The sequence below is a fragment of the Marinobacter sp. PE14 genome (assembly GCF_053566155.1).
The window spans coordinates 169,248-283,065 of sequence record NZ_JBQXNY010000003.1; the positions used below are offsets into that span (position 1 = coordinate 169,248).

103 protein-coding genes (1 of these 103 running past the window's edge) are annotated in these 113,818 nt (G+C 57.9%); 65 read left to right on the forward strand and 38 right to left on the reverse strand.

Annotated elements, in window-relative coordinates:
• The 6 genes from ACWJ62_RS11465 to ung form a co-directional block, all read left to right on the forward strand.
• Positions 1-320: the 3' portion of a homoserine dehydrogenase gene (locus tag ACWJ62_RS11465; protein WP_449286311.1), read on the forward strand. 982 nt of this gene lie to the left of the window's left edge; the window shows 320 of its 1,302 coding nt (coding positions 983-1,302); its start codon lies beyond the left edge, outside the window; it ends in the stop codon at positions 318-320.
• A gap of 11 nt (positions 321-331) precedes the next feature.
• A complete protein-coding gene (thrC, locus tag ACWJ62_RS11470) occupies positions 332-1,732 on the forward strand; it encodes a threonine synthase (protein WP_449286312.1) in 1,401 nt (466 codons plus the stop codon).
• A 6-nt stretch (positions 1,733-1,738) separates the two neighbouring features.
• On the forward strand, positions 1,739-3,472 hold the full coding sequence (gene recJ, locus ACWJ62_RS11475) for a single-stranded-DNA-specific exonuclease RecJ (RefSeq protein ID WP_449286313.1): 1,734 nt from the start codon (positions 1,739-1,741) through the stop codon (positions 3,470-3,472).
• Positions 3,473-3,566: 94 nt separating this feature from the next.
• Positions 3,567-4,662, forward strand: a protein-coding gene (gene prfB / locus ACWJ62_RS11480; RefSeq protein WP_449286314.1) for a peptide chain release factor 2 whose coding sequence is annotated in 2 segments (ribosomal slippage) — positions 3,567-3,638 and positions 3,640-4,662 — 1,095 coding nt in all. Because the reading frame shifts where the segments join, the coding sequence is not laid out codon by codon here.
• A gap of 51 nt (positions 4,663-4,713) precedes the next feature.
• Positions 4,714-6,249, forward strand: a complete 1,536-nt coding sequence (gene lysS, locus ACWJ62_RS11485) for a lysine--tRNA ligase (protein ID WP_449286315.1) — start codon at positions 4,714-4,716, stop codon at positions 6,247-6,249.
• Between the two features lie 3 nt (positions 6,250-6,252).
• Positions 6,253-6,987, forward strand: coding sequence for a uracil-DNA glycosylase (ung, locus tag ACWJ62_RS11490; RefSeq protein ID WP_449286316.1), 735 nt, complete (start codon positions 6,253-6,255; stop codon positions 6,985-6,987).
• 166 nt (positions 6,988-7,153) lie between these two features.
• Here ung and ACWJ62_RS11495 read toward each other — a convergent pair whose 3' ends face one another.
• The 5 genes from ACWJ62_RS11495 to nadB all read right to left on the reverse strand — a co-directional run bounded on the left by ACWJ62_RS11495 (position 7,154) and on the right by nadB (position 11,490).
• A complete protein-coding gene (locus tag ACWJ62_RS11495; RefSeq protein ID WP_014576275.1) occupies positions 7,154-7,987 on the reverse strand; it encodes an HDOD domain-containing protein in 834 nt (277 codons plus the stop codon).
• 121 nt (positions 7,988-8,108) lie between these two features.
• Positions 8,109-9,104, reverse strand: a complete 996-nt coding sequence (ygfZ, locus tag ACWJ62_RS11500) for a CAF17-like 4Fe-4S cluster assembly/insertion protein YgfZ (protein ID WP_449286317.1) — start codon at positions 9,102-9,104, stop codon at positions 8,109-8,111.
• 30 nt (positions 9,105-9,134) lie between these two features.
• On the reverse strand, positions 9,135-9,590 hold the full coding sequence (locus ACWJ62_RS11505) for a hypothetical protein (RefSeq protein ID WP_449286318.1): 456 nt from the start codon (positions 9,588-9,590) through the stop codon (positions 9,135-9,137).
• Positions 9,574-9,846, reverse strand: a complete 273-nt coding sequence (locus tag ACWJ62_RS11510; RefSeq protein WP_449286319.1) for an FAD assembly factor SdhE — start codon at positions 9,844-9,846, stop codon at positions 9,574-9,576. Before ACWJ62_RS11510 ends, ACWJ62_RS11505 begins: the two co-directional genes overlap by 17 nt.
• 39 nt (positions 9,847-9,885) lie before the next feature.
• Positions 9,886-11,490, reverse strand: coding sequence for an L-aspartate oxidase (gene nadB / locus ACWJ62_RS11515; protein WP_008176209.1), 1,605 nt, complete (start codon positions 11,488-11,490; stop codon positions 9,886-9,888).
• 134 nt (positions 11,491-11,624) lie between these two features.
• Here nadB and rpoE point away from each other — a divergent pair, with 134 nt between their 5' ends.
• The 13 genes from rpoE (at position 11,625) to pdxJ (ending at position 24,998) form a co-directional block, all read left to right on the forward strand.
• Positions 11,625-12,311: an RNA polymerase sigma factor RpoE gene (gene rpoE, locus ACWJ62_RS11520; protein ID WP_008176207.1), complete on the forward strand. Its 687-nt coding sequence runs from the start codon at positions 11,625-11,627 to the stop codon at positions 12,309-12,311.
• Between the two features lie 15 nt (positions 12,312-12,326).
• Positions 12,327-12,887: a sigma-E factor negative regulatory protein gene (locus ACWJ62_RS11525; protein WP_449286320.1), complete on the forward strand. Its 561-nt coding sequence runs from the start codon at positions 12,327-12,329 to the stop codon at positions 12,885-12,887.
• Positions 12,888-12,954: 67 nt separating this feature from the next.
• The gene (locus ACWJ62_RS11530; protein WP_449286649.1) at positions 12,955-13,929 is read left to right on the forward strand and encodes a MucB/RseB C-terminal domain-containing protein; all 975 of its coding nucleotides are present in this window, start codon (positions 12,955-12,957) and stop codon (positions 13,927-13,929) included.
• Positions 13,926-14,375: a SoxR reducing system RseC family protein gene (locus ACWJ62_RS11535; protein WP_449286321.1), complete on the forward strand. Its 450-nt coding sequence runs from the start codon at positions 13,926-13,928 to the stop codon at positions 14,373-14,375. The genes ACWJ62_RS11530 and ACWJ62_RS11535 overlap by 4 nt, the downstream gene beginning before the upstream one ends.
• Before the next feature lie 134 nt (positions 14,376-14,509).
• The gene (locus ACWJ62_RS11540) at positions 14,510-15,934 is read left to right on the forward strand and encodes a DegQ family serine endoprotease (RefSeq protein ID WP_449286650.1); all 1,425 of its coding nucleotides are present in this window, start codon (positions 14,510-14,512) and stop codon (positions 15,932-15,934) included.
• Between the two features lie 126 nt (positions 15,935-16,060).
• Positions 16,061-18,787: a bifunctional diguanylate cyclase/phosphodiesterase gene (locus ACWJ62_RS11545; RefSeq protein ID WP_449286322.1), complete on the forward strand. Its 2,727-nt coding sequence runs from the start codon at positions 16,061-16,063 to the stop codon at positions 18,785-18,787.
• Positions 18,788-18,891: 104 nt separating this feature from the next.
• Positions 18,892-20,694, forward strand: a complete 1,803-nt coding sequence (gene lepA / locus ACWJ62_RS11550; protein ID WP_088829587.1) for a translation elongation factor 4 — start codon at positions 18,892-18,894, stop codon at positions 20,692-20,694.
• A gap of 12 nt (positions 20,695-20,706) precedes the next feature.
• Positions 20,707-21,513: a signal peptidase I gene (lepB, locus tag ACWJ62_RS11555; protein WP_449286323.1), complete on the forward strand. Its 807-nt coding sequence runs from the start codon at positions 20,707-20,709 to the stop codon at positions 21,511-21,513.
• Positions 21,514-21,539: 26 nt separating this feature from the next.
• Complete coding sequence (locus ACWJ62_RS11560) at positions 21,540-21,929, forward strand: DUF4845 domain-containing protein (protein WP_008176189.1); 390 nt, start codon at positions 21,540-21,542, stop codon at positions 21,927-21,929.
• Complete coding sequence (gene rnc / locus ACWJ62_RS11565; protein WP_008176185.1) at positions 21,926-22,615, forward strand: ribonuclease III; 690 nt, start codon at positions 21,926-21,928, stop codon at positions 22,613-22,615. The genes ACWJ62_RS11560 and rnc overlap by 4 nt, the downstream gene beginning before the upstream one ends.
• Positions 22,615-23,532 (forward strand): GTPase Era, encoded by a 918-nt coding sequence (gene era, locus ACWJ62_RS11570; RefSeq protein ID WP_008176182.1) that lies wholly within the window; start codon positions 22,615-22,617, stop codon positions 23,530-23,532. Before rnc ends, era begins: the two co-directional genes overlap by 1 nt.
• Positions 23,533-23,539: 7 nt before the next feature.
• Complete coding sequence (gene recO, locus ACWJ62_RS11575) at positions 23,540-24,268, forward strand: DNA repair protein RecO (protein WP_449286324.1); 729 nt, start codon at positions 23,540-23,542, stop codon at positions 24,266-24,268.
• Positions 24,258-24,998, forward strand: a complete 741-nt coding sequence (gene pdxJ, locus ACWJ62_RS11580; protein WP_449286325.1) for a pyridoxine 5'-phosphate synthase — start codon at positions 24,258-24,260, stop codon at positions 24,996-24,998. Before recO ends, pdxJ begins: the two co-directional genes overlap by 11 nt.
• A 12-nt stretch (positions 24,999-25,010) precedes the next feature.
• Here the strand turns inward: pdxJ and ACWJ62_RS11585 are convergent, their stop codons facing one another.
• The gene (locus tag ACWJ62_RS11585; RefSeq protein WP_449286326.1) at positions 25,011-27,884 is read right to left on the reverse strand and encodes an ATP-binding protein; all 2,874 of its coding nucleotides are present in this window, start codon (positions 27,882-27,884) and stop codon (positions 25,011-25,013) included.
• 225 nt (positions 27,885-28,109) lie between these two features.
• Here ACWJ62_RS11585 and cysM point away from each other — a divergent pair, with 225 nt between their 5' ends.
• The 5 genes from cysM (at position 28,110) to ACWJ62_RS11610 (ending at position 34,009) form a co-directional block, all read left to right on the forward strand.
• Positions 28,110-29,003: a cysteine synthase CysM gene (cysM, locus tag ACWJ62_RS11590; RefSeq protein ID WP_062785533.1), complete on the forward strand. Its 894-nt coding sequence runs from the start codon at positions 28,110-28,112 to the stop codon at positions 29,001-29,003.
• A gap of 26 nt (positions 29,004-29,029) precedes the next feature.
• A complete protein-coding gene (gene rlmD, locus ACWJ62_RS11595) occupies positions 29,030-30,379 on the forward strand; it encodes a 23S rRNA (uracil(1939)-C(5))-methyltransferase RlmD (protein WP_449286327.1) in 1,350 nt (449 codons plus the stop codon).
• A 57-nt stretch (positions 30,380-30,436) separates the two neighbouring features.
• A complete protein-coding gene (gene relA / locus ACWJ62_RS11600) occupies positions 30,437-32,674 on the forward strand; it encodes a GTP diphosphokinase (protein WP_449286651.1) in 2,238 nt (745 codons plus the stop codon).
• Positions 32,671-33,528, forward strand: coding sequence for a nucleoside triphosphate pyrophosphohydrolase (mazG, locus tag ACWJ62_RS11605; RefSeq protein ID WP_449286328.1), 858 nt, complete (start codon positions 32,671-32,673; stop codon positions 33,526-33,528). Before relA ends, mazG begins: the two co-directional genes overlap by 4 nt.
• Before the next feature lie 136 nt (positions 33,529-33,664).
• A complete protein-coding gene (locus tag ACWJ62_RS11610; protein ID WP_008176163.1) occupies positions 33,665-34,009 on the forward strand; it encodes a hypothetical protein in 345 nt (114 codons plus the stop codon).
• Between the two features lie 32 nt (positions 34,010-34,041).
• On the opposite strand, the gene ACWJ62_RS11615 is transcribed toward ACWJ62_RS11610, so the two are convergent.
• The gene (locus tag ACWJ62_RS11615; RefSeq protein WP_349521532.1) at positions 34,042-34,275 is read right to left on the reverse strand and encodes a hypothetical protein; all 234 of its coding nucleotides are present in this window, start codon (positions 34,273-34,275) and stop codon (positions 34,042-34,044) included.
• Between the two features lie 104 nt (positions 34,276-34,379).
• Here ACWJ62_RS11615 and ppc point away from each other — a divergent pair, with 104 nt between their 5' ends.
• From ppc to ACWJ62_RS11645, 6 genes are all read left to right on the forward strand, one after another.
• Entirely contained in the window at positions 34,380-37,025 is a 2,646-nt protein-coding gene (gene ppc, locus ACWJ62_RS11620; RefSeq protein ID WP_449286329.1) for a phosphoenolpyruvate carboxylase, read from the forward strand.
• 79 nt (positions 37,026-37,104) lie between these two features.
• A complete protein-coding gene (locus ACWJ62_RS11625; protein WP_449286330.1) occupies positions 37,105-38,475 on the forward strand; it encodes an HDOD domain-containing protein in 1,371 nt (456 codons plus the stop codon).
• 201 nt (positions 38,476-38,676) lie between these two features.
• On the forward strand, positions 38,677-39,330 hold the full coding sequence (gene adk / locus ACWJ62_RS11630) for an adenylate kinase (protein WP_449286331.1): 654 nt from the start codon (positions 38,677-38,679) through the stop codon (positions 39,328-39,330).
• Between the two features lie 31 nt (positions 39,331-39,361).
• Positions 39,362-40,057: a tRNA (adenosine(37)-N6)-threonylcarbamoyltransferase complex dimerization subunit type 1 TsaB gene (tsaB, locus tag ACWJ62_RS11635; RefSeq protein WP_449286332.1), complete on the forward strand. Its 696-nt coding sequence runs from the start codon at positions 39,362-39,364 to the stop codon at positions 40,055-40,057.
• Between the two features lie 133 nt (positions 40,058-40,190).
• Positions 40,191-40,553, forward strand: coding sequence for a UDP pyrophosphate phosphatase (locus ACWJ62_RS11640; protein ID WP_449286333.1), 363 nt, complete (start codon positions 40,191-40,193; stop codon positions 40,551-40,553).
• The gene (locus tag ACWJ62_RS11645; RefSeq protein WP_449286334.1) at positions 40,553-41,392 is read left to right on the forward strand and encodes a class I SAM-dependent methyltransferase; all 840 of its coding nucleotides are present in this window, start codon (positions 40,553-40,555) and stop codon (positions 41,390-41,392) included. The genes ACWJ62_RS11640 and ACWJ62_RS11645 overlap by 1 nt, the downstream gene beginning before the upstream one ends.
• 6 nt (positions 41,393-41,398) lie before the next feature.
• On the opposite strand, the gene plsB is transcribed toward ACWJ62_RS11645, so the two are convergent.
• Positions 41,399-43,867, reverse strand: coding sequence for a glycerol-3-phosphate 1-O-acyltransferase PlsB (plsB, locus tag ACWJ62_RS11650; protein WP_449286335.1), 2,469 nt, complete (start codon positions 43,865-43,867; stop codon positions 41,399-41,401).
• A 153-nt stretch (positions 43,868-44,020) separates the two neighbouring features.
• On the opposite strand from plsB, the gene nudC reads away from it, so the two are divergent.
• Together nudC and murI are read left to right on the forward strand one after the other, a co-directional pair.
• The gene (gene nudC, locus ACWJ62_RS11655) at positions 44,021-44,836 is read left to right on the forward strand and encodes an NAD(+) diphosphatase (RefSeq protein ID WP_449286336.1); all 816 of its coding nucleotides are present in this window, start codon (positions 44,021-44,023) and stop codon (positions 44,834-44,836) included.
• 2 nt (positions 44,837-44,838) lie between these two features.
• Positions 44,839-45,696, forward strand: a complete 858-nt coding sequence (murI, locus tag ACWJ62_RS11660) for a glutamate racemase (RefSeq protein WP_449286652.1) — start codon at positions 44,839-44,841, stop codon at positions 45,694-45,696.
• Here the strand turns inward: murI and ACWJ62_RS11665 are convergent.
• The 4 genes from ACWJ62_RS11665 to ACWJ62_RS11680 form a co-directional block, all read right to left on the reverse strand.
• On the reverse strand, positions 45,674-46,681 hold the full coding sequence (locus tag ACWJ62_RS11665; RefSeq protein WP_449286337.1) for a DUF2156 domain-containing protein: 1,008 nt from the start codon (positions 46,679-46,681) through the stop codon (positions 45,674-45,676). The genes murI and ACWJ62_RS11665 overlap by 23 nt on opposite strands.
• A gap of 48 nt (positions 46,682-46,729) precedes the next feature.
• Complete coding sequence (locus ACWJ62_RS11670; RefSeq protein ID WP_449286653.1) at positions 46,730-47,383, reverse strand: class I SAM-dependent methyltransferase; 654 nt, start codon at positions 47,381-47,383, stop codon at positions 46,730-46,732.
• 233 nt (positions 47,384-47,616) lie between these two features.
• Complete coding sequence (locus ACWJ62_RS11675) at positions 47,617-49,791, reverse strand: EAL domain-containing response regulator (RefSeq protein WP_449286338.1); 2,175 nt, start codon at positions 49,789-49,791, stop codon at positions 47,617-47,619.
• A 24-nt stretch (positions 49,792-49,815) separates the two neighbouring features.
• Complete coding sequence (locus tag ACWJ62_RS11680; RefSeq protein ID WP_449286654.1) at positions 49,816-51,801, reverse strand: HDOD domain-containing protein; 1,986 nt, start codon at positions 51,799-51,801, stop codon at positions 49,816-49,818.
• A gap of 207 nt (positions 51,802-52,008) precedes the next feature.
• Here ACWJ62_RS11680 and ACWJ62_RS11685 point away from each other — a divergent pair, with 207 nt between their 5' ends.
• The 4 genes from ACWJ62_RS11685 to ACWJ62_RS11700 all read left to right on the forward strand — a co-directional run bounded on the left by ACWJ62_RS11685 (position 52,009) and on the right by ACWJ62_RS11700 (position 58,056).
• Positions 52,009-53,337 carry a MinD/ParA family ATP-binding protein gene (locus tag ACWJ62_RS11685; RefSeq protein WP_449286339.1) on the forward strand — a complete coding sequence of 443 codons (1,329 nt, stop codon included), beginning with the start codon at positions 52,009-52,011 and terminating at the stop codon, positions 53,335-53,337.
• Between the two features lie 219 nt (positions 53,338-53,556).
• The gene (locus tag ACWJ62_RS11690; RefSeq protein ID WP_449286340.1) at positions 53,557-55,092 is read left to right on the forward strand and encodes a fatty acyl-CoA reductase; all 1,536 of its coding nucleotides are present in this window, start codon (positions 53,557-53,559) and stop codon (positions 55,090-55,092) included.
• Between the two features lie 304 nt (positions 55,093-55,396).
• A complete protein-coding gene (gene acs, locus ACWJ62_RS11695) occupies positions 55,397-57,346 on the forward strand; it encodes an acetate--CoA ligase (RefSeq protein ID WP_449286341.1) in 1,950 nt (649 codons plus the stop codon).
• 44 nt (positions 57,347-57,390) lie between these two features.
• Positions 57,391-58,056 (forward strand): response regulator transcription factor, encoded by a 666-nt coding sequence (locus ACWJ62_RS11700; protein ID WP_008176124.1) that lies wholly within the window; start codon positions 57,391-57,393, stop codon positions 58,054-58,056.
• 75 nt (positions 58,057-58,131) lie between these two features.
• Here the strand turns inward: ACWJ62_RS11700 and ACWJ62_RS11705 are convergent, their stop codons facing one another.
• Complete coding sequence (locus ACWJ62_RS11705) at positions 58,132-59,115, reverse strand: D-2-hydroxyacid dehydrogenase (RefSeq protein WP_449286342.1); 984 nt, start codon at positions 59,113-59,115, stop codon at positions 58,132-58,134.
• Positions 59,116-59,355: 240 nt separating this feature from the next.
• On the opposite strand from ACWJ62_RS11705, the gene ACWJ62_RS11710 reads away from it, so the two are divergent.
• Genes ACWJ62_RS11710 through ACWJ62_RS11720 form a run of 3 tightly spaced genes read left to right on the forward strand, consistent with a single transcriptional unit; the run spans position 59,356 to position 61,348 of the window.
• On the forward strand, positions 59,356-60,582 hold the full coding sequence (locus tag ACWJ62_RS11710) for a pyridoxal phosphate-dependent aminotransferase (protein WP_449286343.1): 1,227 nt from the start codon (positions 59,356-59,358) through the stop codon (positions 60,580-60,582).
• 9 nt (positions 60,583-60,591) lie between these two features.
• Positions 60,592-60,783, forward strand: a complete 192-nt coding sequence (locus tag ACWJ62_RS11715) for a CPXCG motif-containing cysteine-rich protein (RefSeq protein WP_008176119.1) — start codon at positions 60,592-60,594, stop codon at positions 60,781-60,783.
• Positions 60,776-61,348, forward strand: coding sequence for a DUF1439 domain-containing protein (locus tag ACWJ62_RS11720; protein ID WP_449286344.1), 573 nt, complete (start codon positions 60,776-60,778; stop codon positions 61,346-61,348). The genes ACWJ62_RS11715 and ACWJ62_RS11720 overlap by 8 nt, the downstream gene beginning before the upstream one ends.
• Positions 61,349-61,355: 7 nt before the next feature.
• On the opposite strand, the gene ACWJ62_RS11725 is transcribed toward ACWJ62_RS11720, so the two are convergent.
• Positions 61,356-62,510 (reverse strand): isocitrate/isopropylmalate dehydrogenase family protein, encoded by a 1,155-nt coding sequence (locus tag ACWJ62_RS11725; RefSeq protein WP_449286345.1) that lies wholly within the window; start codon positions 62,508-62,510, stop codon positions 61,356-61,358.
• A 193-nt stretch (positions 62,511-62,703) separates the two neighbouring features.
• Between ACWJ62_RS11725 and ACWJ62_RS11730 the strand changes: the two genes are divergently transcribed.
• Both ACWJ62_RS11730 and ACWJ62_RS11735 read left to right on the forward strand, forming a co-directional pair.
• Positions 62,704-63,474: an EAL domain-containing protein gene (locus tag ACWJ62_RS11730; RefSeq protein WP_449286346.1), complete on the forward strand. Its 771-nt coding sequence runs from the start codon at positions 62,704-62,706 to the stop codon at positions 63,472-63,474.
• A gap of 29 nt (positions 63,475-63,503) precedes the next feature.
• On the forward strand, positions 63,504-63,860 hold the full coding sequence (locus ACWJ62_RS11735; RefSeq protein ID WP_240339418.1) for a hypothetical protein: 357 nt from the start codon (positions 63,504-63,506) through the stop codon (positions 63,858-63,860).
• A gap of 3 nt (positions 63,861-63,863) precedes the next feature.
• On the opposite strand, the gene ACWJ62_RS11740 is transcribed toward ACWJ62_RS11735, so the two are convergent.
• Positions 63,864-64,757 (reverse strand): LysR family transcriptional regulator, encoded by an 894-nt coding sequence (locus ACWJ62_RS11740; protein ID WP_148608031.1) that lies wholly within the window; start codon positions 64,755-64,757, stop codon positions 63,864-63,866.
• 154 nt (positions 64,758-64,911) lie between these two features.
• On the opposite strand from ACWJ62_RS11740, the gene ACWJ62_RS11745 reads away from it, so the two are divergent.
• From ACWJ62_RS11745 to ACWJ62_RS11765, 5 genes are all read left to right on the forward strand, one after another.
• Complete coding sequence (locus ACWJ62_RS11745) at positions 64,912-66,123, forward strand: acyl-CoA dehydrogenase family protein (RefSeq protein ID WP_449286347.1); 1,212 nt, start codon at positions 64,912-64,914, stop codon at positions 66,121-66,123.
• Between the two features lie 163 nt (positions 66,124-66,286).
• Complete coding sequence (locus ACWJ62_RS11750; protein ID WP_014576311.1) at positions 66,287-67,105, forward strand: SDR family oxidoreductase; 819 nt, start codon at positions 66,287-66,289, stop codon at positions 67,103-67,105.
• 51 nt (positions 67,106-67,156) lie between these two features.
• Positions 67,157-68,221 (forward strand): phosphotransferase family protein, encoded by a 1,065-nt coding sequence (locus ACWJ62_RS11755; protein ID WP_014576312.1) that lies wholly within the window; start codon positions 67,157-67,159, stop codon positions 68,219-68,221.
• Positions 68,221-68,910: a histidine phosphatase family protein gene (locus tag ACWJ62_RS11760; RefSeq protein WP_449286348.1), complete on the forward strand. Its 690-nt coding sequence runs from the start codon at positions 68,221-68,223 to the stop codon at positions 68,908-68,910. The genes ACWJ62_RS11755 and ACWJ62_RS11760 overlap by 1 nt, the downstream gene beginning before the upstream one ends.
• Before the next feature lie 17 nt (positions 68,911-68,927).
• The gene (locus tag ACWJ62_RS11765; RefSeq protein ID WP_449286349.1) at positions 68,928-69,698 is read left to right on the forward strand and encodes an SDR family oxidoreductase; all 771 of its coding nucleotides are present in this window, start codon (positions 68,928-68,930) and stop codon (positions 69,696-69,698) included.
• Between the two features lie 61 nt (positions 69,699-69,759).
• On the opposite strand, the gene ACWJ62_RS11770 is transcribed toward ACWJ62_RS11765, so the two are convergent.
• Positions 69,760-70,638: a DUF6279 family lipoprotein gene (locus ACWJ62_RS11770; protein ID WP_449286350.1), complete on the reverse strand. Its 879-nt coding sequence runs from the start codon at positions 70,636-70,638 to the stop codon at positions 69,760-69,762.
• A gap of 144 nt (positions 70,639-70,782) precedes the next feature.
• On the opposite strand from ACWJ62_RS11770, the gene ACWJ62_RS11775 reads away from it, so the two are divergent.
• Both ACWJ62_RS11775 and ACWJ62_RS11780 read left to right on the forward strand, forming a co-directional pair.
• The gene (locus ACWJ62_RS11775) at positions 70,783-71,022 is read left to right on the forward strand and encodes a DUF2798 domain-containing protein (protein ID WP_064227162.1); all 240 of its coding nucleotides are present in this window, start codon (positions 70,783-70,785) and stop codon (positions 71,020-71,022) included.
• A 155-nt stretch (positions 71,023-71,177) separates the two neighbouring features.
• Positions 71,178-72,593, forward strand: coding sequence for a DUF4397 domain-containing protein (locus tag ACWJ62_RS11780; protein WP_449286351.1), 1,416 nt, complete (start codon positions 71,178-71,180; stop codon positions 72,591-72,593).
• Between the two features lie 48 nt (positions 72,594-72,641).
• Here ACWJ62_RS11780 and dacB read toward each other — a convergent pair whose 3' ends face one another.
• The gene (gene dacB, locus ACWJ62_RS11785; RefSeq protein WP_449286352.1) at positions 72,642-74,171 is read right to left on the reverse strand and encodes a D-alanyl-D-alanine carboxypeptidase/D-alanyl-D-alanine endopeptidase; all 1,530 of its coding nucleotides are present in this window, start codon (positions 74,169-74,171) and stop codon (positions 72,642-72,644) included.
• A 308-nt stretch (positions 74,172-74,479) separates the two neighbouring features.
• Between dacB and ACWJ62_RS11790 the strand changes: the two genes are divergently transcribed.
• From ACWJ62_RS11790 to ACWJ62_RS11800, 3 genes are all read left to right on the forward strand, one after another.
• On the forward strand, positions 74,480-75,250 hold the full coding sequence (locus tag ACWJ62_RS11790) for a glutathione S-transferase N-terminal domain-containing protein (protein WP_449286353.1): 771 nt from the start codon (positions 74,480-74,482) through the stop codon (positions 75,248-75,250).
• A 192-nt stretch (positions 75,251-75,442) separates the two neighbouring features.
• Positions 75,443-76,378 (forward strand): aldo/keto reductase, encoded by a 936-nt coding sequence (locus ACWJ62_RS11795; protein WP_449286354.1) that lies wholly within the window; start codon positions 75,443-75,445, stop codon positions 76,376-76,378.
• Entirely contained in the window at positions 76,375-77,052 is a 678-nt protein-coding gene (locus ACWJ62_RS11800) for a hypothetical protein (RefSeq protein ID WP_449286355.1), read from the forward strand. Before ACWJ62_RS11795 ends, ACWJ62_RS11800 begins: the two co-directional genes overlap by 4 nt.
• Here the strand turns inward: ACWJ62_RS11800 and dkgB are convergent.
• A complete protein-coding gene (gene dkgB / locus ACWJ62_RS11805; RefSeq protein ID WP_449286356.1) occupies positions 77,021-77,830 on the reverse strand; it encodes a 2,5-didehydrogluconate reductase DkgB in 810 nt (269 codons plus the stop codon). The genes ACWJ62_RS11800 and dkgB overlap by 32 nt on opposite strands.
• Positions 77,831-77,951: 121 nt before the next feature.
• On the opposite strand from dkgB, the gene ACWJ62_RS11810 reads away from it, so the two are divergent.
• Positions 77,952-78,365, forward strand: a complete 414-nt coding sequence (locus ACWJ62_RS11810; protein WP_449286357.1) for a GFA family protein — start codon at positions 77,952-77,954, stop codon at positions 78,363-78,365.
• On the opposite strand, the gene ACWJ62_RS11815 is transcribed toward ACWJ62_RS11810, so the two are convergent.
• From ACWJ62_RS11815 to ACWJ62_RS11845, 7 genes are all read right to left on the reverse strand, one after another.
• Positions 78,359-79,480, reverse strand: coding sequence for a PQQ-dependent sugar dehydrogenase (locus ACWJ62_RS11815; RefSeq protein WP_449286358.1), 1,122 nt, complete (start codon positions 79,478-79,480; stop codon positions 78,359-78,361). The genes ACWJ62_RS11810 and ACWJ62_RS11815 overlap by 7 nt on opposite strands.
• Before the next feature lie 249 nt (positions 79,481-79,729).
• The gene (locus tag ACWJ62_RS11820) at positions 79,730-80,551 is read right to left on the reverse strand and encodes a (2Fe-2S)-binding protein (protein WP_449286359.1); all 822 of its coding nucleotides are present in this window, start codon (positions 80,549-80,551) and stop codon (positions 79,730-79,732) included.
• The gene (gene fhuB, locus ACWJ62_RS11825; RefSeq protein ID WP_449286360.1) at positions 80,538-82,568 is read right to left on the reverse strand and encodes a Fe(3+)-hydroxamate ABC transporter permease FhuB; all 2,031 of its coding nucleotides are present in this window, start codon (positions 82,566-82,568) and stop codon (positions 80,538-80,540) included. The genes ACWJ62_RS11820 and fhuB overlap by 14 nt, the downstream gene beginning before the upstream one ends.
• Complete coding sequence (locus ACWJ62_RS11830; protein ID WP_449286361.1) at positions 82,558-83,493, reverse strand: ABC transporter substrate-binding protein; 936 nt, start codon at positions 83,491-83,493, stop codon at positions 82,558-82,560. Before ACWJ62_RS11830 ends, fhuB begins: the two co-directional genes overlap by 11 nt.
• Entirely contained in the window at positions 83,483-84,256 is a 774-nt protein-coding gene (locus ACWJ62_RS11835) for an ABC transporter ATP-binding protein (protein ID WP_449286362.1), read from the reverse strand. Before ACWJ62_RS11835 ends, ACWJ62_RS11830 begins: the two co-directional genes overlap by 11 nt.
• 68 nt (positions 84,257-84,324) lie before the next feature.
• The gene (locus tag ACWJ62_RS11840; protein WP_449286363.1) at positions 84,325-86,127 is read right to left on the reverse strand and encodes an ABC transporter ATP-binding protein; all 1,803 of its coding nucleotides are present in this window, start codon (positions 86,125-86,127) and stop codon (positions 84,325-84,327) included.
• Positions 86,128-86,229: 102 nt separating this feature from the next.
• Positions 86,230-86,682, reverse strand: coding sequence for a YaiI/YqxD family protein (locus ACWJ62_RS11845; protein ID WP_449286364.1), 453 nt, complete (start codon positions 86,680-86,682; stop codon positions 86,230-86,232).
• Between the two features lie 363 nt (positions 86,683-87,045).
• Here ACWJ62_RS11845 and ACWJ62_RS11850 point away from each other — a divergent pair, with 363 nt between their 5' ends.
• Positions 87,046-87,618, forward strand: coding sequence for a histidine phosphatase family protein (locus tag ACWJ62_RS11850; RefSeq protein ID WP_449286365.1), 573 nt, complete (start codon positions 87,046-87,048; stop codon positions 87,616-87,618).
• Between the two features lie 40 nt (positions 87,619-87,658).
• The gene (locus tag ACWJ62_RS11855) at positions 87,659-87,997 is read left to right on the forward strand and encodes a zinc ribbon domain-containing protein YjdM (protein WP_008176055.1); all 339 of its coding nucleotides are present in this window, start codon (positions 87,659-87,661) and stop codon (positions 87,995-87,997) included.
• A 3-nt stretch (positions 87,998-88,000) separates the two neighbouring features.
• Here the strand turns inward: ACWJ62_RS11855 and ACWJ62_RS11860 are convergent, their stop codons facing one another.
• On the reverse strand, positions 88,001-88,720 hold the full coding sequence (locus ACWJ62_RS11860; protein WP_449286366.1) for a tellurite resistance TerB family protein: 720 nt from the start codon (positions 88,718-88,720) through the stop codon (positions 88,001-88,003).
• Positions 88,721-88,946: 226 nt separating this feature from the next.
• On the opposite strand from ACWJ62_RS11860, the gene ACWJ62_RS11865 reads away from it, so the two are divergent.
• Both ACWJ62_RS11865 and ACWJ62_RS11870 read left to right on the forward strand, forming a co-directional pair.
• The gene (locus ACWJ62_RS11865; protein WP_449286367.1) at positions 88,947-91,223 is read left to right on the forward strand and encodes a putative bifunctional diguanylate cyclase/phosphodiesterase; all 2,277 of its coding nucleotides are present in this window, start codon (positions 88,947-88,949) and stop codon (positions 91,221-91,223) included.
• 95 nt (positions 91,224-91,318) lie between these two features.
• Positions 91,319-91,828 (forward strand): copper chaperone PCu(A)C, encoded by a 510-nt coding sequence (locus ACWJ62_RS11870; RefSeq protein WP_449286368.1) that lies wholly within the window; start codon positions 91,319-91,321, stop codon positions 91,826-91,828.
• A gap of 40 nt (positions 91,829-91,868) precedes the next feature.
• On the opposite strand, the gene ACWJ62_RS11875 is transcribed toward ACWJ62_RS11870, so the two are convergent.
• Together ACWJ62_RS11875 and ACWJ62_RS11880 are read right to left on the reverse strand one after the other, a co-directional pair.
• Positions 91,869-92,045, reverse strand: coding sequence for a DUF2897 family protein (locus ACWJ62_RS11875; RefSeq protein WP_075267673.1), 177 nt, complete (start codon positions 92,043-92,045; stop codon positions 91,869-91,871).
• A gap of 64 nt (positions 92,046-92,109) precedes the next feature.
• On the reverse strand, positions 92,110-92,940 hold the full coding sequence (locus tag ACWJ62_RS11880) for a M90 family metallopeptidase (protein WP_449286369.1): 831 nt from the start codon (positions 92,938-92,940) through the stop codon (positions 92,110-92,112).
• Positions 92,941-93,086: 146 nt separating this feature from the next.
• On the opposite strand from ACWJ62_RS11880, the gene ACWJ62_RS11885 reads away from it, so the two are divergent.
• From ACWJ62_RS11885 to ACWJ62_RS11900, 4 genes are all read left to right on the forward strand, one after another.
• Positions 93,087-93,758 carry an SDR family oxidoreductase gene (locus ACWJ62_RS11885; RefSeq protein ID WP_449286370.1) on the forward strand — a complete coding sequence of 224 codons (672 nt, stop codon included), beginning with the start codon at positions 93,087-93,089 and terminating at the stop codon, positions 93,756-93,758.
• Positions 93,759-93,851: 93 nt separating this feature from the next.
• Positions 93,852-94,913 (forward strand): GGDEF domain-containing protein, encoded by a 1,062-nt coding sequence (locus ACWJ62_RS11890; protein WP_449286371.1) that lies wholly within the window; start codon positions 93,852-93,854, stop codon positions 94,911-94,913.
• A 23-nt stretch (positions 94,914-94,936) separates the two neighbouring features.
• Positions 94,937-95,392 (forward strand): CopD family protein, encoded by a 456-nt coding sequence (locus ACWJ62_RS11895; protein WP_449286372.1) that lies wholly within the window; start codon positions 94,937-94,939, stop codon positions 95,390-95,392.
• A gap of 27 nt (positions 95,393-95,419) precedes the next feature.
• Entirely contained in the window at positions 95,420-95,890 is a 471-nt protein-coding gene (locus ACWJ62_RS11900; RefSeq protein ID WP_449286373.1) for a MaoC family dehydratase, read from the forward strand.
• A gap of 18 nt (positions 95,891-95,908) precedes the next feature.
• Here ACWJ62_RS11900 and ACWJ62_RS11905 read toward each other — a convergent pair whose 3' ends face one another.
• Positions 95,909-96,763 (reverse strand): PA4780 family RIO1-like protein kinase, encoded by an 855-nt coding sequence (locus ACWJ62_RS11905; RefSeq protein WP_449286374.1) that lies wholly within the window; start codon positions 96,761-96,763, stop codon positions 95,909-95,911.
• Between the two features lie 106 nt (positions 96,764-96,869).
• On the opposite strand from ACWJ62_RS11905, the gene ACWJ62_RS11910 reads away from it, so the two are divergent.
• Entirely contained in the window at positions 96,870-97,730 is an 861-nt protein-coding gene (locus ACWJ62_RS11910) for a DUF6544 family protein (RefSeq protein ID WP_449286375.1), read from the forward strand.
• Positions 97,730-98,698 (forward strand): M23 family metallopeptidase, encoded by a 969-nt coding sequence (locus tag ACWJ62_RS11915; protein ID WP_449286376.1) that lies wholly within the window; start codon positions 97,730-97,732, stop codon positions 98,696-98,698. Before ACWJ62_RS11910 ends, ACWJ62_RS11915 begins: the two co-directional genes overlap by 1 nt.
• 6 nt (positions 98,699-98,704) lie before the next feature.
• On the opposite strand, the gene ACWJ62_RS11920 is transcribed toward ACWJ62_RS11915, so the two are convergent.
• From ACWJ62_RS11920 to ACWJ62_RS11935, 4 genes are all read right to left on the reverse strand, one after another.
• Entirely contained in the window at positions 98,705-99,124 is a 420-nt protein-coding gene (locus tag ACWJ62_RS11920; protein ID WP_088557866.1) for a universal stress protein, read from the reverse strand.
• A gap of 139 nt (positions 99,125-99,263) precedes the next feature.
• Positions 99,264-100,646: a sodium-dependent transporter gene (locus tag ACWJ62_RS11925; RefSeq protein WP_449286377.1), complete on the reverse strand. Its 1,383-nt coding sequence runs from the start codon at positions 100,644-100,646 to the stop codon at positions 99,264-99,266.
• 62 nt (positions 100,647-100,708) lie between these two features.
• Complete coding sequence (locus ACWJ62_RS11930; protein ID WP_449286378.1) at positions 100,709-101,896, reverse strand: amino acid aminotransferase; 1,188 nt, start codon at positions 101,894-101,896, stop codon at positions 100,709-100,711.
• Positions 101,889-105,407, reverse strand: coding sequence for an indolepyruvate ferredoxin oxidoreductase family protein (locus ACWJ62_RS11935; protein WP_449286379.1), 3,519 nt, complete (start codon positions 105,405-105,407; stop codon positions 101,889-101,891). The genes ACWJ62_RS11930 and ACWJ62_RS11935 overlap by 8 nt, the downstream gene beginning before the upstream one ends.
• Positions 105,408-105,564: 157 nt before the next feature.
• Here ACWJ62_RS11935 and ACWJ62_RS11940 point away from each other — a divergent pair, with 157 nt between their 5' ends.
• Complete coding sequence (locus tag ACWJ62_RS11940) at positions 105,565-106,044, forward strand: Lrp/AsnC family transcriptional regulator (protein WP_449286380.1); 480 nt, start codon at positions 105,565-105,567, stop codon at positions 106,042-106,044.
• An 88-nt stretch (positions 106,045-106,132) separates the two neighbouring features.
• On the opposite strand, the gene ACWJ62_RS11945 is transcribed toward ACWJ62_RS11940, so the two are convergent.
• The 3 genes from ACWJ62_RS11945 to ACWJ62_RS11955 form a co-directional block, all read right to left on the reverse strand.
• On the reverse strand, positions 106,133-106,339 hold the full coding sequence (locus ACWJ62_RS11945; RefSeq protein WP_008176018.1) for a cold-shock protein: 207 nt from the start codon (positions 106,337-106,339) through the stop codon (positions 106,133-106,135).
• A 202-nt stretch (positions 106,340-106,541) separates the two neighbouring features.
• A complete protein-coding gene (locus ACWJ62_RS11950) occupies positions 106,542-110,303 on the reverse strand; it encodes a DUF1631 family protein (RefSeq protein WP_449286381.1) in 3,762 nt (1,253 codons plus the stop codon).
• A gap of 142 nt (positions 110,304-110,445) precedes the next feature.
• Positions 110,446-111,417 carry a ribonuclease Z gene (locus ACWJ62_RS11955; protein ID WP_449286382.1) on the reverse strand — a complete coding sequence of 324 codons (972 nt, stop codon included), beginning with the start codon at positions 111,415-111,417 and terminating at the stop codon, positions 110,446-110,448.
• Between the two features lie 138 nt (positions 111,418-111,555).
• Here ACWJ62_RS11955 and ACWJ62_RS11960 point away from each other — a divergent pair, with 138 nt between their 5' ends.
• Together ACWJ62_RS11960 and ACWJ62_RS11965 are read left to right on the forward strand one after the other, a co-directional pair.
• Positions 111,556-112,401 carry a crotonase/enoyl-CoA hydratase family protein gene (locus tag ACWJ62_RS11960; protein ID WP_449286655.1) on the forward strand — a complete coding sequence of 282 codons (846 nt, stop codon included), beginning with the start codon at positions 111,556-111,558 and terminating at the stop codon, positions 112,399-112,401.
• Positions 112,402-113,022 (forward strand): CPBP family intramembrane glutamic endopeptidase, encoded by a 621-nt coding sequence (locus tag ACWJ62_RS11965; protein WP_449286383.1) that lies wholly within the window; start codon positions 112,402-112,404, stop codon positions 113,020-113,022.
• Here the strand turns inward: ACWJ62_RS11965 and ACWJ62_RS11970 are convergent.
• Together ACWJ62_RS11970 and ACWJ62_RS11975 are read right to left on the reverse strand one after the other, a co-directional pair.
• Positions 113,013-113,432 carry a DUF2721 domain-containing protein gene (locus ACWJ62_RS11970; RefSeq protein WP_449286384.1) on the reverse strand — a complete coding sequence of 140 codons (420 nt, stop codon included), beginning with the start codon at positions 113,430-113,432 and terminating at the stop codon, positions 113,013-113,015. The genes ACWJ62_RS11965 and ACWJ62_RS11970 overlap by 10 nt on opposite strands.
• A gap of 35 nt (positions 113,433-113,467) precedes the next feature.
• Positions 113,468-113,809, reverse strand: coding sequence for a gamma-glutamylcyclotransferase family protein (locus ACWJ62_RS11975; RefSeq protein WP_449286385.1), 342 nt, complete (start codon positions 113,807-113,809; stop codon positions 113,468-113,470).
• Between the last annotated feature and the right edge of the window lie 9 nt (positions 113,810-113,818).

Sequence of the window (113,818 nt, forward strand, 5' to 3'; positions counted from 1 at the left end):
ATCTCGGCTTCTCACCGGAGGCCATGGAAGACCTGGATGTACTGCCCATGGAGGATATCCAGTCCGCCTACTACCTGCGCATTACCGCTCTGGATCGTCCGGGTGTGCTGGCCAAGATTGCCTCCATTCTGAGTGAGCATGGCATCAATATCGAGTCGATCATGCAGAAGGAATCCGAGCTGAAGGACGGTCGTATTCCGGTGATCATCCTGACCCACACCGTTCAGGAGCGTCAGATCAATCGTGCGATTGAAGAGCTGGAAGCTCTGTCCGACACCGATGGCCATGTTGTCCGCATCCGCGCTGAAAACTTCAACTGACAGGTACGAACGTGAGATACATCAGTACGCGGGGTGAAGCACCCGCACTGGGCTTTGAGGATGTTTTGCTGACCGGTCTGGCGAAGGACGGCGGCCTCTACGTTCCCGAATCCCTGCCACATTTCAGTCTGGAAGAAATCCGGAGCTGGCGTGGGCTTTCCTATAGTGAGCTGGCATTCAACGTCATGCACCCGTTCGTGGATGACGCTGTACCTGCGGATGATTTTCGCAAGATGCTGGACGAGACCTACTCGGTCTTCGCCCATAAGGCAGTGGCCCCGCTGGTTCAGCTGGATACCAACGAGTGGGTGATGGAGCTTTTCCGCGGCCCGACGCTGGCGTTCAAGGATTTCGCCCTTCAGCTGTTAGGGCGTCTTCTTGATTACGTTCTGGAAAAGCGTAAACAACACGTGGTTATCATGGGAGCGACCTCTGGTGACACCGGCTCGGCTGCAATCGAAGGTTGTCGCCGGTGCGAGCACGTGGATATTTTCATTCTGCACCCTTACCAGCGTGTGTCAGAGGTTCAGCGCCGCCAGATGACCACCGTCCAGGGCGAGAACATCCACAACATTGCGGTGCGTGGCAACTTCGACGATTGTCAGCGCATGGTGAAGGAGAGCTTCGGCAACCAGTCGTTCCTGGGTGGCAAAACCCAGTTGGCAGCTGTTAACTCCATCAACTGGGCCCGGATCATGGCCCAGATTGTCTATTACTTCCATGCCTCCCTGGCGCTGGGTGGCCCGGATCGGAGCATGGCGTTTTCCGTGCCCACCGGGAACTTCGGCGATATCTTTGCCGGCTACCTTGCCAAGAAGATGGGGCTGCCGATCTCCCAGCTGGTCATTGCCACCAACCGCAACGACATACTTCATCGCTTCATGAGTGGCAACAAATACGAGCAGCACCAATTGGAACATACCCTGTCTCCAAGTATGGATATCATGGTGTCCAGCAATTTCGAACGCCTGTTGTTTGATCTCCATGGCCGGGACGGAATGGCGGTGAAAACCCTGCTGGAAAACGCTGCGAAGGGGCCCGTCAGTATCGAGGACTATCGCTGGAAGCATGCGCGCAAGCTGTTTGACAGCGATGCGGTGGACGACAAGGCCACCTGCGACACCATTCGTGAGATTTACGATCAGAACGAGTATCTGCTGGATCCTCACACCGCCATCGGCGTCCGTGCTGCGCGCAACTGCCGCCGTGATCAGGCGGTGCCAATGATTACCCTGGGTACCGCGCACCCGGCCAAGTTCCCGGATGCCGTGGCCGAGTCCGGCGTGAGTGTACAGCCGCCGCTGCCAGCCCATATGGCCGACCTGTTCGAGCGGGAAGAGCGCTATACCGTGTTGGATAACAACATCGCCGGTGTGCAGGAGTTCATTGCCAAGCACTGGAAAAACGCCTGATCCGGTATGACACCAAAAAAGATCCTGCGTCGCCCCCAGCCCGATACCCTTCCGGACTGGGGGCAAAACCTGCCTCCCTTGCTTCGCCGCCTCTACGCCGCCCGTGGCGTTACCTCTGATGAGCAGCTAAGCTACACCCTGAAACACCTGGCTTCACCGCTGTCGCTGAGGGGTATTGATCGGGCCGTCGAGCTTCTTGCCGAGGCTATCGGTCAGCAACAGCGGGTGCTTGTGCTCGGCGATTTCGACGCCGATGGTGCCACCAGTACAGCCGTCGCCATGCTTGGGCTTTCAATGCTGGGTCTGCAGAGTATCGATTTTCGCGTTCCCAGCCGGTTTGCCGATGGCTACGGCCTGACGCCGGGCATTATTGAACGCCTGCACGACGAAGGTCAGCTCCCCGACCTGATGGTCACCGTTGATAACGGCATATCCGCTATTGAAGGCGTTCGAGCGGCCAGGGAACTTGGCGTGAAAGTGGTGGTGACCGATCACCACCTGGCCGGCGAAGAGCTTCCGGATGCCGATGCCATCGTCAATCCAAACCAGCCGGGTTGTCCTTTCCTGAGCAAGAACGCGGCCGGTGTTGGCGTCATGTTTTACGTGCTCACAGCGTTGCGCAAACAGCTCCGGGAAACCAATCGCCTGCCTGATCCTGAACCCAACCTGGGGTGCCTGCTGGACCTCGTGGCGCTCGGCACAGTGGCTGATGTTGTCCCTCTGGACCACAACAACCGGATCTTTGTGGAGCAGGGCCTGCGCAGGATACGTCAAGGGGAGGCCCGTCCCGGTATTCTGGCGCTGCTGGAAGTCGCAGGCCGCGACCACACGGCCATCAGCTCAACCGATCTCGGATTTGTGGTTGGCCCCCGCCTGAATGCCGCGGGCCGGCTTGACGACATGAGTATCGGGATTGCCTGCCTGCTGGCAGACAGCCCGGACGAGGCGCGTCGACTGGCCCGGGAGCTGGATACCTTCAACCGGGAACGCCGGACCATCGAGAAGGATATGAAAGCCCAGGCACAGGATCTGCTGGCCTCCATGTCTCTGGATCTTGAGGGGCTGCCCTGGGGCCTTGCCCTGTTCGATACCGATTGGCACCAGGGCGTTATCGGAATCCTGGCTGCCCGTATCCGTGAACAGACCCACAGACCGACCATTGCCTTTGCGCCGGACGAAAACGGCGTAGACATCAAAGGTTCTGCTCGCTCCATTCCCGGGCTTCATATCCGGGATGTGCTTGCCGTGGTCGACTCACGCAATCCGGGGATCATGAAAAAGTTTGGCGGTCACGCAATGGCTGCGGGCATGACTCTCGCCAGGGATGATCTGGATGCCTTTTCCGAGGCCTTCGATCGCGCCGTTCGGGACACCCTGTCGGCCGAGGATCTGGAGGCAGCGATCACAACCGATGGACCGCTGGGCGCAAATGAACTGTCCCTGGACACCGCCGCGCTGCTCAAGCGGGCCGGCCCCTGGGGGCAGCATTTCCCGGAGCCACTGTTCGACGGTGAGTTCCGGGTGGTCAGCCAGCGGATTGTCGGTGAAAACCATCTGAAATTGGTGTTGCAACCTGTCGAAGGCGGCGGGATTATCGACGGCATTGCCTTCAATACCGGACCGGAAGTGCCTGATTACACACGCACCGGAGCTCGAGTGGTTTACAAGCCGGATGCCAATACCTTCCGGGGGCGCACCAATCTCCAGCTTCTGGTGGATTACCTCGAGCCTCTTGCCTGATTCACGGAAACCCGCAGGCTGATTTACAAACCGATTTCCGGTAGAATCCCGCCTCTGTTTTTACTCTCCATTTTCAAGAGCGAGTAAGGGTTTCATGGAAATCAATCCCATTGTGACGAAGATTAAAGAGCTTCGTGAGCGCACTGAAGCGCTCAGGGGGTATCTTTGACTACGATCAGCGTAGTGAGCGACTGATCGAAGTTGAGCGCGAACTGGAGCAGCCAAGTGTTTGGGACGATCCCGAGCGGGCCCAGGCTCTGGGGAAGGAGCGCGCGGATCTAGAACTGATCGTCAAGACCATCGACAACCTCACCTCCGGCCTTGAAGACGCCGAAGGCCTGCTGGACATTGCCGCAGAAGAAGAGGATGAGGGCACCGTTGCCGAGATCCAATCAGATCTTGACGGTCTTGATAAAGAGCTTGAGAAGCTTGAATTCCGCCGCATGTTCTCCGGTGAAATGGACGCCAACAACGCCTACCTGGACATACAAGCCGGCTCTGGTGGCACCGAAGCCCAGGACTGGGCCAACATGCTTCTGCGCATGTACCTGCGCTGGGCCGAGCGCCGGGGCTTCAAGGCCGAAATAGTCGAACTGATGGAAGGCGACGTGGCGGGTATCAAGAGTGCCACCATTCACATCCAGGGCGACTATGCCTATGGTTGGCTGCGAACCGAAACCGGCGTTCACCGTCTGGTGCGTAAGTCACCGTTCGATTCCGGCAACCGTCGGCACACGTCTTTCTCTTCCGTGTTTGTGTCACCGGAAGTGGATGACAGCTTCGAAATTGAAATCAATCCGGCGGATCTTCGGGTGGATGTTTACCGTGCCTCGGGCGCCGGTGGTCAGCACGTTAACCGGACCGAGTCGGCGGTGCGTCTGACTCATAATCCCACCGGCATTGTTGTGGCCTGTCAGGCTGGCCGGAGCCAGCACCAGAACAAGGACCAGGCCATGAAACAGCTCAAGGCGAAGCTGTTTGAGCGTGAGATGCAGGAGCGTAACGCCGAGAAGCAGAAAGCCGAGGACGCCAAGGCCGATATTGGTTGGGGTAGCCAGATCCGCTCGTACGTTCTGGATGACAGCCGTATCAAGGACCTGCGCACCAAGGTTGAAACCAGTAATACCCAGTCGGTGCTGGACGGTGACATTGACAAGTTCATCGAAGCCAGCCTGAAGATGGCGCTGTAACCAGCGCCTTTGCCACGCTAACCCGGACAACCCGATTCCTAGTGAGCCAAAATGACTGATCAAACTCAGAATGCCGCACAGCATGAGGACAACAAGCTGATTGCCGAGCGTCGCGCCAAACTGTCAGAGATGCGCGACCAGGGCAACGCCTTCCCGAACGACTTCCGTCGTGACGCCACCGCCGCCGAACTGCAGGCGAAATACGGTGAAAAAACCAAGGAAGAGCTGGAGTCCCTCGGTATCAAGGTGGCCATTGCCGGCCGTATGATGCTCGATCGCAAGGCATTCAAGGTGGTTCAGGACATGACCGGCCGGATCCAGATCTACGCGTCCAAGGATGTCCAGAAAGACACCAAGCACTGGGATCTTGGGGACATCGTGGGTGTGCGCGGCACCCTGTCCAAGTCGGGCAAGGGCGACCTGTACGTGACAATGGACGAGTACGTGTTGCTCACCAAGTCCCTGCGCCCGTTGCCTGAAAAGCACAAGGGCCTGACCGATACGGAAGCCCGTTACCGCCACCGCTACGTCGATCTGATGGTCAACGAGGACAGCCGCCGGGTGTTCTATGCGCGCTCGAAGATCATCAGCGCCATGCGCCAGTACTTCACCGACCGGGACTTCATGGAAGTGGAGACGCCGATGTTGCAGGTGATTCCTGGCGGGGCCACGGCGCGACCCTTCGTGACCCACCATAACGCTCTGGGCATCGACATGTACCTGCGTATTGCCCCGGAATTGTTCCTGAAGCGCCTGGTCGTTGGCGGCTTTGAGCGGGTGTTCGAGATCAACCGGAACTTCCGGAACGAGGGGCTTTCCACCCGTCATAATCCGGAATTCACCATGGTGGAGTTCTATCAGGCATACGCCGACTACAACGACCTGATGGACCTCACCGAGGACATGCTGCGCACCATCACCCAGAAGGTGCTGGGTTCAGCCACAATCGTGAACACTCGCGCCCTGGCCGATGGCAGCGAAGAAACCATCGAGTACGATTTCGGCAAGGCTTTCGAGCGCCTGACCGTGGTCGATGCCATCCTGCGCTACAACCCGGACATCAAGCCGGAGCAGCTGGCGGACGACGCCAGTGCCCGCCAGGTAGCGAAAGACTTTGGTATTCATCTCAAGGATGGTTGGGGCCTGGGTAAAGTCCAGATCGAGATCTTTGAGGCGACGGCCGAACATCGCCTGATGCAGCCGACGTTTATCACCGAGTACCCCAAAGAAGTGTCGCCTCTGGCCCGCTGCAAGGACAGCAACCCGTTCGTCACTGAACGCTTTGAGTTCTTCGTGGGTGGTCGCGAAATCGCCAACGGCTTCTCGGAGCTGAACGACGCCGAAGACCAGGCCGAGCGCTTCCAGGCTCAGGTGGCCGAGAAAGACGCCGGTGACGACGAGGCCATGTTCTACGATGAAGACTACGTGATGGCCCTGGAATACGGCCTGCCCCCCACCGCCGGTGAAGGTATCGGAATCGACCGCCTGGCCATGTTGCTGACCAACTCGGCGTCAATCCGCGACGTTATCCTGTTCCCGGCCATGCGCCCCGAGCACAAGGCCGACAGCCGGAAAGACGAGGACTGATCCATGAGTCCGGTTGAGGTACTGGCCAGCCAGCTCAGGCCCGACCGGGGCTGGAAAGAGCATCTCTCGGAAGAATTTCGCCAGCCCTACATGCAGGGCCTGGCGGAATTCCTCGCCGCCGAGGAACAGGCCGGCAAAGTCCTGTTCCCTGCCAGCCAACACTGCTTCAACGCCCTCAACAGCACGCCACTGGACAACGTAAGAGTGGTCATTCTCGGGCAAGACCCATACCACGGCCCTGGCCAGGCCCACGGCCTCTGCTTCTCCGTGCGCCCGGACGTGGCCATCCCACCCTCGCTGGTGAACATCTTCAAAGAAATCCAGGACGACCTGGGCATCGCTCCCCCGGACCACGGCTGCCTGCAACCCTGGGCCGAGCAGGGCGTACTGCTGCTCAACAGCGTTCTGACCGTCGTCCAGGGCCAGGCCGGCGCCCACCAGGGCAAAGGCTGGGAAACCTTCACCGACAAAGTCATCGAAACCATCAACCGCGAACGGGAAGGCGTGGTATTCCTGCTCTGGGGCAGCTACGCCAAAAAGAAAGGCCAGCACATCGACCGCACCAAACACCTGGTCCTGGAGGGCCCCCACCCCTCGCCACTGAGCGCTTACCGGGGCTTCTTCGGTTGCAAGCACTTTTCGAAAGCGAACGACTGGTTGCAACAGCAGGGAAAGCCCACGGTTGATTGGGCGCTGCCAAGCAAAGCTGAGCTGATCGAGAGATACAAGAAGAGCTGAAAGGGTAGGTAAGAAGTGCCCTTCCAATGTTCGATCGGTGTGGGGGCAGTGAGTCTTTCCCGACAGGAAAAGGTGTCTGAGCGCAGCGAGTTCTTTTCCCGAGGGAAAGACTCACCGCCCCCGCGCCAGCCACCAAAAAGCGAGGGGGCACACGAAGTACCGGGTATTACTGAAGCAGCGCCATAGCCGCTTCCATCTGAGCGTTCAGATCCTCTTCCTCGCTCATGTCGATATTCGGATCCAACCCAAGACGATCAAACGCCGAAATCTTCGTCCAGTCCATTTCATTCCAGGGGTGCTCTGACCCCGCAACCAGCTGCAGATTGGCCACCATCACCAGATCCGCATAGTCGGCCGTCGGAACTTCACGGTTGAAGTTGGCGTATTCCAGGGGAACGTTCTGGAGCTCTTTCGGGAAATCCCACTTCTTGAGGATGGTCGCCCCGATCTTTGGATGCAGCTCATCAACCACGTTGTCCAGCATGATACTGCTGATCTGGATATCCTGGTCTTCCACATAACGCAGGATTGGCAGTACACCGATCAGGTGCACCAGACCTGCAAGGGTAGCCTGGTCAGGCTTGAGTTTCGTGTAGTGTTGGGCCAGAACATGGCACACACCGGCGACTTCGGTACTGGTCTGCCAGGTGGCGCGCATGCGCTTGTCGATCATGTCGGAAGTGGCCTGGAACATCTGCTCCATGGCCAGGCCCATGGCCAGGTTGCTGGTGTAGGCCATACCCAGGCGGCTGACCGCCATATTCAGGTTCTCGATGGCGCGACTGCCGCGAAACAGCGGGCTGTTGGTTACCCGGATAATGCGTGCGGAAAGTGCCGTGTCATTGCTGATGACCTTGACCAGATCGGCGATTGAAGAATCCTCGGACTGTGCAATATCTCTGACCTGAAGAGCCACCTCTGGCAGGGTGGGCAGCACCAGCTTATCGTTTTCGATGGCAGCGTTGAGATCGGCTTTGATGGTTTCGACAATATTCGACATGGTCAGTTAAGGTCCGCGTGTAGGTTCCGGCTGATGGCCCTGGTGTCCCGGGCGCTGCCGGAATAAACATGTGAGCTACTGCATAGCAAAATAGCAAATTCTGGCGCGTTTGCCTGTCAACTTATGTATCTGATTGTGCGCTTTTTTCCCTTTCGGGCACCGGGTAGGGTAGTGGCATTGGCACCAGCACCACTTCTGGAAGGCCATCCGGATGCAGGTTTTTTTCGGCTGCATCGTGACGCACAACAGCGAGCAGCTCTATGCTGCCGTCGCCATATTTTACGACGTTTACCACTTCCCCCACTGACCGTTCGCCCGCAAGGAGCGCGTTTCCAGGAGCGGGCAGGTCTTCGGCCTGTTCAACACGGAAACGGAAAAGGCTCTTTTTCAATTGCCCAAGGAAGTGCATGCGGGCAATCACCTCCTGACCCGTGTAGCAGCCTTTCTTGAAATGCACGCCGCCCACATGCTGCCAGTTCAGCATCTGTGGCACGAAGGACTCCTGTGTGGCGGTCGTGAGAGAGGCGACGCCCGCCGCGATTTCGGAGGCCTGCCAGTCGGCCACCGACATACGGGAGCTGGCGGGAAGTGCGGCTTCGCCTTCCTCAGTGTGCCAGAGCTCGAAGCGGGACGTGCCCTCGGCTGTCGATTGCGTCTTCACGAGGATGCCATCAGGTAGTGTGCAGGTGTCGCCGGGATCTTTCAGAGAGTCCAGTGGCTTTCCGGCGAGCGTTTCTGCCAGCCCGTTGCCCAGAATACCGATAATCTTCGTTTCCTGAACCACCTCCATGGTGGTTCCACGAAACAGCATCAGATATTTGCGCAAGTGGCTGATGATGTCGTCAGCGAGTTCGGCGTGAAAGTCCATCAGGATATCGTCGCCTGACCGGACCATGCGAGTGAGGCAGTAGGCGCGACCCTTGGGCGTAGCTGCGGCCGCTCGCGGTGAATGCTCCGGGGTTACCTCATCGAGGTTCTGGCTGAACTGGCCCTGGAGAAACTTGTCGGTGCCCGGGCCGCTGACGCACACAACCACGCGGTCGTCGAGATCCGCCCAACCGTTGCTCGGCAGGGGATACTCTGCAACGGCAGATACAGAGGCGTCTGTGTCGGTCATGGCGTTCTCCAGGTCATTGAATCAGTGAGATTATCGCCGGGTATGGCCCAGTCTGAGCCATACCCTGAGACGACGGAAATCCTCCGCCGGAACATTGCCCGACCTTCCGGGTATCGGTGCCAGCAGGAGTGAAGTGTATGAGCGGAATCTGGTGCCGGCAGGCCGAAGTTTCAAGAGTGCCAGCCCGGACCAGATCCGGCTGGAGGCTAGCGGAATAACCTCTACCTGCTGATTGTCTCCGATTCTGGCATACAGTTTGTCCTGTTCGATCAGAAGGCCACTCACGGAACCAGCGCCCAGAAGTAACCCGTTTGACCGATACTGCAGGGCGGCGCCCCACAGTGCAATCGGGATTGTAACGAGAAGCCAGAATTTGCCTGCCAGCACCGCCATCACCAGGAACGCCAGCAGAAAAAGCCATGGCAGCACCGCAAGCAGGCCAACCAGCAGGGAGGGCGTGAGCGTTAGTTCAATCCGGCTGGACACGTTTGAGAATGATGTCGACCATGCGTTGAAGATCAGGATCTGCCGGACGGCTGCGTTGCATGAACCACTCAAACATGTCGTTGTCTTCGCAGGTGAGCAGTTTCCTGTAGCGGGCCTGGTCTTCAGCGTCGAGATCGCGAAAGGCCTCTTCCATAAAGGGAATCAAAAGGTTATCCAGCTCCAGCATGCCTCTGCGGCTATGCCACCAGAGGCGGTTGAATTCTGCTTTTTCAGACGATGCAGGTGTCTCTGACATAGTGTTTACCATTGAATCCTGTGTAAAAACGGTGTTCGTTCAGGGCGCGAGTGTACGGTAGGTGGTGGGAACCAGCACGGTATCACGCACCTCATTGATCAGTCCCGGATAATCGAGAGTGTAGTGCAGCCCTCGGCTTTCCCTGCGCTGCAGTGCCGAACATATGATGAGATCAGACACGGTGACCAGGTTCCGAAGTTCCAGCAGGTCGTTGGTGACACGGTAGTTGCTGTAGAACTCACCGATTTCCGCAGACAGAAGGTCCACCCGGTGCTTGGCCCGCTGCAGCCGCTTGGTGGTCCGCACAATGCCGACGTAGTCCCACATGAAATGGCGAAGCTCGTCCCAGTTGTGGGAGATTACCACGTCCTCGTCGGAGTCCCGGACCTGGCTTTCATCCCAGTCTGGCGCCTCTGGCGGTGGCGGAATGTCGGCTTCCCGGCGGGCGATATCCGCCGCAGCCGCACGGCCATAAACCAGACATTCCAGCAGGGAGTTGCTGGCCATTCGGTTGGCGCCATGGAGCCCCGTGAAGGCGGCCTCGCCGACCACATAGAGCTGGTTAACATCGGTCCGGGCACGTTCGTCGCTCATGATTCCGCCACAGGTGTAGTGAGCGGCTGGAACCACGGGAATGGGCTCACGGGTAATATCGATACCAAAGCCCAGGCACTTCTCGTAGATCGTGGGAAAGTGATGCTTTATAAAGTCGGCAGGTTTGTGGCTGATGTCCAGGTACAGATGATCAGCGCCCAGTCGTTTCATTTCGTGGTCAATGGCCCGGGCAACGATATCGCGGGGCGCCAGCTCGCCACGCTCGTCAAAGCGATCCATGAACCTGGAACCATCCGGCAGTTTCAGCAGGCCACCCTCGCCCCTCACGGCTTCAGTGATCAGGAAGGATTTGGCGTGAGGGTGATACAGGCACGTGGGATGGAACTGGTTGAACTCCATGTTTGCGACCCGGCAACCGGCCCGCCAGGCCATCGCAATCCCGTCTCCGGAAGCGCCGTCCGGATTGGTTGTGTAGCGGTAGGCCTTGGAGGCGCCACCGGTGGCAATCACTGTGAATCGTGCCCGGAACAGCTCCACGTGGTTGTCTTCAAGGTTCAGGATGTAGGCACCGACGCATCGGTTTCCCGGCAGGGACAGTTTGCGATTGGTGATCAGATCCACCGCCACCCGACCAGACATGAGTTCTATGTTTGGTCGTGCCTCCGCCTGGGAGGTGAGGGTGGTTGAAACCGCATGCCCCGTGGCATCGGCTGCATGAATGATGCGCCGATGACTGTGGCCGCCTTCACGGGTCAGGTGGTAGTGGGCGTCCTGATCCCGCGTAAAATCGACGCCGGAATCGATCAGCCAGTTGATGCTTTCCCTGCCATGTTCGACCGTGAACCGCACAGCGTCCTCATGGCACAGGCCGGCGCCAGCATTGAGGGTGTCGGAGATGTGGTTTTCGGTGGAATCCTGATCATCCAGAACGGCGGCGATACCGCCTTGTGCCCAGAGCGTGGCGCCGCTGCTGATCTGGGCCTTGCTCACCACGCAGACCTTCAGGTGCTCTGGCAGATTGAGCGCGACGGTGAGGCCGGCAGCACCACTGCCGATAATGAGAACATCGTATTCGAAGGACTGTGGCATCGGGTCGTTATCGCAGGCCATAATGTGGACGTGTATTGAACTAAACTTTACGCTTGCTGTCTATTTGGCCTGACAGGGTGAGCCGCCTGACCGGTGGTCTAGCCCGTTTCATGAACGGACGCCGGATAGCATCAATGACGCAGCGAAACTTGGTACAGGCCGGACAGCTGGCCATCAAATCAGGGAACCCCGGCAACCAGTCCATGACTCCTGATACAGAGAAACAACAGGGCGATCACCCGGACAGCCAGACGGATCTGCAGCTGGTGCGCAAGGTCCGTAATGGTGATCGCGCGGCCTTCGATCTTCTGGTGGTCAAATACCAATCCAGAGTCGCATCAATTATCAGTCGGTACGTCTACGACAGTCAGGAAGTCATGGATCTGACTCAGGAGACCTTCGTAAAGGCGTTCAGGGCGATCGAGCGCTTCCGCGGGGACAGCGCCTTCTATACATGGCTGTACCGGATTGCCGTCAATACCGCGAAGAATTACCTGGAATCCCGCGGCCGGCGTCCGCAGGGCAGTGCCGACTCAGCGGAAGCGGAGAATTTCGATGACGGTTCACGGCTGCGTGACACCGCTTCACCTGAACGGCTCCTGCAACGGGAACAGCTCCAGAAAGAATTGAACAAGGCGATCGCCCAGCTTCCTGAGGAGCTGCGCTCTGCCTTTCTGCTCAGGGAATACGATGGACTGAGCTACGAGGATATCGCGGGTATCCTCGAGTGCCCGATTGGTACTGTCCGTTCAAGAATATTCAGAGCCCGGGATGCGGTTGATCGGCATCTCGGGCCTTTACTCAATCACTCGGTGACGTAATTGAGGTTGCATCCCATGGATGATCGTCTCAGAGAAACACTGTCCGCCATGATGGACGACGAAGCTGACGAACTTTCGGTACGTCGCCTGCTTTCCCACGATCGCCAGGACGAGGTTCGGGCGCAGTGGCAGCGTTGGCAGGATGTTCGCGACCTTATGCATGACGGCCACTCCCCGGCTCACGGTATGGATGTCAGCGTTGGTGTCCGTGAATTGCTTGACGGGCGGGGTTCTAACGCGGCCAGGCCGGAAACTGCCGTACCGGCCACCAGGTCCGGCCGCTGGCATTGGCCGGCTGCCGCCATGGTTGCCATGGCGCTCCTTGTCGGGTTCGGTGCTGGTGCCGGTTGGGATTCCTCCGCTACCGGGCCGGTACAGCCCGTGACCGCAGCCGCACCAGAAACGCCTGTGCAGGAACAGCCGGTCAGGGAAATTGCCCTGCAGGGTCTTGATGAGGAGCAGTGGGAGTATATGAGTCGCTACCTGCTGGAGCACGCACAACACAACAGCGTTGGCGCCGGGCGGGGCGCGGTCGGCTATGCCCGTCTGGTCAGTGCCAACGGTGCCGGCTACTGAACCCCGGAGCGAGAGTTTAATCATGCCTCAAGTCTTCATTAATGTTGTTCCAAGCCATGCGCTGTCCATGCTAGTGGGTTTTTTTCTCGCGCTTGCTGGATCGCTGCCGGCTGCGGCGGACGAAGACGAGGCATCCGCCTGGCTTGAAAGGCTGGGTCCAGCCCTGAACATGACGTCCTACCGCGGTGTGTTTGTTTACGCCCGGGGCGGGAGCGTGCACTCCATGCAGATTGCCCATCGTTATAATGATGGCGTTGTTGAGGAGCGGCTGGTGCTGCAAGACGGCGGCAGTGGCGAAATTGTTCGCAAGGGCATGAATGTGGTCTGCGTGCTTCCCGAAACAGGCCGCGTCAAGCTTGACCAGGTGATTCCTTCAGGCCCATTTGCCGAAGCGTTCACCAGTCAGCTGATGCCGGTCAGCCACTGGTATCGGGCGGAAATGAAAGGAGAGGACCGGGTCGCAGGATATGACGTGGTTTCAGTGGCGCTAAGCGCCAAAGATCCCTACCGCTACAGTCACCGGCTCTGGCTGGAAAAATCCACCGGTCTTCTGGTGAAGAGCCACGTTCGTAATGCCGAGGGGGAAGTGCTCGAGCAGTTTCAGTTTACCAGCCTGCACATCGGTGAGGACATTCCCGATAGCGAATTTGAGATCCGTACCGAGGGCCGTGAAATCTCCAGAACGCTGGATGAGCCTGCTGCTACGGCATCGGTGGTCCAGCGTATGGACGGGTGGCAGCTTGGCTGGCGTCCGGAAGGGTTTGTCCCTGCTGCAGCGCCCCGCTCTGGCAAGGGTCAGGCGGTTGCCTTCTCCGATGGCCTCGCCGCTTTCTCGGTCTTCGTCGAGCCGGCTGGCCCGGTTACCATGCCGACGGGTGCCTCCCTGATCGGCGCCACCACCGTTTATATGCACCAGCTGAGGGAAGGGGATAACGCTTTTCTGATTACCGTTGTGGGTGAGCTGCCCCCGCAGACTGCCCGCCAGGTTGCCGAATCGGTGCGTATTGAAGACTCAGTTGCCCTGGGTGCGGGTGAACCGTGATTACTGAAACTGGAAAAGTTGTCGCGCTTAAGGGCGACAAGGTCTGGGTCCAGACGATTCGAACCAGCGCCTGTCAGAGTTGTGCTGCCCGCAATGGTTGTGGCCAGAAAGTCCTGGCGGCTGCTTCCGGCGGACGCGCCAACCAGATTCTGGTGACCAACTCGGTCAATGCCAGGGTGGGAGATGAAGTAACCATCGGAATCGATGAGCAGGCGTTGCTGGGCGCTTCCATTCTGGTCTACGCCGTCCCCCTGCTCCTGATGGTCGTCGCAAGTATCCTCGGGCACCAGATGTCCGGTGGTAGCGACGGCGCCGCGATGCTGGCCGCTGTCGCTGGACTGGCTCTGGGTTTTTTCGCAGGACGCAAACTGCAAGACGCGGGCGGCAAGGAGTATGAGCCCCGCCTGGTCCGGGTAAGCCGGATAGCCTCTGAAAACTGTCTGTAAACCCTACGGTTTTGTAAGTTGAAAATCGGTGGGCCGAACCCAAAACTACGTCTAGGTGTAAGAACAACAGGGGGTACAACATGTCGAGTGCAACAGCAGTTGCCCAGTCGTCACGTAATTTCATACCCGGAAGGATGCCGGCCGCTTTGCTGATTTTGCTGTCCGCCGTGGTTTTGGCAGGCTGGAGTCAGGCGAGTTCAGCCCGAAGTCTGCCTGATTTTACCGAGCTGGTTGAAGATAACGCCGGTGCGGTGGTGAACATCAGTACAACCACCGAGCCCACGCGCCGCAATTCCGGCTCCCCCGGAATGCCGTTTGATGAGCGTCAGCTGGAACAGCTTCCCGAGTTTTTCCAGGATTTCTTCCGCGGCCCCCAGTCTCCGTTTGGAGGTGGGCCTGGCAACTCCCAGCCACGCCGTTCCATGGGCTCCGGGTTTATTGTCTCCTCGGACGGTTACGTACTGACCAACAATCACGTGGTCGAGGGTGCCGATGAGATCATCGTGCGGCTGAATGACCGGCGCGAGCTGCCTGCGACCCTGGTTGGAACGGATCCTCGTTCCGATATGGCCGTGCTGAAAATTGAAAATGGCGATGACCTGCCGGTCGTTCAGGTAGGTCGGTCCCGGGACCTGAAAGTCGGTGAGTGGGTTTTTGCGATTGGCTCCCCGTTCGGATTCGATTACACAGTAACTGCCGGAATCGTCAGCGCCCTGGGTCGCTCGCTGCCATCGGAAAACTATGTGCCCTTCATTCAGACCGATGTGGCGATCAACCCGGGCAACTCCGGCGGCCCTCTGTTTAACCTGGAGGGCGAAGTGGTCGGTATCAACTCCCAGATCTACACCCGCTCTGGCGGTTTCATGGGGGTCTCCTTTGCCATTCCCATTGACGATGCGATGAACGTGTTCCGTCAGTTGCGGGACAATGGCTCTGTGTCCCGTGGCTGGCTCGGGGTACTGATTCAGGAAGTGAACCGTGATCTGGCCGAATCCTTTGGTCTCAAGCGGCCCCGCGGTGCATTGATTGCCGAAGTGATGGCCGGTTCGCCGGCGCAGGCAGCCGGCTTGCAGGCAGGGGATATCGTCCTTAGCTATGACGGCGACGAGGTGCAGCTTTCCTCTGACTTGCCGCCCATGGTTGGCCGCACGCCGGTTGGTGAAACTGCCGAGCTGAGAGTGCTTCGCGGGGGCGAGGAAATCGAGCTTCAGGTTGAAATCGGCCGCCTTCCCGAGGAGGGAAGCCAGCAGGCTTCAGCACCTTCCAGTGACAGTGATGGTCCCGGCTCCGCGCCCCTGGGCATGATGGTCGAACCGCTGCCCACAGACATGGCCGACTCCATGGGTATTGACGGCGGTGTCGTGGTCAATAACGTCGCGCGGGGTGCTGCCTCCGAAGCGGGCATCCGTGCGGGAGATGTGATCACAGAAATTAATCGCCAGAAGGTGACATCGGTGCAGGAATTCCGCGAGGCTGTCCAGTCGCTGCCCGAGGGCAAGGCGGTATCGGTTCGGGTGGTTCGCCAGGGCCGGGCGCTGTATCTGGTGATGAAGCCCTGATACCCGTCTGCTGATCCGCATTATTGGAAAGAAAGCCCCTGCAGGTGTTGGAAACGACACCTGCAGGGGCTTTTGTTATACTCCGTCGGTCAATAAAAACGAGTGGCCATGGAACGGACCAGCCCCATGATGAACAGACAGGAACTCTCTCTTCGCAAGTTACTGGAATTTCGCAATGCCTGGGTTGCCTGGCTGATCTTCGCCGTGGCCGTTGCCGTCACCCTGTTGCTTTGGCAGGTGTCCATCCGGCTGGTCGAAGACCGCACGGAAGCCCGTTTCCGCACCCAGTCGCTCCAGCTTAAATCCGCCATCGAAGAGCGCTTGCTGAATTACGAGCAGGTGCTGGCCGGCAGTGCCGGTCTGTTTGCGGTGGCCGGAGACGTTTCCCGTGACCAATGGCGCGAATACGTGGACAAGGTTGATATCAACCGCTACTACCCGGGCATTCAGGGTATAGGCTATGTTCGTCGTATCGGTGTACGCCAGATGGCCGATCATATTGCTTCTGTCCGCGCTGAAGGGGTGCATAATTACCTGGTGAACCCGCTGGGTAGCGGCCCCTACTATTACCCCATGGTATATTTGGAGCCTGGCACGGAGCGTAATCGACGGGCCCTCGGCTACGATGCCTTCAGCGATCCCATTCATCGCCAGGCCATGGAGCAGGCCCGGGATGATGCTACCCCCACGGTGACTGCCAAGGTGGTGCTGGTCCAGGAAGAGCTTGGCGAAGACCAGGCCAGTTTTCTGATGTATTACCCCGTCTACCAGGGTGGAGAAGTGCCCGAGATCCGGGCCGAGCGTCGCATGATGTTGGCGGGCTATGTGTTCAGTGCCTTCCGGATGAACAATCTTATCGACGGCATCGTTGGCCTGATCTCGCCGTTTCTGGATGTCCGGATCTACGATGCCGGAGTCGTGGAACGGCAGAACCTCATGTACGGCTCCAATCTGGGGTCTCTGGACAACGAATTCAGTTTCCAGATGAGCCAGACCATCAGCCATGGTGGTCGCGACTGGCTGTTGCAGACCCGTTCAACACCAGCCTTTGATTTCCTGGCCTCGGATCCGCGGCCTCCGATTGTTCTGGGCAGTGGCCTGGTGATCAGCGCTCTGTTGTTTCTTTTCGTGCTTGCCCTGATCCGTTCACGCCTGATGGCGCAGATCAGTGCCGGCCGCTATCGGGCGATTACCGAGGGCGCAGCCAATGTCACCCTGGTGATGGACCGTACCGGGCAACCCCTTTACGCGAGCCCTTCCAGCCTCGATATCCTTGGCTTCGAGCCGGATCAGGTTCAGGCCCTGAACTTTGAGGAGCTCGTTCATGGTGACGACTGGCCCCAGCTGCAGAGAGGCTTTGACGATTCCGTTCAGTCGCCGGGCAAACAGATGCCGGTCATCCGGGTCCGTATCCGTGATGCCCAGGGGCAATGGCGGGACATGGAGGGCACCTTTACGGCCATGTTGTCGGTGCCCGGCGTCAATGGCGTTGTGCTTAGCCTGCGGGATCTGACCCAGCTCAAGGCCGCCCAATCCGAGCTGCACAGGCTGGCATTCTATGATCCGCTCACCGGCCTGGCGAACCGGCAACTGTTCCGGGACCGTTTGAATCACGTGGTCAGCCGCAGTCGCCGGAGTGGTGAACCGGCCGCCCTCATGTTCCTGGACCTCGACGGTTTCAAACGTATCAACGACACCCTGGGCCACGATTCCGGCGATGAACTGCTTTGCCAGGTGGCGCAGTGGCTGGTGGGTTGCGTCCGTGAGGAGGATTCGGTTGCACGGCTCGGCGGCGATGAGTTTGTGGTTTTGTTGTCCCGGATCAGTGACTCCGATGCTGCCGGCAAAGTCGCAGAGACCATCCTGCGCAGCCTGTGCCAGCGAATCCGGCTGAACGATCACGAAGTTGGCATCACGGTCAGTATCGGCATCACCATGATTCCCCACGACAGTGAGGATGCCGGAACCCTGATGAAGTACGCTGATCTGGCGATGTATCGTGCCAAGGAACTGGGTCGGAATACGTTCCAGTTCTTCACCCCGGCCATGAACATCAAGGCGGCAAGGCGGCTTCTGCAGCAGGAGGAGTTGGCCACGGCGCTGGATGGCGATCGCTTCGTTCTGCACTACCAGCCGAAGATTGATCTGGCCAGTGAACGGGTCATTGGGGTGGAGGCGTTCCTGCGCTGGCACCATCCGGAGAAGGGTCTGGTGTCGGCACAGCAGTTCATAGGTCTTGCTGAGGAAACCGGCCTGATTGTCCGCCTCGGTGAATGGGCCCTGAGACAGGCCTGTATCCAGGTTCAGGCCCTGGAACGGGCCGGCTTTGAATCCCTGAAAATGGCGGTGAATCTGTCCGTTCGACAACTGACCGATTCGGGCTTCCTGGACATGATCCGACAAGTCATCACCGAGACGGGCGTCTCGCCGGAGCGGCTGGAGCTGGAGATGCCGGCGGAGCTGCTCAATGAAGATCCGCGAATGCTCAGGGAGTTGCTGGTGTCACTTCATGATCTCGGGGTCTGCCTGATCCTCGACGATTTTGGCACCGGCTCCTGTTCACTGGTTGCTTTGCAGCAGCTACCGCTGGATGTTATCAAGATCGATCATCGGTTCATTCGCGACATTCCCTACAATGTCAGCGCCACGGATGTTGCATCCGCAGTGATTGCCCTGGCCCGCAAGCTCCACCTCACGGTGGTCGCGGAGGGTGTGGAAACCCCACAGCAGCTGAGCTTCCTGAAAACCCACGACTGCGCCCAGTGCCAGGGCAACCTGTTCAGCTATCCGCTGGACGAGGATGCGCTCATTGGTTTCCTTATCCGGCAGTACGAAAGGCCGCTGATTTCCTGATCATGGCAATGGCGGCCGGTAACCGGTAAAATCACGCCGTTCCCGGATCCGGGTAGCGGCCCCTCCGGGCTCAATCCTTCGTCTTAACTGAGTATTCATTGTCTGTGACTGAACTGAGCCGAATCCGTAACTTTTCCATCATCGCCCACATCGACCATGGTAAATCCACGCTGGCAGACCGTTTTATCCAGGTTTGCGGCGGCCTGACCGACCGTGAAATGGCTGAGCAGGTCCTGGACTCCATGGATCTCGAGCGTGAGCGAGGGATTACCATCAAGGCCCAGAGTGTCACGCTGAATTACACCGCCCGTGACGGGCAGGAATACAAACTGAACTTTATCGATACACCGGGCCACGTGGATTTTTCCTACGAGGTTTCGCGCTCGCTCTATGCCTGCGAGGGAGCCCTGCTGGTGGTGGACGCCGGGCAGGGTGTTGAAGCCCAGTCTGTGGCCAACTGCTACACTGCCATTGAGCAGGGTCTCGAAGTAGTGCCGGTACTGAACAAAATGGACCTCCCACAGGCCGAACCGGAACGGGTAGCGGCGGAAATCGAGGACATCATTGGCATTGAAGCGTCTGATGCGGTTCGCTGTAGCGCCAAGAGTGGCCTGGGCGTGGAGGATGTACTGGAGGATCTGATCAAGAAGATCCCGCCACCGAAGGGCGATCGCAGCGCGCCTCTGCAGGCTCTGATCATCGATTCCTGGTTCGACAATTATCTGGGTGTCGTCTCACTCGTGAGGGTGACCGAGGGAACCTTGAAAAAGGGCGACAAGATCGTCATCAAGTCTACCGGCCGGGCCTGGAATGCCGATAAGGTCGGTATTTTCAATCCCAAACCGAAAGACACCGACATGCTGGAATCCGGCGATGTCGGCTTCGTGGTGGCCGGTATCAAGGACATTCACGGGGCCCCTGTGGGCGATACCATCGTGCACCAGAAGTTCGCCGAACAGACGCCGATGCTCCCGGGGTTCAAGAAAGTGAAGCCCCAGGTCTATGCCGGCTTGTTCCCGGTCAGCGCCGACGACTACAACGATTTCCGGGATGCCCTGGAAAAACTCACCCTGAATGATGCCTCCCTGTTTTTCGAGCCAGAGAGCTCCGATGCTCTTGGCTTCGGTTTCCGCTGCGGTTTCCTTGGCATGCTGCACATGGAAATTATCCAGGAGCGGCTGGAACGTGAATACGACATCGACCTGATCACCACGGCGCCAACGGTGATCTATGAGGTGGTTACCAAACAGGGTGAGACCCTGTCGGTAGACAATCCGTCCCGGCTTCCGGATATTGGTTCCATTGAGGAAATGCGTGAGCCGATTGTCGAAGCAAATATCCTGGTGCCCCAGGAGCATATCGGTAACGTAATAGCCCTGTGCGAGGAAAAGCGTGGCGTCCAGAAGAACATGCATTTCATGACGACCCAGGTTCAGCTCACCTATGAGCTTCCGATGGCCGAGGTGGTGATGGACTTCTTCGATCGCATCAAGTCGGCCAGCCGCGGCTTCGCCTCTCTGGATTACCACTTTACCCGATTCCAGACCGCCAATCTGGTGCGGCTGGACGTGCTGATCAATGGCGAGCGCGTTGATGCACTGGCCCTGATCGTGCACAAGGAACAGGCCAATTACAAAGGCCGACAGCTGATCGAAAAGATGAAAGAACTGATTCCGCGGCAGATGTTCGATATTGCCATTCAGGCCGCCATTGGTAACCAGGTGGTCTCGCGGGTCACCGTGAAGGCGCTGCGCAAGAACGTAACCGCCAAGTGCTACGGTGGTGATGTCAGCCGGAAGAAGAAACTGCTGCAGAAGCAGAAAGAAGGTAAAAAGCGTATGAAGCAGCTGGGTAATGTCGAGGTGCCTCAGGAAGCGTTTCTTGCCGTACTGAAAGTGGATAAATAAAAGGCCTCCTGGATGGATATCGATTTTCCCCTGGTACTGGTGGTACTGACCTTCGCAACGGGTCTGATCTGGCTGGCGGACAAGCTGTTTCTTCGTGAGCGCCGTCTTGCTGCCTACCGGGCCAGCGGCGCCGGCCACGCAGTGGATGAAGGCTCCCCAGCGGAATCGGAGGAGCCAAAAGAACCCTACCTGGTTGACCTTAGCCGATCGTTTTTTCCGGTGCTGGCCATTGTGCTGGTGCTGCGCTCTTTCCTGGTTGAACCGTTCCAGATCCCGTCGGGCTCCATGTTGCCCACGCTGGAAGTCGGCGATTTCATTCTGGTGAACAAATACGCCTACGGGTTCCGGCTGCCGGTTGCCGGCACCAAAGTGATTCCGGTCGGCGATCCCCAGCGCGGCGATGTGATGGTCTTCCGCTACCCGGAGGACGGCCAGACCAACTACATCAAACGGGTGATCGGTTTGCCCGGTGACCATATCCGCTACCGTGACAAGCAGCTGTTCATCAATGGCGATCGGGTGGAAACCCGGTTTATTGCGCGGTTACCGCCGATGGAGCTGCGCCGCGAGGATCTCGGTGAAGTAGAGCACGACATTTTCCTGACCATGGGCCGGTCTGGCGGCAGTGGTGAGGGCGAGTGGCTGGTGCCCGAGGGTCATTATTTCGTCATGGGTGACAATCGCGACAACAGTAATGACAGTCGCTATTGGGGCACGGTCCCGGACGAGCTGGTGGTGGGCAAGGCCTTTGCTATCTGGATGCACTGGAAATCCCTTACCAGTCTGCCATCCTTTGATCGTGTAGGCGGAATCGAGTAACTCGGACTATCTGGAGCGCAGTCATAATGAAGAAAAACAATCTTTCCGGCATGGGCCGTCAGCGCGGTGCCTCGGCATTGACCATGATGGTGATGGTGCTGTTTTTTGGTGGCCTGCTGACGCTGGTGATCAAGCTTGGTCCCGCCTATCTGGATGACATCACCATTCAGGAAGCGCTGGAAAGCCTTGATGGCACCGAAGGCCTCTCCCAGATGGGGCCGGCCCAGGTTCGTACGTTGATCAACAAACGGCTCAGCGTGAACAATGTCCGGGGATTTGATGCCAAGAATATTTCGGTCGATAAAGACGGCGATCTGGTCGTTATCAATGTTGATTACGAAGTGCGCAACAACCTGTTCAGCAATGTGGATACGGTAGTTCACTTCAAGCACAAATATGAGATGAAGGGCAAGTGAGTTCACAACCGGATCTGGATCAGTTACAGCGACGCATCGGCTATCAGTTCAAATCGCCAGAGCGGCTTCTGCTGGCACTCACCCACCGGAGCTATGGAAATCAGAATAACGAGCGCCTCGAATTCCTCGGTGATTCCATTGTGAATATGGTGATTGCCGAGTATCTGTTTCTGCACTTCGAAAAAGCCCGAGAAGGCCAGTTGAGTCGTCTGCGGGCCCGGATGGTAAAAGGCGTTACACTTGCCGAAATTGGTCGGGAGTTCCAGCTCGGCACATACCTGCGACTGGGCTCGGGAGAGCTGAAAAGCGGGGGTTTCCGCCGGGAATCCATTCTGGCCGACGCCGTGGAGTCCATCATCGGCGCGATCTACCTGGACAGTGATTTCCATACCTGCCGGGAGCAGGTATTGCGCTGGTTCGAGCACCGTCTGGAAAAGCTCGACTTGCAGGATACCCAGAAAGACCCCAAGACCCGTTTGCAGGAATACCTTCAGTCCCGCCAGTTTCCACTGCCGCGCTATGACGTGATTTCCGTGGACGGCGAGGCCCACAACCAGACATTCCATGTATCCTGTGCGCTGCCATCGCTGGACCGAAAGACCACCGGGACCGGCAGCAGCCGCCGGGTGGCCGAGCAGCAGGCAGCCCGTAACGCCCTGAAAGAACTGGGCGTGGAGAACCAGTAATGAACGATATCACCCGTCCGGAAAACCCGGACAGTCGCTGCGGTTTTGTGGCCATCGTTGGCCGTCCGAACGTGGGCAAGTCCACGCTGCTGAATCATATTCTCGGGCAGAAGCTGAGCATCACTTCCCGCAAGCCGCAGACCACCCGTCATCAGGTGCTTGGTATCAAGACCGTGGGGCCGGTGCAGGCGATCTACGTGGACACACCGGGCATGCATGAGGAAGAGCCCCGGGCCATTAACCGTTACATGAACAAGGCGGCCACGTCGGCGCTCATTGATGTCGATGTGGTGGTGTTCGTGGTGGATCAGCTGGCCTGGACGACCGCCGATGAGATGGTGCTGGAGAAACTCAGCCGGCTGAAATGCCCTGTGATCCTGGCGGTGAACAAGGTCGACAAGATTGAAAAGCGGGAAAGCCTGCTGCCGCACCTGGACATGCTCTCTAAAAAGCGTGAGTTTGCCGAGATCATTCCGCTTTCGGCGCTGAAAGAGACCAATCTCGAGCCTCTGGAAGAGGCGGTGGGGCGTTTCCTGCCGGAGAGTATTCACTTCTACCCGGACGATCAGATCACCGATCGCAGTGAGCGTTTCCTGGCGTCGGAGATTGTCCGGGAAAAAATTACCCGCCAGTTGGGGGCCGAGCTGCCTTATTCCGTGGCGGTGGAGATCGAGGAGTTCAAGCGGGAGGGCAAGACCCTGCATATTTCCGCGCTGATCCTGGTCGAGCGTGAAGGCCAGAAGAAGATCATCATCGGCGAAAAAGGTGAACGGATGCGCCGGATCGGTCAGGAGGCGCGCACGGATATGGAGCGCATGTTCGACAGCAAGATCATGCTGAGGCTCTGGGTCAAGGTGAAGCGTGGCTGGGCAGACAGCGACCGGGCCCTGAAGAGCCTGGGCATGAACGACCTCTGAGGCGGCTATGAAGGGGCCTGAGCTGCAGGAGCCCGCTTATGTCCTTCACCGCCGGCCCTGGCGGGAAACCAGTCTGATGGTGGATCTCTTTGCCCTGAACCATGGCCGGATGACCGTCATTGCCCGGGGCGCCAACAGTGCTAAAAGTCCTCTGAAAGCCCAGCTGCAGCCGTTCCAGCCGCTGGTGGTGGACTGGGCCGGTCGGGGCGACCTGAAAACCCTGACCCAGGTTGATGTGCGAACCGGCCCTGCAATCACCCGGACAGTGTCGCTCTATAGTGGCCTCTACCTGAATGAACTGTTGCAGCGGGTTCTGCCCGCTGCTGATCCCCATCCGACCCTCTTTGCGGCCTACATAGATGCCATTGGGCAGCTGTCCGACACCAAAGACGTGGAGCCGGTGCTGCGGCGGTTTGAACTCGCCTTTGCGTCCGCCCTCGGCTATGACTTTGCCTGGGATCTTGCCACCGATACAGGGCAATCCGTCGAGCCCGGCCGGGAGTATTGTTATGATCCGGAGCAGGGCATTGTGTCCGGGCTGTCGCCCGGTGTGCGCCTGCGGAATCTTCCCGGCGGTGTTTTACTCGATCTCGCCCGTGAAGATTTGCAATCGGATCGCTGTCGGCGGCTGGCTAAACGGGTTATGCGGGTCCTGATCGATTACCTTCTCCAGGGGCGTCCCCTGAACAGTCGCAGCCTTTTCACTCACCTTCGGGGAGAATCCCATGAATCCTAGAGTACTGCTTGGCGTCAATATTGATCACGTTGCCACCCTCCGTCAGGCGAGGGGTACCCGGTACCCTGATCCGGTCCAGGCAGCGCTGATGGCCGAGGAGGCCGGTGCAGACGGCATCACAATCCATCCCAGGGAAGACCGGCGTCATATTCAGGATCGGGATGTGCTGCTGCTCAAAGAGGTGCTCCAGACCAAGATGAATCTGGAAATGGCGGTAACCGATGCGATGCTGGCGTTTGCCGAACAGGTGCGGCCGGAATGTGTTTGCCTGGTGCCAGAGAAGCGTGAGGAATTGACCACCGAGGGCGGTCTGGATGTCGAGGGTCAGGAATCCCGGGTTGCCAAGGCCTGTGAACGCCTGGCCCGGATTGGTGCCGAGGTTTCACTGTTTATTGATCCGGATCCGGTCCAGATTGATGCCGCGGTCCGCTGCGGCGCGCCGGTAGTGGAGCTGCATACCGGAGAGTATGCCGAGGCCGAAACTCCTGAAGCCGAGAACGCCGCCTTCAAAACCATTGCCGACGCCGTTGCCTACGCCCGCAAGAAGGGGCTGATTGTGAATGCCGGCCACGGCCTGCATTACCACAACACCGAGCGAGTGGCGGCAATCCATGGCATCAACGAACTGAATATCGGCCACGCCATCATCGCCCGCGCGGTGTTCACCGGTCTCAAAGAGGCGGTCCGGGATATGAAAGTCATCATCGATCAGGCCCGAAGTCGGGCCTGATCTGGGGCAGTCTCAGGTCGTTTCGGCGGCCTCATGGCGTTCCCGGAACAGCTGTTGCCAATCGGTCTGGTCGCTCCAGATCTGTAGGCGCTCTATGGCCGAGATCAGCTGGTCTTTCTGGTGCTCCAGATCCGGCGCAGAGCATTTGATGGCCGTTTCCAGATGGTTGGCTGCGGCTCTCAGTTCCGGCACGCCGCAGTAGCGGGTAGCGCCATGGAGCTTGTGAACACACTCCAGTAGTTCATCCATGTTGTCGTTCGCCCAGAGTTCCGCAATCCGCCCGCGGTCTACATGAACCTGCTCCAGCAGCATGCTGAACAGTTCCTCGGCCAGGTCCGCCTTGCCGGCGGCCAGTTGAATGCTTTCGTCCACGCTGACGCAATCCTGCTGCATTTTGCGAGTTGATGGCCGGAGCGCCCGACGGGTGTCGCGAACTTCCGGAACTGGAAGCCGGCCGTCGCTGCCGCTCTTCGGGCAAACATAGCCGGTGTACTCATGAATGATGTCGTTGAGCTGGCCACTGCTGATGGGTTTGGGCATGTAGCCATCGAAGCCCTGCTTGGTCAGTCGTTCCTGCTCGTCTGCCAGGGCATGGGCCGTCAGCGCAATGATTGGGGTCCGGTGATTCCCCGTATCCATCTCCCTTAGCCTTGCAGTGGTTTCCACTCCGTCCATGCCGGGCATCTGAAGATCCATGAAGACCAGGTCGAAGGGTTTCTGTCTGGCCTTGCTCAGGGCTTCAAAGCCGCTGGAAGCGCTTTCGGCATCCAGTTGGCAGTCTTCGAGCAGGGTCATCACCAGCTTGAGGTTGGCATCGTTATCGTCCACGGCCAGCACTCTCGGAACATTGGCGGTCGTTGCGCGGTTGGCCGAAATCTCGTATTCGGGGACCCGCCCGCTGGAATTGATGCCGTGCACCAGCAGCAGAAGCTCGTCGTAAAGGGAATCTCGACACACCGGTTTGGTGAGGTGGCCGCTGGCAAGTCCCGATAGCGGTGTGTCGTGGGTTTCAAGGGTTGGGGTCAGTAGCAGTGTCCGGCAATCCCGTTCGATCTCCAGGGTGCGGACAAGCCCACAGTACTGGCTGGAATTGAGGAGGTGTCGGGTGATGCCCAGAATCGCCACCGCATAGCCTGCCTGGCTTTTCTGGGCCTCCTCAATGTGTTCCTGCAGGGCACCCGGTGACGCAACCCGGTCCACCACCATGCCCCAGTCTCGTAAAAGGTGTTCCACGGCCAGCCCGGTGGTTTTCTGTTGTTCCAGGTAAATGACCCTTTCCCCTCGCAGGGCATCCCTGGGGGCAATGGCTTCACCACTGGTGGCAAGCTCAGAGGTGAGGGTAAACCAGAAGGTGGAGCCTTTGCCCAGCTCGCTTTCGAGCCCGATCTTGCCGCCCATTTCTTCCACCAGACGCTTCGAGATGGCCAGTCCAAGGCCGGTGCCACCGTATTGCCGGGCCGTGGAGGCATCGGCCTGGCTGAACGCGTTGAACAGAGACTGCTGCTGGGCCCGGGAGAGGCCCACACCAGAATCGGTGATGCTCAGGCGCAGGGTTACGCGGTTGGTATCGGCTTCTTCCTCTTCCAGGCTCGCCCGCAGGACCACCTCGCCGGTCTGGGTGAACTTGATGGCGTTGTTGACCAGATTGGTGATCACCTGTTTGACCCGCAGGGGGTCGCCCATGATGTTGTCCGGCACGTCGTTATAGACCAGTGGCACCAGATCGAGATTTTTGGCGTGTGCCGCTGGCGCCAGCATGACCATGACTTCCTCGACGATATCCCGTAACTGGAAAGGCACCCGGTCCAGGATCAGCTTACCAGCCTCAATCTTCGAGAAATCGAGGATGTCGTTGATGATAGTGAGCAGGATCTCCGACGACTTCCTGATGGTGCTCAGGTGATCCCGTTGCTGACGTGGCAGGGGGCTCTTCAGGAGCAGTTCGGTGAAACCTATGATGCCGTTCAGGGGGGTGCGGATTTCGTGGGACATGTTGGCCAGGAACTCTGATTTGATCCGACTGGCCTCCAGCGCTTCTTTTCGAGCGAAATCGAGCTCGATGTTCTGGATTTCGATGGTCTCCAGCGTTTCCCGCAGATCTTCGGTGGCCTGATCGATGTTCTGCTGCATTTCAGCCTGGGCCTTGCTCAACTCCTCGGCCATGGCATTAAGGCCGGATTCCAGCTGCTCGAACTCAGGGCCTGCGCCGGTATAGACGCGGGTGTCCAGCTTGCCTTCCTTAAGTTTGGCTACGGCTTCGTTGAGCTCGAACACCGGATTGGTAAACGCCCGGCTCAGGCGCAGCGCAATGGCCATGCTGAGAATAACGCCGCCGAGAACCAGCAGCAGGGAAATCAGCAGGGCTTTGTAGGTCTCCTTTTCGGTGCGGATGTGGGACATTTCCACAACCACCCAGCCCAGAGGCTCCCGCAGATTCGACATTGACTGGCGAGCATCCGGGTCCAGCATGCTCTCGATCATCAGATCCTGGAGAAAAACGGGGGTAATGAAGCGGGTGCTGTTTTCCCGGGATATCCGGGTTGCGTGCTCGGCATTGAGCTCCCCGGACTGCACGGTTTCGGAGCTTCCCGGCCCGGTATGGAGGAGGCGGGAGCCGTCACTGCCGAAGAACGTAATGGAGCGGACGTCCTGCTCTTCCAGAAGGGCATTGGAGAGACTGCTGAGCAGGCTGCGATTGGCGGTGAACAGGCCATACTCGGAACCGGCGGCGAGCTGACGAGAGAGTGATTCGCCGCGATCCTTCAGCAGGCTTTCTATATTGTTAACCCAGCTGTAGGTGAAGAACAGCCCCAGCATCAGGGTGGTCAGCAGGGTGGGAACCAGCGTTACCACCAACACTTTCTTGCGAATGCCCCAACGTCGCATACCGTGATCCTGAATTATTGCTTTTGTCCGCGTCGCAGAGCGGAAAACGTCCGTGTTAAGAATAGCTGATCCGGAAAGGGATAACTGTGGTATCAGTCCCGACAGTACCGGAAAAGCCCGTGGCGGATATAGCCGCCGGTCATGGATATAGCGAGAAGCTGTATTGGGAGACCGGGGCGATAACGCGTATCATGCGAAGCCAAAAGTGTACCACAGGGTTATCATATGCATTTTCCCACCATTGAAGATTATGTCGGGCACACCCCTCTGGTTCGCCTGCAGCGTCTCCCCGGTGAGACGAGTAACGTGATTCTGGCCAAGCTGGAGGGCAACAACCCTGCCGGCTCGGTGAAGGATCGCCCGGCCATCAGCATGATCCAGGAAGCGGAGCGCCGGGGCGACATCAAGCCAGGCGATACGCTGATCGAGGCAACCAGCGGCAATACCGGCATCGCTCTGGCCATGGCGGCGGCGATCAAGGGGTACCGCATGGTGCTCATCATGCCCGCGAACATGAGTGAGGAGCGCCGGGCATCCATGCGCGCCTATGGTGCGGAGATTGTCACGGTAACCAGGGAAGAAGGCATGGAAACGGCCCGTGACCTGGCCCTCAAGATGCAAGCGGAAGGCAAGGGTACCGTGCTGGACCAGTTCAGCAATCAGGACAACCCCCTGGCGCATTACCGTACCACCGGCCCGGAAATCTGGGAGCAGACCGGCGGGCGGGTTACCCATTTTGTCAGCTCCATGGGCACCACTGGCACTATTATGGGGGTGTCGCGCTACCTCAAGGAGCGCAACCCGGATATCCGCATCATCGGTTTGCAGCCAAAAGAGGGCGCCTCGATCCCCGGGATCCGGCGCTGGCCCGAAGCTTACCTGCCGAAAATCTACGACGCGGCCCGCGTCGACCAGGTGCTGGACGTAGGTCAGGAAGAAGCAGAGACCACGATGAGGGCCCTGGCTTCTGAAGAGGGCATTTTCTGTGGCGTATCCTCCGGCGGTTCGATTGCAGCCGCGCTCAAGCTCTCCCGGCAGGTTGAAAACGCCATCATCGTGGCCATTATCTGTGACCGCGGCGACCGCTATCTTTCCACCGGTGTGTTCCCCGGCGCCTGAATACGACTTTATCAAGAGACCCAAGTATGAGCAGACGACGCAGGAAGGTTCTTCCAAAAGAGCCCGTGCGCTGTGAGATTGAAACCCTGAGCCATGATGGCCGGGGCATTGCCCGTCAGGACGGCAAAACCCAATTTGTCGATGGCGCCCTGCCAGGCGAAACCGTGATGGCGAAAGTGGTGTCCAGTCGAAGCAAGTTCGATGAATTGCGAACTGAAGAGGTTCTGGACGCTGCCCCCGGTCGCCAGACTCCCCCCTGCGAGTTTGCCGACCTGTGTGGTGGTTGCAGCCTTCAGCACATGAGTGGCGATGCCCAGATCGAGTTCAAGGAAAACACCCTGCGGGAACATTTTGCCCATTTCGGGGGCATCGAGCCCGAGGAATGGATTGCCCCCCTGCGCTCGGAAGAGAGTCTGGGATACCGTCGCAAGGCTCGCCTGGGTGTTCGTTACGTCAAGGCCCGGGAGTCTGTCCTGGTCGGCTTCCGGGAGAAACGCAACAGTTTCCTGACCGACATCGATCGATGCGTGGTGCTGGATCCATGCATTGGCGAGCGGATATTGCCGCTGCGCAACATGCTTCACGATCTGGAGGCCTTCAACCGAATCCCCCAGGTGGAAGTTGCCTGTGGCGACGACGTTGCCGTGATGGTGTTCCGTAACATGGATGAGCTGTCGGTTGGCGACCGGGAAAAACTCATCGCCTTTGGTCAGGCCCACGAATTGCATATTTACCTGCAGCCGAAAGGGCCCGACACCGTCCATCGGATCTGGCCCGAGTCAGCGGGCCGGGATGATGAACGGCTTAGCTACCGACTGGATGAATTCGACCTGACCATGAAATTTCATCCCATGGACTTTACCCAGGTCAATGCAGGCATCAATCGCGCAATGGTACACAGGGCCGTGGAATGGCTGGATGTCCAGCCTGGGGAGCGAGTCCTGGATCTGTTCTGTGGTCTGGGGAATTTCACCCTGCCGCTGGCCACACGGGGTGGGCAGGTTGTTGGCGTGGAAGGAGACGAGACCATGGTCGTACGGGGCCGGGAAAACGCGGAACTTAACGGTCTGGACAATGTCGCTTTTCACGGTGCCGACTTGCACGGTGACTTTACGGGCCAGAGCTGGGCTAAAGAAGGGTTCGACAAGATACTGATCGATCCGCCCCGTTCCGGTGCCGAGGAGATCTGCAAGTACCTCACGGCCTTCGGCGCAAAAAAGATAGTCTATGTCTCCTGCAACCCGGCCACCCTGGCGCGCGACGCAGGGGTTATGGTGCGCAACGGCTATCGACTGGTGCGCGCAGGTGTGATGGATATGTTCCCCCACACCACCCATGTGGAATCCATCGCGTTGTTTGAGAAGGATTCCGGCTGACGATGTTGTGGGCAGTCAGGGATGGCTGCGGAAACCATCAGGAATAACAAGGCCGATATGGTAAAAGTTCGCGAAGACTACGCAATGACTGGCGACGGCCAGGTGGATATCGAGGGCTGGGTAAGCCAGATAGCCTCGCAAACGCACCTGGACGACGCTGACCAGTTCCGGTTGGCCTGTGAAAAGGCAGCGGAAATCGATCTTCAGGCTTTCCGGCAGGATCGCCAGTGGGCACCCGGCTCCAGCAGCTTCCGGATTGGCATCGAGATGGCCCAGGTTCTGGCGGAGCTGCACCTGGATCAGGCCAGCCTGGTGGCGGCGATCCTTTACCGCGCCGTGCGTGAAGAGCGCGTTCCCCTGGAGACAATCCGCAAGGAATTTGGCGATGAGGTCGCGGGCCTGATCAACGGCGTGCAGCAGATGGCGGCCATTTCGTCCATTCACCACCCGCTGAAGGGCAACGTTCTGGGCCAGAGCGAAGGCCAGCTGGACAACGTCCGCAAGATGCTCGTCACCATGATCGACGATGTCCGGGTTGCCCTGATCAAGCTGGCGGAGCGCACCTGCGCCATTCGGGCGGTAAAGGATGCTCCGGAAGAAAAGCGCATGCGCGTCGCCCGGGAAGTGTTTGATATCTACGCGCCGCTGGCCCATCGGCTTGGCATTGGTCACATCAAGTGGGAACTGGAAGACCTGTCCTTCCGCTATCTGCATAGCTCCGCGTACAAGAAAATCGCCAAACTGCTGGATGAAAAACGGCTCGCTCGCGACAGCTACATCAAGCGGGTGATAGAGACCCTGCACACCGAACTCAAGGCCTATGGTATTGAGGGTGAGCTGTCTGGCCGCGCCAAGCACATCTACAGCATCTGGCGCAAAATGCGTCGTAAGGGTATCGATTTCTCTCAGGTCTACGATGTTCGCGCCGTGCGTATCCTGGTACCGGAAGTACGCGACTGTTACGCCGCACTGGGTATTGTCCACACGCTATGGCGCCACATCCCCAACGAGTTCGACGATTACATCGCCAACCCGAAGGAAAACGGTTACCAGTCTCTGCATACCGCCGTGATCGGGCCCGAGGGCAAGGTCATGGAAGTGCAGATCCGAACCCACACAATGCATGAGGAGGCGGAACTGGGCGTCTGTGCCCACTGGTTGTACAAGGGCATGGACAAGGGCAACAAGTCGACGGGCTACGACGCCAAGATCAACTGGCTGCGCCAGGTGCTGGAGTGGCAGGAGGAGCTGGGCGACCTGTCCGGGCTGGCCGACCACCTGAAATCCGACGTGGCATCGGATCGGGTGTATGTATTCACGCCCGAGGGCCATGTGGTGGATTTGCCCCAGGGAGCAACGCCGGTGGATTTCGCCTACCGGGTGCACACCGAGATCGGCCACGCCTGCCGCGGTGCGAGGGTGAACAGCCGAATCGTTCCGCTGACCTATCCGCTGAAAACCGGCGATCAGGTGTTTATCCTGACATCCAACAACCCGGCCCCAAGCCGCGACTGGCTGAATCCGAGCCTTGGTTACATCCAGACGTCCCGGGCGCGCGCCAAGGTAACCCACTGGTTCAAACAGCAGGATCGCGGTCGCAATATCGTTGATGGTCGTGCCATTCTCGAGGACGAGTTCAGGCGTCTGTCCCTCTACGATGTGGATCTTGGTGAGCTTGCCAGGAAGGTTAATTACCAAAGTGCCGAGGACATGTTTGCAGCCACTGGAGCCGGTGACCTTCGCCCGACGCATGTCGCCAATGTGGCCCAGCAGATGCTGGAGCCCAAGTCCGAACAACTGGATCTGAAACTCAGCGCCCAGCGCCGCAAGCCCTACGATACTGAATCGGACATCCAGATCCTGGGCGTCGGCAAGCTCAAGACCCAGGTGGCCAAATGTTGCAAGCCGCTGCCCGGAGACGCGATCGGTGGCTACATCACGGTTGGCCGTGGGGTTACGGTCCATCGCCAGGACTGCCTGACGTTCCTGAATCTGCGTGAGTTCGAGCCCAACCGGATTATTGAAGTCAGCTGGGGTGGCCGGCAGGCTGCTGTTTATCCGGTCGACATTGAAATCGAAGCCTATGACAGGTCGGGACTGCTGAGAGATATCACCCAGGTGTTGTCGGCCTCCAAGAGTGATGTGCTGTCGCTCAATACCCTGAGCAACAAGGACGAGAACACGGCCACCATGACCGTGACGGTGGAGATTTCCAGCCTCGAGCAGCTGGCGCGGTTGCTGGCGCAGATCCGCAACCTGCCCAATATCATTGATGTAAGGCGTAAACGCGGATGACCTATACCATCGACGATCTGAAAAACCTGATGGCCCGGCTGCGGGATCCGGAGACGGGCTGTCCATGGGATACGAAGCAATCCTACAAGACCATCGTGCCGCATACGCTGGAGGAAGCCTACGAAGTGGCCGATGCCATCGAGCGTGAGGATTATCCGCATCTGAAAGACGAGCTGGGGGATCTGCTGTTCCAGGTGATCTTTTATACCCAGCTTGGTCGCGAAGATGGCCATTTCGATTTTGATGGTGTGGTCGATCATCTGGTCCGAAAACTGGTACGGCGGCATCCACACGTTTTTCCGGAAGGGACCCTGGAAAGTCGAATCGATCCGGACAACCGGCCGGATGAGGCCTGGATCAAGGAAAGCTGGGAGCGCATCAAGGCCGAGGAGAGGGCAACGAAGCCGGCGCGGGAAGCCAGCGTCTCGGAAAGCCGGCTTGACGGCATTGCCCGGACCCTGCCTGCAATGGCTCGGGCCGAGAAGCTCCAGAAGCGGGCGGCCCGGCACGGCTTCGACTGGCCGAATGTGGGCCCGGTTTTCGACAAACTTCACGAGGAAATCGACGAGCTCAAGGAGGCATGGGAAGCCGCACAGACGGGCACCGGCGATCCCGATGCCGTTGAAGATGAGCTCGGCGATCTCCTGTTCGTCTGTGTGAACCTGGCACGGTTCATGAAGGTTAACCCTGAGCAGGCACTCAATCGAACCAACCATAAATTCGACGCCCGGTTCCGGGCGATTGAACGTGTGCTGGAACGGGAGGGCCGCGATATGGACGAAGAATCTCTGGAGGCGCTGGATGCTTTGTGGCAGGCGGTGAAAGGCGTGGAGCGGGGAGAGAGCGAGCACTGAGAATGGCGGATCGGTAAGTACAATCCGTTACCAATTTTCTCGCCCCCGGACCGACGGCTTCGTCTACACTTCCGGAAACGGATGCACAGTTTTCGTGCGCCGTGCGCCATCAATAAGATGCAGGAGTGAAGGCACCATGAAAATCAAAGATCTGGTCAACTACTGGGACAAGCATGCACGTGGTCGGCTTACCCGAGACGCCTACTTCATGGCGTTGTCTGACCAGCATCACAAGCGCCTCGAGAAACTCGCAGCGCTTTACCCGATGAAATCACCTCAGGATCTGATGCGCGATCTGATTTCTGCAGCACTGGACGAGATGGAAACCAGCTTTCCGTATGTTCAGGGCACTAAAGTGGTGGCGTATGACGAGGATGGCTTCGAGATCTACGAGGATCAGGGCCTGACTCCAAAGTTTGTCAGCCTGAGCCAGAAGCACATCCAGCGCCTCAAGGCCCGTCAGCTGGAATCAGTCGCCTGACGACACGGGCAGCGAACGCTGCCCGCCGCTATTTACTTGTCTTTCCCTTCCAGCCTGTCTTTTAGTGGGCTCTGGCGTACCAGATCGTCCAGAGCAGCACCAATCATGTCGTTCAGAATATCGCTTTCACTGCGGTCCGGGTAAAGTTCCGCCAGTGCGGCCACGCGTGCGGCATCTTCCAGCGGCAGGCGCAGGTTATAATCGTGGGTGCGCTCCACGGGCTCTTTTTGCTGTTCCCAATGTTTGGGCAAATCAGTGACCTTCATGATAACTCCTTGCAGCTACAGGCTTGAATCGCCAATAGACTTTCTCGACTGTTCCTTAGTATCGTAAGTTTACTTCGCCTCCGTCAATTCAAAAGGACGTCAATGTGACTGAGCTACATCCCGAACTCCGAGAAAACGTACGAATGCTGGGCGAACTGCTGGGCCAGAGCATAAGGCGGTATCCCGGACAGGAATGCTACGAGCTGATTGAGGAAATCCGGGCGGCTGCCAAGTCCGACCGTCGCCAGGAAAGCGGGTCCGGTCAGCGGCTGGTCAATCTGCTGCGCAAGTTGAGCGATGATGAGCTGCTCCCGGTGACCCGTGCTTTCAACCAGTTCCTGAACCTGGCCAACCTTGCCGAGCAGTACCACGGTATTCGTCGCAAAAGAGGGCATCAATCTGATTTGATGGTCGAATCGCTCGGGGAAGTGTTTGAACGGCTCAAGCACGGTGATGTCACGCCGGAGGAACTGCATCAGCGGGTCGCGGATCTGCGAATCGAGTTTGTGCTGACAGCCCACCCCACCGAAGTGGCCCGCCGCACCCTGATTATGAAATACGACGAGATGTCGGACTGTCTCGCGCGTCTGGACCATGACGACCTCATGCCTGCCGAACGGGAGGAAATCGTCAATCGTCTTTCTCAACTGGTTACGGAAGCCTGGCATACCGACGAGATTCGGCAGGAGCGACCAACGGCAGTGGATGAGGCGAAATGGGGCTTTGCGGTTATCGAGAACAGTCTGTGGGAGGCCTTGCCACAGTTTCTGAGGAGCCTGGACACCTCGCTGCAGGACGCGACCGGAAAGGGCCTGCCGCTGCAGGCATCCCCCATCCGTATTGCCTCCTGGATGGGCGGTGATCGTGATGGCAATCCGAATGTTACCCACAAGGTGACCCGCCGGGTCTTTCTGCTTGGCCGCTGGATGGCAGCGGATCTCTATCTTCGTGATATTCAGGCGCTGCGGGCGGAACTGTCCATGTGGCAGGCCAGCGACGAGCTCAAAGCCGTTGTTGGCGAAACCCGGGAGCCCTATCGCCATGTGCTCGCCGAACTCCGTGAGCGGCTGATCAGAACCCGGGACTGGGCAGAGGCGAGCGTCAACGGCGAGACCGCGGATGCCAACGGTATTCTCTTTGAGAACGAGGATTTCACCGGTCCCCTGGAGCTCTGTTACCGGTCGCTGGTTGAGTGCGGGCTAGAGGATATTGCCAATGGTCCGCTGCTGGATACCATCCGCCGGGCGCATACCTTTGGCCTGCCTCTGATTCGCCTGGACATCCGACAGGAAGCCAGCCGCCACGCGGAGGCGGTTGCCGAAATGGTCGATTATCTTGGCCTGGGGGATTATCTGTCCTGGTCAGAACAGGAACGCCAGGCATTCCTGGTGAAGGAACTTCAGGGCCGGCGCCCACTGGTCCCCCGAAATTGGGAGCCCTCGGAATCGGTCGGCGAGGTGCTGGCAACCTGTGAAGTGGTGGCGCAGCAAACGCCGGAAGCCCTCGGGTCCTACGTTATCTCCATGGCCAGCAAGCCCTCTGATGTATTGAGCGTGATTTTGCTGCTCAGGGAATCCGGGATGAAGTTTCCGATGCGGGTCGTGCCCCTGTTTGAAACCCTGGATGACCTGCGGGGTGCGCCAGAAAGCATGTCTGCGCTGTACGAGGTTGAGTGGTATCGGGAGTATTGCCAGGGCCGGCAGGAAGTGATGATCGGCTATTCGGATTCCTCCAAGGATGCCGGCCAGCTGATGGCGGCGTGGGCCCAGTACCAGGCCCAGGAGAAACTCACCCACGTTGCCCGCCAGTACAGTGTGCATCTGACCTTGTTCCACGGCCGGGGCGGTACCGTTGGCCGTGGCGGCGGACCTGCCAACCGGGCAATCCTTTCCCAGCCGCCGGGCTCGGTAAACGGCAGTTTCCGGATTACCGAGCAGGGCGAAATGATCCGCTTCAAGTTCGGTTTGCCGAGGCTGGCGGTCCAGAGCCTGACGCTCTACACCACGGCGGTTATCGAAGCTACCCTGGCCCCGCCACCCCAGCCCGAGGACAGCTGGCGGGAAACCATGGACTGGCTTACCGAGCGGTCCTTGAAAGCCTACCGCGATGTGGTCCGGGAAAATCCGGATTTCGTGCCCTATTTCCGCCAGGTCACACCGGAGCAGGCCCTGGGTAAACTGGCACTCGGAAGTCGCCCGGCCCGGAGGAAGGCCACCGGCGGCGTGGAAAGCCTGCGGGCCATCCCGTGGATCTTCGCCTGGACCCAGATGCGGCTGATGCTGCCCAGTTGGCTGGGCAGTGACGTCGCGCTTGAAGAGGCTGCACAGGACCACCGGCTCCCCGTATTGCGTGAGATGATGCAGGGCTGGCCGTTTTTCCGCACCTATGTGGATATGCTGGAAATGGTGCTGGCCAAGGCAGATCTGCGCATCGCCAGCTATTATGAGCAGACGCTGCTGGACGATGATCGGTTGAAAGCCCTGGGGGAGAGTCTTCGCATGCGCCTCCAGGGTTGTATCGAGCGACTTCTGGAACTCAAGGAGCAAACGGATCTGCTGGAGGGAGAACCGGTCTTTGCGCACTCGATGAGGGTGCGGAACCCATACACGGATCCACTGCATTACCTTCAGGCCGAATTGCTACGGCGGGATCGGGAAAGTGAAGGCAAGGGCGAGGTGCCGGAACTGGTGGAAAGGGCACTGAAAGTCACCATGGCAGGTATCGCCGCGGGTATGCGAAATACTGGCTGACCTTGCAGCAGAATAGAAAAATAGTGCCGGGAGAAGGCCGGGTAATCTGGCCACCGACCAAGAACAAAGGGAGTAAGCTGTGGCTCTGGCTGCACGATTGGAACGTTTTCTCGCCCGCAAGGGCATCACCTATCGGGAGCTGCCGATAGATCAGGTCACCAGCCTCGATGCGGCAGTGATTGCCTCGGGGATATCGCAGGACAGCTTTGTACAGGCCACACTGCTGATCGACATTACCGGTGTCGTGATGGCCGTACACAAGTTCGACAGTTCCCTGGACCCTGATGCCGTTCACCAGCTGACCGGTCGCCGTCTTCAGCCGCTGACTGCACGCCAGACCATGCGCCTGTTCGGTGACTGTGACCCCGGCTTCACCCCGCCCATCGGACAGGCTTACGAGCTGCCCGTTATCGTGGACGAGGATGTGATGCTGGCGGATCAGGCCGTGTTTTCCAGTGGCACCGATCATTCCCTGCTAGAGATGGATGGCCGATCCTTCCGTCTGGCCCTGGCAGGTGCCAGGGCAGGCCACCTGGTTATCCGGGGGCCGGGTAACGGCAACCGCGAGGCACTGACGCTCGAGGAAGTGGCCGACAAACTGCAGAAACTTTATCGCCTGCCACCAATGCCGGCCCTGGCGCTGCGTATTCTGCGGCTGACCGCCAATACCGACGCCACCGCCCGGGAACTTGCCGAGTTGATCGAGTTTGACCCGAGCCTCACGGCCCAGATCATGCGTTACGCCCGTTCTGCGCTGTTCAACTATCCCGGGCAGATCAATTCGGTGCAGGACGCCGTCACTCGTGTGCTGGGCTTCGACCGTGTGGCCCACATCGCCCTGGGCATTGCCTCCGTTCGTGCCTTTGAAGTACCCCGTCACGGCATTCTGGGCATGGACAATTTCTGGCGCCACTCCCTGTACTGCGCGTTCCTGTGCCAGGTCATCGCGCCGCGATGTGGCGCCGAAAAGGGGCTGGGCTATCTCTGCGGACTGTTGCACAACTTCGGCCTGTTGCTGGTCGGGCACCTGTTTCCGGCCGAATTTGATGAGCTCAATGAGCTTCGCGAGGCGAATCCTGAAGCCAGCATGCACTCGCTCGAGCAGCAGGTGTTCGGGCAGGGCAATGGTCAGGAAATCCTGTCGGTGGGCCATGGCGCTATTGGCGGTATCCTCCACCGTCTATGGCAACTGCCTGATCCTGTGGTCAAAGCGGCCGGCGTGCATCAGCAATCCGGTTACCATGGCGAGCACGAGAATTACGTTTTGATGGTACAGCTGGCCAACGCCCTGTTGAAGGATCGCGGTATTGGCGATGAATTCAATCCCGACGACGTGCCCGCTTTGCTGGAAGGCCTGGGACTGACGCCCAGTGTTGTGGAAGAACTGAATGCTGAACTGGATCGTGTGGCTCCGGATCTGGACGCACTGGCCAGCTCCCTGTCATCCTGACACCCTGTCGTTATTCGCTGGGAAATACGGACTTCCGGTGCATGATACGGAGGTCGACTTTCTCTGACGTGGCTGACTTCGTATAATGCGCCTTCGCCGATTTCGGCTGACATCTGTTCCGTGCAGGAGAGGCTGTCGCAAAGGCACGGGTTTTTGCCACAGCTTTTCAAATGATAATGACTAAAACGGGAGCACAGCGTTATGCGAATCATCATGTTAGGCGCGCCGGGCGCAGGCAAGGGAACTCAGGCCCAGTTCATTACTGAACGGTTTGATATTCCCCAGATCTCCACCGGTGACATGCTGCGTGCGGCGGTGAAAGCCGAGTCAGAGCTGGGCAAGCAGGTAAAGGAAGTCATGGCAACCGGCGGCCTGGTGTCTGACGACATCATCATTGCGCTGATCGAAGAGCGTATTCAGCAGCCGGATTGCAAGAACGGTTTCCTGCTGGACGGCTTCCCGCGGACCATCCCCCAGGCCGAGGCTCTGAAAGACCAGGGAATTGCCATCGACTATGTGGTCGAAATTGCCGTGGATGACGAAGAAATCGTCAGCCGTCTGTCCGGTCGCCGGGTGCATGAGGGAAGTGGTCGTATCTACCACGTGAAATACGATCCGCCCAAGGCCGAGGGTAAGGATGACCAGACCGGAGAGCCGCTGGTTCAACGTGAGGACGACAAGGAAGAGACGGTTCGCAAGCGTCTGAAAATCTACCACGACCAGACTGCACCGCTGGTTGGCTACTACCAGGACTGGGCGTCGAAAGAGCCGGATGCTGCACCCAAATACGTTCGTGTTGAGGGCGTTGGCAGTCTGGACAGCATTCGCGACCAGATCCTGTCTGAACTCAAATAAATTGGCATCCTGACCTGAGGTTTCCACACCGGTGAAACTGTTGGCACTGGATACGTCATCAGAGGGCTGCTCCGCAGCCCTTCTTGTTGATGGCGAAATCTCCGAACGCTTCGAGCTTGCCCCCAGAGGCCATACCCGGCTATTGATGCCGATGGTGCGGGAGCTTCTGGCGGAGAAGAATCTTGCTCCGGCAGAGCTTGATGCGCTGGCCTTTGCCTGCGGACCGGGCTCGTTTACCGGTGTCAGGATCGCTACCGGTGTTGTGCAGGGTCTTGCCTGGGGGCTGGATATTCCGGTGGTGCCGGTGTCTTCACTGCAGGCCGTGGCCCTGGGTGCCATTGATGCTCTGGACCCTCACGAGGAAACCGGTATCGCCGTAGCCTTTGATGCCCGCATGGGCGAGGTGTATTGGGGCTGCTTTGCTGCCCGGGCAGGATTGCCTGAGGCGTTGGCTTCGGAACAGGTCTGTCCACCCGAAGCAGTCACACTGCCAGAGGGCCCCGAACGCTGGTGCGGAGCAGGGCCGGGCTGGCAATACCGCTCCGCCATGCCAGTGCAGGTGTCAGAGCGTGTTGATCCCATAGATGAAACCCTGGTGCTGCGTGCAGCCTGGGTTGCGCGTCTGGCGGTGATCGCATTCGAGCAGGGCAAGGCGGTGCCGGCGGAGCAGGCTCAACCTGTCTACATCAGGGATGAAGTGGCCTGGAAAAAACTGCCTGGTCGATAGTTACCCCGGCCGCCTGGTTTGATCCGGGCAAACCGCTTTGGGTAAAAACTGACCAGCTGCCTTTTCTTCCATGCGATAATCTTCCATACTTCCATCTCACGTTTTCCTGTCATCCGGCCAGCGGTATCTGAACATGATTGGCGGAATTAACCCGGGTAACAATTTCAATTTCCAGACCGGCAACAACAGCCTGGTCAGGGAGCGCAGTGATGCGGCCCGTGCGCCCGCATCAACGCCTGAAAAAACACCTGACACGGCTCGCCGTGATCTCGCCGATGGCCCTCAAGGTGTTGTCAGCGACCGCAATGCTACAGAAAGTCTCGAACGGCGTGTAGAAGCCCGCCGTGCCGCCGAAGACGCCCGTCTGGAGCGGTTCCGAGCAGACGAGGTGTCCCTGCCAGCTGCCAAGGCACTGTCGACATTTGCCTCTGTCGCCGCCGCCGGTCAGGAAACTGGCGGCAATGGTAGCCTGGCCGGAATTGATATTCTGGTCTGATGCCTGACTCGTCTTCATCCACACCGTCTGCCCTTTCTGCCCGCTTTCAGGACATGGTCGCTGTTGCCCGCAGTGCGCTGGGTGACCGATTGCAGGCCGATGCTCTTGCCGATTCGCTCGGAGTCGCGAATCTTGGTGTCGTCCGCCCCAAGGACATCCGGGACTTTCCGGTTTTGTTATTCGTTGATGAGCAGGGCCTTGGCCTGCAGGTGACTGGCAAAGGTGCGCCGGGACCCGTGCGCGCAGAATTCGTGACCGGCAAGATGGGGTACCGGCGGGAGCATGGCGGTGGCGCGGGCCAGTTGGTGGCCAAGGCGGTCGGCTTGCAGAAAACCCGCGCCGCGTTGCATGTCGTTGATGCGACGGCAGGGCTTGGCCAGGATGCGTTTGTTCTTGCCAGTCTTGGCTGCAGGGTTACCCTGTTTGAACGCAACCCAGTCATCCATGCGCTGTTGGCCGACGGTCTGGCGCGGGCAGCCCTGAATGTGGATTGTGCGGGCATTGTCGAGCGCATGCGACTGCTGGAGGGCAGCAGTATTGAATGGCTGGCCCAACCGGACACCGAGGCGGCGGATGTTGTTTACCTGGACCCGATGTTCCCGCATCGTGACAAGTCGGCCCTGGTAAAAAAGGAAATGCAGGTTTTCCGCACCATTGTGGGAGACGACGAGGATTCCGGACAGTTACTCTCGGCCGCACTGGAGCGGGCCCGTTACCGGGTAGTGGTCAAGCGGCCCCGCAAGGCACTGGCCGTTGAGGGGGCGGAGCCCACCACTCGCATAGAAGGCAAGAGCAGCCGCTACGATGTGTACGCCATCCGGGCGCTGCCATCGCAGTAAACGCCGTTAGGCGCCCATCATGGTGACCTGCTGGATTGCCTGTCGCTTCTCGACACTCAGCACCAGGCGGGCATCGTCCGCCACCTCATCCAGTCCCTCCCCATAACAGAGCAGGCCATTTTCATCGGTGGTGATAACGCCGTTGTTCTGCATATTGGCAATGAAGTTGCGAAACAGGCTCTTGTCGAAAAACTCCGGCGCATTCAGGCCGAACAGGATCGACATCCGCTCGGCCAGCAGCGCGCTCTGTTCTTCCAGTTCGGCGGCGCTGATCTTGCCTGAACCGTATTTGCGGAGAATGCCCAGGGCGATGTGGTAGCGCTCAACCGTCTGGATGATGAAGCGGGACAGAACCCTGAGCCTCAGCATCGCTTCGGTACCTTCCTCAGGTCGACCGATCCGGTCATCGTCCAGGGGCTTCAACAAGCCGTGTTCGATGAGAACGTCAATCCACTGATTGATCACATTCCTGGCTTCATCGGGCTGGTATTTCAGGAACAGTTCCGATTGCAGGTAGGGGTAGGCCACGCTGGCGAGGAACACGATCTTGTCCCGGCCCAGCGAATCCTTGTTCTCGAACAGGCTGGCAATCAGTGAGGGCAGCGCAAACAGGTGCTGAATGTTGTTTCGGTAATAGGTCATCAGGATTGCGTTACTGCCTTCAAGGGCAATAATGTCGCCCAGCTTTTGCGGCTGGCGGGTCACCAGGCCCATGCCTTCACAGTAGGCGATCCAGTCCTTGCCGGATCCCTCGGGCAGGGTTACCGTCTCCGCATACGGGAAAGCCTTTAGCAGGGCGGCGTACTGGTCCATCAAGCGGATTAACTGGCCCTCGTCCATGGCCAGTCGCTCGGTACCCAGAAGAACCGTGGCGGCCATTCCGATCGGGTTTACGGCAACCGACGCGTTGATGTTCGACGCTACCCGGAATGACAGCTCTGAAACCGCGCTGTTGAGCCACTTTGGGCGATACTCAGCGTCGTAGGCTTCGTCGCGCCAACTGCTGTGAACATCGTCGAGAACCTCGGACAAATGAATGGCTTCGCCAAAGTTGACTGAAACGCGACCGAAGGAGTTGCTGAGCTTACGGACAGTTTTGGCCAGCCCGAATACGCTTTCTTTTTCCTTTTTCTTGCCGCGCAGTTCGCCCAGATAGGAGCGGCCTTCCATAACCTTTTCATAGCCGATGTACACGGGCACGAATACGATGGGTTTGCGATGGTCACGCAGGAAACTGCGCACGGTCATTGCCAGCATGCCCGGGCGGGGCTGCAGCATACGACCTGTGCGGCTGCGGCCGCCCTCAATGAAGTACTCCACGGAATAGCCCCGGGAGAACATCACGTGCATGTATTCATTGAACACGGTTGCGTAGAGCGGGTTGTCCTTGAAACTGCGGCGCATGAAGAACGCTCCGCCGCGGCGCAGAATCGGTCCGACTACGGGCATGTTGAGATTGATCCCAGCGGCGATGTGGGGCGGCATCAGACCGTTCTTGTAGAGTACGTAAGACAGCAGCAGGTAGTCGATGTGGGATCGGTGGCAGGGCACGTAAACCACGGCATTATCCTGCGCCACCTCCTTCACGACCTGGACATTGTTGATGGCAATGCCGTTGTAGATCCGGTTCCAGAGCCATGACAACACCACTTCCATAAAGCGAATAGTGACAACGGACATGCTCGCCGCTATCTCATCGGCATATTTATAGGCTTTGGCGCGGACTTTCTCCGGCGGTATGTCGTCTCGTGCCGCCGTCTCCCGGATGGCTTCCTTGACCGCCTGGGTCCGTACCAGGCCCGCCACCAGGGTACGACGATGGGATAGATCCGGCCCCAGCACGGCCTGGCGAACCCGGCGGAAATGGGTTCTCAGTATCCTCGCCAGCTTGCGGTTGGCCCGCTCCTCGCTGTGCCGGTATTCGTCGATCACCTGCTTCAGTGAGAGCGGCTGGTTGAACTGAACGTAGGTGTTGCGGCCATGAACCATGATGATCAGGAACTTCTGAAGCCGGCCGGCGATGGACCAGGTGTCAGAAAGCAGCAGTTTGACCAGGGACTTTTCCTTGTCCGGAGAGCGGCCCCAGAACAGGGACACAGGAACAATCTGGACGTCCTGGTCCGGATGTTCGAGACCGTAGCGAACCAGGGCCTGAAACTCGTTCGTGGGTGCCGGCGCCTGGCGACCCCTGAAAAAGCCACCGATGCGGCGATAGAGAAAAAAGAAAGAGTGCGACGGGCCGTTTTTCACCGGCAGGGCTTCGGTGGCGCCCGGAAGTCCTGCCCGGATAACTTCCTGCTCAAGAACCAGACGGCTCGAGAGGGAGCTGTACTGCAGCACGTAGCAAACCGGTTTGTCGGGATCCAGAGCGAGGGCTTCAACGCTGTTGCCGCTGACATCAGTCCGGACCCAGATAAACAGTATCTTGCGAAAAAGGGTCAGGATCAGGCTGCGAATGCCCTGGTAAAGACGCATAAAGTGCAACTCCGTTGAAGAAACAGGTGCCAAGTTTACTTGGTTGAGTACAGAGCGGAAAGGTGGACCTTTCATTCTTGGCCGGTGCTGCAATGTGATACATTTCCGACTGATCTCCCAATTACCCCGTTGATGCATCGAATGGTGATCGCAATGACTCAGTGGATACCTGGCTGGACGACCCGCCGGCCGGAAAACGGCGATCTGATCCTCGCGCTGTCGGGATCAGGTGTGGTCAAGCCCGATAACGGCTGGCTGCATAGTGGCGACAGTCGCCTTTTCCGGGGCGAATTGCCCGATTCAGTATCTCTGGGCAGTTACAATGGGCGCGATGTATTCGTGACCGAACTGCCGGAAACCGGCGTCGGTAATCAGGAAGTTGTACCGCTGCGGGATGCACTTCTGATGCTCGGTGATGCACCGGCGGATATGCTCAGTACCGGCTTTCAGGTCTGGCAGTGGTGGCGCGACCACCGATTCTGCGGCCGCTGCGGCGAGGAAACCGGTTTCCATCCTCGGGAGCGGGCCAAGTGGTGCGAGCCCTGCGGCATTCCCTGGTACCCCAGGCTGGCGCCCTGCGTGATCGTCGTCATACGCCGGGATGATCGGCTTCTGCTCGCCAAGTCCTCGCGGGTCAAACGGCACTTCTACAGCCTCATCGCCGGGTTTGTTGAGCCGGGCGAAAGTTTGGAAGGCGCTGTACACCGTGAAGTGAAAGAGGAGACCGGGCTGGACGTCACCAACATCCGCTACCATGCCTCGCAACCCTGGCCATTCCCCCACCAGCTGATGGTCGGCTTCTTCGCCGATTACGCCGGAGGAGAGCTGGTTCTCCAGGAAGACGAGCTTGCCGATGCCGATTGGTTCCTGCCGGGCGATACGCCACCGGTACCGCCGGAAACCACCATTTCAGGCCGATTGATCCGGGCCATGGAAAACGAGATTTCCCGGGGAGGCATTCCGGTTTGAGCATGCAGGCGCCTCCAAGGGTTCTGGTGTTTGACTCCGGTGTCGGTGGTCTGAGCGTTGCGGCCTGTATTCACCGGCAACTGCCGGGGCTGGAGATCGTCTATCTGGCGGACAACGAAGGTTTCCCCTATGGCGACAAATCAGAGGCGGTTGTGATTGACCGTTGTTGCGGTCTGATCACCAGAGCGCTCGAGCTCTACCCGTCAGACGCCATCGTAGTGGCCTGCAATACCGCCAGTACCGTGGTTCTGCCGCATTTACGGGCGATGACGGCGGTGCCGGTTGTAGGGGTGGTGCCGGCCATCAAGCCGGCGGCAGCAAAGACCGTGAATCGGCGAATGGGGCTGCTGGCGACACCGGCAACGGTTCGCAGGCCTTATCTGGACAGGCTGGTCGAGGAATTCGCTGGCGATTGCAGGATTGAACGGATTGGCCATCCGGGACTGGTGCGCTGGGCAGAAGACCTGGTTTCCGGAATCGAGGTTCCGCTTGCGGAGCTGAACGAGGCGATGAGGCCTTTTCAAGAGGCTGGTGTAGACACCGTGGTACTTGGTTGCACTCATTATCCACTGTTACTGGATAGTCTGAAGGCCAGTCTGCCGTCGGTTCGTTTCTGGGTGGAATCGGGTGAGGCCATTGCCCGACGGGTAGCCTGGCTGCTGGAACAGACCGGGCGGCTTGATGTTGCTCAAGGCCCAGTTGCTGGCGCAGGGAAACAACCTGTGAGCGCTGCGCTGTTTTCGGGGCCGGCACCGAAGGGCATCGCGTCCTTCATGGCGGGCCTGGGCCTGGAGGCCAATCGGGTAAGCGAACACTGGCCGGGAGAACCCCTGGGGGCTACAGCAACCGGGTCAGCTTGAACATGGCGAGAAACTCCAGCGCCGGAATCGACCGTTTGTGACAGCAGTACGTCTTGAACTTCTCCCCCCGAAAACGTGATTTCGTGAATTCCAGGCCTTTGAAGTTGTAAAGGAAGTTGCCCTTCTCATAGAGGCCGTGCAGCAGACTCTTCAACAGCCTGCTCTCCTGATGCTCTGTTGCGGAATCCAGTGACAGGGGAATCAGCCCTAGATCGAGATAGGGTACGCCCTCCGCCTTGAAGACGTCCATCGCATGGGCCATCAGGGTATAGAAAATGCCCTGGCGGAAATCGGCGTTGGCCCGGGAGATGTTGGGCACATAGCTGATGATCTCGTTGTTGCGATAAATCGGGTCGAAATAGATAAACCCTACTGCCTTGCCGTCCTGATAGGCATAGAAGTGTCTTTCGTTCTCACGATAGTCCATTTCCATCGGGCGGATCAGAAAGCGGATTTCATTACTCTTGCATTTGCGGGTTCGAATCCAGGCCTCGGATATTTCACGGGTGTGATCGTCGCTGAAACGCTCTTTGACCGTAATTCCGTTTTTTTCTGCCTGGTTTAAAGCGGTTCGCAGGATCTGTTTTTTCTTTCCGCTGAGTGACCAGCAGCCCAGATCGATGCGGGATTCGCTGCCAAACTGCGTGCCGTAGAGACCAAAGCGCAGGTGCAGGAAATCAACCACCGGCTTGGATACCTGGATGTAACTGGCGTTCGGAAAGCGCTGGTGGAAGCTCTCCAGCAGGTTGCCAAAGTCTTTCGGGGCACAGACAGGATCCGAGAGCACGAAGGTGGCGCCCCATTTGCGCATGTAGGCGATGTACCCCATGCCAGGTACATCGAAATACTGCATGCCCGGTTGGAGCGTTGAAAACGACTGGGAATGGGTGCCGTATTTCTTCAGGAAATCGACACGCTCGGTAAATGTAAATGAGCCGCTCTCCAGCGCGCCAACCCTGTCCAGTGCAAGTATCTGATCCGACATGCTGCTGCTCCCTGTTTGTTTTTGTTGGGTGACTCTCTAGCGAAGTGCTCAGGCCTGCTTGCGTCCGAGGATGGACCAGTAGCAGTTCATGTTCAGAAGCTTGAAGTGCTTCTTGTCCGTGACCTGAAGGCCCAGCCGCTGCATGTGCTCGGGGTAGTTGTAGATTTTGTGGAAGGCATTGTTGGCGAACAGCCAGAAAATGAAGACCGCCATGTACCAGTAAAGCTTCTTGAACATTCTGGAAAGCAGGTTGCCAGTCGGGTAGGAAAAGTCGCCAACAACGACCCGGGCGTCGGCCTTGCCCAGCCGTATCAGGTGCTCGAGGACCCGGACCATCATGTCTTCATCGAACACGTTGAGGAAGAAATTGGCCACGACCATGTCGTACTGCTCGAATTCATCCACTTTCATGATGTCACTGTGGATGCGCCGGATCGTAAGTTGTGGTGCCTCTTTTTGCTGAGCTTCGGCAAACTTCCGCAGCATGGTTTCGGACAAATCGACCACGGTCACCTCTGCGCCCAGCTCAGCAGCGCGAATGGCGTCCCGGCCGTGGCCAACACCGGCGAACAGAATTCTGTCCCCTGGCCGGACGGTTTCCACATCCAGCATGGCGGTTTTGCAGCGGTGAATGTTCTTGCCGCTGTAGAGGTTGCTCAGGAAATCGTAGACGGGACCGATGTACTTGTACTTGTCGCGCATGATGACTGCTGCCTGTTCTTGTTCCTTGGATGCTGTCACCGTTTTTGTCGTTATTGGCCCGAGAATGTCGGACATTCCGGTGATCAGCGCCTATGGATTCGAGCTTAGAGAACAGGGTGGGAGAAATATGTGCAGTAATGCGCATTTCCGGATACACAAAGTAACGTGCTGCAATACTTTGCAAACCCGATCGCGGTTTTATATAGGAGTGTCCGACAATCAATAATCGCTTGTCAGAATGAGGCAGCTTTGGCTCTGGTGGTTCCGAGGGTTCTGGAAATCTCGGCGGCGGGCCTGGCAGGACCGTAGAAGAAGCCCTGAACCTGGTGGCAACCCAGGCTCCGAAGGTACTCCAGTTGCTCGTCGGTCTCCACGCCCTCAGCAACGATCTCCAGCTTGAGTCCATGGGCCATGGCGACAATGGCGTTTACGATGCACGCACCGTCGTCGCCACTTCGGATGGCTTTCACGAAAGACTGGTCGACTTTGAGGGTGTGGATGGGAAGGCGATGCAGGTAATTCAGTGACGAATAGCCTGTACCGAAATCGTCGATCGCAATCCGAACCCCCAGGGCTGCCAGTTCCCGGAGTTTCTGGGAGATCTGTTCCAGATCGTTCATGATCACGTTTTCAGTGATTTCGATTTCCAGGTTGCCGGCAGGGAAGTTGTGGGCCTTTACCTGCTGCATCAACGTTTCTACAAACCGCGGATGCTCAACCTGGATGGGGGACAGGTTGACGGCCAGCCGGAGGTGGGCGTGCCCCTCCTGGATCCAGCGGCCGACATCCTGGCAGGCCTGGTCGAGAACGCGTTCACTGAGCTGGCCAATCAGTTTTGTTTCCTCCGCCAGAGGCAGGAAGTCTCTCGGGTAAAGGAGTCCCCGCTCCGGGTGCTGCCAGCGAACCAGGGCCTCAAGACCCACAACGCGGTTGGTTGTGGAGCACACCTGGGGCTGATAGAACACCCGCAACTCGTCCCGCTCAAGGGCCTGACGCAGGTCCCGCTCGAGGTTCAGCCTGTTGGCCGTATCGATACTCATGCTGTCGGAATAGAAGCGGTAACCGTCCTTGCCCTTGCCTTTGACGTGGTACATGGCAATGTCGGCGTTCTGGATCAGTTGGTCCATGCTCTCGCCGGCCTCGGGGAAGATTGCGATGCCGATACTCACACCTACAAAGACTTCGTGATCCCCCAGTTGAAAAGGTGCCCTCAGGGCATCAATCAGCTTCTTGGCGATCTGTCTGGCATCTTCATGGTTGTGGATAGAGGGCAGGAGCAGGGTAAATTCGTCGCCACCGAACCGGGAGAGGGTGTCGCCCTTGCGCAGGCATTTCTCGAGCCGGTGAGTAACTGCCTGCAACAGTCGATCACCCATGGCGTGGCCGAGGGTATCGTTGATGACTTTGAAACGGTCAAGATCCAGAAACATGACCGCCAGTTTCTGGCCACCACGGTTGGCGTGGGTAATCGCAAGCTCAAGTCGGTCCTTGAAAAGCGCGCGGTTCGGCAGTCGCGTCAAAAGGTCATGGTAGGCCTGGAAATTGATGAAGGCTTCAGCTTCCTTCCGCTCGGTAACATCCCGGGCCGTGCCATAATAGCGGGCACCGTTGCCATTGCCGCCCCCCTGGGTGGTTCCGGAGTGAGGCCAGGTTTGCGGGTCGATGGGAAAGGCGGTTATCTCGAAATGGCGGGTAGCTCTGCGGCTGCCACGGGTTTTCAGGCGGACTTCCAGAGTTCGCGGGTTGTCTGCGGTGATGTTTGGTCCCTTCAGGGCCAGCGTCCCGCGCGTCACGTCCCGGTCGTCAAGAATGTGCCGGAAGTGCTGGCCGCACAATTCCGCTGGCTGGTAGCCGAGCAGGCTCTCGACCTTGCTGTTCACGAAGCAAAAGTGGCCGTCCTGATCAAGCATGAAAACGATGTCGGGAGAGCTGTTAACGATGTAACGATGCAGGGCTTCGGATTTCTCCAGCCGCATCTGGATATGCTCGTGGGCTTCGAGAAGCGACTTTTTTCCGATAACACTCTCAACGGTGGCCAGCAGTTCTTCAGGATCGAAGGGTTTACGGATGTAATCCAGGGCGCCTCGACGCAGTGCACGGCTGACGGCACTGAACGAGCTTTCGCCGCTGACCACGATCACGCCGCAATCTGGTTGCCCGTCGGCAAGGTGCGCCATGACGTCGAAACCTGTGACCTCGGGCATCCGAAGATCCAGCAGGGCCAGATCGAACGTTTGCTGGTCGATCAGCTCGCAGGCTTTTCGGCCCCCGTGAGCTTCAGCAACGTCATAACCCCGGCTACGCAACAGCGAAGCCAGTGTATTCAGCAGGCGGGGTTCGTCATCCGCTACCAGTATCCGTGCCGTTAACCCGTGACTGAAAGGCTGATCAGTATGTTCAGGTGCCATCGGTCTGTGTCCGTCGTTTCTGCGTCAGTCGGTCTCATTCTTTTTGTGGCTGGCCGCCGGTAGCAGAATCCTGAAGGTGGTTCCTTCCTGCCCCGTGCGACAAGCAATGATGCCCTCCATGTCATCAACAAGCTGTTTCACAATGCTCAGGCCCAAACCGCTGTGGCCCTCTCCTTTTGTGGTTTTCACCGGTGAAAACAGGGCGTCCCTGACATCACCGGGTATTCCTCTGCCTGTGTCCGAAATTTCCAGCTCAACCCAGGTGCGGTGGTTCTGCCACACCGGTGAAGACGTCCGTATTTCAACCTCGCCGCCCTCATCCGCGAGGCTCTCCGCCGCGTTTCGAACCAGATTGATCACAATCTGGCGAATCCTCGTGGGGCCAGCCGCAACTAGCGTTGGCTCGCTGCAAAGCGATAGCCGGAGGCTGCGGCTATCGGAGCTGAACAGACTATCTTCAAGGATACGAGCCAGACTTTCCAGTTCGGCATTGAGCTCAACCCCGTCATCGCCCTGATCCACGGTGTCAGTATGGCTCATTTGCAGTAAAAGGTTGCCGGCCCGATCCAGCTCATCCCGGATCACGTCCAGCTCCTGCTGGACACCGGCATCTTCAAGCCTGCCTCGCAGCTGGTAAATATACTGTCGAATAATGGTCAGTGGGTTGCTGACTTCGTGAACCTGTTTGCGCAACCGGTCGCGGGCGATTTCCTGATCCAGTCCTTCCGTGCCAGCATCGGCGTCGGCTTGGGCCGGCGCCCGGTTTGCCAGTACCGAAGCCAGCTGAGCAGTAAAGATATCAGCCAGTTCCAGGGTTGTCGGCAGATGCTCGTTGTCTGTGCCCAGGGCGAAGACGCCAGGGCAGTTGCCGCCACTGTTAACCGGTACCGCGAGTATCGATGGTGTATGGAGCAGGGACAGCAGCTGTCGGTCGAGTACAGTCGGGGTTCGTTCACCAAGGCTGACTGGCAGGCCAGAAATGAAGGCTTCCGTAAGAACGCTGCCGCCGGGCTTGGCGGTGACTGCCAGATCGGGGATGTCGCCAATGGTCCCGGACAGGAGTACAAGGTTTTCGCCCGTGTGCCCAAAGCAGAGTGCTGGCAGGCCGGTGATCAGCGTTAGACTGTTGACCGTCTCGGCGAGAATGTCCTCGGTTTCTCCGGTCAGATCGGCAAGGTTGATCGCCTGGTTTGCCATGGCCTGACGCAGAATTGTCTGTTTCAGCTGTCGCGAGGCGCTCTCGCCGCAGTAATCCTCATCCAGCGGAATCCCCAAGGATGCAGCCATACCCGAGACTTCGTGGCCGATGCGGCGATTTATCTCTCGGGTCAGTTCCTCGTTCAGCCCGAATACCGTGCCTGCCGCTGCAATGCCGGCGGCATCTGACAGTGCCAGTCGGGTGGCCAGGCTGATCAGCTTTACCAGATGCCCGGCATCCCGTAGCTCCGAGGGCAGTGCCTGTTGATAGCGCATGGCATCGGCTGCCATCGGCCCGAGGCCCCAGGAGGCCACGAGTTCGGCTGCGATATCGGACTGATGGTCAAGATAGTGTTGCTTCGCTTCGGTGGCTGGCGTTTTAATAGCGATCAGCTCGCCGATGTTGTGAAGCATGCCCAGCATGAAGGCTTCGTCAGGCTCCGGGTAACGGGTCAGCGTTGCCAGGGCCCGGGCGGTCAATGCGGTGGTCAGCGAGTGTCGCCAGAAATCTCTGAGTTGTTGCCATTCGTCACCGCCCAGCTCGAACAGCAGTTGGCGCAGGGCTGCGGTCAGGACCAGCGTGTGAAAACGTCGGGTGCCGAGTCTCAGGAGTGCCTGGTCGACTGAGCGGATCGGAGTAGAGGGGCCGTAAAGGGCGGAGTTGGCCAGTGCCAGTATACGAGCTACCAGTGCGGTATCGGCAGAGACAATTTCGCTGATTTTTCGGTAGCTCTCGTCCTGATGGCAAGCATCGAGCGCCCGCAAGGTGACTTCCGGAAGACTCGGTAGCTGTAAATCAGGCGCAATGTGCATAGGCTTACCTGCCGTGGGGCGAATCAATTCATTAACTGACGGCGCGTTCATTCTTATTGTCCGAAAAGAGCTTAGACAATAATCCGTCGTTATTAAATACTTATTGCTCTTTTTTTAAGCAATATATTATCTGAATCGTGATATGTGTAGAATTTTTACAGGTTAAAATACAGAAAACCGAAAAATCAGGGACCTAGATTACCGGTGATGAACGCCAGAGAACCTGTCAAGCACAATCCGAACCAACCCCGCACTATCGCCATTACTGGTGGCAAGGGTGGGGTGGGCAAGACCTCGGTCGCCCTGAATCTTGCGCTAACCCTCGCAAGACAGGATAACCGCGTTCTGTTGCTGGACGGCGACACCGATCTGGCCAACGTCAGCATCATGGTTGGCCTTTATCCGAGAAAAACCCTTGCCAATGTGATGGCAGGAGAGTGTCGTCTGGAGGATATCATCCTCGAGACCGACTACGGCCTGCATATTGTTCCGGGGGCATCCGGTGTCCAGGAGTGCATGGATATGGGGCCAACGGAGAGCCTTCGCATACTGCGCGCACTGTATAACCTCGAAAACCGCTACGATTACGTCATTACCGACACCGCTGCCGGTCTGCAGGCTGCGGGACTGCATATGATTGCGGCGACAGAGTTAGCCTGCATGGTGGTGACCCCGGACCCCGCGTCCCTGACCGACGCCTTTTCCCTGATCAAGGTTCTCCGGCGCAGGGGGTATAACCGGATTCCGAGCATTCTGGTGAATATGGCCCAGGGCGCCAGTCAGGCACGGTCCGTGTTCCAGCGCCTGGACGCCGCCGCCCAGCGCCACCTGGGAATCTCGCTGCATTATATGGGCGGGATCTGGCGGGATGAGACCCTTCGCCAGTCGGTTCTCAACCAGAAGCCGGTCGCGCTTCTGCCTGTTTCAGACCCTTCGTGCCGCCAGTTTCATACCCTCGCGGATATGCTGGATGTGCGGCTGTCCCAGTTGCCGAGACGAAAGGCTGGTATTGCAGCTTACTGGCACAAGGTGTCCAAAAGAGGATCCGAGAACCCGCTCAAAACATTGAACAAGCCGGAGCCTGAAACCGAAAGTGAGGCGCCGACCCTGAAAGATCGCTGCCTGCAGGCCGTGGGTGAGGTTGAGTCCGTTTTCAACGCAGGGCCGATCGATCCGATGCTGCGTTATGAAGCATTTACCCGCCTTTTTGCACTGCTGGGGAGCACGCTGGACAGTGATGCCATCGAGATTGTGCAGACCGGTCTTGGTTCGTTCCAGTGGGAGAATCTCAGCCCCGAACGAAAGAATCATCTGGCCATTCATCTTCGCGAGCTGGCGGACCAGATTTCACCCCCCGAACGTAAAGCGGATCTCGCCGAGCCGACCCAATCGGTGCTCCGCGAGCCGTTTTACGATCGCATCAGCTTCGGTGAGCAAGATCGCCTGGTGCGCGTACTAAAGGAGCAGCCTGCAGATATCTCGCTGGATCAGCTTCTGCGATCTCTCTCGGGCAATGACCATGGCGGCTCCCGATAGGCAGAAAAACCTACCTTCTTTTCCGTCATTTTTTTTACACTTTTTGTAGCGTAAGTTTGCTGTGTGTCACCGCTCTGTCACCAAAGTTGTGCAAGGATTGAGCATAAATCTGAATCGTGGCCCGCAATATGCAGTGGATCGTTCGTACCCGATTCCCATACTTTCCTTTTGTTGGCAGGTGTGCGCCGACAACGAATTGAAGTGAGAAGGAGTTCTCCCATGGCAACACAGCAGCTGAATCCCGAGGCGTCATCAAAAGTACTTGAGCGACTCCGGGGCAAGCACGTTCTGATTACCGGCACCACCGGCTTTCTCGGCAAGGTAGTTCTGGAAAAGCTCATTCGCGCCGTTCCGGACATAGGCGGCATTCACCTGCTGATCCGTGGAAACAAACGCCATCCCGATGCGCGAGATCGTTTTTATGAGGAGATCGCCACGTCGTCAGTCTTCGATCGTCTGCGTCAGGACGACAACGAGGCTTTCGAAACCTTCATTGAAGAGCGTGTGCATTGCGTAACCGGGGAAGTGACCGAGCCCTTGTTTGGTCTGTCCGCTGACCGTTTCCGCAAGCTGGCCGGTGGCATCGATGTGGTTGTCAACTCCGCCGCCAGTGTGAACTTCCGTGAAGAGCTCGATAAAGCACTTGCCATCAATACTCGTTGCCTCGAAAACGTCGCCGAGCTTGCCCGACAGAACAAGGCGCTGGCGGTGCTTCAGGTTTCCACCTGCTATGTAAATGGTATGAATTCGGGGCAGATCACGGAGACCGTGATCAAGCCGGCAGGTGAATCCATTCCCCGGAGCACTGAAGGCTACTATGAGATCGAGGAGCTGGTCCGGCTGCTGGAGGACAAGATAGCGGACGTGCGTTCCCGTTACTCCGGCAAGGCACTGGAGAAGAAGCTGGTGGATCTTGGCATCCGTGAAGCCAACCATTACGGTTGGAGCGATACCTACACCTTTACCAAGTGGCTGGGTGAGCAACTCTTGCTCAAGGCCCTGTCCGGGCGGGCACTGACCATTGTGCGCCCATCCATTATTGAAAGTGCACTCGAGGAACCCGCGCCAGGCTGGATCGAAGGTGTGAAGGTGGCGGATGCCATTATCCTCGCTTATGCCCGCGAGAAGGTTACGCTCTTCCCTGGCAAACGCGCTGGCGTCATTGATGTTATTCCCGTGGATCTGGTGGCCAATGCCATCATCCTGGCGGCGGCCGAAGCCGTTGCTGATTCGCCGCGTCACCGGATTTACCAGTGTTGCAGTGGCAGCTCCAACCCGGTTTCCCTCGGGCAGTTTATTGACCACCTTATGGCGGAATCCAAAGCCAACTTCGCCGAATACGATCAGCTGTTCTACCGGCAGCCGACCAAACCCTTCATTGCAGTCAACCGCCGGCTGTTCGATGCCGTTGTGGGCGGGGTGCGCATTCCACTGAGCATTACCGGAAAGGTTTTGCGCATGCTGGGCCAGAATCGCGAGTTGAAAGTGCTCCGGAATCTGGACACGACCCGCTCTCTGGCCACCATTTTCGGTTTCTACACCGCGCCGGACTACATCTTCCGGAACGACGACCTGCTGGCCCTGGCCTCTAGAATGGGCGAACTGGACAAGGTGCTGTTTCCGGTGGACGCACGCCAGATTGACTGGTCTGTTTATCTGCGCAAGATCCATCTGGCAGGGCTCAACCGCTACGCCCTCAAGGAGCGCAAGGTCTACAGCCTGCGCTCAGCCAAGGCTCGTAAAAAGGCGGCATGAATCCAGAGCCCGGTCGCGAAGACCGGGCTTTTTTGCCCGGCCGCCCCTCTTCCCGGTTTGCCATCGGCTCCAACCGAACTATCCTTAAGAAAGCTTCTCGTTCGGCGCAATTTACCGTTGTTTTCTTGCAGGTTACCGACCTTTTTTGGCTAAAAGTTCAGGCGGATTAGGACGTTAGTCTAATTCATTGTGTGGTGGCTAGCATGGTGAACTACCACTATCCGTCTACTGGGCCGGAGAGGCCTCAACGTCTGAATTCCAAAAACCGACAATGACAACAGACTCTGACTAAAGGGGGAGCACAATGACTGGTAAACAGGTATATCCGGTAAGCCCGGAGGTGGCCAAACAGGCCCTTCTGAACCGGGAACAGTATGAAAAAATGTATCGTCAGTCAGTTGAAGACCCGGATACTTTCTGGGGTGAGCACGGCAAGCGCCTTGAGTGGATCAAACCTTACACCAAGGTCAAAAACACGAGCTACGATTACAACAACCTGTCCATCAAGTGGTTCGAAGATGGCCAGTTGAACGCCTCTGCCAACTGCCTGGACCGTCATCTGGATAAGCGTGGCGACCAGACAGCCATCATTTTTGAAGGTGATGATCCTGCCGATTCCCGCAATGTCACCTATCGCGAACTGCACGAGGAAACCAGTAAGTTCGCCAACGTCCTGAAAGGTCTGGGCGTGAAGAAGGGGGATGTTGTAACGATCTACATGCCGATGATTGTCGAGACAGCCGTCGCCATGCTGGCCTGCGCACGTATCGGCGCGATCCACTCCGTGGTGTTCGGCGGTTTTTCTCCGGAAGCCCTTGGTGCGCGGATCGTGAACGGCAAATCCCGCTTCGTAGTCACCGCTGATGAAGGCGTTCGTGGCGGCCGCAAAATTCCGCTGAAGAAGAACGTGGACGCAGCCCTAAAGAATGAAGATGCCGCAAATGTCGAGAAGGTGGTGGTGGTTACCCGGACCGGCAATTCCGAAGTACCCTGGAATGACCCCCGCGACGAGCGTTACGAAGACCTGATGAAGTCTGCCTCTGCCGATTGCCCGCCAGAGCCGATGAACGCTGAAGATCCGCTGTTCATGCTGTACACCTCCGGCTCCACCGGTGCGCCCAAGGGTGTGCTGCATACAACCGGCGGCTACATGGTCTACACATCCATGACTCACGAGTACGTCTTCGATTACCACGATGGCGATGTCTACTGGTGTACTGCCGATTTCGGCTGGGTCACCGGCCATAGCTACATCCTGTATGGCCCGCTGGCCAATGGTGCCGTTACGGTTCTGTTTGAGGGCGTGCCCAACTACCCGGACAGCTCTCGCATGGGGCAGGTTGTCGACAAGCACAAGGTCAACATCCTTTACACCGCCCCGACCGCGATTCGCGCCCTGATGGCGGAAGGCGAGTCCTGCATGAACGGCACTACCCGCGAAAGCCTGAAATTGCTGGGCTCCGTGGGCGAGCCCATCAACCCCGAAGCCTGGGAGTGGTACCACCGGGTCATCGGCAACAGCAAGTGCCCCATCGTGGATACCTGGTGGCAGACCGAAACCGGCGGTATTCTGATTTCTCCGCTGCCTGGTGCGATCGACCTGAAACCGGGTTCCGCCACCGTTCCGTTCTTCGGTGTCCAGCCGGCACTGGTAGACAACGATGGCAATATCCTCGAGGGCAAGACCGAAGGTAACCTGGTGATTCTGGATAGCTGGCCCGGCCAGATGCGGACGATCTTTGGTGATCACGAGCGCTTTGCACAGACCTACTTCAGTACCTATAAAGGCATGTACTTTACCGGCGACGGCGCCCGTCGCGATGAAGACGGGTACTACTGGATCACAGGTCGTGTCGACGATGTTCTGAACGTGTCAGGCCACCGCCTGGGTACCGCCGAAGTCGAAAGCGCTCTGGTCTCTCATGAGAAGGTCGCAGAAGCTGCGGTTGTTGGCTATCCGCATGACATCAAGGGGCAGGGCATCTATGTCTACGTAACGCTGGTACATGGCGAGGAACCTTCTGACGAGTTGAAGAAAGAGCTGGTCCAGTGGGTGCGCAAGGAGATTGGTCCTATCGCCTCTCCCGATGTGATCCAGTGGGCCCCTGGACTGCCCAAAACGCGTTCTGGCAAGATTATGCGGCGCATTCTGCGTAAGATTGCTGCTAACGAGCACGACCAGTTGGGTGATACGTCTACGCTGGCAGATCCGGGTGTAGTCGATGACCTGATCAGCGGTCGAGCGAACCAGTAACGCCTGTGTGTTACCAGGCCATGTACCTGTAAGGAATCTGTTGAATGGCACAAACAATTATCGTCGCTGATGATCACCCGCTGTTTCGCGCAGCACTGAAGCAGGCGGTCAGTCAGGCGGTGCCCGATGCTGAGACGGTGGAAGTCGACAGCATCAAGGCACTGCAGGCGGCGGTAGAGTCGCACCCGGATGCGGATCTGGTTCTGCTGGATCTCAACATGCCGGGTGCCCATGGCTTCTCCGGGCTCGTGTTCATGCGCGGGCAGTACCCGGGGCTGCCGGTGGTGGTTGTGTCAGGATCCGAAGAATTGCAGGTCATGCGTCGCTCGATTGACTACGGCGCTTCCGGCTTCATACCGAAGTCGGCGCCGCTGCCTACCATTACCGAGGCGATTCAGGCGGTTCTGGAAGGCGACGTCTGGTTGCCGCAGGGAGTGGCCGACAAGATTGAGCGTATGCATTCAGATGCCACCGACTTTTCAGAGAAGCTGGCATCGCTGACGCCTCAACAGTTCCGGGTGCTGGGTATGCTGGCCGAGGGACTTCTGAACAAACAGATCGCCTATGATCTGGATGTGTCGGAAGCCACCATCAAGGCTCATATCACGGCGGTCTTCCGGAAGCTCGGAGTGCGGAACCGCACTCAGGCGGTGATTGCAATCCAGCAGATGGAGATTGATCCATCGGATCAGTCCTTGTCTGGTAGCTGATTGGTTTTGATGGTTCGAATATAAAACGGGAGCCTTTTGGCTCCCGTTTTGTTTTTGGATGAGTGCCAGACACGGTTATTTGCTGCCAGCGTAACCCAATTCCTTGTCGACCAAATTGAACAGCTCGTCACCCTTGTGCCAGCGGTCGAAGTTCTCCAGGAACTGGTCCGTCAGTGCGCGCTTCCAGCCGATGAAATCGCCAGCCATGTGCGCTGTCATGGTGACATTCTCCATGTCCCAGAGCGGGTGGTCTTCGGCCAGCGGCTCCTCCTCGAAGACATCGAGGCCGGCGCCGGCAATCTCGCCATTCCGGAGCGCCGTAATCAGATCATTGGTTTTGACGATTGGGCCGCGGCCAATATTGATCAGGCGGGCGGATTTTTTCATGGCCTTGAAGGCTTTTTCGTCAAACAGGCCCTCGGTCTGGGGTGTCAATGGCGCCGCAATGACCACAAAGTCGGCGTGCCCAAGCTGCTCGTAAAGATCGTCATTGCCGTGCACCGCCACAAAATCCGGGTCTTCCTTCCTGGGCTTGCGGGCGATGCCGTGTGCTTTTAATCCGGCGGCGCCGACCAGGCGGCCGATCTGCCGGCCGATAGAACCTGCGCCGACAACCAGAACCTGCTTGCCCTCTGCCCGCTCCGTATCCCGATGCTTCCACTGGTGCTTCACCTGCAGGCGGATAGAGTTCGGGAAATCCTTTGCGAACATGAGGATGGTGCAGAGCACGTATTCCGCAATGGTGCGGTCGAAAATGCCCCGGGCATTGGTGACGGTCACATCATCCCTGATCAGATCCGGGAACATCAGGGCGTCGACGCCGGCACTGGTGGCGTGGATCCATTTCAGCTTGTCTGCAGTGTGCCAGGCGGCCGCGAGGGCCTCCGTGCGAAAGTCCGTCACCATCATGATGTCGGTGCCCGGCAGGGTGTCGCGAAGGGTTGGCTCGTCGCAGGCAAAGCGCACATCGGCGCGGGCCCTGACTGCGTCCATTCCCGGCGGTTCCTGCTCTCCCGGCGCGGTGAGAACGGTAACAACAGGTTTGCTGTGTTGAGTCATTGAGCCTCCGCCTTTTTGATGAATGACTTGGTGGAACTGGTCGTCGCCCCCGAGGGGTAATAACAGTCTGGTCGGCAGGCACTGTCGGGTCAACTTGCGGAGCAACAGATTTTGCTCTGACCGCGGTGATGGCGGTACTTTCACGTACATCATCTATATGATTTTTTGTCTTGTAGAGGCCTGCCATACTGACTAACCTGCAGGGGTAGATTTTATTTGCCCCGTTTGCAGGAGGTGTTTATGGCAGAAGCCGCCAACAAAGAAACTGGCCAGGCCAAACCGCGTCGAGTCAAGTACCGGAAAACCAAGGCCAGTTGGAACCCTGCCATGCAGGCGGTCCCGGTGCCGGGTATCCGTCGCATGGTGAATATGGCGGCCACCATGAAGGATGTTATTCATCTTTCCATCGGTCAGCCGGATCTGCCGACTCCAAAGCACGTCATCGATGCCTACATCGATGCGCTTAATGCGGGGCAGACGGGCTATACCATGGATGCCGGCCTGCCTGAATTGCTGGTGGCCTTGCGCGACTATTACGGCAAGCGCTACAACCGGAAACTGACCCGGGACAACATCCTGATTACCAGCGGCGCCACCGAGGCCATGTACCTGGCTATCTCTGCCACCTCTGCGCCGGGACGGCAGTTTATCGTGACGGACCCGTCGTTTTTGCTTTATGCGCCCCTGATTCGTATGAACGGTGGCGAAGTAAAGTTTGTGCAGACCCGGGCAGAGAATAACCACCAGCTGGATCCGGATGAGGTCATCAAGGCCATGGGGCCCAGGACTTATGCGCTGATCCTGAACAACCCCAACAACCCGACCGGGGCGGTGTACCCGCGTAGCACCGTGGAGACCATCCTTGAGGAATGCGCGTATCGGGGAATTCAGGTGTATGCCGATGAAGTCTACGACCACCTGATCTTTGATGACGAAGACTTCGCCAGCGTGCTGAACTGCTCGATGGATCTGGACAACATCATGTGCATCAGCAGTTTTTCAAAAACCTACAGCATGGCGGGTCTGCGTGTTGGCTGGGTGATTGCCAGCCAGGCGGCCATCAAATCTCTGCGTCGCTTCCACATGTTCACCACCTCCGTGGCTAATACGCCGTCCCAGTTTGCCGGCGTCGCAGCACTGACCGGTGACCAGCAATGCGTTCGCGATATGGTGGACATCTATCGTGAACGCAGAGACAAAGTGGTCGAGCTGGTGGATCAGACCCCCTACATGACCGGCTACAAGCCCGGCGGTGCCTTCTTCGCCTTCCCGGATCTCCCGCCCCATGTCGATGGCTCGGATCTGGCTCTGCGAATGTTGAAGGAAACGGGCGTCTGTATGGTGCCCGGTGATGCCTTTGGCGAGGGGTGTACTAACGCCGTGCGGATCAGTTTCTCCACGACCTGCGAGAAGCTGGAAGAGGCGTTCGATCGTGTCATCCCCTGGATGGCCAAGCAACAGTTCTGAGGTGATGCCATGTCTGCCCTGGATTCGGTGCTGATTCAGTGCCCGTACTGCTGGGAAACGCTGGATGTCAGCGTCGACCCGTCGGTACCGGAACAGGAGTATGTCGAGGATTGCCAGGTCTGCTGTAGGCCCATCTTGATACACGTGGTTTTTGACGACACTCTGACGCCTCATGTCGAGGCCCGGGCCGAGAATGAATAGAACGCCGATTTACGCCCTGCGGGCGCTTGTGGCCCTGCTGCTGGTGCTCGCCAGCGGTTGTGCCAGTCTTTCTCCCTATTCCATTTCCGAAGGCGAGCTGGAACGGCACCTTCAGGATGTGGTTCGCGAGTTTGACCGCAACCAACTGAATAGTGGTTCGCCATTAAGTCTGAGTCTGGACGACGCCGACATTACCCTCGGCCCCGACGGACGCGACGTGGCAGTGATCGATCTGAAGGGGCAGGTGGCCCTGAATGCGTTAATGGCGAAGCTGCCCGTTGATATCGCCTTGAAGGTCGAGGGAGCGCCAGTTTACGACAGCACTGAGAAAGCCATCTTCATACGGCGGTTGCAGCTTCTGGAAAGCAGTATCGACTCTCCGTTCTTCAAAGGGGATCTGAAGCCTGTAACCGATACGGTCATGCGTCTGGTCGCCCAGATGCTGGAGACCATGCCGGTTTACCGGCTGGACGAAACCGACTTCGCCCAGCGTATGTTCGGTATGATGCCCGTAGATGTGCGCGTGGCCCCTGGCCGGCTCGAATTTGTCATGGCCGACCAGTAACCCTGATTTATTGAGACAGCCGCTCGCAGATCGCAGAGCCGATCTCATGGGTGCCTCGCCGGCTCCCCGAGTTCTCGGCAAGGTCGGCGGCCACCGCATCGAACAGTTCCTTGCCAGCCGCGGCAATGGCAGGGTCCTTGCGGCCCAGCCACTCGAGCATGCGGGCGGCGGTAAAGAGCATGGCGGTGGGGTCAGCCAGGCCCTGCCCGGCAATGTCCGGCGCGCTGCCATGGGTGGGTTCGAACATAGACGGCATATCCGGATCCGTCGGGTTCAGGTTGCAGGAGGGGGCCACGCCCATGCCACCTGACAGTACCGCCGCGAGGTCGGTCAGAATGTCCCCCTGGAGGTTGCTCGCGACCACCACATCAAAGGCCCAGGGGCTTTGCACAAACTTCATGCAGGCCGCGTCCACCAGTTCATGATGTGTGGCCACGTCCGGGTATTCCTTGCTGATTTCGTCGAAAGCTTCGGTGTACATGTCGCCCCAGTAGCGCAAGGCATTGCGCTTGGTAACCAGGCACACCTGGCTTTCACAGGTTCTTCCGTCCAGCGTCCGGAATGTCCGTGACCGGCCCTCTGTAACCCGGTCTGCGGCTCGGTTTCGGGCCTGCTCAAATCCGTAACGGATAATCCGGTCGGTTGCCTTGCGTGTAAACACCTCCATCTGGGTGGCTACCTCGTCTGGCGTGCCCTTGCGCAACCGACCACCCTGGCTGACGTATTCACCCTCCGAGTTTTCCCGAATCACCAGCATGTCGATGTCCTTGGCACGCTCATCGGCCAGGTACTGGCGGGCACCGGGCAGAAGCCGTGCCGGACGCTCACAGACCCACTGGTCGAACCCTTTGCGCATGTCCAGCAGTGGCGCCAGTGAGATGCTGTCTGGCAGCAAGTATCGGTCCGGATCGTCCACAGGACCGGGATCGCCAAGTGCACCCAGCAGGATGGCATCGAACTTCTGTAACTGCGCCAGGGCATCCGCCGGCATGGATTCGCCATGCTCCTCATGCCAGGCGTGTGATGGCCATGGAAACCGTGTCCACTCGAGTTCCAGGCCGTGTTTGGCGCGCAGGGTCTCGAGGCAGCGCACAGCCTCGGCCACCACTTCTGGGCCTATGCCGTCGCCCGGGGTCACAGCGATGCGGGTAGTTTGGGCCATTCGGGAAACTCCTTTTGTGGACAGACACGTATAAACGACAAACCCCAGTTTAGTCATGTAAGCAGGGGATGCCACCGTTTGACATGCTTTAACCAGAAAGTGGTTTTACCAGGGAGGGGATCGCAGCTATATTGGGTTGAAAATATGCCTTGTAAAGACAGCAAAATCGCCAGAAGTGAATTCAGGAGTTGAAGTGGACCAACCCGCCGTACTGTTTGACGAGTCTCATTGCGAGCAATGTGCCTGTGGAGAGGGGTTGGATTTTTCCTTTACCTTCGCATTCCAGCCCATTGTTGACGTCCTTAACAAATCTGTTTACGCCTACGAGGCCCTCGTTAGGGGCACTGAAGGAGAGGGTGCCATGAGCGTTCTCTCGAAGGTGAATGAGCGGAACCGCTATGCATTTGATCAGGTTTGTCGCGTCAAGGCGGTCAAGCTTGCCGCCAGGCTGAAAATGGAGACAATGCTCAGCATTAACTTCATGCCCAATGCGGTATACAAAGCCGAGTACTGTATTCGTACTACGCTTGCCGCTGCGAAAACCTACAACTTTGATACCCGCAAAATCATTTTCGAGCTCACCGAGGACGAACAACTGACGTCCACGTCTGTCGACCACCTTGTGTCGATCATTGAGGCGTATCAGGAGATGGGGTTCAGCACCGCCATTGATGATTTTGGTGCTGGCTTCTCGCGTTACAACATTATGATGGCCAGCCCGCCAAATCTCTTGAAGCTGGATATGGCACTGATCCGCGATATCGATCGGGAGCCGAACAAGCAGGCCGTTGTTGCCGGCATCATCACCATGATGACCCAGCTTGGCGGCCAGATAATCGCTGAGGGCGTCGAAACCAAGGAAGAATATTTCTGGTTGCGCTCCCAGGGAATTAATCTCTACCAGGGCTATCTGTTTGCCAAACCGGGGTTCGAATGCCTTCCGGAGCCCGAGTTTCCGGCCTGAGCGGCCTCTAAACTGACAGGAACAACACCTTGCTATACCGAATGATCACCATTGTCGGCGGACTGGTTTTCGTCATCATCCTGTTCGCCCTGATCTGGTTTTTCTGCAAGAAATTTCTCGAGCACCATGGCGTCACCGACCAGGTCAAAGATCGCGCCATGGTTCTGGCTACCTGGACCTTTGCCGGCATCAGCGTTGGGCTGGTGTTCGCGGTAGTCGGTGCGTTTGTACTCGGCCCCTGGGCTTTCTACCGAACCCTAAGGGGGCATGATGTGGAAATATCCGATGGCGCCGCCGTCTGGTGGGGGCTTGGAATCGTAGTCGCCGCCCTGGGTATCACTGCTATTGGGTTTTTCGGTTTCCTTATGGTGGTTGGTGCCTACTGAGGCTCAACTGATAGCCTTCAACTGCTCCCGGAACCAGATCAGGGCCGGTTCTCTCTCGTAAGCCTTGTGCCAATACAGATGCACGTCGATGGATGGCAGGTTTGCGGGCGGGTCCATGATCCGTATGTTGGCTCGCTCCGCAATGATGCGGGCGTAAGCTTCCGGCATGGTCAGCAGGAGATCGGTGTCCTCCACAACTCTGCAAGCGGCGTAATAATGCTGGCACCTTAGCCGGATACTGCGCTGTACGCCCAGCCTCGACAGCTCAAAGTCTTCAATTCCGGGGCCCTCGGTTCTTGAAGATACCAGCACGTGTTTCGCGGACAGATACCCTTCCATATCCAGAGCCTCTGTTGCCAGCGGATGCCCTTCCCGGGCCAGCACCACCAGGCGGTCGCGCCGCAGCAGTTCATGGGAAGTCTGGTTGCTTACGGGCAATAACACATCCACGGCAAAATCCAGTTTGCCGGCGGCCAGTTGCGTCTCCATGTCACGCCGCGCGATCCGCTGGCTGACGATCTCCAGTTCCGGGTAGGCGTCCAGACGCGCCATCAGGCGGGGCAGGAAGGTGGATTCCAGGATATCCCGCAACCCGAGCGAATACGTTTTGCGCTGGGTGGCCGGATCGAAAGCATGAAACTGGTTTACTGCGCCCTGGATCTGGGTGAGGCCCGGCCGCATGGACTCGAGGAACCGTCGGGCCAATGGCGTCGGCACCATCTGATTGCCCTGGCGGGTAAACAGCGGATCATCAAAATGGTCCCGGAGCCGGGAAAGCGAATGACTTACCGCAGGCTGTGTCAGATGCAGTGCCCTGGCCGCGCGGGTCAGGCTGCCTTCCCGGTAGATGGTGTCAAATACGTGCAACAGGTTCAGGTCCAGGCGGTTGAGGGCCATGAGCGGGATCCATTCTTTAGATATTTTGAATAAGTTTGGTTAATACTAAACGATAAGAATAATTCAGTCGCGTAATAGTTGAGTCATCCCTAGACTGGTCTCAACGTGATGATTCCATGCACGCTACTGTGCAACCGTTAGCGAGGAGACGGCGATGGATTTCAATATTTCCGAGAAAGGACAGGACTATCTCAACCGCGTGAAACAGTTCATGAAGGATGAGATTTTTCCCATCGAAGAGCAGTACCACAAGGAGCTTGCCTCTCTGGATAACCGCTGGGTTGTGCTGCCGATCATCCGGGAGCTGAAGGAGAAGGCCAAAGCCCAGGGTCTCTGGAACATGTTCTTCCCGGACGAAAAATACGGCTGTGGTCTGCTGAACTCCGACTATGCCCTGATTGCCGAGGAAACCGGGCGCAGCTTTATTGCGCCTGAGATCTTCAACTGCAATGCTCCAGACACCGGCAATATGGAAGTGCTGATCCACTATGGCTCTGAAGAGCAGAAAGCCGAGTGGCTGCCACGGCTGCTCAGCGGCGAGATCCGCTCTGCCTTCTGCATGACCGAGCCTGCTGTGGCCTCGTCTGATGCCACTAACATGGAAGCAACCGCCATTGTCGAAGGCGACGAAGTGGTTCTGAACGGTCGCAAGTGGTGGAGCACCGGTATCGGGCATCCCGACTGCAAGGTTGCCATCTTCATGGGTCTGACGGATCCGGATGCGCACAAGCATCGCCGTCATTCCATGGTGCTGGTGCCGCTGGACACCCCAGGCGTGAAGATTGAGCGCATGCTGCCGGTGTTCGGTGAATACGATGAGCCGTATGGTCATGGGGAGGTGTTGTTCGACAACGTCCGTTTGCCCAAGAGCGCATTCATCGCCGGTCCGGGCCGCGGGTTCGAGATCGCCCAGGGGCGCCTTGGGCCGGGCCGTGTGCACCATTGCATGCGGGCGATCGGTGCGGCGGAGCGCACATTGGAGATTCTGATCAAGCGTGCCACCACTCGTGAGGCCTTCGGGCGGCCGATCGCCAAGCTGGGCGGCAATCCGGATATCATTGCCAATGCCCGCATGGCCATTGAGCAGGCCCGTCTGCTTACGCTGAAATGCGCCTGGGCACTGGATACCAAGGGCATCATGGGGGCGCTTCAGGAGGTCTCCATGATCAAGGCGGTGATTCCGTCCATGTTGCAAAACATTGTGGATCAGGCCATTCAGATTCACGGTGGTGCCGGGGTCAGCGATGACGACTTCCCGCTGACGCAGCTGTTTGCCTATGCCCGTGTTTTACGCCTGGCGGATGGCCCGGATGAGGTGCATCGGGCTATGGTGGCCCGTCTTGAATTGCGAAAGTACAAGAACTGATAGCTCGGTGGCGGAGCTGGCCTTCTGAAACACGCTGTGAATACGTCCATGTACGCTTGGCTACGCCATCCATGGCTCCGCACAGTTTCAGAAGGCCAGCCCCGCCCACTCTCGTATACCTGTGAGTTGAGCTGACTAAAAATCCGATACAACGGGAATCACCATGACACAAAGAGTATTCATCACGGGCGGCGCAAGCGGACTTGGCCGCGCCATAGCACTGCGTTATGCCAAAGAAGGCGCCAAAGTTTGCATCGGCGACATTAACCCGGAGCAGGGTGTTGGCGTCGAGAAAGAGATTAATGCGGCCGGAGGCGAAGGCTATTTCGTCGAATGCGATGTTCGACGTCTGACCGATTTCGAAAAGGTCCGCGATGATCTCGTGAAGAAATGGGGCGGCGTCGATGTGGTGGTGAACAACGCCGGTGTTGCTTCGGCCGGTTCCATTGAAGATACCACCATGGCGGATTGGGAGTGGATTCTCGATATCAACGTGCTGGGTGTGGTTCGCGGCTGTAAGGCGTTCACGCCGCAGTTCAAGCAGCAGGGCTCCGGGGCGTTCGTGAATGTGGCTTCCATGGCCGGGCTGATGCTGGCGCCGTTGATGGATAGCTACAATGTGACCAAGGCCGGGGTGATTGCCCTGTCTGAAACCCTGAGCCAGGAGCTTCGGGATGCGGGTATTCATGTGAGCTGCGTGTGCCCGGCGTTTTTCCAGACCAATCTGACCAGCAGCATGCGTTCAGATATCCCCGGCATTCAGCAGAATGTGAACAAGCTGATGAAGCGGTCCACGGTGACCGCTGAGGATGTGGCCGAGGATATTTTCCGGTCGGTGGAAAACAAGAGCTTCTGGGTATTGCCCCATGCCAAGGAGCGCCGTATGTGGATGCTCAAGCGCCATGCGCCGAAGGCTTTCGACTGGCTGATGCATCAGGAAAGCAAGCGCTGGATGAGCAAGATGGGTGGCAGCAAGGCCTGAGGGCGCTGTTTTTAACTGTCTTTAACTGAAGATTCAAAAGGAGAGTCCTGAATGACCCAGATCGACGAGGCCGTGGACATCCGGGAAGGCGAGGAGCTGGATACTGGCGCTGTAGACCGGTTCATGAAAGAGGCGATCCCTGATCTGCAAGGCGAGCCAGAGATTCGTCAATACCCGGGCGGCGCCTCAAACCTGACCTACCAGGTGGATTACGGCGACCGGTCCTACGTCTTGCGGCGGCCGCCGTTCGGCAAGATCGCCAAGTCTGCCCACGACATGCTGCGTGAGGCGAAGGTCATGCGGGCGCTCAAACCGGTTTATCCCTACGTGCCCAACATCATTGCCATTTGCGATGATCACGATGTGCTGGGTTGCGATTTCTACGTGATGGAACGGTTGAAGGGCATCATCCTGCGCCAGGACTTTCCGAAGGATTTCGAGCTCAGTGAAGCCGATACCCGCAAGCTTTGCCTGAATGTGATCGACAAGCTGGTGGATCTGCACCGTGTGGATGCCAAGGCAGCAGGCCTGGACAAGCTGGGCAAGGGCGAGGGCTACGTTCAGCGCCAGATTGGCGGCTGGAGTGACCGTTTCCGCAAGGCACGCACCGACGATGTGGGCGACTTCGAGCAGGTGATGAGCTGGCTCAACGACAAGATGCCTGAAGACATTGCCCAGGTGGTGATCCACAACGATTTCCGCTTCGATAACGTGGTGCTGAACCCTGACAACCCGTTTGAGGTCATCGGCGTGCTGGACTGGGAGATGGCCACCATCGGGGATCCGCTGATGGATCTGGGGAACAGCCTGGCCTACTGGATTGAGGCGGACGACGAAGGCCCGTTCCAGATGCTGCGCCGCCAGCCGACCCATCGCCCGGGCATGCTTACCCGCAAGGAAGTGGTGGCATATTACATGGAGCAGTCCGGCTTCAAGGTGGACAACTTCGACTTCTATGAGATCTATGGCCTGTTCCGGCTGGCGGTCATCATTCAGCAGATCTATTACCGGTTCTACCATGGCCAGACCAAAGACAAGCGTTTCGCCGCCTTTGGCCATGCCGCCAATTATCTCGAGAAGCGTTGCCAGCGGCTGATCGCGGAGAGCTCCCTGTAATGGCGACGATTTATCTGGTTCGTCACGGCCAGGCCAGTTTTGGGAAAGAGAACTACGATCAACTGTCCTCCACCGGTTGGGAACAGGGCAGGGTGCTTGGCCGCTGGCTCGCTGGCAAGGTGGAACCGGCGGCGATTTTTGGGGGCGATCTGGAGCGTCACCGGGAAACCGTTGAAGCCATCGCCACCGGGTACGGGACGAAACTGCCCGATATGCAAGTGGTTCCCGGCTTCAACGAGTTTGATCACACAACTGTGGTGGCCCGGTACCGCCCGGAGTGGAGTGACCGGGCGGTGATGGCCCGGGACCTCAAGGCGTTTCCCAAACCGGCCAAAGCGTTCCAGGAGGCCTTTGTGCACGCGGTGCATCGCTGGGCCTCGGGCGAGTTTGACCACGAATACGACGAAAGCTGGCCGGACTTCAAGGCCCGTGTTCTGGCGGCGTTCGAGGAAATGATTGAGTACGCCGATGGCGGCGACGTACTGGTGGCGACCTCCGGTGGACCGATTTCCGTAATAGCCCAGCATCTGCTTGGCCTGGATGACGCCCGGGCACTGGGCCTGAACGAGGTGATCGCCAACACCAGTGTGTCGCGGGTCCTTTATTCAGGCCCCCGGCGCAGCCTGGCCGTTTTTAATAACTACAGCCACCTGGAGGCGGATGATGCCGCCCTGGTGACATTCCGATAGTGAATTGAGGTGAACGAATGAGCAGCAAGAACCTGTTTGATCTGACTGGCAAGGTTGCCCTGATTACCGGTGCCAGCCGCGGCATCGGCGAGTGCATTGCCCGGACCCTTTCCGATTATGGCGCCCACGTGATTGTCAGTAGTCGCAAGATTGACGGTTGCGAAGCCGTTGCCAGCAGCATCCGGGATGGCGGCGGCAGCGCCGAAGCCTACGCCTGCCACATCGGGGATATGGACCAGATTGAGAGCATCTGGGGGCATATTGAACAGACCCATGGCAAGCTGGACATCCTGGTAAACAACGCCGCGGCCAATCCCTATTTCGGGCCGGTGGAAGACACCGATCTGGGCGCCTTCAACAAGACCGTGGATGTGAACATCCGTGGTTATTTCTTCATGTGTGCACGCGGCGCCCAGATGATGAAAAAAGCCGGTGGTGGCTCTATCGTGAACGTGGCGTCCGTGAACGGCGTCAATCCGGGGCACTACCAGGGCATCTACTCGGTTACCAAGGCCGCCGTCATTTCCATGACCAAGTCCTTTGCCATGGAGCTGGGTCAGCAGAAAATCCGCGTGAACGCGCTGCTGCCAGGGCTGACCGATACCAAGTTCGCCAGCGCCCTGACCACCAACGAGGCCATCAAGAAGCAAGCCATGGCCCATATCCCCATGAAGCGGGTGGCCGATCCGAGCGAGATGGCGGGTACAGTGCTGTATCTGGTTTCCGATGCTTCCAGCTACACCACGGGTGCCTGCATCAATGCCGATGGTGGTTACCTGACAGTCTGAGTATCCGTTGGGGTCGGATGAACGCTTTCATCTGACCCCGTCTTCAATACTTCCGAGACTATCAGGCCGGCGAGCAGGTCAGTGCCTCAAAATCGCTGTTCAGCTCCACCGCCCGATTTTGAAGCTGGGCCAGTGTTTCCCTGTCACCTGCCATAATCAAGTCGTGCATCAGGGAGGCCATGGCAATGCGGCTCTCCGCCATCATGGCTTTGTAAGCGTCACCCCGCACTTCCTCTGAATTCAGAATCAGATGTTCCAGTTCCGCCTCGAACGTCGGCTCGTCTCTTCCCTCCAGTGTTTTCAGCAGTGCCAGTTGCCAGTTCCTGCGCCCCTGCAGCCAGATTTCAGTCTGGGCGCCCCGATTGGCTGACCATTGCCGTACGATGTCTCGTTGCTCACTGTTCAGCTCCCCCAGCCAACGCTCAACCCGCTCTGCGGTCCTCTCTGCGCGTGCTGCGGCTGTCGCCTCCGGGGAATCGGCCAGGAATTCTTCCTCCATTTCCCGCTGGCTTTGCGCCATGTTGTCCGCCAACTCCTGAATCTGTTCGTCGCTAAGGCTTGAGAGAAGGTTCACGGCGACGGGCGTTGCCCTTTCCAGAAGACTCGGGAAGAAACCGAAAAGCTGCTGTTGATGGTAGTCGATGGTGGCCAGGTTGGGCGGGTTGCTTGAAACATCAGATTCGAGTTCATCCAGCCAGGCCTGGTAGCGGGGCAGTTCGGCGCTGCAATGCCATTGGCGCAGTTGCTCAATATCGCTGTTGAGCTGCTGTTTCTGGTCGGCCGTGAGTGTCACGTAGTCTTCTATCCACCACACGATGCCCCAATCCGCGTATCGATAAGCGAGCTTGGTTGAACTGCAGCCAACCAGAGCAAACGCCAGTACCAGAATGAGGACAAACGGTTTGAAAAAGCCGGGTGTCCTGTCTTTGGCAGTATTCATAGCCCACCTGTCTTGGTAAAAAGGCTTATCGAAAAAAGATTGCAAGCTCACTATCATTCTAGGTTTGAGTGATATCAGTGTACGACATATCACGCCTTTCAGATGCTGCTCCGGGGAACGCTGGAGCATTGTTCAGGAGAAGTCATGAGCAAAATGAGACTTTCACGTCTACGCCAGCTGATTTTTGGCTTTTACATGTCCGGAATCATGTCGCTGCTGATGTCCGGAGTGATCACCTTTATCAACACAGGCATCGACAGTGAGTTCCATTATCGGTGGGGACCGGCTTTCCTGGTCGCCTGGGCCGTCGCTTTTCCTCTGGTGACTTTCATCGCGCCGCTTGCAGGGAAGATGACTGAGTTCACCATGCGCAGACTGGACTGATTGCGTACAGATGTAAGCTTAAATGTTAAAAGATGCAAATCCGTTCTTTCTGACTCCCCGTAAATGCATTGACGCATGATTCATGGACTGAGTTTGTGCAGGTTCGAACCACTCAAATCCTGGTAAACAACCTCTATAAGTGGGGAGTTGAAACAATGAATACAAAATACGCTTTACCGATGGTTTTGGCGGGTAGTGTCATGCTATCCGGGTGTTGGCTTGATGACGATGATGATCCAGCAACGACCAGTGTTCGGGTCCTGCATGCGTCCTCTGATGCACCTGCGGTGAATGTACGGGTGAACGGTGATGTTGTCGTTCCCGGCGCTGATTACAAGCAGGCTGCCGTCCTGACGCCCAGTGCCGGTCTTGCCGACATTGCGGTTGATGGATTGCTGCCGGGCGGTGAGACCGCGACCGTAATTTCCGCTGACGGGGTGTCGCTCCGCTCTGATACTAAGTACGACGTTATTGCGGTTGGTAAAGTTGGTGACGAGACCATCGAGCCGCTGATTCTGACTGATGATGGTGCTCGTGATGATGCCAACAGTGCGCGCCTGAGGGTTGCTCATTTGTCGCCTGAGGCTCAGACAGCTGCAGGCGGTCCAGTAGATGTATATGTGACAGCTTCCGGCGATCCGCTTCCTGCCGAAGCTACCTTCAGCTTCTCCTTCAAGGAAAGTGTAGGCCCACTGGAGCTTCCCGCTTCAGACGATTATCAGATTCGGGTTACCCCTGCGGGTTCCAGCACCGTTGTTTACGACAGTGGCCAAATTGGCTTGCCCGCCGGGTCTGATCTTCTGGTCGGCGCCGTTGACAATACTGGTGCAAACGGCGATGCAAGCCCAATCAGTCTGGTCGTACTGAATGGCAGTAATGTTGCCGAGATTTTCGACGCAGGTCAGGACGCAGGCGTGCGCGTTGTGCATGCCTCTTCCGATGCACCTAACGTAGATGTTTTTGTTGGCGAAACAGGTCCGGCGGCGTTGTTTAACATCCCGTTCGGCGATGTTTCTCCGGATGCCTTCCTTGACGGCTATGCTGCTTTGCCGGCTGGGGATACTCGCGTTCGGGTTGCGGCCGCTGGAACCGGGCTCAATGGTGGTCTGGTAGTAATTGATGAGACACTTTCGCTTGTTAACGGTCAGGGTTACAGCGTTCTTGCGGTAGGGCAACTGGACAGCATTGAGGCATTGGTGGCAGAGGATACGGTGCGCAGCATCGCTACCCAAGCATCTCTGCGGATTGTCCACGCGTCCACTGCTGCCGGAAATGTCGACATTTATTTGGTTCCGGGCACTCAGGACGGTATTGGTAACTCGGATCCGGCTCTGTCAGACGTGCCTTTCAAAGCTGTAACAGATTATCTTCCGATAGCCGATGGCACCTATAACGTCTACATTGCACCGACAGGAACGGGCACACCGGCAATCACCGCCGAAGGTGTGGAGCTAAATGCAGGTGGAGTCTACACGGTAGTTGCACGGGATTCGGACCCAGATAATGCAGATCCGGCATTGCAAGCGCTGGGGCTTATCTTATTCGATGATTTCGTTGGGCAGCCTCAGTAAAGAACACTGTTAAATCTTTGAAAAAGCCCCGGCCACGGCCGGGGCTTTTTATTGGATGCGGGTCTCAGAAGTGCCGGAAGCCGCATGTGAAATGGCCGTCCCTGTCGGTGGCCGGAAATGCAGCGAATACAGAATTCGGTCCAGCACAGCCTGGCCGTTCCAGGCAGGATCGTTATTGACCATCCCGACCACGGCCCAGGTGGTGTTATTGGAATCGCGGGTGAACCCGGCGATCGATCTCACATTTTCCAGGTAACCGGTCTTGATACGACCCTCGCCATCCATGCCAGTATTGCGCAGGCGGCGTGCCATGGTTCCATCCATCGCGATAATGGGCATTGAGGCCATGAGGTCTGCCGAGTAGGCGCTGTTCCAGGCGTGTTCAAGTATTTGAGCGCCCTGGCGGGCGGTGATGCGCCCGTGTCGGGTGAGGCCAGCGCCGTTGTCGATCACCATGCCAGCAGTATTGATGCCCTTGTTTTCAAGCCAGTCGTAGAGCACCCTTATGCCGGCAACCCGGTCATCGCTTTCATCTTCCAGGCGGTTCTCTGCACCAATGGTGAGCAGCAGTTGGCGCGCCATCACGTTGCTGCTCCACTTGTTGATGTCCCTCACCATGGTGACCAGATCCGGCGAGGTGGTTTTCATCACCAGCCGGGCATCTTCAGGCGTTACGCCATTCAGGTCTCCACCTGAAACCACGACGCCAAGGTCCGCCAGCAAGGAACGAATCAACGAGGCGCTGTATTGTTCATGGGGCAGCAATGAAAGATAGGTAGTGGTTCGGCAGCCCTGGGGAAGTTCACCGGTTACCCGAACGGTCACCCGGTGGTCTTCATGAATGATGGGCTCCCATTCAAAGTTTCTTCGTGACGGGCACGGGCCCTCGGCAGTGGCAACCACGCGGTTGTCGATAACGACTTCGCCCAGGGAGGGCGTGCTCCAGGCCTGGGTACCACGCTCATCGGCACGCACCTGGAAGTGCATCAGGTTCAGGTTGGTCAGATAGGCGGACGGTTCCACCAGAAAGGGCGCGTGGGGATTGTCGCCGTTGTCCTCAAACGCAGGAAAACCACCGTCTACCTGAAAGTAGGAACCATCAAGGATCAGGTCTCCCTCGATTCTGGTAATGCCCATGCTGCGCAGCTCGCCCAGTGTGGTCCAGAGGCGTTCAATAGTGAGCTTGGGATCGCCTCCGAAGCGGACGTACAGATTGCCTTCGAGGGTGTCGCCGACCATGACACCGTCGGTGAGGAAATCGGTATCCCAATGATGATTGGGGCCGAGAACCTCGAGTGCCGCGAAGGTTGTTACCAGCTTCATGATGGAGCCAGGGCTCATCAGCGCATCGGCATTGATGTACTGATTGATGCCGGGGCCATTCAGCGGAATGGCTGCCATGCTCATGGCGTCTTCGTTATGAAGGGACTGGAGGGCGTAATCCTTCAACTGACTGGACCAGAGGCGAGTGCCGGAAAATCCCGCGTCTTCGCCATCTGCGGCGGCAACGGATGGGCCAGCCGTGACAGACAGGGCCATAAGTGACGCCAGTAACGACCGCCTGAATCGATGATACATTTTTTCGGCTCCTACAGAGCCTGAGCGCCGCATACCCGGGATTAACATGGTCACCGTCCAGTGAGTTCGTATACTTCAACAATAGCCCATCCTGGCGGTTTGTACTATGCAGAAAAGCTCTACATGACGTTAAAAAATGGCAGTAGTGTCGTTGTTTGTATTGAAGTTTTGTGACGTCATGTAAGTGCCTTTGTGAATCATGGGGTTAGGTGGACAAAAATTAACGGTCGTGGAGATCGATCCCCGGAGCCAATGGAAAATTTTCAGATTGCGTGATAATGGCGTGGTCTCCAACAAAAGGTTTGTTTATGTCGAATATGCTTTCTCATAACGTCCACGTGCTGGGCTCGGTCGCGACATCGTCGCTCACTGCGTGGCGCGGTTGCCTGGTGGTAAAAAATGTTCCCCAGCCGGAAAAGCCGATCGTGCTCTACGACATGGAGGGCTGTCCGTACTGCCGTCGCGTTCGTGAAGCCCTGACTGCCCTTAACCTGGATGTGGAAATCCGGCCCTGTCCGAAAGGCGGGTTGGTATTCCGGGCCCAGGCGGAGGCGCTGGGAGGCAGGCAACAGTTCCCCTTGTTGGCGGACCAGAACACGGGCACGGTCATGTACGAATCGGAGGAGATCATCGAGTATTTGTTCCGGCAATATGCCGGGCGGTCGGTGCCGTCCTACTATCGTGGTCGGGTCTGGCAGCCGGTCCTGGGCTCTGTAGCCTCGGTAACCAGCGCCATGCGGGGGCTGAGAGTCAGTCAGGGCAAGCGGCCGGAGCAGCTGTTGCACCTGTGGAGTTTCGAGGGTAGCCCGTTTTCACGCCTGGTGCGTGAGCGGCTTTGTGAGCTGGAAATTCCGTATACCTTGCACAACCTGGGCAAGGAGCACTGGACAGAGATCGGGCCAGCGAAGCAGCGCATCAAGCCGGGGCCCTATACGCCGATTCCTGGTGGCAAGCGGGATGCGTTTTTCCAGGTGCACAAGCGGGTTCAGGTGCCCTATCTTGAAGACCCCAATACCGGGGAAGGGATGTTCGAGTCTGCCAGGATTCTGAAGTATCTGGATCGTGAGTACGGGAACTGAGTTGTTGATAAGACTGTCAGCCATGTAGCTGCCGCCCGGGTGGGTCATCCCTTCTCCAGACACGCCGTAAATACTTCCATGTAGGCTCGGTCGGGCCATCCGTGGCCCTCCACGGTCTGGAGAAGGGATGACCCACCCGCGCTGTTTGAGCATCATGCTATTCGCACTGAAATTTCTGTCAGTGGGGGCGCTATGGCGAATCAGATTACTCGAAGGAAGTTCCTGATCAGTTCCGGCCTCGCCGGAATTGCTCTTAAAGCCCCGATGCTGTTCGCAAACACATCGGAGAGCACCGCATTATCTCCCATCATGCGCCGGATTCCCGGCACAGACGAATCCATCCCTGCAATCGGCATGGGCACCTGGATCACCTTCAACGTTGGTGGTGACGAACAATTAATCGCCCAGCGCACTGAGGTTCTGAAAACCTTTTTCGAGCTCGGCGGCACGGTGGTCGATGGCTCGCCGATGTACGGCAGCGCTGCAGATGTCATGGGCGAGGCGCTGAACGCTCTGGGCGCCCACGACCGGATTTTTGCGGCCACCAAGATCTGGACCGGCGATGAATCGGAAACCCGGGAGGAGGCGGCGCGTTCGAGCAGGCGTTGGGGTGTTGATCGGTTCGATTTGTTGCAGGTGCACAATCTGCTGGGCTGGCAGGGGCATCTTGAAACCCTCAAGCAGATGAAGGCCAACGGTGAGGTTCGGTATATCGGCATCACCACGTCTCACGGTCGACGGCACCGGGAGGTTGCACAGATCATGGAGCGGGAACCGCTGGATTTCGTGCAACTGACCTACAACGTTCTGGACCGCGAGGTTGAGGACCGGTTGCTGCCATTGGCCGAGGAGCGGGGAATCGGGGTGATCGTTAACCGGCCGTTCCAGGGTGGTTCGCTGTTCCGTCGGTTTCAGTCGGAGCCGCTGCCGGATTGGGCCGGGGAGGTTGGAGTCAGCAACTGGGCTGAGTTCTTTCTAAAGTACATTATTTCCCATCCGGCAGTGACCTGTGCCATTCCGGCAACGAGCAAGGTCGAGCATATGAAGGAAAACATGGGCGCACTCTATGGCGCGCTTCCGGATGCCGATCAGCGCCAGCGGATGGCGGATTACGTGAGGTCTTTGTGAGTGGTGCGGATTGGCTGAGCTACTCCCTGCAGGATTTCGTGATGTTCGGGCCGCAGGTGTTTCTGCGGCTGTTTGTCCGGATCAACCAGGATCTCTGGCCCTGGCAGTTGCTGGCGGTGATGATCGCCATTTTCATACCGGTGCTGATTTTCAGGCAGAGCAGGGCGGCACGGCGTTTGGTCGTCGGGCTGATGGCGGTTGCCTGGGCGGTCAGTGGCTATGGATTTCTGGTGGGCTATTTCGGACCCATTAACTGGCCCGCAGCGTGGTTTGGCTGGGCCTTTGTGGCGCAAGGGGGTCTGCTTGCCGCGGCGCTGTTTTCCGGTGGAGTTCATGGGGGCGCGCTACTACCTGGCCGATTTGTTGCCCTCTGGCTGATCGTGGTCTGTGGTTTGCCATGGTTGGTGGCGGCGGAGACTGGCCAGTGGCAGTCGGTCGCGCTGTTCGGCATCGTGCCCGGCACCACCGCGGCGGCCGGCGCCCTGATCGTTGCTCTGATAACCGGTCCCTGGCGCTGGCTTTATCTGCCGCTGGTGCTGCTGTGGAGCCTTTTCAGCGCAGCCATGTTCTGGGTACTGCAAACCTGGTGGTTGCTTGTTACCCCGTTAGCTACGCTGTTGCTGGTTGGAGCCGGGTTCTGGCTCAGTCCCAGGCTGGCGCGAAGTCCGGATTAGCGATGCGCTCGTTGCGGTCCAGCTCGTCAATCGCGCGGATTTCCTCTTCGCTCAACTCAACCTCCAGCGCCTCCAGGTTGGCCTTCTGGTGGCCGGGGCGTGTTGAGGAGGGGATCGGCACGACGCCTCTCGATGCCACCCAGGCAATAGCCACCTGGGCCGGCGTCAGGTTTCGCTCACCGGCAATGCGTTGCAGTGTCTCGTCCGCCATCACCTTGCCGACTGCCAGCGGCATATAGCCGGTTACGGTAATGCCGAGCTTCTGGGCATGTTCCACCACCTTGCGGTTCGCCAGGAAGGGGTGCACTTCTACCTGATTGGTGAAGATGGGCGTGTCGCCCAGTATGGCTTTCGCCTCATCCATCTGTGCGCAGGTGAAGTTGGAAATGCCGATGTGCTCGGCCAGCCCTTCGCGCTGGGCATCCCTGAGGGCGCCAAGATATTCTTTCATGGGCACTTCATCGCCTGGGGATGGCCAGTGAATAAGGGCCAGATCCACATGGTCGGTTTTCAGCCGCGCGAGACTGTCGTGCAGGCTATTTATCAGATCGCTCGCGTGCAGCTGGTCGTGCCAGATTTTGGTGGTCAGGAAAATTTCCCTGCGCGGAATACCACTGGAGGTAATGCCATCACCAACTTCCGCTTCGTTTCCATACATCTGGGCAGTATCGATATGGCGGTAGCCCAGGGACAGGGCGCTCTTGACGGCATCTCGGGCATCGTTGCCCTTGAGCCGGAAAGTTCCCATGCCGATCTTCGGAAGTGCGCTGAATGACATAATGTCCTCCTTAGCGAATGGTGTGTTCTTAAAGTGGTGCCGGCAGACTGGTTCTTCAAGTGGCCGCCGGGTATCATCGCGCCTGAATCAACCTCTGAGCCGAACCAGTGAGGCCCGCACCATGTACACCGGTCGTTGCCTGTGTGGCGATATCTGTTTTGAATACGATGGCCCTCTCGGCCCGGTTGCCCTGTGCCACTGCAGCCAGTGCCGGCGCGCCCACGGGAGCGCGTTCTCGGCCAGCGCGCCGGTGCAGAAGGTGAGGTTCCGGTTCGTATCCGGCGAAGACAGGATTACCGAGTTCGAATCGCGTCCCGGCAAGTACCGGGGCTTCTGCAGCCGTTGCGGCAGCCAGCTTTACAGCCGTGTTGACGCCATCTCCGGCATACTGCGTCTGCGAGTTGGATGTATCAACGAGCCCCTGGGTAAGGGGCCGGCCCAACATGTGTTCGTGGGCTCAAAATCCGACTGGTTCGAGATTACCGACGAGCTGCCCCAGTTCGAGAAAACCGAGCGAACCAACGATCCTCACTGAAGCGGCACCATCCGATAGACCTTGCCCCGCGGTGAATCTGTCAGCAGCCACAGGGCGCCGTCCGGGCCCATACGCACGTCGCGGATCCGCTCACCGAGGTCTGTCAGCAGATCTTCTTCCTCGGTCACATCTCCACCCTGAATGCGCAGGCGCACCAGCTTTCTCATCTTGAGTGCCCCTACAAACAGGTCTCCCTGCCATTCCGGAAACAGGTCACCGGTATAAAACGCCATGCCGGATGGCGCAATGGAAGGATCCCAGTAATGCAGTGGCTGGGCCATGCCTTCCTTTTCGGTCTCGTCAGTGATGGGCAGGCCAGAATAGTCGATGCCGTAGGTGATTGTCGGCCATCCGTAATCGGTTCCTGCCCGGATGATGTTGATTTCGTCGCCACCCCGGGGACCATGTTCGTGGCTCCATATTTCGCCCGTTTCCGGGTGGATCGTCATGCCCTGAATATTGCGGTTACCGGTTGTATAGAAGGTATCGTTAACGCCGCTGGTGTTGAGGAAAGGATTGCCGGGCGCGGGACCGCCGTCAGTCGTAATCCGGTGAACGCCGCCGGCATCATCACCATTGTCCTGGGCCCGGTCCATCTCGCCCCGGTCTCCAACGGAGATGTAGAGGTTGCCCTCCCGGTCGAATTCCATGCGACCTGCAAAGTGCCTGCTGGTGTTTGAGCGGGGTAGCGCTTCAAAGATGACGTCAACGCCGGTCAGACGCCCCCCGTCCAGTCGGGCGCGAGCCACGCGAGTGGTCATGCCGTCCCGGTTTCGGTGGGCATAGCTCAGGAACAGAATCTGATTCTGTTCAAAATCCGGGTGCAGAATCACGTCCAGCAGCCCGCCCTGGCCGGATACGACGAGCTCTGGTAGCCCGCTGATAGGGGCACTCAACAGCGCACCGTTACGGATTATTCGCAGCCGTCCTTCCCGCTCCGTGACCAGCATGGAGTCATCCGGCAGAAACGCCAGGCTCCAGGGATGCTCGAGGCCTTCTGCAATGGTCTCGAGCCGGAAATCGGTTTTGTCGGAGGAAAAGGTCTGGTTTGCCACGCTGGTAACGGCAACCAGCATTAAACTGCCTATCAGGACAAGGTGTTTGAGTATACCCATTGGAGCCTCCGTTCCTACCGGTGCCGTGTGAACATTCAGAGTAGCAGTTGAAGCGGGCTTCGCCGAAGCGTGTCCCATTATCAAGAGTATAGGGCTTCCTTTGGATTACAGATCAGTGCCACTGTTGCAAATAAAAATTATTCGCAATAAAGTAAAGGCCACTGGGTTCACGTCAAACGGGAGAAAAAGGAATGTCACCCGAACAGGAAATGATCGAAGGTTTGAAACTGGCAGCAGGGGCCGGTGCGCTTATTGGCCTGGCTGCCATTGGCCTGGCGTTGTCGTCCGCTCTTGGGACATGAGAGCGGCGAGTCGTTCCTTGCGATGCACGCCACAGGTGCCGCAGTAACCGCCCTCCGGTAGCAGGTATTTCAGGCAACACCCCTTTCGCTGGGGGATTGCCGTGGCCAGTTCACCGAACACCGCCGGTATCCAGTCAATAAACTGGTTTGCATCGTTTTGAAACTGCTCCAACCAGCCTTGCGCCAACCGGCAAAGTGCTTGTGGTTCGACCCGGTTCCACACGGCTGAAAACGGCGCCCCGAGTCCAAGACCTGTACTGCTCCAGTAGGCGCCCGGGCTTACTCCCAGCTGGCGCCGGAAGACAGGGTACCACTCAGCTGTCAGAGTTCCCGCTGACCTGACAAACGTTTCTTCATCAACACCCACGCCGCCCGGCAGCTGAAACCAACGGGATACTGTTTGTTTCGAGTGGTCCGCCGGAGCCAGGAATATTCGTTTGGCATCCGGCAAAGGCGCGTGGCCGTCGCGAAATAGCCTGAGAGTCAGAGGCGCAATCACGCTGAGCGCCAGATCCTGCTGAAGCACAGAAATATAAGCGCGCAGGGTCCGGCTCCCGGCGTTGCCTCCGTATTCGATGCCAACCTGGCGGAGCAGTAGCGACGGTTGCTCCAGGCACTGGTCGAGCGAGAAGAGACCGCTTCGCGCACCTGCCGTCGTTTGGAGAGCCTCATTAAGAACTGATTCACCATCCAGCCCTGACTGACCTAGCATACGGCGGTATTCCCGTCCCTGGGGACCGACCCCCGGGTTACGCTCAGGCTCTGCCATGACGACTCAAACCCCAGAGGAAATACAGTCCGCCCACCAGGGCAGCCAGGAGTCCCGCTGGCAACTGATTGGGGTAAGCCACAACCCTGGACAGGTAGTCCGCCATGCCGAGCAGAAGACCGCCGGCAAGGGCAGCGACAATGAGCTGCCGGCCAACGGTCTGCTGGCCCAGAACTCTTGCCAGGTGGGGTGCAATAAGACCTATAAAACTTAGCGGGCCTATCACGACCGTCGCCGAAGCGGTCAGCAACGCTGCTAATAGAAGCAACACCAGGCGGACTTTCTTCACCGGCAAGCCCAGTGAACTGGCCGATGTTTCACCCAGGGGAAGAATGCTCAGGGGTCGGATTATCACCAACAGGCCGGCCGAAATCAGCACAATGAGCGCCAGCAGACCCAGTGCTTCGGTCTCCGAAACCAGCCAGGTTGAACCGTACATCCAGTTGAGCAGTTGTGAAGCTACCGTACCGCCAGAAGCCATGACCAGGCGAAGTCCCGCATCCATGAACACATAAAGTGCAAGTCCACCCAGGAGAAGCTGGTTGCCGGCAAACCGGTGCTTGCGGGCAAGCATAATCAGCAACCCCAGCGCAGCTGCCGCACCCAGGGTGGCCGCTCCCAGCTGTCCTGCCCGGCCAATATCGGCACCGAACAGAACGATCAGAACCATGACGACTGCTGCGCCACCACTGATGCCAAGCATTTCCGGGCTGGCCATGGCGTTGCCTGTCATGCGCTGGATCAGTGTTCCCGCAAGGCCCAGGGCCACGCCGGCAAGAATGGCAGCCATTAATCTGGGACCGCGCCAGACCCAGGCGTCGTTCCATTGGGCGATCGGGGTCCAGTTCCACTCGTTGAGCCCGGGAGACCAACCCATGGAGATGCCGATTGTGAGCAGAAGCAGCGCGGCAATGACACCGCCGATCATAGGCGTGGGGCGTCTTTTCGGCAGAAAACCGGCGGGGCTGTCATCCTGTCCTGGCATGTGATGGGTGTTCTTCAAGCCCTGTAGTGCCAACAGAATAATGGGCCCGCCAATCAGGGCGGTGGTCGTGCCGGTGGGTACCAGAGACCCGTCGCCCCAGGTGGATGCCCAATGGGCGAGGGTGTCCGCCAGTAACAGCAGACCTGCACCCAGAAGACTGCTCCACACCAGCCGCTCAGACAATGTACGGGCACCGAGAAGCCTGGCCAGAACCGGTGCCGCCAGTCCAACAAAGGCAACCACACCAACCCGGCTCACCACGGTGGCACTCATCAAAACCACCAGAAACAACGCCAGCAAGCGAATCAGACCTACCTTGGCTCCCAGGGAGCGGGCGGATGTCTGCCCCAGTTGCATGATCTGAAGTGGCCGCATCAACAGGACCATGAATACGCCCAGCACCAGTACCCGGGGCCAGAGTTCCATAAACGGTTGCCAGTTATTCTGGACCAGCGAGCCCGCTCCCCAGATGAATAGATTGCCCAGCCATTCGCCCTTGAGTAACAGGAACGCCATGTTGACGGCGCCCAGGAAAAAGGTGACGACAAGACCGGCCAGTATCACGGTGACCGGTGAAAAGCCCAGGCGCCAGGTCAGCGCGATAACCAGTCCGATCGCCAGCAACCCGCCGGAAACCGCCACCAGGTCCGGACTGAACGCCAGCAACCCGGGAAAGAACATGGTCGCTACTGTTACCCCGAACTGGCCGCCGGCTTCCACGCCCAGGGTTGTGGGCGAGGCAAGGGGGTTGCCAAGGATCTGTTGGGTAACGGCGCCGGCGAGGCCAAGACCAAAGCCAATGAGGACGGCAATGGCGACACGGGGGGCCCAGCTGTAATGGGCCAGTACCGAAGCGTAATCGTTAGCTTCGAACGTCCAGAAGGCGGCGATGAGGGCGCCGGCGTCGAGCTGGCCAAGCCAGGGCGCCGCGCTCGCGAGAAATGCACCACACCAGATCAGCGCTGCAGCTACCGGCAATCTTGCTGGCAGGGATGGCTGAGCGACCGGGCTGCTTGCGGATTCAGCGTACATTGTCTGAACCTCCTTCCAGCAGGCCATCGGCGAGTAACGTTGCCAGTCGCTTGACCGGGAAGACCCCGCCAAACGGCCAGACCGGATCAATCTGGTAAACCTGATCGCGTTGAACCGGTGGAAGATAAGTCCAGAAAGGGCTGTCGGCCAGAGTGTCAGACAACCCGGCCAGGGTCGGAGAAATAACAACAATCCGACTGTCCTGATAGGGCGCAAGTGCTTCAAGCCCGACTACCGAGAAACCCCAGTAATTACCGGTGTGGGGCCAGGCGTTCTCAAGGCCGAGCGCGTTCAGAGCGCTTTGATAAAGACCATTGGGTGCATACACGCGAACGTGACGGTCATCCAGAAAGTTCACCAGCGCCACCGGCCGGTCGGTGAGGCCGGCATTTTCGAGGCGACGACGCTGGTTATTCAGGGTCTGGTCTATATCGCTCAGAACAGCATCAGCCCGCTCCTCCCGGTCCAGCATGTCACCGAGAGTTATGAGCATGGCGCTGGCCTTTACGAAAGGTTGGGAGCCTCGCTGGTAAACGCTGACAACGTAGGTGGGTGCAATGCGCTCCAGCAGGTTCGCCGCGGGCGCCATCTCGGAACTGGTGACGATCAGATCCGGTTTTAGCTCGGCAATGGCTTCGAGGCTCGGCGCCACCCGGGTGCCAATGTTGGCGACTCCTTCGGGAAGTTCCGGTTCCCTGACCCAGACGTTATAGCCATCCCGATCGGCAACGCCGATGGGCGTGACACCGAGTAACAAGAGCGCCTCTGTGGCCGCCCAGTTGAGAGCAATCACCCGTTCCGGAGTCTTGTCCAGTGTCAGGGTTCCCTGTTCGTGCTGCCAGCTTGCGGCGCAGGCAAAGAACGGTAGCAGGCTCACCAGCAGTGCCGCGCTGTATCGCCAGGAAAGTCTAGACCTAGTAAACATAGGACACCCACTGTCCGGGCGCGCGCTCCATCACGCCCATGGGAACGCCATAAATGGATTCAAGAATGCCGGAATCCATGATTTCCCGGGGGCTGCCATCGGCGACCAGCTGCCCGGATTTCAGAGCTACGAGCCGGTCGCAGAACCTGGCCGCAAGATCCACATCATGCAGCACCACAACAACCGTAAGATCCCGATGCTCGGCGAGCCGATGGACCAGGCGCAGGGTTTCAACCTGATGTTTTACATCGAGGGCGGATATGGGCTCATCCAGCAGCAGGCATCGTGTTTGCTGGGCCAGCAGCATGGCAATCCAGGCGCGCTGGCGTTCACCACCAGAGAGCGTGTCGACGGAGCGATGCTGGAACTGGCCGAGTCCGGTGTCCTCAATGGCCCGGGTGATCAGGCGGTGGTCTTCCTCGTTATAACGTCCCAGTGGCCCGCGCCACGGATAGCGCCCCAGGGCAACCAGCTCTCGAACGGTCAAACCGTCCGTCCCCGGCGGATGCTGTGGCAGGTAGCCCACATTGCGTGCAAATTCCCGGGCGCCCGTGCTCCGAAAGGATTTCCCCAGCAGATGTACATCGCCGGTGGAGGGGGCAAGCTGGCGGGCAAGCACCTTGAGCAAGGTGGACTTGCCGGAGCCGTTATGCCCGAGCAGGGCCGTTACCTCGCCCTCTTCGAAACCGAGGTTCAGATTCTGAAGTATGGTGGTGTCGCCAATGCGGACATCAAGACTGGAAACGTCGAAAAAAACAGGCATGCAGGCTCCCGGAATGCTGAGGGCCTGCAGAATAATTTAAATGCGAATCACTATCAATATATATTGCGTTAAATGGCGGCCTGTATTTGCCCGGTCTGCACTCGCCACTGGTTGGCGTAGGCGCCATTCTGGTTCAGCAACTCCCGGTGAGTTCCCTGTTCCAGTACTTTGCCGCCTTCAATCACCGCAATGGAGTCGGCATCAACGATGGTGGAGAGCCGATGGGCAATCATGATCACGGTCCGGTTGTGGCCAATACGCCTCAGTGACCGCTGGATGGCGGCTTCTGTTTCGTTGTCCACAGCACTGGTGGCTTCATCGAGCACCAGTATCGGCGGGTTTTTCAGCAGGGCGCGGGCGAGGGACAGTCGCTGGCGTTGTCCTCCCGAAAGTCGAATGCCCCGTTCACCTACTGATGTGTTCAGGCCCTCGGGCAGGGCTTCAATAAACGACCAGGCTTCCGCGGTTTTCGCTGCCTCAATGATCTCGGCATCGGTGGCAGCCGGATTCCCGTAGGCAAGGTTTTCCCGAATGGTGCCCTCGAACAGGTAGACATCCTGACTGACGAGCCCAATTGCGCCGCGCAGGGATTGCAGGCTGAGATCCCGAATGGGTTGTCCATCGATTCGGATTTGGCCGTTGCTTGGATCGTAGAACCGCAGCAGCAACTTGATCAGAGTGGATTTGCCGGAACCGGTTGCGCCGACCAGCGCAAGGGTATTGCCGGCTGGCACGGTCAGGCTGATATCCCGTATTCCTGCACCGCTGGACGGATAGTGAAAGCTTACTTTGTCCAGCTCAACATCGCCTTTCACCGGCTCTGCCAGCGCCTTGCCACCCTCGTCACGCACGTGCACGGGCTCGGCCAGAAGGTCCAGAATCCGACGGGTGCTGGCCATGGCCCGTTCGAACAGGTCAATCACCTCGGCAAGGCCGGTCAGGGGCCACAGCAGGCGCTGGGTAAGAAATACCAGAACGCCATAGGCACCCACGTTCAGGTTGCCCTCAAGGGCCATCATGCCGCCCACCGTAAAGGTGGCCAGGAAGCCGGCAAGAATGGCCATCCGGATCACCGGGATAAAGGCGGAGCTGATACGGATGGCCCGGCGATTGGCCTCCACGTAGGCTTCGCTGCTTTCTTTCAGACGCTTTGCCTCCCGCTGTTCAGCGGTAAAGCTCTTGATTGTGGCGATGCCACCCAGATTGTTGGCCAGCCGGCTGGACAGGTCACCCACTTTTTCACGAACGTCGGCGTAGAGCGGCCCCGCTTTGCGCTGGAAGTAGAAGGCGCCCCAGATAATCAGGGGGATGGGTGTGAATGCCAGCAGGGCAATGAGCGGCGAGAGCACGAAGAATACGGCGCCGACGGCAACCACGGTCACCACTACCTGAATCATGGCGTTGGCGCCGCCGTCGAGGAAGCGTTCGAGCTGGTTCACGTCATCGTTCATGGTGGCCACCAGTTGCCCCGAACTGCGGGCCTCAAAGAAGCTCATGTCCAGGCGCTGGGCATGTTCGTAGGCATCCTGTCGCAGGTCCGACTGCAGCCGCTGGGCCAGGTTGCGCCAGAGAATCTGGAACAGGTATTCGAACAGGGATTCACCGGCCCAGATGAAAAAGGTGAGTACGGCCAGAATGGTGATCTGTTCCTGGGCGGTTTCAAAACCGAGGCCAGCCACGAAGCTCTCTTCCTGATTGACGACCACATCAATGGCGACACCGATCAGGATTTCGGGGGCGATATCGAAGAGTTTGTTGATAATTGAGCAGGTGGTGGCCGCGATGATCTGTCTGCGATATCCCCGGGCGTATCGGAGCAGTCGGGCCAGGGCAGCAAAGCTGCTGGTGGTTTGGTGGCTGTGTGAGGACATACTCCGCTTCTCTCCCTTGAATCACGCAGGCCCACGTTGAGCCTTCAATCAATAAGGCGGGAAGGGTAGCGGATCTGTCTGGGTTTTAAAATAGAATCATTATCAACTGCGTGCGTTTCTTTGTAGCCAGCGGTCAAGCTTGTCGGCAAATTCCTTACGGTCGGTCTGGCTGAAGGGGGCGGGGCCTCCGGTGACCTGGCCGGCGTTGCGCATTTCCTCCATGAAGTTGCGCATGGCCAGGCGCTGGCGAATATTTTCTTTGGTAAAAGCCTGGCCGCGGGGATTGAAGACGTCGGCGCCTTTTTCAATGGCTTCGGCAGCCAATGGGATGTCCTGGGTAATAACGAGGTCGCCTTTGGACATCTGGTCCATGATTTCGTTGTCGGCCACATCAAAGCCCTGGGGGACCTGTCGTCGCTTGATGTAAGGGCTCGGGGGCAGGGTGATGGCGTGGTTGGCAATAAAAGTGGTGTCGATTTGCCAGCGGGTGGCGGCGCGGCAGATGATTTCCCGGATTGGGACGGGGCAGGCGTCGGCGTCGACCCAGATTGGCATGGTGGTTCCTTCTTTCGGCTTGGTTCTGTTGGGAGTTTACCTTTTGTTTATATGAGCCTGATAGATATTGTCCGCGTATCTCTTGGTAAGCCTTCGAGGTTGGTGCTGGAGGCATTGGGAGAGCCCTTCCAAAAACCGCTACGAGCACCCCTTCGGGGTCCGGCCAGCAATCACAGATTGCTGTCGCTCAGCCGCACATGAAGCTTCGCTTCATAAACGTTTGCTTCGCCCATGTGCGCTTGTTTCAGGCCATCCCTGGCCTTCAACATTTTTGGAAGGGCTCTCCCAATGCCTCAATCGGACATCGTCAGTTCATCCGCGCATTGCACAGTTTCATTGGATTTTTTTCAGGAGGTAACAACTATGCTTGCCAGATCTATCCTAACCGCATTTCTGGCGGTCGCCATGTGTTTCAGCGTTTCCGCCGCCGATAACAACGAAGAAGCCTGGGAGGCTCTGAGAGACGGACGGGCTGTTCTGATGCTTCGCCATGCATTGGCGCCGGGGACCGGAGATCCAGGGAACTTTGATATCAACGATTGCAGCACCCAGCGGAATCTGAACGATACCGGGCGGGAGCAGGCTCGCGCGTGGAAGCCGTTTCTGGCAGACCATGGTATTACCGAGGCGCGGGTGTTCAGCAGTCAGTGGTGTCGCTGTATCGATACCGCATCGGGGATGGACATGGGTGAGGTAACGGAGTGGCCGTCGCTGAATTCTTTTTTCCGGAATCGTGGAGACGGGCCGACTCAGACGCGGCAGACGATTACTCTGGTGAATCAGTTGGAGGAAGGGGCGCCGGTCATTATGGTGTCGCATCAGGTGAATATTACGGGGCTGACCGGGATTTTTCCGTCGTCGAATGAGGGGGCGATCATTGCCTTGCCTCTGTCGGAAGACCCCAGGGTTCTCGCGAGGGTGTCGCCCGGGCGTTGATGATACAATCCCGCGCACATTCAATGAACAGGAAATGATAATGTCGCAGCTTCCGCCATGCCCGCAGTGCAGTTCCGAGTACACGTATGAGGACGGCGTTCAACTGGTATGCCCCGAGTGCGGGCATGAGTGGTCTGAGGCGGAGGCTGCGGCGGCTGACGCCGCGAAGGTGGTTCGCGACGCCAACGGCAATGAACTTCAGGATGGCGATTCAGTGACTGTTATCAAGGATCTGAAGGTCAAGGGCTCCAGTTCTGTGGTTAAAGTTGGCACCAAGGTGAAGAGTATCCGCCTGGTTGAAGGCGATCACGATATCGACTGCAAGATCGACGGTATTGGCGCCATGAAACTGAAATCGGAATTCGTCAAGAAAGCCTGATGACTACCCAGCTGTTGCACTCTGGATCTGTTGTTCCAGTTCCCTGGCAAGGGCCGGGTCGAGCTGTAGGGCGCTGGCGAGTTGATCCAGCCAGGCCCTCTCCATGGGGTTCTGCTCGTCAATCATTACCGCGCTGACAATGTAGATTTCCCGGCTGGCCTGGGGCGAGTCGGCATTGCGGGCGAGGGCAGTGGCGTCCAGCGGGGCGTCGAACTGCTGCTGAATCCAGGCGTGAAGTTCGTCATCCGGTCCCAGTTTTTCAATTTCCTGGGTGAGAAGCGCGCGTTCGTTGGCATCAATGTGGCCATCAGCGCGGGCTGCCATGATCATGGCCTGGAGTATTTCCAGTCCCCGTTGTTCCTGCGCTTGGCCCTGCAGCTGCTCCAGTGGCTGGCCCTGTTGTGCCAATGCCGGTTGCGCCGGGCTCTGACTGTTGGTCTGGTAGTTCTGATAGGCTTTCCAGGCCAGGACACCCACGCCTGCAAGGGCACCGTATTTGAGGGCTTTGCCGCCCATCTTTCGGCCGCGCTTGGAACCCAGCATCATGCCGAGGGCTCCGCCGCCCAGGAGGCTCTTTACGTCGATGCCTGAACCGGACCCCTGGCCGCCTTTGAGCTGGCTGCCAAGGCTGTTCACCATCTTGTTGACGTCCATGCCGCCACCCTGGCTTTGACCGCCCTGCGCCTGTTTCATTACCTGGTTCAGTACAGACATCACGTTCATAGACACACTCCTGTCATATCGATTGCCTTTCAGCGTTTCAGAATATACCAGCCGGTATCATTGTTATTAGTGGGCCCGGAATTACTCTGTTGTCACGAATCGACGCATTTAGTTCCATGGGAATTAACAACCTACAAATGAACGGTAAATAGTAATGCGCTTTTCAGGCTCTCCCGTATACTGACGTAAAGCTGTCGTTTAACCTACTGAATTCTTGGAACTGCTTTTGGCAATTCTCAAACGCAATCTTTGGACACTCTTCGCTCTTATCCTCCTCGGTGGCCTGCTGCTCCTCAGTACCGTTCTGTTTTTTCGTTGGCAGGGCCTTATTTCGGACGAGAAGCTTTATCAGACCGCCCGTGTCGAGCTGGTTGCACAATCAGTCGACAGCATCCTGCGAACCCAGGAGCTCGTTCTCGATGTTATTGGCCGCGAATTGCTCAATCAGGACAATCTCTTGTCAGGCAGTCGACAGATCCCCTTGCTCGACAGCATCCTTGCCGCCAACCCCATGCTCGTGGGCTTCGGATTGGCCAGACCTGACGGCACGCTGGTTCGTGTCAGCACCAATCTCGATCTTTCGACTCTTCCAAATCTGAGAACCGATCCCGAGACCCGTGACAGTTTCCTGGGAGCCCTGTCCTCCAATGCAATGGTCGTGGGCCGGACCTATTTCGTAGACGCCCTGGGCGCGTGGGTTATACCGATCCGGAAAGCGATACGGTCCCCGAATGGGGAAGTCGTTGCCGTCATGACAGCCGGCATGCGACTTGATGGCCGTGGTTCGGTGTTTAGCCAGACCCTGCATGACGGCGACTCTGACACCGTAATGCTGTTCCGGGAAACCGATGGCTATGTTCAGTTTATGTCCGCTGAAGGTGTTGGCCCGCAACAGTATTCGCAAATCCGGGTGCCGATGGACCAGCGGGAGATAAACCGGGCAGCGTTCGAGAAGGATCTCAACCTGAGTGTGGAGGAGGTCATGCAGCGTAGTGAGTCTGTGGTGATCCGAACCCGACGCCAGGGCGAGGACTATCTGACTGCTGCTGTCTTCAACAACCGCTACCAGCTGTGGACCATCTCGGAAACCCGGTTCGCTCCGCTTTACCGGGAATTTCTCCAATCCCTGTTGCAGTATCTGCTGGTGTTCCTGGTAGTGGGAATTGTTTTCTACAAGGGATTCCGGATTATCGACAAAGCCGAGAAAAAGCGGCGTTTGGAGCTTTCCTACCTTTCACGGCACGATGATCTGACCGGGTTGTTGAATCGCAATGGGCTGCTGGACCGCCTCGACAGCCTGGTTCCGGATAAAACGCCGTTCTGCCTGGTTGTGGTCAACATTGATAACTTTAAAGGCATCAACGATCGGTTTGGGCTGGAGACCGGAGATGAAACTCTTCTAGAGTTCGGCCGTCGGCTCGCCGAGCTTGTTGAAAGCCGCGATGATCTTGCCCGCCTCGGTGGCGATGAGTTTGCCATAGTGACCCCGAACACCGACCTGGAGGACGTTGAAGCAGCCTGCGTGTCGTTGGCCGGCAATCTGTCCCGTACGTTTGAGGTAGGGCGATTGAGGTTGCAGGTGACGGCGAGTATCGGTGTGGCCTGCTTTCCGGATGACGGGGATTCCCTTAGCAAGCTGATTCGAAGTGCCCATCTTGCCCTGTACGAGGCAAAACAGAGCCGGAACGATGTCTGCATTTACCGAAGCGAGATGGAAATGGCCTATCTGCGCAGACTGTCGGTCGAGCAGCGTCTCAGGTACGGCCTGGCCTCGGGCTCCCTGTACATGGTCTACCAGCCTCAGGTCGATGAGAATGGAAAAGCGGTCGGACTGGAAGCACTTGTTCGCTGGCAGGATGAGGAACTCGGCTTTGTTTCGCCAGCGGAATTTGTTGAGGTTGCCGAGAAAAGCGGGCTGATGGTTCCTCTTGGGCGATTTGTGGTTGAAACCAGTATCCGGGAATACAGTCTGCTCCGCGACAAGATCGGCCGCTCCGTGGACCTGTCTATCAACATCTCGGTTATCCAGTTTCGCCAGCCAGACTTTGTTGAAACAGTGCTTGAGGTTCTGGCAACGCACCGTGTGTCGCCGAGAGAGCTGGTCCTCGAGATTACCGAGAGTCTGTTCATGAGTGACTTTGAGAAAGTGCTGAAAACGATCGAACGATTGCGCGAGAAAGGGGTACGGATCTCGATGGACGATTTCGGTACGGGTTACTCCTCGCTCAGTCTTTTGCGAAAGCTGCCGCTAGACGAGTTGAAAATCGACAAGAGCTTTGTCGACACCATTCTGGAAGACGAAAAAGCCGCGAACATGATCCGGAGTATTATTGCCATCGCTCGGAGTCATAACATGGAACTGGTAGCAGAGGGTGTTGAAGTAGAGGCCCAGGCCAGCGCCTTGGTCGAGATGGGCTGTCGACGTTTTCAGGGTTATTACTTCAGTCGTCCGGAGACCCTGGACAGACTGAGAGCGAACCCGGCTCTCGCCATCGGGCATTGACCCTGTCTGCGACCATTCGTCGCACTGAAAAGCTTGGATCCAGGGCCTACCCTTTCTATCCTTTGATTTTGAACCATCGACAAGGAACACTGGACATGAAGTATTGCCTGAGCGTGTTTGTGCTGGCACTGGCCCTGGTTGCCCCGACAGCATTCGCCCATGATTACAGCCATGGCCCGGTAAAGGTCGAGCATCCCTGGAGCCGGCCTACACCGCCTGGCACACCCATGGGAGTGGGCTACATGAGCATCTCGAACAGTGGCAGCAGTGATATCACCCTGGTTGGGGCCGCAACCCCAAGGGCGGGTAACGTATCGATCCACGAGACCAGCATGCACGATGGTGTGATGCGAATGGCACCGGTCAAGGGCGGGCTCGCCATACCGGCAGGTACCACCGTGGAGTTGAAGCCCCACAGCTTTCACCTGATGCTGGAGAAACTGAAAAGTCCGTTGCGCGAGGGTGAGAGCATTCCATTGATCCTGACCTTTAAGGGTGCGGATGAAATGCAGGTCGAGCTGAATGTCGTGTCGCTGGATGGCGAAATGATGAAGAGCGAGAGCATGGACCACTCCGGCAAGAGCATGGACCACAGCGGACACTGATCGAACCTGCCCGGGGGCAGGCCTCGCGGCCGCCCCAAACCTACCACTCTCTGTCTTCGGCGCTCTCCTCGGCCTCGATCTCCGCCTTCCGGGCCTGAATTTTCTTCATCTTTTCATCGGAGATTTTCATACTGTGTGCATTGTCACGCAGTATCATCAGGCTGCCCACGATCAAGGCAAGGGCAACAACGATGAATATCCATCCTATGGCTGGCATGTACACCTCCACCAACTGATCCGCTTTCCTACATAGTGGACCACGCATTGATCGGCCACAACTGTCATGCATCCTCCCAGAAAGCCGTTGGATCGAGCCGATAATACCCTTGCAGGGCCTTGTAGACCTCGGGCTGTTCTCGCTTGAGATGGCGCGGCTGCTGGAAAAATGCCTCGGTCAGCACTGCGAAAAATTCTGCCGGTTCGGTAGCGCCGTATGGATCAAGCCAGGATCTATGGTGGTGCCGGAGGGAATGCCTGAGGTCTTCGTAGGCCGTCGTCATGGAGCTTTGCCAGTGCCGGGCCTGCTCTCCACTCAGCGGCGGTGCCCCGTCTGCGGTGCCGTCCAGGTAGTCCAGCTGGTGTGCAAACTCATGGAGCATGACGTTATGGCCACTGTGCGGGTGCCTGGCCGCCTCCTCACATTCTCGCCAGGCCAGCACCACCTGGCCCCTGCTTGAGGCCTCGCCGGCCCGTATTTCATTACTTTCGCTGACAATCATGCCATCGCTTTCAATGTCTCTGACGTGATAGGCATCGGGATAGACCAGAATGCTGCTTACCTCGTCAAAATCCGAATAGGGGCGGGCAAGAATCAGCAAACAGGCGTGGCCGGCAATGGTCACTCTCACCGTGTCGTTCACCTCAAAGCCGTCACAGCCATAGAATTCTTTCTCGGAGAGAAAAAGCTGGACCCGTTGCTCCAAGGTTTGTTTGAGGGCTTCAGGAAGCTGTCGGTAAAACGGCACGTTCGCATCAAGATGCTCGCGCCAGGGTGTTGGAAAGGGGACCCTCAGTTCCCGTTCCCTCCGCCAGGCGCGGTAGAAGAAGAGGTAGAATACGGTTGCCGCGATCAGGGTCACTGCGAAGACTGCGAAAACAAGTGCTGCTGACATGCTGCTCCCAGCGACCATTGATTGAATTACCCCGTATCTTACAGAAAAATTGGATCTGCACGCAGGTAGGTCCCGTATTGCTGGTTGTTCTTCGGTGCAGGGGATGTGAAGCTGCATGAACTGTATTGATCGTTGAGGAGGCTGATATGTCCGAGAATTCCACTGTCGTAATCACCGGGGCAAACCGGGGCATTGGTCTGGAGCTCGCCCGGCTGTATGCAAGCCGCGGCTGCTCGGTGATCGGGGTCTGTCGGGAAGCCTCGTCAGAGCTGAAAGAGATCGCCGCGCGGATCATCGACGGCGTTGACCTGACGACCGATGAGGGTGTGGGCAAACTTGCGGCCAGCCTGAAAGGCGAACGCATTGATCTGCTGATCAACAATGCCGGCCTGCTGCAGGACGAGAAGCTCGGAAGTATCGATTTTGATTCCATCCGTACCCAGATGGAAATCAACACTTACGCTCCGCTGAGGGTGGCTGAAGCGTTGGTTGACCAGATCCCCTCTGGCGGAAAAATCGCCAACATCACCAGCCGGATGGGCTCCATCGCTGACAATGACTCCGGCGGCCGCTATGGGTACCGTGCGTCCAAGGCAGCGCTCAATGCCTTTGGCAAGTCCCTTGCGATGGATCTGAAACCGCAGGGTATCGCCGTGGCACAGCTGCATCCCGGCTATGTCCAGACCCGCATGGTGAATTTTGGCGGGTTGATCACTTCGGAAGAATCGGCAAAAGGCCTGGTAGAGCGGATTGATGGCCTGACCCTGGAGAATACCGGATCGTTCTGGCACAGCAACGGCGACGAGCTGCCGTGGTGATCCTGAAACCATTTTCATTTGTTTGCATCGGAGTGAGGCAGAATTCCGTTTTAACGAGTATTCTTGTTACCTAAAAAAGGAATTCTGCTGTCAATGAAAAGTGCGACTACTCCAATGAATTATGAGCCTGAGCGGGAGCGCAGGCCGCAGTTCTGGCGTTTGGCCATGCGATGTGCCCAGATCGCCGGAACTGTTGATGTCATCTTTTTCTTTCTTTTTCTTGCATTGGGTTCGCCGATTCTGGCATGGATCAACGTGGTTAGCGTGGCCATGTATGCCGGGGCCTATTACGCACTCAAATACCACAGGAACAAGATTGCGGTCGTACTCATCTGGGCCGAAGTGCTCGGACATGCCGGCCTCGGTACCGTTCTGATCGGCTGGGAGAGCGGTTTCCACTACTACCTTCTGATGTTCATACCGGCGATCTGCGTTTCCGCGTCCCGAAGATGGGCGGTTTATGCGCTGCTCACTCTCTGGGGATACTACGTCGCGCTCGATGCATTGATGTGGTACATCGAACCGTTGCAGCCAATCCCGCAGACGGCCCTGAACATAGTCCATCTGTTCAATCTGAGCGTGGTCTTTGCAATGTTCAGTTACTTGGCTTCCTATTACCTCAGCATGGTTGTTTCGGCCCAACGCAAGCTTCGCGAAATGGCAACAACGGATTCATTAACCGGGCTTTTCAATCGCCGTCATATGACCTACCTGGCGGAAAAAGAGGTATCGCGGTTTCAGCGCAACGGACACCCGGTTGGTTTCCTCCTGCTGGATGTCGATCATTTCAAATCGATCAATGATGCCTTCGGTCATGAAGTCGGTGACAGGGTACTCGGCTGTATTGCCGATGTGATTCGAGAAGAATTAAGGGCTCAAGATCTCATAGGTAGATGGGGCGGTGAGGAATTTCTGGTCATTCTTCCAGATACGAATGCCGATAAAGCGCAAGCAAGCGCGGAGCGGATACGAAAGGCGTTTTTGGCAAGGGACTGGCGCGCAATTATCGGTGGTGATGTCGATGTTACGATCAGCATTGGCGTAAGTGAGCTGCGCACTGGCGAAGACCTGAGTGCCGCGGTCAGCAGGGCTGATGAAGCTCTTTACCGTGGTAAAACGGGCGGCCGTAACCGGGTAGAACTGGAAATCATCTGAAGGCCACAGCAAGGGGTAGTTTTATGAGTCTGGCAATTGCACTGCACGTTCTGTCAGCGGTGATCTGGGTTGGCGGCATGTTCTTCGCCTACATGGCGATGCGCCCGGCGGTGGTTGAGGTTGTGGAAGCCTCTCAGCGTGGCCTTCTGTGGTTGAAGACGCTTGAACGGTTCTTCCGCTGGGTCTGGCTCGCGGTTGTGTTGCTCCTGGTTACCGGTTACTGGATGATTTTCAGTGTGTTTGGCGGTATGGCAGGTGCCGGCTGGCATATTCATGTCATGCAGACGCTCGGCCTGGTGATGATGCTGCTCTACTTCCACGTGTATTTTGCGCCTTTCCGGCGGCTCAAGCAGGCGGTTGCAAACAAGGATCCGCAGGCTGGCGGCGTTCAGGTGGGAAAGATTCGCCGGCTTGTAGGTATCAATCTGATTCTCGGCCTGATTGTGGTCGCCGTAGGGTCTGGCGGTCGGTACCTGTAACGGGCTGAGCGATCGGGGACCGATACCATGTCTGATATTCGAAAGAGAGCCATTGCCGGCCTGAAAGCCGGCGATTCGTTTACCCTGGCACGAACTTTCACCGAGGATGAGACCCTTTCTTTTGGCGAAATCAGTCGCGATCAGAATCCGGTTCACTACAGCGATGAGTTTGCCCAGGCCAAGAACCTGCAGGGCAAGATCTGCCATGGCTTGCTGGTTGGCGGGATGATCACGGAAGTGGGCGGGCAGATTGGCTGGCTGGCGTCCGGGATGAATTTTCGCTTCCGCCGGCCAGTGTATTTCGGCGATACCGTCACCTGTGTATTCACCATCACCGAAGTGGATGAAAGGAATCGGGCCCGGGCCGAAGCGGTGCTCTCGAACCAGCACGGTGAGCCGGTCATAGAAGCCTGGTTGACCGGTGTTCTGCCCGGGCCCAGGGAACAGGAGGTGATGTCAGCAATGGCCAGCGAACAGAAAGCGACGCCTGCCAGCTGATCAACACCTGCCTGTGCGTCAGTCCTCCTCGGCGTCCCTCATCCGTTCCTGCCGCTCCCACTCTTCTTCTTTTGCCGCATCGATGATTTCCATCAGTTCGTCGACGTTGGCGGAGGTATCATCGTGCTGGAAGCAGCCGGTGAGTTTGCTGTCCGGGTGCAGGTCGCCGGATTCGTAGAGTGCCCAGATCTCCTTGCCATAATCGGTATTCAGCAGCTCCGGCGCGAATCGGCCAAAATAGCGGCGCATATTGTCGACGTCGCGTTCGAGCATGCGTTCTGCATTGTTATTGCCAGACGCATTGACTGCCTGCGGAAGATCAATAATGACCGGTCCGTTGGTATCGACCAGAACATTGAATTCCGACAGATCCCCATGGATCAGACCGGCGCTCAACATCCGGACCACCTCACGGATGACCTGGCCGTGGAAGTCACGGGCCTGTTCCGGGGAAAGGGTGACATCATCCAGCCTGGGCGCGGCCTTGCCATCTTCGTCCGCCACCAGCTCCATCAGCAGTACACCGTCCACAAAGCCCAGAGGTTCGGGAACCCGGACGCCCGCGGCGGCAAGCCGGTAGAGGGCATCCACCTCGGCGTTGAGCCAGGCATCTTCCTGTTCTTTCTGGCCGTATTTGGTTTTCTTGCTCATGGCCCGGGCCCGCCGGCTGTTCCGGACCTTTCGCCCTTCCTGATATTCCACCGCCTGCTTGAAACTCCGTTTTGTCGCTTCCTTGAAGACCTTGGCACAGCGCGTCTGGTCTCCGCAGCGCACCACATAAACCTGGGCTTCCTTGCCGCTCATGAGCTGGTAGAGCACTTCGTCCACCATGCCGTCATCGACAAGTGGTTGTAATCTCTTCGGTACTTTCATAAAACCTTTCAGACGGACAGTGAGTCGGCCAGCCACGTTCATTGATCTGGAACAAGACTGGATGCGGACAGGGCAGGGACAATGACTGCTACGGAGCATAGCTTACATGAAAATCTTTTTCCTGATCCTGTTGATTCTGGTGGTTGCGGTCACTTTAGCTCTGTGGTTCTGGCGACAGGCCGACCACAATGCGGACCAAGCCGCCATGGCGAAGTTGGCGGCTCTGCAGCCGGCTTCACCGGAACGGTTCGATCTTTCTCTCCTTGAGGGGCTGCCGGAGCCCGCCCGGCGGTATTTCCGATACACCATTCAGCCCGGTACACCGCTATATACTGTCGCCCGGATATCAATGACCGGAAAATTCGGCATGGGCAATCGGGAATCGCCCGACTACATGGAAATGCAGGCCACGCAGATGCTGGCCATGCCCGAAGGCTTTATCTGGAAGATGAGCGCCAGCCGCGGCGCCCTCCGGGTTTCCGGCTCAGACACCGGGCAGTGGACGCGGTTCTGGCTGATGGGATTGCTGCCGGTGGCCCGGATGGGCGGCGACCCGGATCACACCCGTTCGGCATTCGGCCGGTATGTGGCGGAGGCGGTGTTCTGGACGCCGGCGGCACTGCTGCCAGGCCCAGGGGTCTCGTGGCAGCTTGTGGATGTAAATACGGCCAGGGTGATTGTCCGCCACGAGGGTATGGAGCAGGCGGTGGATGTTGTGGTGGCCGAAGACGGTCGTCCCCTTCAGGTAAGTTTCGACCGCTGGAGCAATGCGAATGCGGAAAAAATCCATCGTTTGCAGCCGTTCGGTGGATACCTGTCAGAGTTTCGGGAGTTCGAGGGCTTTATCTTGCCGACCCGCGTGGAAGCAGGGAATTTCTTTGCCACGGACGATTATTTTCCGTTTTTCATCGGCGAGATAAGCAACATAGAGTTTCCTCGAGCCAGTGTCACCGGGAGTAGCGACTGATGTCCCTTATGGTCATGCTCACCCAAATCGCCCTGCCAGTTCTCCTGTTGGTGTGGTTGGCACGGTTCCCTGCCAGGGGATTGCTTGCCCTTGGCGTTCAGGCACTGTCGGTTGCAGCAGTGCTCATTGGTCTCGGTCTGGCCGCCCTCTGGACCATGCCCCCGTACTGGGTGCCGTATATCTATTACGGGGTTTTCGCACTCATTGTGGTGTTACATCTCTGGCAGGGGCGGTTCAAAGGTAACGGCTTCTGGCGAGTCTCAGCCGGGCAGACCTTACTTGTCCTCCTTGGGTTCGGGCTTGGCTGTCTAGGTGGGTACATCGCGTATATGGCCTATCAGGGGGAGACTTTGCCGGCGGTTGAAACTGTCGACATCGCACCGCCGTTCGGGCCTGGCACTTATCTGGTGGCCCATGGCGGGTCAAACACCATGGTGAATGTGCACCTGAAAACACTGGATACAGCGGTTGAGCGTTTCAGACCCTGGCAGGGGCAAAGCCGGGCTATGGATATTTTCCGCATTTCTCCTCTGGGTATTCACAAGAGTGGCTGGCTCCCCGCCGATCCGGCTCGTTTTACAACCTTCGGCACCCCGGTGTTGGCGCCTTGCGATGGCGAGATCGCGAAAGTTGTCGATGGCCGGGAGGATATGCCAGTTCCAGTGATGGATCGGGAACACATGGCGGGAAATTATGTGGCGATCAATTGTGGCCAGTTCTTCGTGATTTTAGCCCATCTTAGGAAAGGCAGCGTCTCGGTCTCTGCTGGCGATCGGGTGGATGTTGGTGGTTTTCTGGGAGAAATGGGTAACTCCGGCAACAGTTCAGAGCCCCACCTGCACGTTCACGCCCAGCGAGGGCTGCCGGAGCAGGCGGCATTCGGAGGTGAGCCTCTGGCGCTGACTATTGATGATGCTTTTCCGGTGAGGAACGACAGGATACGGGTTGCAGTGCCTGTCGACCGATAGCTTTCTTTACCGCACAACGAATACCGAAATATCACTGTGTCTGACGATATTGGCGCCGTTGGAGTGGAGAATGTGGAGCCTGTCGCCGATTCCCGGCGGATGAGAAGCCATCACCACCAGGTCTGCACCTGTGGTTTTAATAGCTTCAAGCAACTTGTCTTCAAGTTCCACTGCCGTATCGGCGGTCTCCATGACGATGCTGTCCGTACTGATGCCGTGGGATTTCCCCTGCTCCTCCGCGAAGACGGCGAGTTTCTCCCTGAGCTCTTTAGGATTGTGGGCGGCCGCTCCCGGCGTGCTGTTGGTGACACTGACGTAGCAGAGGGTAGCCTTGTAATGCTTGGCAATATCTATGGAGGTATTGAGCGCCTTCACCATTTTATCGGTATGGGCGAGGTCGACCGGAACGAGGATCTTGCTGTACATAAGAGTTCTCCTTTTCCGCTTGAGACGCAGATCATTGGTCAGTTCTTCTGCATTCAGATTGGCAGTGCCCTTTTGGGTATGTCAAAAAAAGCCCGGTGAAGTTCACCGGGCTTTTGCGGTCGGAGACTGCTGGTGGCCGTTACACCAGATTGTAAAGGAACACCACGGCGATACCGGCAGGCGTTAGATAACGGAGTATGAACATGAACGCCTTGTAGCTGCCTCCCTGCAGACCAATATCGGCTGGCAGGCCCTCGCGTTTCATCGCCCAACCGGCAAACAGTGCAATAGCCAGTCCGCCCAGGGGCATCATCAGGTTGGACACCAGGAAGTCGAGCAGGTCGAACACCGTTTTGCCTTCGAAGAACGGGATAAAGCCAAGCGGGTGAACGCTGTCCCAGACGTTGAAGGACAACACCGTACCGATACCGATAAACCAGATTGCCAGGCCACCACCAAGCGCGCTTTTCGCCCGGCTGACGCCTTTGTGCTCTTCCAGCCATTCCACCACCGGTTCCAGCATGGAAATGGCCGAGGTGATGGCTGCTACCAGTAGCAGGGCAAAGAAAATGGTGCCGAACAGAGCGCCACCACTCATCTGACCAAACGCCAGTGGCAGGGTGACGAAGATCAGGCCGGGGCCTGCGCCTGGCTCAAGACCATTGGCAAATACCAGCGGAAAGATGGCCAGCCCCGCGAGAAGGGCAACACTGGTGTCCACGACAGCAATGGTCATGGCGGTCCGCGCAATGTTTACGGTTTTTGGCAGGTAGGAGCCGTAGGCCATCAGAACGCCAATACCGATGCTCAGGGTAAAGGCCGCGTGCCCCAGGGCGGTCAGTACACCGGCGGTGGTAAGCTTGCTGAAGTCCGGCGAGAACATGAAGCTCACGGCCCGGCCAAAGCTGCCGCTGTTCATGGCATAGATCACCATTGCGACCAGTAGCACGAACAGCAGTGGCATCAGCATGTTTACGGCTTTCTCAAGCCCGGAACGAATGCCGCGGCCAACGATGAACACGACGATGGCCATGAAGACGGAGTGCCACATCAGCAGTTCCCAGGGGTTGGCCAACAGCCCGCCGAACTGGCCACCAATGGCCTCGGCATCGGCGCCGGTAAACAGTCCGGTTGCGGCCTTGCCGATATAGACCAGGGCCCAGCCGCCAATCACGGCGTAGAAAGACAGCACCAGGAAGGACGCGATAACGCCATTCCAGCCGATGGCCCTCCAGCCCCTCGCGGTGCCTTCGCTTTTGGTCAGGGAGCGCATGGTGGCCACAGGGCTCTGGCCGCCGCGTCGACCAATCATGGTCTCGGCAATCAGAACCGGCACGCCGATCAGGAAGATACAGGCCAGGTAGATCAGAACGAAGGCGCCGCCGCCGTTCTCTCCGGTAATATAGGGAAACTTCCAGATGTTCCCGAGGCCTACTGCGGAGCCCGCAGCAGCCAGGATAAAGGCCATCCGTGAGGACCAGAGGTTGTTGGCCTGCTGGTGGGGTTGGGTACTCTCACTCATTCTTCTCTCCGGCTAATTGTTTTTGTCGGATTGATTGGTTTGGATCGTGTACTTGGAAACGTTTATCTGCGGAGAACGTCACCAATTGCCGCCGCGACTTTTGGCAGAACCCGGTCGTTAAGCCCTGCTACATTCACGCGGCTGCTATCGAGCATGTAGATGCCGTGTTCCTTCTGTAACCGGCCAACCTGCTCAGGACTGATGCCGAGGAACGAGAACATGCCTCGCTGACGGGCGATGAAGTCGAAGTCGCCCACCGGCGCGAGTGCGTCTGCAAAAGCGTGACGCAGGTGCAGGATGCGTTCACACATTCCGTTTAATTCTTGTTGCCACTGGGATTGCAGGTGTTCATCGCCAAGGATGGTCTCCACAATTGACGCGCCATGGGCCGGCGGCATTGAATAATGCGACCGGATGACGCTCAGCAGCTGGCTGGTGGCGGCCGCATTCACGGTTGCCGTTTCTGAAATCAGGGCAAGGGCGCCGGTGCGCTCACGGTAGAGCCCAAAGTTCTTGGAGCACGAGGCTGCGATCAGCATTTCCGGTACCGCACTGGCCAGATGCCTCAGGCCAGCCGCATCCGCGTCCAGGCCTTCGCCAAGGCCCTGATAGGCCATATCCACAAAGGGCAGCAGGCCCTTACGCTGGATCAGGCTGGTCGCTTCCTGCCATTGGTCCAGGCTCAGGTCGGCGCCCGAGGGGTTGTGGCAGCATCCGTGAAGTAGCACCACATCGCCCGGAGCAGCCTGTTCCAGGCTTTCCAGCATGGCGCCGAAGTCTACCTGCAGCGTCTGTGGATTGAGGTACGGATATTCGCGAATGGTCAGACCGGCGCCACCAAGAAGCGGCAGGTGGTTGGCCCAGGTGGGCGTGCTCACCCAGACGGTTGTGTCCGGCTTGCACAGCCGAAGAAACTCGGCCGCCATACGCAGGGCGCCGCAGCCGCCCGGAGTCTGGATGACCGATACACGGCCGTCTCGGACCAGCGGGCTGTTGCTGCCCAGGATCAGCTCGGCCATGGCGCTGTTGAAGCCGGCAGAACCGGCAGGGCCTACGTAGCTCTTGGTGGTTTCGCCCTCAAGCAGGCGACGCTCGGCTTCGTGCACGGCGGCCATGATAGGCGTATTGCCGGCGTCATCCTTATAGACACCGATGCCCAGATCCACCTTGTCCGTTCGATTGTCTTCACGGAAGGTCTGCATCAGCTGCAGGATCGGATCCTGGGGCAGTGGCTGGAGTGCTTCAAACATGGTTTGCCTCCTCATCGGCCTGTTGGGTCCGGATCAGGGTCGGGCGACCGGTATCCAGCGCCTTGATCAGCTGAGTCTGCTTTTCACGAATGCTTTCTGCCGCTTGCTCCCGCACCGGGCCGTAGCCGCGAACATCGGCAGGCAGCTCGGCAAGCTGCAGGAAGGTCTCGTAGTTGCTTGCGTTCAGCTCACGGCCGATACGAGCGACCAAGCCCTGGTAGTCTTTCAGCATGGCGCGGTCCAGCTTGCGGTCTGCGGAGTAGCTGAACGGGTCCACCGCGGTTCCACGCAGGCCGCGAAGCTTGGCCAGCAGTCGGAAGGCCCGGAACATCCAGGGGCCAAACCGGCGCTTTTTCGGCCTTCCCTGGGCATCGGTCTCTCCGCTGAGCAGGGGCGGGGCCAGGTGGAAATGGACCTTGAAGTCCCCCTCGAAGGTTTCATTTACCTCTTTCATGAAGTCGGTTTCGGCAAACAGCCGTGCCACTTCGTATTCATCCTTGTAAGCCATGAGCCGGTATAACTGCTGGGCCGCTGCTCGAGTCAGCAGAAGATTGGTTTCACCGAGGGCTTCCTCGGCCTTGCGGACCAGGGCAATGCGGTCACGGTATTGGTCGGCCCAGCGCTGGTTCTGGTAGTTGACCAGATGCCTGTGACGGGTGTTGATCAGTTCTTCCAGGGTTGGTTCGGGCTTGACCTCAACAGCCTGGGCCTTGTTGTCATCCAACAGATCCGTGACTGCACTCAGTTCCACGGCTGCCAGTCGGCCCCAGCCGAAGGCTTCCTTGTTCCGGTCGATGGCGACGCCATTGAGCTCAATCGCCTTCATCAAAGCCGCCTCTGAGAGAGGCAGTAAGCCCTTCTGCCAGGCAAAGCCGAGCATCATCACGTTGGAAAATACGGTATCGCCCATTAGTTTCTCGGCGATGCCATTAGCATCCAACTGATCGAAATGATCCTCACCAACTGCGTTCTTCAGCAGGCCAAGGCGTTTGTCGGCCTTCATATCGGCGTCCCGGAAAAGCACGTAATCGGCGGTAGGCAGTTCCGCTTCGTTGGCGACGATCCGGGTGTGGTTCGGTCGGAGTACGCTCAGGGCCTTCTGTGAAGACGCCACGACCAGATCGCAGGCGATGACCGCATCGGCCTGGCCGTTGCTGATCCGCACCTGGTGGAGCTTGTCCGGAGACGGTGCCATACGAACGTAGCTCAGCACCGTGCCGCCTTTCTGGGCAAAGCCCATGAAATCCAGTACCGAGGCACCACGGGATTCCAGGTGGGCTGCCATGGTGATGAGCTGTCCGACCGTCACCACGCCAGTGCCGCCAACGCCGCCCACCAGCAGATCGTAGGAGCCGGTCAGTTCTGGCAACCCAGGGGCTGGAATGTCAGCCAGCTTGCGGGTGAGTACGGAGCCGGTGTCAACGCCCCGGGATTTGCGCAACTGACCGCCTTCAATGGTCACGAAGCTGGGGCAGAATCCGTTAACACAGGAGAAGTCCTTGTTGCAGGAGGACTGGTCGATCTTCCGCTTGCGTCCCAGCTCTGTCTTGCGGGGAACAACCGAAAGACAGTTGGACTGTACCGAACAGTCGCCACAACCTTCACACACGTGATGGTTGATAAAAGCCCGCTTGGCCGGATCCGGGAACTGCTTGCGCTTGCGACGGCGGCGCTTCTCGGCGGCACAGGTCTGGTCGTAAATCAGTACGGTACAGCCGGGGATATCACGCAATTCGCGCTGCACCTGATCGAGCTCGGACCGATCGTGGAAGGTGACGTCCTTGGGGAACAGGTCATGATGGCCATCGTATTTCTCGGGTTCGTCACTGAGCACAACAACCCGATTCACCCCTTCTGCGGCCATTTGCTGGGCAATCCTGTCAACGGTGATCTGCCCGTCGACGGGCTGACCGCCGGTCATTGCCACGGCGTCGTTGAACAGGATCTTGTAGGTAATGTTGATGCCAGCAGCCACCGCCTGACGGATTGCCATGGAGCCGGAGTGGAAGTAGGTGCCTTCGCCCAGGTTCTGGAATACGTGGGGGTTGCCGGTGTATCGGCTTTTGCCGATCCAATTGACGCCTTCGCCGCCCATCTGGATGAGGGATTCGGTGTTCCGGCCCATCCAGGAAGCCATGAAGTGGCAGCCAATGCCGGCCAGGGCCTTGCTGCCCTCCGGGACCTTGGTGGAGGTGTTGTGGGGGCAACCCGAGCAGAAATAGGGCATGCGCTTAACGCCGCCCGGATCCTGGGCGGTGGTCATGGCACTGATTTCGGCCATGCGCTCGCTGAAGTCCACCGAGAAAAAGCGGCCAAGGCGGGCCGCCAGGAAGCCGGCAACCAGCTTCGGGCTCAGCTCGCCGACATAGGGAATTAGCGGTCGGCCCAGCTCATCCTGCTTGCCGGTAATCAAAACCTCGCCGGGGCGATCCGGCTCGGACATGTACTCCTTGATCTGGCTCTCGATGATGCCGCGCTTTTCCTCGATCACCAGGACTTCTTCCTTGCCGTGAACGAAGTCCAGGATGCCGCGACGCTCCAGGGGCCAGACCATGCCCACCTTATAGATATCCAGCCCCATGTCCCGGGCCTTGTCTTCGTCAATACCGAGCAGATCGAGGGCTTCAAGCAGATCGAGGTGGCCCTTGCCGGTGGTGACAATACCAAAACGGGCTTCCTTGTTGCCGAACAGGCACCGGTCAATGCGGTTGGCACGGGCAAAGGCCTGAACGGCTGCGAGTTTGTGTTCGATTCGGGTTTCCAGCTGTGGTCCGGGCAGATCCGGCCAGCGGTAATGAAGGCCGCTTTCTGGCGCGGTGAAATCGTCCGGAGTCACAAAATCCGGTGCAGGCGGAATTTCCACAGAGGCTGCGCTTTCCACGGTTTCCGAAACCGCCTTGAAGCCAACCCAGCATCCGCTATAGCGGGACAGGGCATAACCCCAGAGACCGAACTCCAGGTACTCCGCGATGTTGGCCGGGTTGATGGTGGGCATGAAGAAGCTCATGAACGCCACATCGGACTGATGAGGCATGGACGATGACACGCAACCGTGGTCATCACCCGCTACCACCAGCACGCCGCCATGGGGCGAGGAACCATAGGTGGTGCCATGTTTCAGGGCGTCGCCGGCGCGGTCCACGCCAGGCCCCTTTCCATACCAGAGGCCAAAAACCCCATCCACCTGCCGGTCTTCGTCGGTTTCCACCTGTTGGGTACCGAGCATGATCGTGGCGGCGAGGTCTTCGTTAATGGCGGGCACGAAATCGATCCGGTTCTCGTCCAGCAGATCCTTGGTCTGCCAGAGTGCCTGGTCTACAGCACCCAGCGGGGAGCCCCGGTAGCCACTAACCAGGCCGGCCGTATTCAGTCCCTGTTTGCGATCCAGGGCAGCTTGCATCAGGGGGATTCGGACCAGCGCCTGGGTGCCGGTCAGGAAAACCCGGCCGGATTCCCGCAGGTAACGGTCTTCGAGTTTGTAATCGTCGAGTTGTGGGGTATCGGCGGACATGGCGCCCTCCTTTTTGTCGATTTTATGACCAAAATTCTAGAGGGAAGTCCGCAAAAGGTGCTTGCTTATTGGGTAGGGGTTTCGACAATTTGCGAAAGGATGTTTGATAAATAACAATAGGGCGAAAGAACCTTTGATAAAAATCAGGTGTTACCAAATGAAACAGGTAGAGCTGGACAAGCTGGATCGGAAAATCCTCTCCGTACTGCAGCAGGATGGGCGCATCAGCAATCAGTTACTGGCAGAACAGGTGGGGTTGTCACCGGCCGCTTGCTGGCGTCGGGTGCGGACACTTGAGGAAAGCGGTGTGATTCAGGGGTACAGCGCTAGAGTGGATCCGGAACGCATTGGTCAGGGTCTGTGCGTGCTCGTCAATCTGTCACTTCAGCGACATACCATCGATAGCACTGCGGAGATTGAGCGGCAGGTGAGCAGCTACCCTGAGGTACTCCAGTGTTTCGCGGTAACCGGCAATGCCGATTTCGTGCTCAGGGTCGTGGTGCCGGATATGGCCAGTTACGATCGATTCCTGAACGAAAAGATCTTCACCTTGCAGGGCATTGCCCAGGTGAATTCAAACTTTGCGTTGCGGGAGATAAAGAATACCGAGACGATCCCGGTGGAAGGCATTCTGTAGGTTCGGCAGGGGGCACCAACGAAAAAAGGCAGCCGAAGCTGCCTTTTTACACGTGCCGTCTGCTATTTGCAGAGCGTCTCTTTAAAAATTAAAGAGCGACAACGTTTTCCGCCTGGGGACCTTTCTGGCCCTGGGTAACGGTGAACTCGACCTGCTGGCCTTCAGCCAGAGTCTTGAAACCGCCGCCCTGAATGGCGCTGTAGTGAACGAAAACGTCCGGGCCGCTTTCGCGAGTGATAAAGCCAAAACCTTTTGCTTCGTTGAAAAACTTAACGTTGCCGGTAACTGTAGACATAATATTCTTTCCTGATTTCAATCATTTTATGTGCCGTCAGATCATCTTGTGATGCCTGATCAGCGGTATGCGGAAACAAAAAACTGGCGTGATCAAAAACAGGACGTGCTACTTGTTACAACTGAGCGGTCTTATTGATGAAATGCTTTGCTAAATCTTTCCAACGAGGCCCACTGTACTCCTGCCACCGGGAAAAGCAAAGCTATTTCTTGTAGGCATAAACCGGGGTAGTGGAATTCCCGGTGCCAAGGCTGTCCAGCCTGCGCGGCTTGGCAATGGCGAAGCCCTGGGCGTAGTCCACCTGGATCTCTTTCAGGGTGTCCATGATTTCCATGTCTTCCACGTATTCGGCGATGGTCTGAAGATCGAGAAAATGACAAAGCTCGTTGATCGACCTCACCATGGCGTAGTTTGTCAGGTTGGTCGCCATGTCCTTTACAAATATCCCGTCAATTTTCACAAAGTCCACTGGCAGTTTCTGGAGGTACGCATAGGACGACAGGCCGGTGCCGAAATCATCCAGGGCGAACCGGCAGTTCAGCCGCTTCATCTCGCGCATGAAGTCGGAGGCAAAATGGAGGTTGGCGACGGCAGAGGTTTCGGTTACCTCAAAGCAGAGCTTGTGGGCCAGTTCCGGATTCGCCCTGAGGTTGGATTCCAGGCCGAGCATGAAGCTGTCATCGCTCAACGACGAGCCTGACAGGTTAACGTTCAGAGTGGCAATCTTTGCGAGCGCCTCGGGATTATCACGCATCCACGCCAGCACTTCGGAAATGACCCACAAATCAACCCGCGTGCTGCGTTTGAACTGTTCGGCTGCCTCGATATAGCCCTGGGGAGAGATCTCTTTGCCAGAACTGTCTTTCAGGCCGAGCAAGAGTTCATGCATTGTGCCTTCGCCGTCTTCCGGTTCAAGGGCAACGATTGGCTGAGCCCGAAGGTAGAGGCTGCCATCACGGATGGTCCGATCTATTTCCGTGACCCATTGGGGTGTACCGAGCCGGGATTGGTCCCGGCTTTCCCTGGCCAGTTCAATCCGGTTCCCGCCCAGCTTTTTGGCCGCTTTTAGCGAGAGGCTCGCAAGATTGAGAAGGTCGCCAGGTGCATGCCCCGCCCCGGTTACCGGCCGGATACTTATGCTGACGGTTGCCCGATATTCTGCCTGCCCGTGCCGGAACACATGCTGCTCGAAGTTTCGCCGCAGGGACTCCGCAAAATCCAGGCAGTCTTCTGTACTGATGTTATTGATGAGCACCGCAAACTCATTGCCGCTGATCCGGCCAACGTGGGACTCCGAGAATCGGGATTCGCTCTGTTCACGGAGGTTGTTGGCGACATATCTCAACAGGGCATCACCGGCTTCCGCGCCATAGGAGGCGTTGATGACACTGAACTCGTCTACATCCAGAACCATCAGGGCGGCGGCATGGTCTTCAGCAGATGACGGCAGGATGCTGATTAGCTGAGAGACCTGTTTCTCGAAGTCATGGCGGTGCATACACCCCGTCAGGGCATCGTGGGTTGCCTGAAAATTGAGCTTCCGGTAAACATCTTCAACGATGCTGAACAGGCTTTGGTCGAGGAATGGGATGTCTCCGCTCTCAACCAGCCAGGCTTCGCCTTCAGCGAGTTTTTGCACAAACTCCGGAAACCCGTAACTGACTTCGCTCATGCCCTTGGGCGAAAGAAAAACAAACCGGAGCGAATCCTCGCCGCCCCACACCAGCCGCAACCGGCGGGTGTCGCCGGTATCCAGACGAACCTCAACCCAGTCGCCTACGGAAATCTCCTTTGCTCTTGAGGCCCAGCGACTGTCTTCAAGCTCCGGGGGCAGCGGGGCCGGCGCTTCATCGGCGTCGCCGTACTCATCCACCCATGTGGTTTCTGCTTCCACGTTGCCCTCGAGAATTCCGGATAACTCGTCAATAGCCGGCCTTACTCGCGAGACTTCCCCGGCGGTTTTCAGCTCCCGTTCGATGAACTGCAGCATGACGCTGCTCTCCAGCTCCCGTTCAAATGCCAGTTCTTCGGAGGTGCTGGCGGGCGACAGCCAGGCCTGGAGCTGTGCCACCACATCAAGCAGTTCCTCACAATGCCGGCTTTCCGGACCTTCTCTCAGCATGGTCAGGACGATCAGCTGCTCCCAGCCCGCCTGAAGAATGCGGATCAGAATGTTCGGAACCTGCCTGTTGCTCAAGAGCGCGTTCAGCCTCTGCCTTGCCTCCTTGCGGGTAAGGCGCAGGCGCTCCTTGCCCTCCAGGGTTTTTGCCAGCCGTTCGGAGTTACGGAGAAACGATTGATCCTGACGCTCGACAAGCTGTTTCAGGCGTTCGCCCAGGCTTTCCATCAGGTCCGGATCCGATACCTCGATCTCTGTCAGTTCCTCGACGATATCGGCGACCGTCGCCTCCAGCTTCTTGCTTGAGGCTCTTTCGGCAAGACAGATGTGCATCAGGTTATTGATGATATCCCTGGCCGGGTGGTCGCCGGCATTCAGAAAATCCGGTGTTTCAACCAGCGTTTCGAACACGGGTAGCCGGAGTTTCTGCAGTTGGTGGCGAAGCGAGCCCGAGAGCTCGTCGTGGGTTTTCAACGGCGCGAACAGTCGGTCCACCAGATTGGCCTTCTCAACGGCCGTGCGGTCCAGTGAGCTGGCAAGGTCGGAGTCCGAGTTGGCCAGTTCCCGAAGCAGTCCCGCCATATCGGGCTCGTCGTCGTGCAACCGGTCCAGCAGTTCCCGGCGCCGGGAGCGAAGGTTTTCCGAAAGCTTTGGATTGGGCTCCTCCCAGTCCGAAAGTTCAGACGAGGGGTTTGACTCCAGGGCCATCAATTGAAACAGGGAGCGACCGACCGAAGGCGATCCGAACGACTCGTGCCCGGCGTGGTTGGTTTCCGGAGTTTCATCGGATGAGTCTTCTGTGGCTTCCGTTGCTGAACTTGAGTCGTCCGCTGTGTGGTCCCGGTCTCGCAGTGACCAGTTTGCGGGCAGCTCGGTGATATCTATGGCCTCCAGGCCAGCTCGTCGACAGTCATTGATCAGGGACCGGATGGCCGCGGGCCAGACCCGGACAAGAGCATTTTCCCAGGCGCGGTAGATGGTCAGGCGGTGCTCCCGCGCAATGCCCAGATGATCGACCATATACTGCAGGCAGACGCACAGTGCCCGGGGAGTCAGTGGATTGTTATCATCGTTGACGTCTTGCCGGAAAATCTGGTTAAGAAACTGGTTGAGCAGGAAATTGGCCCCGGTATTTGCTTTGCTAACGCCGGTGGCGATGGCCTGCAGGTCCAGCCAGTCCTCGAACTCGTGCTGTTGCAGCAGGTGCAACTCCTTGTTGCTGGCCCGGGACTCGGCGGCGGGCTCAAGGGTTGCCTGATTGGCCTGGAACTGGGCCTGGAAATCCTGGAGCATTCGTTGCTGGCGGCTCTGGAAAATGAAGCGCATGTCCTTGAGCCGGGTGATTTCACGCAGCTCGGCTGCCTCTTCCAGGTCGGCTTCGATGCCCTCGAAGGTGCCTTCCATAAATTCCGGAAGTAACTGTTCCAGAAGCCGACGGCAATGCTGATGGTAGAGCTGTTTCAGTGAAGGGTCCGGAGTCGCCGCTTCAGGCCGATTTGTTCCAGAGTGCTGCAACAAACACTCAATGTCGTTGCTGAGCTCCTCGGTGTTCCCCGCTATGTCCAGCAAAATGCCGCTACTGCGGCCAGCCTGAACCGTGCCCCTGAAATGGAGGTGCTGTTTTTCACGGTCGTTATCGAAGAAAACATGAAGATCGGTCTGTGCAGCGGCAGACGATGACAGCTGGTCGAGTACCGCGGGCGACGAAAAGTTCTTCAGGGTGAGACGCAGCCCTTTTTTACCCAGAACAACGCTGTCAATGACACAGCCACAGGGAATGAGGCCAGGCGTGACGACAACCGCATCCTTGCCGAGTCTGGAGTGTTTTGCGTTGAGCCGGGTCATTGACCGCCTTCCTGAGCAGTGGAAAGTGAATCGTTGTTCAATTTATCCTGGGTGAAGTGTAATTTGAACTTCACGAAACGCAAAGTGAATCTATAAAAGCGACACATATAAGCCCGGGCGGCGCGTTTGATCCACGCTTGGATTATAGACGCTCGACGGGTTTCAGCATCAGCTCTCTATCGAGCTCGAAGCAGGCAAAATCCCTGGCCAGATACAGGTTCCCTCTATAGATGCCTCTGGCTTCGGATTCGATCTCGCTTATGTGCGGATAAGCATCCGGATTGAGCTGGTAACGGGAACTGAAATGGGTAAGCACAAGATTAGGAACGCCTGCGGCCTCGGCAAAACGGGCCACCTGCGCGGCGGAGCTGTGTTGCGGCCAGGGACCGACCCTGTCGGATACTTCCTGGGTGTAGGTCGCCTCATGAATCACCACCTGAACATCAGAGCTGGCTTCCTGGAGTAGTTCTGGCTGATCGTTGTCACCGGCGACGATGACTTTGCGCGGTTTCCTTGCAATTTGAGTGTAGTCATCGCAACGGGCAAGGCGGCCATCTTCCAAAACCACGTCATGGCCCTGTTGCAGACGGCCCCAGGCCGGACCGGCCTCAATACCATCCGCTTCGAGCTTGTCCCGGACCAGCTGGCGTTCCAGATTCTTTTCGGTGAACACAAACGCCCGGCAGGACACGCGATGGGACAGGGGCACTGCCGTAACCGAGAGTGCGTTGTCTTGCCAGTGGAAATCCTCTGCTTCGGAATCGACAAATTTGAGTTCAAAACTCAGGCTTGAGTCACTGTTTCCGAGGGCAGCCTCTATGAAGGTTTTTACAGGTCTGGGTGCAACCAGATACAGAGGGGCGGTACGGCCGAGTATGGAAGCACTGGTGAGCAGTCCCGGCAGCCCGAACGTGTGGTCTCCATGGATGTGGGTGATAAATATAGCCTGCAGCTGCATCACGGAATGATGCGTTCTCAATAGCTGGTGCTGGGTGCCTTCACCGCAGTCAATCAGGTACCAGTGTTTTGGTCCGCCGTGGCTCAGCGCCAGACCGGTCACATTGCGCGATTTTGTGGGCGTTCCGGCTGACGTGCCGAGGAAGGTGAATTCCATACCAGGCCTTTTCGGGTTAACGTGTCGTCTCTCTGTCCGCCATAATACGAAGGTAGCAGAATTGACGATACATTAGCCGGGGCGACCGCTAATGGGCCGGTATGCGATATCTACATAAGGAGTGCTGTCTTGTCTGAGTTGTCCAGTTACGAGAGTTTTTCGATTGAGGTAAAAGACCACATCGCCCACGTACAGTTCAGTCGCCCGGAGGCTCTGAACACCATGAACAAGGCGTTCTGGCTCGAGTTGCCCCGGTGCATGCAGGAGATCGAGGCCAGCACCGACGCCCGCGTGATCGTAATCTCCTCCACCGGCAAACACTTCTCCGCCGGCATGGATCTGGGCGTGTTCAGCGATCCCAAAGCCGTGCCCATGAATGGTGACCCCGGGCGCATGGCGGAAAACCTTCGCAGGGTTGTGCTGCAGTTGCAGGATACTCTGACCTCTCTGGAAAAAATCCGGCTTCCCGTGCTGGCAGCCATCCATGGTGGCTGTATCGGTGGTGCTCTGGATCTGGTATGTGCCGCTGACAGCCGTTATTGCACGGAAGATGCTTACTTCACCATCAAGGAAACCGAGCTGGGCATGACCGCCGACGTTGGCACGCTCCAGCGCCTGCCAAAACTGATGCCAGAGGGCGTGGTTCGTGAACTGGCCTATACCGGCCGCAAATTCTCCGCCACTGAAGCGCAGAATCTGGGCTTCGTAAACGCCGTCTATGCCGACCAGGAATCCATGCTGGCAGCGGTTATGGCTATTGCTGGCCAGATTGCCGGGAACTCTCCTCTGGCCGTCACTGGCTGCAAGGAAATGCTCAATTACAGTCGCGACCACAGCGTGGAAGACAGCCTCAAATACATGGCCACCTGGCAGGCCGGCATGTTCCGCCCGACGGACATGATGAAATCGTTCCAGGCCAAAGCCCAGAAGCAGGCGCCGAAATACGATGCGCTGTTTCCAGTGAAGCCTTTGTTCGATCAGTAAATGGCGTTGGGTAAACGACGAAAATCCGGTATCTCCTCCAATGCCGCTCTGTTATTCCAGGGCGGCATTGGCGTTATCGGATTAGTGGCGATTCTGCTATTCGGAATTCCGGTGCTGCATGTTGGGCCAGGCCTGTGGCCCAGCATCTTCCTGGGGACGGTTGGAGCCGCTCTTACCTACGCCGTTTTGCTGTTGCTTACGCGGGTGCCCGGCTTGTTCCCGGAGAACCTCGAGCGGCAGATGCAGGGTTTGTATGACTTTGCCTCCAGCTACTCCCCGGCTGTGCTCATTCTGCTGTCCCTCCTGGCCGGGGTAGGCGAGGAATTGTTATTCCGGGGCGCAATTCAGGGCTGGCTGATGACAAAGACTGCCCCTGTATCGGCCGTGCTTGCGGCATCGGTGCTGTTCGGGCTGGTGCACTACGTTTCATTTACCTACTTTCTGGTGGCTACCGGCCTTGGGGTGATCCTGGGGGCGGCCTATCTGTTATCCGAAAGCCTGGCGCTGGTCATGGTCTGGCATGCCCTTTACGACATGATTGCCCTGTTCTGTCTGCTCCGGTTTCCACGCTGGTTTGGTGTCCGGGTCGTGAATTCCGGCGCAAACAGGCCTCACGAATAGTCGACATCTTCCCGGCCGGCGCTCTTGCGGGCCTCAAAGCTGGCAAGCTCCACATTGATGGCATTGGTGGAGATCTGGATTTCGTACAGAGAGTACAGCAGGGAGAAAGACAGCAGCACCAGGCTGGCACCGAACGACACCACCCCCGGCAGGTCGGCACCCAGGAAAAGCAGGAACATGGAAACCGTACACAGGAAGAAACTGAGTACGCCGAAGGTCTGCATGCGTTTGGTGAGCACAATCCGTTTGCGCAGCATGCCGATCTGTCGGGCAATCAGTGCGTGGTCTTCCTCGGTGTCCATCTGCTTGAGTTGGCGTATCAGCTGCGCCAACACCAGAAACCGGTTGGTGTAGGCCAGCAACAGCAGCGAAATCGCCGGGAAGAGCAGGGCAGGCGTTGTCAGATCCAATCTGGTGTCCTTATGAGTGAGGGTGTGTAGGCGATCTACCAGCTCCCGGAGCGCAGCCGCTGGATTGTTTTAACCGGCCGATTGTAAATATACACCCAGGCAGACCCGTGGCGAGTGTCCATGGTCTGGCGGATATACAGGCTGCTTTGCGGGCGCTCAGGAAAGAAGTCTTCCAGTTCGTCCAATGTTTTCAGCATTGGATCGGTAATCGCGTACACTTCAACGCGAACGCCCGGGGAAGGTTGCTCTATGGCACCCGGGTAGGGGCCCAGGTGATACAGGCTCAGTTCGGGCATCCAGTCTGTTCCGACAAAACGGGCGCCTCGCAGAATATGGCTGTTGTTTCGGCCACGTTTCAGTGTGCCGTAAACCGCCACAAGGTGCTT

Excerpts from the sequence above, each read along its gene's own strand:
- rpoE (WP_008176207.1), top strand. The coding sequence starts at position 11,625 with ATGACGCAGCGAAACTTGGTACAGGCCGGACAGCTGGCCATCAAATCA.
- lysS (WP_449286315.1), top strand. The coding sequence starts at position 4,714 with ATGACTGATCAAACTCAGAATGCCGCACAGCATGAGGACAACAAGCTG.
- ACWJ62_RS11705 (WP_449286342.1), bottom strand. The coding sequence starts at position 59,115 with ATGACTCAACACAGCAAACCTGTTGTTACCGTTCTCACCGCGCCGGGA.
- acs (WP_449286341.1), top strand. The coding sequence starts at position 55,397 with ATGACTGGTAAACAGGTATATCCGGTAAGCCCGGAGGTGGCCAAACAG.
- ACWJ62_RS11690 (WP_449286340.1), top strand. The coding sequence starts at position 53,557 with ATGGCAACACAGCAGCTGAATCCCGAGGCGTCATCAAAAGTACTTGAG.
- ACWJ62_RS11815 (WP_449286358.1), bottom strand. The coding sequence starts at position 79,480 with ATGGGTATACTCAAACACCTTGTCCTGATAGGCAGTTTAATGCTGGTT.
- ACWJ62_RS11615 (WP_349521532.1), bottom strand. The coding sequence starts at position 34,275 with ATGAAGGTCACTGATTTGCCCAAACATTGGGAACAGCAAAAAGAGCCC.
- ACWJ62_RS11930 (WP_449286378.1), bottom strand. The coding sequence starts at position 101,896 with ATGTTTGAAGCACTCCAGCCACTGCCCCAGGATCCGATCCTGCAGCTG.
- ACWJ62_RS11525 (WP_449286320.1), top strand. The coding sequence starts at position 12,327 with ATGGATGATCGTCTCAGAGAAACACTGTCCGCCATGATGGACGACGAA.
- ACWJ62_RS11665 (WP_449286337.1), bottom strand. The coding sequence starts at position 46,681 with ATGTCGGATCAGATACTTGCACTGGACAGGGTTGGCGCGCTGGAGAGC.
- ACWJ62_RS11545 (WP_449286322.1), top strand. The coding sequence starts at position 16,061 with ATGATGAACAGACAGGAACTCTCTCTTCGCAAGTTACTGGAATTTCGC.
- fhuB (WP_449286360.1), bottom strand. The coding sequence starts at position 82,568 with ATGTACGCTGAATCCGCAAGCAGCCCGGTCGCTCAGCCATCCCTGCCA.
- ACWJ62_RS11495 (WP_014576275.1), bottom strand. The coding sequence starts at position 7,987 with ATGTCGAATATTGTCGAAACCATCAAAGCCGATCTCAACGCTGCCATC.
- ACWJ62_RS11940 (WP_449286380.1), top strand. The coding sequence starts at position 105,565 with ATGAAACAGGTAGAGCTGGACAAGCTGGATCGGAAAATCCTCTCCGTA.
- ACWJ62_RS11680 (WP_449286654.1), bottom strand. The coding sequence starts at position 51,801 with ATGCACATTGCGCCTGATTTACAGCTACCGAGTCTTCCGGAAGTCACC.
- adk (WP_449286331.1), top strand. The coding sequence starts at position 38,677 with ATGCGAATCATCATGTTAGGCGCGCCGGGCGCAGGCAAGGGAACTCAG.
- ACWJ62_RS11840 (WP_449286363.1), bottom strand. The coding sequence starts at position 86,127 with ATGTCCTCACACAGCCACCAAACCACCAGCAGCTTTGCTGCCCTGGCC.
- ACWJ62_RS11715 (WP_008176119.1), top strand. The coding sequence starts at position 60,592 with ATGTCTGCCCTGGATTCGGTGCTGATTCAGTGCCCGTACTGCTGGGAA.
- ACWJ62_RS11510 (WP_449286319.1), bottom strand. The coding sequence starts at position 9,846 with ATGTCAGAGACACCTGCATCGTCTGAAAAAGCAGAATTCAACCGCCTC.
- ACWJ62_RS11750 (WP_014576311.1), top strand. The coding sequence starts at position 66,287 with ATGACACAAAGAGTATTCATCACGGGCGGCGCAAGCGGACTTGGCCGC.
- ACWJ62_RS11860 (WP_449286366.1), bottom strand. The coding sequence starts at position 88,720 with ATGAACGTGATGTCTGTACTGAACCAGGTAATGAAACAGGCGCAGGGC.
- rlmD (WP_449286327.1), top strand. The coding sequence starts at position 29,030 with ATGAGCAGACGACGCAGGAAGGTTCTTCCAAAAGAGCCCGTGCGCTGT.
- ACWJ62_RS11745 (WP_449286347.1), top strand. The coding sequence starts at position 64,912 with ATGGATTTCAATATTTCCGAGAAAGGACAGGACTATCTCAACCGCGTG.
- ACWJ62_RS11530 (WP_449286649.1), top strand. The coding sequence starts at position 12,955 with ATGCTAGTGGGTTTTTTTCTCGCGCTTGCTGGATCGCTGCCGGCTGCG.
- ACWJ62_RS11950 (WP_449286381.1), bottom strand. The coding sequence starts at position 110,303 with ATGACCCGGCTCAACGCAAAACACTCCAGACTCGGCAAGGATGCGGTT.
- ACWJ62_RS11685 (WP_449286339.1), top strand. The coding sequence starts at position 52,009 with ATGAACGCCAGAGAACCTGTCAAGCACAATCCGAACCAACCCCGCACT.
- relA (WP_449286651.1), top strand. The coding sequence starts at position 30,437 with ATGGTAAAAGTTCGCGAAGACTACGCAATGACTGGCGACGGCCAGGTG.
- ACWJ62_RS11835 (WP_449286362.1), bottom strand. The coding sequence starts at position 84,256 with ATGCCTGTTTTTTTCGACGTTTCCAGTCTTGATGTCCGCATTGGCGAC.
- cysM (WP_062785533.1), top strand. The coding sequence starts at position 28,110 with ATGCATTTTCCCACCATTGAAGATTATGTCGGGCACACCCCTCTGGTT.
- ACWJ62_RS11945 (WP_008176018.1), bottom strand. The coding sequence starts at position 106,339 with ATGTCTACAGTTACCGGCAACGTTAAGTTTTTCAACGAAGCAAAAGGT.
- ACWJ62_RS11725 (WP_449286345.1), bottom strand. The coding sequence starts at position 62,510 with ATGGCCCAAACTACCCGCATCGCTGTGACCCCGGGCGACGGCATAGGC.
- ACWJ62_RS11780 (WP_449286351.1), top strand. The coding sequence starts at position 71,178 with ATGAATACAAAATACGCTTTACCGATGGTTTTGGCGGGTAGTGTCATG.
- ygfZ (WP_449286317.1), bottom strand. The coding sequence starts at position 9,104 with ATGACCGACACAGACGCCTCTGTATCTGCCGTTGCAGAGTATCCCCTG.
- pdxJ (WP_449286325.1), top strand. The coding sequence starts at position 24,258 with ATGAATCCTAGAGTACTGCTTGGCGTCAATATTGATCACGTTGCCACC.
- ACWJ62_RS11910 (WP_449286375.1), top strand. The coding sequence starts at position 96,870 with ATGAAAATCTTTTTCCTGATCCTGTTGATTCTGGTGGTTGCGGTCACT.
- ACWJ62_RS11795 (WP_449286354.1), top strand. The coding sequence starts at position 75,443 with ATGGCGAATCAGATTACTCGAAGGAAGTTCCTGATCAGTTCCGGCCTC.
- ACWJ62_RS11900 (WP_449286373.1), top strand. The coding sequence starts at position 95,420 with ATGTCTGATATTCGAAAGAGAGCCATTGCCGGCCTGAAAGCCGGCGAT.
- ACWJ62_RS11870 (WP_449286368.1), top strand. The coding sequence starts at position 91,319 with ATGAAGTATTGCCTGAGCGTGTTTGTGCTGGCACTGGCCCTGGTTGCC.
- ACWJ62_RS11720 (WP_449286344.1), top strand. The coding sequence starts at position 60,776 with ATGAATAGAACGCCGATTTACGCCCTGCGGGCGCTTGTGGCCCTGCTG.
- ACWJ62_RS11920 (WP_088557866.1), bottom strand. The coding sequence starts at position 99,124 with ATGTACAGCAAGATCCTCGTTCCGGTCGACCTCGCCCATACCGATAAA.
- lepB (WP_449286323.1), top strand. The coding sequence starts at position 20,707 with ATGGATATCGATTTTCCCCTGGTACTGGTGGTACTGACCTTCGCAACG.
- era (WP_008176182.1), top strand. The coding sequence starts at position 22,615 with ATGAACGATATCACCCGTCCGGAAAACCCGGACAGTCGCTGCGGTTTT.
- ACWJ62_RS11755 (WP_014576312.1), top strand. The coding sequence starts at position 67,157 with ATGACCCAGATCGACGAGGCCGTGGACATCCGGGAAGGCGAGGAGCTG.
- nadB (WP_008176209.1), bottom strand. The coding sequence starts at position 11,490 with ATGCCACAGTCCTTCGAATACGATGTTCTCATTATCGGCAGTGGTGCT.
- ACWJ62_RS11905 (WP_449286374.1), bottom strand. The coding sequence starts at position 96,763 with ATGAAAGTACCGAAGAGATTACAACCACTTGTCGATGACGGCATGGTG.
- ACWJ62_RS11560 (WP_008176189.1), top strand. The coding sequence starts at position 21,540 with ATGAAGAAAAACAATCTTTCCGGCATGGGCCGTCAGCGCGGTGCCTCG.
- ACWJ62_RS11935 (WP_449286379.1), bottom strand. The coding sequence starts at position 105,407 with ATGTCCGCCGATACCCCACAACTCGACGATTACAAACTCGAAGACCGT.
- recJ (WP_449286313.1), top strand. The coding sequence starts at position 1,739 with ATGACACCAAAAAAGATCCTGCGTCGCCCCCAGCCCGATACCCTTCCG.
- plsB (WP_449286335.1), bottom strand. The coding sequence starts at position 43,867 with ATGCGTCTTTACCAGGGCATTCGCAGCCTGATCCTGACCCTTTTTCGC.
- mazG (WP_449286328.1), top strand. The coding sequence starts at position 32,671 with ATGACCTATACCATCGACGATCTGAAAAACCTGATGGCCCGGCTGCGG.
- ACWJ62_RS11740 (WP_148608031.1), bottom strand. The coding sequence starts at position 64,757 with ATGGCCCTCAACCGCCTGGACCTGAACCTGTTGCACGTATTTGACACC.
- ACWJ62_RS11880 (WP_449286369.1), bottom strand. The coding sequence starts at position 92,940 with ATGTCAGCAGCACTTGTTTTCGCAGTCTTCGCAGTGACCCTGATCGCG.
- ACWJ62_RS11710 (WP_449286343.1), top strand. The coding sequence starts at position 59,356 with ATGGCAGAAGCCGCCAACAAAGAAACTGGCCAGGCCAAACCGCGTCGA.
- ACWJ62_RS11820 (WP_449286359.1), bottom strand. The coding sequence starts at position 80,551 with ATGGCAGAGCCTGAGCGTAACCCGGGGGTCGGTCCCCAGGGACGGGAA.
- dacB (WP_449286352.1), bottom strand. The coding sequence starts at position 74,171 with ATGTATCATCGATTCAGGCGGTCGTTACTGGCGTCACTTATGGCCCTG.
- ACWJ62_RS11770 (WP_449286350.1), bottom strand. The coding sequence starts at position 70,638 with ATGAATACTGCCAAAGACAGGACACCCGGCTTTTTCAAACCGTTTGTC.
- ACWJ62_RS11885 (WP_449286370.1), top strand. The coding sequence starts at position 93,087 with ATGTCCGAGAATTCCACTGTCGTAATCACCGGGGCAAACCGGGGCATT.
- ACWJ62_RS11955 (WP_449286382.1), bottom strand. The coding sequence starts at position 111,417 with ATGGAATTCACCTTCCTCGGCACGTCAGCCGGAACGCCCACAAAATCG.
- ACWJ62_RS11830 (WP_449286361.1), bottom strand. The coding sequence starts at position 83,493 with ATGTTTACTAGGTCTAGACTTTCCTGGCGATACAGCGCGGCACTGCTG.
- ACWJ62_RS11585 (WP_449286326.1), bottom strand. The coding sequence starts at position 27,884 with ATGCGACGTTGGGGCATTCGCAAGAAAGTGTTGGTGGTAACGCTGGTT.
- ACWJ62_RS11765 (WP_449286349.1), top strand. The coding sequence starts at position 68,928 with ATGAGCAGCAAGAACCTGTTTGATCTGACTGGCAAGGTTGCCCTGATT.
- ACWJ62_RS11915 (WP_449286376.1), top strand. The coding sequence starts at position 97,730 with ATGTCCCTTATGGTCATGCTCACCCAAATCGCCCTGCCAGTTCTCCTG.
- ACWJ62_RS11675 (WP_449286338.1), bottom strand. The coding sequence starts at position 49,791 with ATGGCACCTGAACATACTGATCAGCCTTTCAGTCACGGGTTAACGGCA.
- ACWJ62_RS11670 (WP_449286653.1), bottom strand. The coding sequence starts at position 47,383 with ATGCGCGACAAGTACAAGTACATCGGTCCCGTCTACGATTTCCTGAGC.
- ACWJ62_RS11855 (WP_008176055.1), top strand. The coding sequence starts at position 87,659 with ATGTCGCAGCTTCCGCCATGCCCGCAGTGCAGTTCCGAGTACACGTAT.
- recO (WP_449286324.1), top strand. The coding sequence starts at position 23,540 with ATGAAGGGGCCTGAGCTGCAGGAGCCCGCTTATGTCCTTCACCGCCGG.
- nudC (WP_449286336.1), top strand. The coding sequence starts at position 44,021 with ATGACTCAGTGGATACCTGGCTGGACGACCCGCCGGCCGGAAAACGGC.
- ung (WP_449286316.1), top strand. The coding sequence starts at position 6,253 with ATGAGTCCGGTTGAGGTACTGGCCAGCCAGCTCAGGCCCGACCGGGGC.
- dkgB (WP_449286356.1), bottom strand. The coding sequence starts at position 77,830 with ATGTCATTCAGCGCACTTCCGAAGATCGGCATGGGAACTTTCCGGCTC.
- ACWJ62_RS11610 (WP_008176163.1), top strand. The coding sequence starts at position 33,665 with ATGAAAATCAAAGATCTGGTCAACTACTGGGACAAGCATGCACGTGGT.
- ACWJ62_RS11645 (WP_449286334.1), top strand. The coding sequence starts at position 40,553 with ATGCCTGACTCGTCTTCATCCACACCGTCTGCCCTTTCTGCCCGCTTT.
- ACWJ62_RS11700 (WP_008176124.1), top strand. The coding sequence starts at position 57,391 with ATGGCACAAACAATTATCGTCGCTGATGATCACCCGCTGTTTCGCGCA.
- ACWJ62_RS11790 (WP_449286353.1), top strand. The coding sequence starts at position 74,480 with ATGTCGAATATGCTTTCTCATAACGTCCACGTGCTGGGCTCGGTCGCG.
- ACWJ62_RS11775 (WP_064227162.1), top strand. The coding sequence starts at position 70,783 with ATGAGCAAAATGAGACTTTCACGTCTACGCCAGCTGATTTTTGGCTTT.
- ACWJ62_RS11540 (WP_449286650.1), top strand. The coding sequence starts at position 14,510 with ATGCCGGCCGCTTTGCTGATTTTGCTGTCCGCCGTGGTTTTGGCAGGC.
- ACWJ62_RS11895 (WP_449286372.1), top strand. The coding sequence starts at position 94,937 with ATGAGTCTGGCAATTGCACTGCACGTTCTGTCAGCGGTGATCTGGGTT.
- ACWJ62_RS11850 (WP_449286365.1), top strand. The coding sequence starts at position 87,046 with ATGCTTGCCAGATCTATCCTAACCGCATTTCTGGCGGTCGCCATGTGT.
- ACWJ62_RS11810 (WP_449286357.1), top strand. The coding sequence starts at position 77,952 with ATGTACACCGGTCGTTGCCTGTGTGGCGATATCTGTTTTGAATACGAT.
- murI (WP_449286652.1), top strand. The coding sequence starts at position 44,839 with ATGCAGGCGCCTCCAAGGGTTCTGGTGTTTGACTCCGGTGTCGGTGGT.
- ACWJ62_RS11845 (WP_449286364.1), bottom strand. The coding sequence starts at position 86,682 with ATGCCAATCTGGGTCGACGCCGACGCCTGCCCCGTCCCAATCCGGGAA.
- ACWJ62_RS11890 (WP_449286371.1), top strand. The coding sequence starts at position 93,852 with ATGAAAAGTGCGACTACTCCAATGAATTATGAGCCTGAGCGGGAGCGC.
- ACWJ62_RS11965 (WP_449286383.1), top strand. The coding sequence starts at position 112,402 with ATGGCGTTGGGTAAACGACGAAAATCCGGTATCTCCTCCAATGCCGCT.
- ACWJ62_RS11640 (WP_449286333.1), top strand. The coding sequence starts at position 40,191 with ATGATTGGCGGAATTAACCCGGGTAACAATTTCAATTTCCAGACCGGC.
- ACWJ62_RS11875 (WP_075267673.1), bottom strand. The coding sequence starts at position 92,045 with ATGCCAGCCATAGGATGGATATTCATCGTTGTTGCCCTTGCCTTGATC.
- ACWJ62_RS11925 (WP_449286377.1), bottom strand. The coding sequence starts at position 100,646 with ATGAGTGAGAGTACCCAACCCCACCAGCAGGCCAACAACCTCTGGTCC.
- ACWJ62_RS11760 (WP_449286348.1), top strand. The coding sequence starts at position 68,221 with ATGGCGACGATTTATCTGGTTCGTCACGGCCAGGCCAGTTTTGGGAAA.